The 115,343-nt window shown below is 68.8% G+C and carries 91 protein-coding genes, 2 tRNA genes and 4 pseudogenes (1 of these 97 running past the window's edge); 43 read left to right on the top strand and 54 right to left on the bottom strand.

Annotated features, from left to right (window positions below; genetic code table 11):
• The 4 genes from Ssi02_RS32635 to Ssi02_RS32620 form a co-directional block, all read right to left on the bottom strand.
• On the bottom strand, window positions 1-617 hold the 5' portion of the coding sequence (locus Ssi02_RS32635; RefSeq protein ID WP_204031429.1) for an LLM class flavin-dependent oxidoreductase. The gene continues 265 nt to the left of window position 1, outside the view; only the first 617 of its 882 coding nucleotides appear in the window; the start codon lies at window positions 615-617; its stop codon lies off the left edge, out of view.
• A 548-nt stretch (window positions 618-1,165) separates the two neighbouring features.
• Entirely contained in the window at window positions 1,166-1,729 is a 564-nt protein-coding gene (locus Ssi02_RS32630; protein WP_204031428.1) for a DUF6461 domain-containing protein, read from the bottom strand.
• A gap of 93 nt (window positions 1,730-1,822) precedes the next feature.
• Complete coding sequence (locus Ssi02_RS32625) at window positions 1,823-2,983, bottom strand: hypothetical protein (protein ID WP_204031427.1); 1,161 nt, start codon at window positions 2,981-2,983, stop codon at window positions 1,823-1,825.
• A complete protein-coding gene (locus Ssi02_RS32620; RefSeq protein WP_204031426.1) occupies window positions 2,980-3,480 on the bottom strand; it encodes a SigE family RNA polymerase sigma factor in 501 nt (166 codons plus the stop codon). Before Ssi02_RS32620 ends, Ssi02_RS32625 begins: the two co-directional genes overlap by 4 nt.
• A gap of 283 nt (window positions 3,481-3,763) precedes the next feature.
• On the opposite strand from Ssi02_RS32620, the gene Ssi02_RS32615 reads away from it, so the two are divergent.
• From Ssi02_RS32615 to Ssi02_RS32595, 5 genes are all read left to right on the top strand, one after another.
• Window positions 3,764-4,393, top strand: a complete 630-nt coding sequence (locus tag Ssi02_RS32615; protein WP_275410774.1) for an alpha-ketoglutarate-dependent dioxygenase AlkB family protein — start codon at window positions 3,764-3,766, stop codon at window positions 4,391-4,393.
• A gap of 192 nt (window positions 4,394-4,585) precedes the next feature.
• Complete coding sequence (locus Ssi02_RS32610; RefSeq protein ID WP_204031425.1) at window positions 4,586-7,069, top strand: S8 family serine peptidase; 2,484 nt, start codon at window positions 4,586-4,588, stop codon at window positions 7,067-7,069.
• 319 nt (window positions 7,070-7,388) lie between these two features.
• Window positions 7,389-8,822: a cytochrome P450 gene (locus Ssi02_RS32605; RefSeq protein ID WP_204031424.1), complete on the top strand. Its 1,434-nt coding sequence runs from the start codon at window positions 7,389-7,391 to the stop codon at window positions 8,820-8,822.
• A gap of 36 nt (window positions 8,823-8,858) precedes the next feature.
• Window positions 8,859-9,611: an SDR family NAD(P)-dependent oxidoreductase gene (locus tag Ssi02_RS32600; protein ID WP_204031423.1), complete on the top strand. Its 753-nt coding sequence runs from the start codon at window positions 8,859-8,861 to the stop codon at window positions 9,609-9,611.
• 23 nt (window positions 9,612-9,634) lie between these two features.
• Window positions 9,635-10,000, top strand: a complete 366-nt coding sequence (locus Ssi02_RS32595) for a MerR family transcriptional regulator (RefSeq protein WP_204031422.1) — start codon at window positions 9,635-9,637, stop codon at window positions 9,998-10,000.
• A gap of 102 nt (window positions 10,001-10,102) precedes the next feature.
• On the opposite strand, the gene Ssi02_RS32590 is transcribed toward Ssi02_RS32595, so the two are convergent.
• The 6 genes from Ssi02_RS32590 to Ssi02_RS32565 all read right to left on the bottom strand — a co-directional run bounded on the left by Ssi02_RS32590 (window position 10,103) and on the right by Ssi02_RS32565 (window position 14,516).
• Window positions 10,103-11,590 (bottom strand): DUF6297 family protein, encoded by a 1,488-nt coding sequence (locus Ssi02_RS32590; protein ID WP_204031421.1) that lies wholly within the window; start codon window positions 11,588-11,590, stop codon window positions 10,103-10,105.
• A gap of 67 nt (window positions 11,591-11,657) precedes the next feature.
• On the bottom strand, window positions 11,658-12,284 hold the full coding sequence (gene ccmA, locus Ssi02_RS32585; protein WP_204031420.1) for a heme ABC exporter ATP-binding protein CcmA: 627 nt from the start codon (window positions 12,282-12,284) through the stop codon (window positions 11,658-11,660).
• A 208-nt stretch (window positions 12,285-12,492) separates the two neighbouring features.
• A complete protein-coding gene (locus tag Ssi02_RS32580; protein ID WP_204031419.1) occupies window positions 12,493-13,707 on the bottom strand; it encodes a hypothetical protein in 1,215 nt (404 codons plus the stop codon).
• Window positions 13,704-14,216, bottom strand: coding sequence for a SigE family RNA polymerase sigma factor (locus Ssi02_RS32575; RefSeq protein WP_204031418.1), 513 nt, complete (start codon window positions 14,214-14,216; stop codon window positions 13,704-13,706). The genes Ssi02_RS32580 and Ssi02_RS32575 overlap by 4 nt, the downstream gene beginning before the upstream one ends.
• A gap of 122 nt (window positions 14,217-14,338) precedes the next feature.
• Window positions 14,339-14,413 (bottom strand) — tRNA-Cys (locus Ssi02_RS32570).
• 28 nt (window positions 14,414-14,441) lie between these two features.
• Window positions 14,442-14,516, bottom strand: a tRNA-Cys gene (locus tag Ssi02_RS32565).
• Between the two features lie 575 nt (window positions 14,517-15,091).
• Between Ssi02_RS32565 and Ssi02_RS32560 the strand changes: the two genes are divergently transcribed.
• Together Ssi02_RS32560 and Ssi02_RS32555 are read left to right on the top strand one after the other, a co-directional pair.
• A complete protein-coding gene (locus tag Ssi02_RS32560; protein WP_204031417.1) occupies window positions 15,092-15,634 on the top strand; it encodes a DinB family protein in 543 nt (180 codons plus the stop codon).
• 309 nt (window positions 15,635-15,943) lie between these two features.
• Window positions 15,944-19,054 (top strand): hypothetical protein, encoded by a 3,111-nt coding sequence (locus Ssi02_RS32555; RefSeq protein ID WP_204031416.1) that lies wholly within the window; start codon window positions 15,944-15,946, stop codon window positions 19,052-19,054.
• Here Ssi02_RS32555 and Ssi02_RS32550 read toward each other — a convergent pair.
• From Ssi02_RS32550 to Ssi02_RS32510, 9 genes are read right to left on the bottom strand one after another with little or no spacing between them, the layout of a single operon-like run.
• Entirely contained in the window at window positions 19,051-19,866 is an 816-nt protein-coding gene (locus Ssi02_RS32550; protein ID WP_204031415.1) for an ABC transporter permease, read from the bottom strand. The two genes, Ssi02_RS32555 and Ssi02_RS32550, sit on opposite strands and share 4 nt — an antisense overlap.
• Window positions 19,863-20,858 carry an ATP-binding cassette domain-containing protein gene (locus Ssi02_RS32545; protein WP_239130195.1) on the bottom strand — a complete coding sequence of 332 codons (996 nt, stop codon included), beginning with the start codon at window positions 20,856-20,858 and terminating at the stop codon, window positions 19,863-19,865. The genes Ssi02_RS32550 and Ssi02_RS32545 overlap by 4 nt, the downstream gene beginning before the upstream one ends.
• A gap of 46 nt (window positions 20,859-20,904) precedes the next feature.
• Complete coding sequence (locus tag Ssi02_RS32540; protein WP_204031414.1) at window positions 20,905-25,899, bottom strand: type I polyketide synthase; 4,995 nt, start codon at window positions 25,897-25,899, stop codon at window positions 20,905-20,907.
• Between the two features lie 2 nt (window positions 25,900-25,901).
• Window positions 25,902-28,124, bottom strand: coding sequence for an aminodeoxychorismate synthase component I (pabB, locus tag Ssi02_RS32535; protein ID WP_204031413.1), 2,223 nt, complete (start codon window positions 28,122-28,124; stop codon window positions 25,902-25,904).
• A complete protein-coding gene (locus Ssi02_RS32530; protein ID WP_239130193.1) occupies window positions 28,124-28,879 on the bottom strand; it encodes a thioesterase II family protein in 756 nt (251 codons plus the stop codon). Before Ssi02_RS32530 ends, pabB begins: the two co-directional genes overlap by 1 nt.
• 45 nt (window positions 28,880-28,924) lie before the next feature.
• Window positions 28,925-29,113: a ferredoxin gene (locus Ssi02_RS32525; RefSeq protein ID WP_204031412.1), complete on the bottom strand. Its 189-nt coding sequence runs from the start codon at window positions 29,111-29,113 to the stop codon at window positions 28,925-28,927.
• Window positions 29,114-29,170: 57 nt separating this feature from the next.
• Entirely contained in the window at window positions 29,171-30,349 is a 1,179-nt protein-coding gene (locus Ssi02_RS32520; RefSeq protein ID WP_204031411.1) for a cytochrome P450, read from the bottom strand.
• A gap of 29 nt (window positions 30,350-30,378) precedes the next feature.
• Window positions 30,379-31,437: a DegT/DnrJ/EryC1/StrS family aminotransferase gene (locus tag Ssi02_RS32515; RefSeq protein WP_204031410.1), complete on the bottom strand. Its 1,059-nt coding sequence runs from the start codon at window positions 31,435-31,437 to the stop codon at window positions 30,379-30,381.
• Window positions 31,438-31,450: 13 nt separating this feature from the next.
• Entirely contained in the window at window positions 31,451-32,845 is a 1,395-nt protein-coding gene (locus tag Ssi02_RS32510; protein WP_204031409.1) for a glycosyltransferase, read from the bottom strand.
• Window positions 32,846-33,853: 1,008 nt separating this feature from the next.
• Here Ssi02_RS32510 and Ssi02_RS32505 point away from each other — a divergent pair.
• Entirely contained in the window at window positions 33,854-34,651 is a 798-nt protein-coding gene (locus Ssi02_RS32505) for a LuxR C-terminal-related transcriptional regulator (protein WP_307825843.1), read from the top strand.
• 176 nt (window positions 34,652-34,827) lie between these two features.
• Here Ssi02_RS32505 and Ssi02_RS32500 read toward each other — a convergent pair whose 3' ends face one another.
• Window positions 34,828-35,439, bottom strand: a complete 612-nt coding sequence (locus Ssi02_RS32500) for a mycothiol-dependent nitroreductase Rv2466c family protein (protein ID WP_204031407.1) — start codon at window positions 35,437-35,439, stop codon at window positions 34,828-34,830.
• 358 nt (window positions 35,440-35,797) lie between these two features.
• Between Ssi02_RS32500 and Ssi02_RS32495 the strand changes: the two genes are divergently transcribed.
• Entirely contained in the window at window positions 35,798-36,577 is a 780-nt protein-coding gene (locus tag Ssi02_RS32495; RefSeq protein WP_204031406.1) for a putative protein N(5)-glutamine methyltransferase, read from the top strand.
• A 32-nt stretch (window positions 36,578-36,609) separates the two neighbouring features.
• Here the strand turns inward: Ssi02_RS32495 and Ssi02_RS32490 are convergent.
• A pseudogene (locus Ssi02_RS32490) lies at window positions 36,610-37,287 on the bottom strand (beta-galactosidase); the annotation flags it as partial.
• Between the two features lie 30 nt (window positions 37,288-37,317).
• On the bottom strand, window positions 37,318-38,370 hold the full coding sequence (locus Ssi02_RS32485; protein ID WP_204031405.1) for an NAD(P)/FAD-dependent oxidoreductase: 1,053 nt from the start codon (window positions 38,368-38,370) through the stop codon (window positions 37,318-37,320).
• 177 nt (window positions 38,371-38,547) lie between these two features.
• Between Ssi02_RS32485 and Ssi02_RS32480 the strand changes: the two genes are divergently transcribed.
• The gene (locus Ssi02_RS32480; protein ID WP_204031404.1) at window positions 38,548-39,087 is read left to right on the top strand and encodes an aromatic-ring hydroxylase C-terminal domain-containing protein; all 540 of its coding nucleotides are present in this window, start codon (window positions 38,548-38,550) and stop codon (window positions 39,085-39,087) included.
• 152 nt (window positions 39,088-39,239) lie between these two features.
• On the opposite strand, the gene Ssi02_RS32475 is transcribed toward Ssi02_RS32480, so the two are convergent.
• Both Ssi02_RS32475 and Ssi02_RS32470 read right to left on the bottom strand, forming a co-directional pair.
• The gene (locus Ssi02_RS32475) at window positions 39,240-40,487 is read right to left on the bottom strand and encodes an MFS transporter (RefSeq protein WP_204031403.1); all 1,248 of its coding nucleotides are present in this window, start codon (window positions 40,485-40,487) and stop codon (window positions 39,240-39,242) included.
• A gap of 1 nt (window position 40,488) precedes the next feature.
• On the bottom strand, window positions 40,489-41,109 hold the full coding sequence (locus tag Ssi02_RS32470) for a TetR/AcrR family transcriptional regulator (RefSeq protein WP_204031402.1): 621 nt from the start codon (window positions 41,107-41,109) through the stop codon (window positions 40,489-40,491).
• A gap of 105 nt (window positions 41,110-41,214) precedes the next feature.
• Between Ssi02_RS32470 and Ssi02_RS32465 the strand changes: the two genes are divergently transcribed.
• Window positions 41,215-43,269: an alpha-N-acetylglucosaminidase gene (locus tag Ssi02_RS32465; protein ID WP_204031401.1), complete on the top strand. Its 2,055-nt coding sequence runs from the start codon at window positions 41,215-41,217 to the stop codon at window positions 43,267-43,269.
• A gap of 106 nt (window positions 43,270-43,375) precedes the next feature.
• On the top strand, window positions 43,376-43,993 hold the full coding sequence (locus Ssi02_RS32460) for a DUF998 domain-containing protein (protein WP_204031400.1): 618 nt from the start codon (window positions 43,376-43,378) through the stop codon (window positions 43,991-43,993).
• 463 nt (window positions 43,994-44,456) lie between these two features.
• On the opposite strand, the gene Ssi02_RS32455 is transcribed toward Ssi02_RS32460, so the two are convergent.
• The gene (locus tag Ssi02_RS32455; protein WP_204031399.1) at window positions 44,457-44,681 is read right to left on the bottom strand and encodes a hypothetical protein; all 225 of its coding nucleotides are present in this window, start codon (window positions 44,679-44,681) and stop codon (window positions 44,457-44,459) included.
• Between the two features lie 644 nt (window positions 44,682-45,325).
• Here Ssi02_RS32455 and Ssi02_RS32450 point away from each other — a divergent pair.
• The 3 genes from Ssi02_RS32450 to Ssi02_RS32440 all read left to right on the top strand — a co-directional run bounded on the left by Ssi02_RS32450 (window position 45,326) and on the right by Ssi02_RS32440 (window position 47,959).
• Window positions 45,326-46,072, top strand: a complete 747-nt coding sequence (locus tag Ssi02_RS32450; protein WP_204031398.1) for a hypothetical protein — start codon at window positions 45,326-45,328, stop codon at window positions 46,070-46,072.
• Complete coding sequence (locus Ssi02_RS32445; RefSeq protein ID WP_204031397.1) at window positions 46,069-46,929, top strand: phosphotransferase family protein; 861 nt, start codon at window positions 46,069-46,071, stop codon at window positions 46,927-46,929. Before Ssi02_RS32450 ends, Ssi02_RS32445 begins: the two co-directional genes overlap by 4 nt.
• 262 nt (window positions 46,930-47,191) lie before the next feature.
• A complete protein-coding gene (locus Ssi02_RS32440; RefSeq protein WP_204031396.1) occupies window positions 47,192-47,959 on the top strand; it encodes an NUDIX domain-containing protein in 768 nt (255 codons plus the stop codon).
• Here Ssi02_RS32440 and Ssi02_RS32435 read toward each other — a convergent pair.
• Window positions 47,956-48,891 (bottom strand): annotated as a pseudogene (locus Ssi02_RS32435) (NsdA family TPR-like regulatory protein); the annotation flags it as partial. The gene Ssi02_RS32440 and the pseudogene Ssi02_RS32435 sit on opposite strands and share 4 nt — an antisense overlap.
• Before the next feature lie 94 nt (window positions 48,892-48,985).
• Here Ssi02_RS32435 and Ssi02_RS39060 point away from each other — a divergent pair.
• Entirely contained in the window at window positions 48,986-49,312 is a 327-nt protein-coding gene (locus tag Ssi02_RS39060) for a transposase (RefSeq protein ID WP_204031394.1), read from the top strand.
• Between the two features lie 260 nt (window positions 49,313-49,572).
• On the opposite strand, the gene Ssi02_RS32425 is transcribed toward Ssi02_RS39060, so the two are convergent.
• Window positions 49,573-49,977, bottom strand: a complete 405-nt coding sequence (locus Ssi02_RS32425) for a hypothetical protein (protein WP_204031393.1) — start codon at window positions 49,975-49,977, stop codon at window positions 49,573-49,575.
• 184 nt (window positions 49,978-50,161) lie between these two features.
• On the opposite strand from Ssi02_RS32425, the gene Ssi02_RS32420 reads away from it, so the two are divergent.
• The 4 genes from Ssi02_RS32420 (at window position 50,162) to Ssi02_RS32405 (ending at window position 54,878) form a co-directional block, all read left to right on the top strand.
• Complete coding sequence (locus Ssi02_RS32420; protein WP_204031392.1) at window positions 50,162-50,590, top strand: ester cyclase; 429 nt, start codon at window positions 50,162-50,164, stop codon at window positions 50,588-50,590.
• 111 nt (window positions 50,591-50,701) lie between these two features.
• Entirely contained in the window at window positions 50,702-51,412 is a 711-nt protein-coding gene (locus Ssi02_RS32415) for a PIG-L deacetylase family protein (RefSeq protein WP_204031447.1), read from the top strand.
• Window positions 51,413-51,771: 359 nt separating this feature from the next.
• The gene (locus Ssi02_RS32410; protein WP_204031391.1) at window positions 51,772-52,509 is read left to right on the top strand and encodes an HAD family hydrolase; all 738 of its coding nucleotides are present in this window, start codon (window positions 51,772-51,774) and stop codon (window positions 52,507-52,509) included.
• Complete coding sequence (locus Ssi02_RS32405; protein WP_204031390.1) at window positions 52,506-54,878, top strand: glycoside hydrolase family 65 protein; 2,373 nt, start codon at window positions 52,506-52,508, stop codon at window positions 54,876-54,878. The genes Ssi02_RS32410 and Ssi02_RS32405 overlap by 4 nt, the downstream gene beginning before the upstream one ends.
• 60 nt (window positions 54,879-54,938) lie before the next feature.
• Here Ssi02_RS32405 and Ssi02_RS32400 read toward each other — a convergent pair whose 3' ends face one another.
• Entirely contained in the window at window positions 54,939-55,790 is an 852-nt protein-coding gene (locus tag Ssi02_RS32400; RefSeq protein WP_239130190.1) for an ABC transporter permease, read from the bottom strand.
• Entirely contained in the window at window positions 55,787-56,719 is a 933-nt protein-coding gene (locus tag Ssi02_RS32395) for an ABC transporter ATP-binding protein (RefSeq protein WP_204031389.1), read from the bottom strand. The genes Ssi02_RS32400 and Ssi02_RS32395 overlap by 4 nt, the downstream gene beginning before the upstream one ends.
• A gap of 115 nt (window positions 56,720-56,834) precedes the next feature.
• Here Ssi02_RS32395 and Ssi02_RS32390 point away from each other — a divergent pair, with 115 nt between their 5' ends.
• A complete protein-coding gene (locus Ssi02_RS32390; RefSeq protein ID WP_204031388.1) occupies window positions 56,835-57,563 on the top strand; it encodes a MerR family transcriptional regulator in 729 nt (242 codons plus the stop codon).
• 20 nt (window positions 57,564-57,583) lie between these two features.
• Here the strand turns inward: Ssi02_RS32390 and Ssi02_RS32385 are convergent, their stop codons facing one another.
• From Ssi02_RS32385 to Ssi02_RS32370, 5 genes and pseudogenes are all read right to left on the bottom strand, one after another.
• The gene (locus tag Ssi02_RS32385; protein ID WP_204031387.1) at window positions 57,584-58,027 is read right to left on the bottom strand and encodes a nitroreductase/quinone reductase family protein; all 444 of its coding nucleotides are present in this window, start codon (window positions 58,025-58,027) and stop codon (window positions 57,584-57,586) included.
• Window positions 58,028-60,322: 2,295 nt separating this feature from the next.
• The gene (locus Ssi02_RS39055; RefSeq protein ID WP_239130189.1) at window positions 60,323-60,871 is read right to left on the bottom strand and encodes a hypothetical protein; all 549 of its coding nucleotides are present in this window, start codon (window positions 60,869-60,871) and stop codon (window positions 60,323-60,325) included.
• Between the two features lie 190 nt (window positions 60,872-61,061).
• Window positions 61,062-61,679, bottom strand: a pseudogene (locus Ssi02_RS40000) (ISL3 family transposase); the annotation flags it as partial.
• 220 nt (window positions 61,680-61,899) lie between these two features.
• A complete protein-coding gene (locus Ssi02_RS32375) occupies window positions 61,900-62,322 on the bottom strand; it encodes a hypothetical protein (protein WP_204031385.1) in 423 nt (140 codons plus the stop codon).
• Window positions 62,319-63,179, bottom strand: a complete 861-nt coding sequence (locus Ssi02_RS32370) for an IS5 family transposase (protein ID WP_239130208.1) — start codon at window positions 63,177-63,179, stop codon at window positions 62,319-62,321. The genes Ssi02_RS32375 and Ssi02_RS32370 overlap by 4 nt, the downstream gene beginning before the upstream one ends.
• A gap of 104 nt (window positions 63,180-63,283) precedes the next feature.
• Here Ssi02_RS32370 and Ssi02_RS32365 point away from each other — a divergent pair, with 104 nt between their 5' ends.
• On the top strand, window positions 63,284-64,852 hold the full coding sequence (locus Ssi02_RS32365; protein ID WP_204031383.1) for a hypothetical protein: 1,569 nt from the start codon (window positions 63,284-63,286) through the stop codon (window positions 64,850-64,852).
• Window positions 64,853-65,344: 492 nt separating this feature from the next.
• Here Ssi02_RS32365 and istB read toward each other — a convergent pair whose 3' ends face one another.
• The 4 genes from istB to Ssi02_RS39995 form a co-directional block, all read right to left on the bottom strand.
• The gene (istB, locus tag Ssi02_RS32360) at window positions 65,345-66,157 is read right to left on the bottom strand and encodes an IS21-like element helper ATPase IstB (protein ID WP_275410773.1); all 813 of its coding nucleotides are present in this window, start codon (window positions 66,155-66,157) and stop codon (window positions 65,345-65,347) included.
• Window positions 66,154-67,416 carry an IS21 family transposase gene (gene istA / locus Ssi02_RS32355; protein ID WP_204031382.1) on the bottom strand — a complete coding sequence of 421 codons (1,263 nt, stop codon included), beginning with the start codon at window positions 67,414-67,416 and terminating at the stop codon, window positions 66,154-66,156. The genes istB and istA overlap by 4 nt, the downstream gene beginning before the upstream one ends.
• Window positions 67,417-67,460: 44 nt before the next feature.
• Complete coding sequence (locus Ssi02_RS32350) at window positions 67,461-68,732, bottom strand: helix-turn-helix domain-containing protein (RefSeq protein WP_204031381.1); 1,272 nt, start codon at window positions 68,730-68,732, stop codon at window positions 67,461-67,463.
• A 107-nt stretch (window positions 68,733-68,839) separates the two neighbouring features.
• Window positions 68,840-69,184, bottom strand: coding sequence for an ATP-binding protein (locus tag Ssi02_RS39995; RefSeq protein ID WP_204031380.1), 345 nt, complete (start codon window positions 69,182-69,184; stop codon window positions 68,840-68,842).
• A gap of 565 nt (window positions 69,185-69,749) precedes the next feature.
• Here Ssi02_RS39995 and Ssi02_RS32340 point away from each other — a divergent pair.
• The 7 genes from Ssi02_RS32340 to Ssi02_RS32310 all read left to right on the top strand — a co-directional run bounded on the left by Ssi02_RS32340 (window position 69,750) and on the right by Ssi02_RS32310 (window position 78,896).
• Complete coding sequence (locus Ssi02_RS32340) at window positions 69,750-71,156, top strand: NsdA family TPR-like regulatory protein (RefSeq protein ID WP_204031379.1); 1,407 nt, start codon at window positions 69,750-69,752, stop codon at window positions 71,154-71,156.
• 128 nt (window positions 71,157-71,284) lie between these two features.
• Window positions 71,285-72,571, top strand: a complete 1,287-nt coding sequence (fxlM, locus tag Ssi02_RS32335) for a methyltransferase, FxLD system (protein WP_204031378.1) — start codon at window positions 71,285-71,287, stop codon at window positions 72,569-72,571.
• A 16-nt stretch (window positions 72,572-72,587) separates the two neighbouring features.
• Window positions 72,588-72,740, top strand: coding sequence for a hypothetical protein (locus tag Ssi02_RS32330; protein ID WP_204031377.1), 153 nt, complete (start codon window positions 72,588-72,590; stop codon window positions 72,738-72,740).
• Window positions 72,741-72,772: 32 nt separating this feature from the next.
• Entirely contained in the window at window positions 72,773-75,931 is a 3,159-nt protein-coding gene (locus Ssi02_RS32325) for a lantibiotic dehydratase (protein WP_204031376.1), read from the top strand.
• A complete protein-coding gene (locus Ssi02_RS32320; RefSeq protein ID WP_373870229.1) occupies window positions 75,907-77,103 on the top strand; it encodes a lanthionine synthetase C family protein in 1,197 nt (398 codons plus the stop codon). The genes Ssi02_RS32325 and Ssi02_RS32320 overlap by 25 nt, the downstream gene beginning before the upstream one ends.
• Before the next feature lie 19 nt (window positions 77,104-77,122).
• Window positions 77,123-77,959 carry a thiopeptide-type bacteriocin biosynthesis protein gene (locus tag Ssi02_RS32315; protein ID WP_204031374.1) on the top strand — a complete coding sequence of 279 codons (837 nt, stop codon included), beginning with the start codon at window positions 77,123-77,125 and terminating at the stop codon, window positions 77,957-77,959.
• Window positions 77,960-78,242: 283 nt separating this feature from the next.
• The gene (locus Ssi02_RS32310) at window positions 78,243-78,896 is read left to right on the top strand and encodes a hypothetical protein (protein WP_204031373.1); all 654 of its coding nucleotides are present in this window, start codon (window positions 78,243-78,245) and stop codon (window positions 78,894-78,896) included.
• A gap of 43 nt (window positions 78,897-78,939) precedes the next feature.
• On the opposite strand, the gene Ssi02_RS32305 is transcribed toward Ssi02_RS32310, so the two are convergent.
• The gene (locus tag Ssi02_RS32305) at window positions 78,940-79,365 is read right to left on the bottom strand and encodes a hypothetical protein (protein WP_204031372.1); all 426 of its coding nucleotides are present in this window, start codon (window positions 79,363-79,365) and stop codon (window positions 78,940-78,942) included.
• A 149-nt stretch (window positions 79,366-79,514) separates the two neighbouring features.
• On the opposite strand from Ssi02_RS32305, the gene Ssi02_RS32300 reads away from it, so the two are divergent.
• The 4 genes from Ssi02_RS32300 to Ssi02_RS32285 are packed head-to-tail and all read left to right on the top strand — an operon-like array spanning window position 79,515 to window position 82,245.
• The gene (locus Ssi02_RS32300; RefSeq protein WP_204031371.1) at window positions 79,515-79,796 is read left to right on the top strand and encodes a hypothetical protein; all 282 of its coding nucleotides are present in this window, start codon (window positions 79,515-79,517) and stop codon (window positions 79,794-79,796) included.
• Window positions 79,793-80,629, top strand: coding sequence for a DUF2637 domain-containing protein (locus tag Ssi02_RS32295; RefSeq protein WP_204031370.1), 837 nt, complete (start codon window positions 79,793-79,795; stop codon window positions 80,627-80,629). The genes Ssi02_RS32300 and Ssi02_RS32295 overlap by 4 nt, the downstream gene beginning before the upstream one ends.
• Before the next feature lie 4 nt (window positions 80,630-80,633).
• The gene (locus Ssi02_RS32290) at window positions 80,634-81,641 is read left to right on the top strand and encodes a toprim domain-containing protein (protein ID WP_204031369.1); all 1,008 of its coding nucleotides are present in this window, start codon (window positions 80,634-80,636) and stop codon (window positions 81,639-81,641) included.
• On the top strand, window positions 81,604-82,245 hold the full coding sequence (locus Ssi02_RS32285; RefSeq protein ID WP_204031368.1) for a hypothetical protein: 642 nt from the start codon (window positions 81,604-81,606) through the stop codon (window positions 82,243-82,245). Before Ssi02_RS32290 ends, Ssi02_RS32285 begins: the two co-directional genes overlap by 38 nt.
• On the opposite strand, the gene Ssi02_RS32280 is transcribed toward Ssi02_RS32285, so the two are convergent.
• From Ssi02_RS32280 to Ssi02_RS32255, 6 genes are all read right to left on the bottom strand, one after another.
• Window positions 82,246-82,944, bottom strand: coding sequence for a hypothetical protein (locus Ssi02_RS32280; protein WP_204031367.1), 699 nt, complete (start codon window positions 82,942-82,944; stop codon window positions 82,246-82,248). It abuts the gene before it with no gap.
• 1,019 nt (window positions 82,945-83,963) lie between these two features.
• Window positions 83,964-85,712, bottom strand: a complete 1,749-nt coding sequence (locus Ssi02_RS32275) for a relaxase/mobilization nuclease domain-containing protein (RefSeq protein ID WP_204031366.1) — start codon at window positions 85,710-85,712, stop codon at window positions 83,964-83,966.
• Window positions 85,709-86,131 (bottom strand): plasmid mobilization protein, encoded by a 423-nt coding sequence (locus Ssi02_RS32270; RefSeq protein ID WP_204031365.1) that lies wholly within the window; start codon window positions 86,129-86,131, stop codon window positions 85,709-85,711. The genes Ssi02_RS32275 and Ssi02_RS32270 overlap by 4 nt, the downstream gene beginning before the upstream one ends.
• Window positions 86,132-86,578: 447 nt before the next feature.
• Complete coding sequence (locus Ssi02_RS32265; RefSeq protein WP_204031364.1) at window positions 86,579-87,010, bottom strand: hypothetical protein; 432 nt, start codon at window positions 87,008-87,010, stop codon at window positions 86,579-86,581.
• A 51-nt stretch (window positions 87,011-87,061) separates the two neighbouring features.
• Complete coding sequence (locus Ssi02_RS32260) at window positions 87,062-87,433, bottom strand: hypothetical protein (protein WP_204031363.1); 372 nt, start codon at window positions 87,431-87,433, stop codon at window positions 87,062-87,064.
• Window positions 87,430-87,840, bottom strand: coding sequence for a hypothetical protein (locus tag Ssi02_RS32255; protein WP_204031362.1), 411 nt, complete (start codon window positions 87,838-87,840; stop codon window positions 87,430-87,432). Before Ssi02_RS32255 ends, Ssi02_RS32260 begins: the two co-directional genes overlap by 4 nt.
• Window positions 87,841-87,956: 116 nt before the next feature.
• Here Ssi02_RS32255 and Ssi02_RS32250 point away from each other — a divergent pair.
• Window positions 87,957-88,082 (top strand): annotated as a pseudogene (locus tag Ssi02_RS32250) (integrase core domain-containing protein); the annotation flags it as partial.
• 41 nt (window positions 88,083-88,123) lie between these two features.
• Here the strand turns inward: Ssi02_RS32250 and Ssi02_RS32245 are convergent.
• Together Ssi02_RS32245 and Ssi02_RS32240 are read right to left on the bottom strand one after the other, a co-directional pair.
• The gene (locus Ssi02_RS32245; protein WP_204031361.1) at window positions 88,124-88,663 is read right to left on the bottom strand and encodes a hypothetical protein; all 540 of its coding nucleotides are present in this window, start codon (window positions 88,661-88,663) and stop codon (window positions 88,124-88,126) included.
• An 89-nt stretch (window positions 88,664-88,752) separates the two neighbouring features.
• Entirely contained in the window at window positions 88,753-91,113 is a 2,361-nt protein-coding gene (locus Ssi02_RS32240) for an NACHT domain-containing protein (protein WP_204031360.1), read from the bottom strand.
• 482 nt (window positions 91,114-91,595) lie between these two features.
• On the opposite strand from Ssi02_RS32240, the gene Ssi02_RS32235 reads away from it, so the two are divergent.
• The 5 genes from Ssi02_RS32235 to Ssi02_RS32215 all read left to right on the top strand — a co-directional run bounded on the left by Ssi02_RS32235 (window position 91,596) and on the right by Ssi02_RS32215 (window position 95,821).
• Complete coding sequence (locus tag Ssi02_RS32235; protein WP_204031359.1) at window positions 91,596-92,474, top strand: DUF3800 domain-containing protein; 879 nt, start codon at window positions 91,596-91,598, stop codon at window positions 92,472-92,474.
• Window positions 92,471-93,493: a tyrosine-type recombinase/integrase gene (locus Ssi02_RS32230; RefSeq protein ID WP_204031358.1), complete on the top strand. Its 1,023-nt coding sequence runs from the start codon at window positions 92,471-92,473 to the stop codon at window positions 93,491-93,493. The genes Ssi02_RS32235 and Ssi02_RS32230 overlap by 4 nt, the downstream gene beginning before the upstream one ends.
• Complete coding sequence (locus Ssi02_RS32225; protein WP_204031357.1) at window positions 93,493-94,374, top strand: abortive infection family protein; 882 nt, start codon at window positions 93,493-93,495, stop codon at window positions 94,372-94,374. Before Ssi02_RS32230 ends, Ssi02_RS32225 begins: the two co-directional genes overlap by 1 nt.
• A gap of 242 nt (window positions 94,375-94,616) precedes the next feature.
• The gene (locus tag Ssi02_RS32220) at window positions 94,617-94,847 is read left to right on the top strand and encodes a hypothetical protein (RefSeq protein WP_204031356.1); all 231 of its coding nucleotides are present in this window, start codon (window positions 94,617-94,619) and stop codon (window positions 94,845-94,847) included.
• 131 nt (window positions 94,848-94,978) lie between these two features.
• Entirely contained in the window at window positions 94,979-95,821 is an 843-nt protein-coding gene (locus Ssi02_RS32215; RefSeq protein ID WP_204031355.1) for a hypothetical protein, read from the top strand.
• Between the two features lie 202 nt (window positions 95,822-96,023).
• Here Ssi02_RS32215 and Ssi02_RS32210 read toward each other — a convergent pair whose 3' ends face one another.
• The 7 genes from Ssi02_RS32210 to cas7g (Ssi02_RS32180) all read right to left on the bottom strand — a co-directional run bounded on the left by Ssi02_RS32210 (window position 96,024) and on the right by cas7g (Ssi02_RS32180) (window position 105,134).
• The gene (locus Ssi02_RS32210; RefSeq protein WP_204031354.1) at window positions 96,024-97,448 is read right to left on the bottom strand and encodes an AlbA family DNA-binding domain-containing protein; all 1,425 of its coding nucleotides are present in this window, start codon (window positions 97,446-97,448) and stop codon (window positions 96,024-96,026) included.
• Window positions 97,449-98,749: 1,301 nt separating this feature from the next.
• The gene (locus Ssi02_RS32205) at window positions 98,750-99,691 is read right to left on the bottom strand and encodes a type I-G CRISPR-associated protein, Cas3-extension family (protein ID WP_204031353.1); all 942 of its coding nucleotides are present in this window, start codon (window positions 99,689-99,691) and stop codon (window positions 98,750-98,752) included.
• Window positions 99,688-101,250 carry a CRISPR-associated endonuclease Cas3'' gene (locus tag Ssi02_RS32200; protein ID WP_204031352.1) on the bottom strand — a complete coding sequence of 521 codons (1,563 nt, stop codon included), beginning with the start codon at window positions 101,248-101,250 and terminating at the stop codon, window positions 99,688-99,690. Before Ssi02_RS32200 ends, Ssi02_RS32205 begins: the two co-directional genes overlap by 4 nt.
• A 37-nt stretch (window positions 101,251-101,287) precedes the next feature.
• Complete coding sequence (gene cas3g / locus Ssi02_RS32195; RefSeq protein ID WP_204031351.1) at window positions 101,288-102,586, bottom strand: type I-G CRISPR-associated helicase/endonuclease Cas3g; 1,299 nt, start codon at window positions 102,584-102,586, stop codon at window positions 101,288-101,290.
• Window positions 102,586-103,332 carry a type I-G CRISPR-associated protein Csb2 gene (gene csb2 / locus Ssi02_RS39480; protein WP_275410776.1) on the bottom strand — a complete coding sequence of 249 codons (747 nt, stop codon included), beginning with the start codon at window positions 103,330-103,332 and terminating at the stop codon, window positions 102,586-102,588. The genes cas3g (Ssi02_RS32195) and csb2 (Ssi02_RS39480) overlap by 1 nt, the downstream gene beginning before the upstream one ends.
• Window positions 103,333-103,400: 68 nt before the next feature.
• Window positions 103,401-103,970, bottom strand: a complete 570-nt coding sequence (gene csb2, locus Ssi02_RS39475) for a type I-G CRISPR-associated protein Csb2 (protein ID WP_204031349.1) — start codon at window positions 103,968-103,970, stop codon at window positions 103,401-103,403.
• Window positions 103,971-103,973: 3 nt separating this feature from the next.
• Window positions 103,974-105,134, bottom strand: a complete 1,161-nt coding sequence (cas7g, locus tag Ssi02_RS32180) for a type I-G CRISPR-associated RAMP protein Csb1/Cas7g (protein ID WP_373870228.1) — start codon at window positions 105,132-105,134, stop codon at window positions 103,974-103,976.
• Window positions 105,135-106,318: 1,184 nt separating this feature from the next.
• Here cas7g (Ssi02_RS32180) and cas3g (Ssi02_RS32175) point away from each other — a divergent pair.
• Genes cas3g (Ssi02_RS32175) through csb2 (Ssi02_RS32160) form a run of 4 tightly spaced genes read left to right on the top strand, consistent with a single transcriptional unit; the run spans window position 106,319 to window position 113,316 of the window.
• Window positions 106,319-108,763, top strand: a complete 2,445-nt coding sequence (cas3g, locus tag Ssi02_RS32175; RefSeq protein WP_204031347.1) for a type I-G CRISPR-associated helicase/endonuclease Cas3g — start codon at window positions 106,319-106,321, stop codon at window positions 108,761-108,763.
• Window positions 108,760-110,964: a type I-G CRISPR-associated protein Cas8g1/Csx17 gene (gene cas8g1, locus Ssi02_RS32170; RefSeq protein WP_204031346.1), complete on the top strand. Its 2,205-nt coding sequence runs from the start codon at window positions 108,760-108,762 to the stop codon at window positions 110,962-110,964. Before cas3g (Ssi02_RS32175) ends, cas8g1 begins: the two co-directional genes overlap by 4 nt.
• A complete protein-coding gene (gene cas7g, locus Ssi02_RS32165) occupies window positions 110,961-111,890 on the top strand; it encodes a type I-G CRISPR-associated RAMP protein Csb1/Cas7g (RefSeq protein WP_204031345.1) in 930 nt (309 codons plus the stop codon). The genes cas8g1 and cas7g (Ssi02_RS32165) overlap by 4 nt, the downstream gene beginning before the upstream one ends.
• Window position 111,891: 1 nt before the next feature.
• A complete protein-coding gene (gene csb2, locus Ssi02_RS32160; protein WP_204031344.1) occupies window positions 111,892-113,316 on the top strand; it encodes a type I-G CRISPR-associated protein Csb2 in 1,425 nt (474 codons plus the stop codon).
• Window positions 113,317-115,343 lie beyond the last annotated feature (2,027 nt).

Here is a 115,343-nt window from a genome sequence, read left to right as displayed (position 1 = left end):
GCAGGGACCGGGCGGTCCGCCTCGTGGGCGATCTCGCGGAGGCGGGCCGCCGCGTTGGCGAGGGACGCGGGGCTGATCAGGGAGGGCATCCAGCCGTCGCCGTAGAGGACGGCGCGGCGCATCGCCGCCTCGGAGTTTCCGCCGATGAAGATCGGCGGGACGGGGGCGGCGGGGGCGAGGGTGAGTTCCTCCTCCCCCACTCTGGTCGGCTCGCCGCGGATGAGGCCGGGCAGCAGCTGCAGTGCCGTGTCGGTGTGGCGGCCCCGTCCGTGGAGGGGCGCACCGACCGCACGCCAGAACGGTGATCCCGGGAAACCTCCGATGCCGACGCCGAGGACAACGCGATTGCCAGACAAATGCTGAAGTGTCTGAGTCTGTGTGGCCACCCAGGCCGTGGGGCGCAACGGGAGGGTGAGCACGCCGAATTCGAGTGCGATCCTCTCGGTCACGGTCGCCACCCCGGCAAGCACGAGTGGCGCGTCGAAGCCCGGTGTCCCGTTCCCGAGGATGAGATCGGCCACGCCGACCGAGTCGTAGCCGAGATCCTCGAGGTGCCGCGCCATCGCGACGTCGGGCGTGCCGCCCTTTGTCATGGGCAGGCTGGTGCTGATACGCATGGCGATCCTCTTCGGGTGGCCGGACCGGACGCGGGCCACGTTAAAACCTCAAGCATTGTTAAGGTCAACCGTCCCAGGCTCCCGCCGTACGGATCGACCCGGACAGCGAGTCGGAACACCGTCTTCACCAGCGAAACGCGCCAAGGGTCACTTGCTTGACGACGCAGAGCGCCCTAAGGCTGCCTTCAGCAGTGTTCCAGAATGCGGAATGATGTCACGATATTCGGAACGGGCGGACCAGTCACAGGAGTGCGCAGCATGCAGAACCAGCTCCAGGCCCCTCGCGGATACTTCGGCACGTCACCCCGGGTGAGCTCACGCCTGACCGCCGTCTCATAGAGCATGCGCCACAGGGCCCGCTCCCTCAGAGGGATGTTGCGGCACGACAGCAGTCGTTGGACGGCGGCCTTGTCCACGGCTCCGGTCTCGTCGGGGTCTTCCCGCGGCGTTCGCGGTCGTGCGACACCGAGGAGGCGGGCCAGCGCTTGACGGTGCGGCACCAGGCCGGCCAGGAGCCGGCCGAGGGGGTGGCGTGGCGGGTCGTGGAACTAGCGTGAGGGGACGGTGCCCCACATGAACGTCAGACCCTTCACCAGTTGCTCCGTCACCCTGATCCCGGTCAGGTGCTCGACGAGCAGGAAGGCCGGCCCGTCGTAGAGCCGGGGAAGCGGCGGGTAGAGTCTGTCGAACTCCGCCATCGTGTCCATGAGCTCGTCCGGGATCTCCGTCAGATATCCCTCATCGCCGCCGAAGGCGAGTCTGATCTCGCCGTCCTCACACCAGTGGAAATATTCCAGGCACTTGACGCCGAGCGCGGCCTGGGAGACCAGGCGGGTGCCCCTGGAGAGGTCGATGATCACATCTTCGCGGGTGCCGAGCCAGTCGGGATCGAAAACGAACGTCCAATCGCCGACGGCGGCGACGCCGAGAGGCCCCTCAGGGCCCGGGTAGCGATCCGGGTCGTCGGGGAAGGGGCCCGGTGCGAAGTGCTCCCAGCGACCGCCGAGACGTGCGACCACCTGCTCGGGCGTGGCACGGACGTAGACGAAGCTGTAGCGCTCCTCGGAGTATTCGCCGCGGAGCCAGGAGACATCGAGAGGCTGCAAAGTCACGTCGCCATGATGCCGGTCGCCACCGACAGTCAGGGTCGAGGTCTTCGCCGTGGAGGCGAAGATCTCGGCGGACACGTATGGCGTTGAGATGGCCTAGCGTGTGGGTCGGTGATCCTCCTGCCAGAGCTTCACGTCGTTCTTGTCGTAGCCGACGATCTTGAAGCCTTCGGCGTACAGGTCGTCGGTACGCTGCTGTGTTGCGGCGAACATCCGGAAGCCGCCGATCTTCCACGGGTCGGGCCTGGTGCCGGCGCTCACCGATGTGCCGTCCTTGAAGGTCAGCGTGACGCGCTTGGTCGTGGTGCCGGTGATACCGAACCAGTGCTCCTTGTAGTCTCGAAGCTCCACCTTCATGCGCTTGCCGTCCATGTCGATCAGCGCCTGGTCGGGACCGCCTCTCTCGGTCACCGCCATGCCGGGTGAGAGAACGTTCATGGCCACGGCCTGCCCGTTCAGTTTCCAGATGAGGGTCATGTCAGGTGTCTTGTAGGGCCCGGCGTCGAGCTTGCCGGGCATCTCCACGGTGGGGCCGACCGGCTTGGCGCCTGCCTCGGGTGTCACCAGGGGCTGCGGCTGAATCCGCTTGATCATCTTGCCCTCGTCGTTCGCGAACTCCAACGCCGTCACCGTCTTGTCCGCGGGAACGGTCACGGTCCAGACAGCCTGAGGAGCGCCCTGCGGTGTCTGGAGCGTGCCGGTGATCCGGCCGCCTCCTGTGAGTACCGCCGCGACGTGGGCGACCTTGGCTTGTGCGGTGCCGTAGTGCAGCACTTTCCCCGTGGCGGGGAGCGGGAACGACTGGGTGGAGCCCTGATCTGTGGCCTCCTCGCCGTCGATCGGCTTGTCGCCGCAGGACTTCGTTCCCCCTCCGGACCTGGACTTGTACTCGTGGCAGAAGACGATGGCGCCGCTCTTCGCCCTGGCGTACCAGAACGAGATGGGTCGCCCCTCTGAGGGGTTGTCGATCGTCAGGCGCTTCCCGATGGGGGTCGTGTTCCAGACCGTGTTCCCAGAGGGAGGTTCGGTCGTGACCGCGGCGACATCGCCACTCTCTCCGGTGCCGCGCACGGCCATCACCGTGATCGGCGCGGCGATCGCAACGACGCAGACGCCCACCACCAGCGTGTTCCTGCGCATCCTGCGCCGCCTCGACCGGGACACCACCTCCGTGGAGAACCGCGGCGGGGGCTGTGGCGCACGTGTGGCGGCGCGGCCGAGCGACGCGCGCAGGCGGGACTCCAACTGGTCGCTCATGCGGGGCTCCCGTTGATCTCTGAGGGGCTGGGCAGAACGGAACGGAGCTTGGCCATGCCGAGAGACGCGTGGCTGCGTACGGTGCCCCGCGAGATGCCGAGCACATCGGCGATCTCCGTGTCGGACAGGTCCTCGTAGTAGCGCAGCACCAGCACGGCCCGCTGCTTGCGCGGCAGCGCGGCGAGCGCTTCCCACAGGCCGTCGTCGCTGTCGGAGGGCGGCGTGTCGAACCGTGCCGTCTCGGGTGCCGCCCACTCCGGCCGCTCGCGCCTGCGTAATCGCCAGGCGCTGATGTGCAACCTGGACATGATCATCATGGTGTAGCTCTCGGGAGCCTGTTTCCTTCGCACCCGCGGCCAGGCCTGGTGCAGCCGGATCAGTGCTTCCTGCGTGAGGTCGGCCGCGTCGTGCGGGTTGCCGCTGAGCAGGTAGCCGTAGCGCAGCAGGGCTCCGGCCCGTTCCGCCACGAACTCCTCGAAGCGGGGCTCGTCCTCCAATGACCTCTGCCTTTCCTCGTCCGTCCTGAGATAGACGGCTCGGGAGGTCGAACTGTTGAACGGGCGATCCGGCCGGGCACCGGCAGTATCACCTTTCACTGTCCGTCCACGGCCGGAGAGGCGTTGAGGACCGGCGGAGTTCCAGAAATTGGTGGACAGGCTTGTCAAGCAGGTGTTCTGCGACGGGCACGCCGCAGGCTGACGGGTCAAGCCGGCCGGCGGTCGCTACTCCCGGGAAAGACGGCAGACGTTGAGGTGGAACTACCGTGAGGGTGTGGGGAACGTGCGGGAGATAGCGCCGGGGGCCGTGCATGTGCCGGGGTGGCTGTCGATGGAGGAGCAGCAAGAGCTCGTGCGGTCATGCCGGGCCTGGGCGACGGGGCCGGTGCCGATGCGGCACACCGTGTTGCCGCGCGGGGGTGTCATGTCCGTGCAGACCGTGTGTGTCGGGTGGCACTGGCAGTCGTATCGCTACACGCGCACCGCGGACGACGTGAACGGGCGGGTGGTGGCGGAGTTCCCCGAGTGGATGGCCGAGCTGGGGCGGCGGGCGCTGAAGGCGGCCTACATGCGGGACCACGACGACTACCGGCCCGACACGGCACTGATCAACTTCTACGACGGCCAGGCCCGGATGGGCATGCACCAGGACAAGGACGAAAGGTCGGGCGCTCCGGTGGTGTCGCTGAGCATCGGGGACGCGTGTGTGTTCCGCTTCGGCAACACCGAGACCCGCGGGCGGCCCTACACCGATATAGGGCTCGACTCGGGTGATCTTTTTGTCTTCGGCGGCCCCTCCCGCTTCGCCTACCACGGTGTGCCGAAGGTCTTTCCCGGCACCGGCGATCCTGACACCGGCCTGGCCTCGGGCCGGCTCAACATCACCATGCGGGTGACCGGTCTGTCGGGTTAACCGGTATTTGTCACGCAGTGTCGCTTAGCGACATCTCCCGGTCATTATTGGATTTCCACTCCAATATCTCTATTTAATCGGTCCGAATACTCGACCAGTTAACGCGATCACTCCACTATCCTCTGCCTGGATTGTAAAGATCATTCATCTTTGCCCCCAGGTGGAGATCCCACCTGGCGTGAAGGAGATCGTGTGTTCACCTCCCCCCGACGGCGGCATGCGGTCCTGGCCGGGACCGTCGCCGCCTTATCGCTCCTCCTGCCCCAGAGCCCGGCGCAGGCCGCGCCCGAGCCGGTGAAAATCCATAAAGAGGTGCAAGCCGACCTGGCCAAGGACGACAAGGCCACGTTTCTCGTACGCCTCAAAGGCAAGGCCGACCTCGCCCTCGCCCGCACCGCCAAGAACAAGGACGACAAGGCCAAGCAGGTCTACCGCGCCAAGACCGAGCGTGCGGCCTCCTCCCAGGCGAGCCTGCGGCGCCTGCTCAAGGCGAAGAAGGTCCCCTTCACTCCCTTCTGGGTGGTGAACGCGATCAAGGTGACCGGCGACGCCGCCCTCGCCGCCGAGATCGCCAAAATGCCGGAGGTGGCCGGCGTCGAACCCGACCGGACCCTGACACCCCCCAAGCCGCGACCCGGCACGAAGAAGGCGGCCAAACTCAGGGCCCCGGTCGAGTGGAACATCAGCCGCATCGGAGCCCCCCGCGCCTGGAACGAACTTGGCGCCCGGGGCGACGGCATCGTCGTCGCCAACATCGACAGCGGTGTCGACTACAACCACCCGGCGCTCAAGGCGCAATACCGCGGGACAAAGGCCGACGGCACCGTCGACCACGGCTACAACTGGTTCGACCCCAGCGGCACGTGCACCGGTGGTGCTCCCTGCGACAACGACGGCCACGGCACCCACACCATGGGCACGATGGTCGGCGACGGCATCGGCGTGGCCCCCGGCGCGAAGTGGATCGCGGCCAAGGGCTGCGGCGCGGCGGGCTGCTCCACGGCCGACCTGCTCGCGTCGGGGCAGTGGATGCTGGCCCCCACCGACGCGAGCGGCCTCAACCCCCGGCCCGACCTCGCGCCCGACGTCGTGAACAACTCCTGGGGATCGGACGCCTACGACCCCTTCTTCGCCGAGGTGGTGCAGGCGTGGATCACGGCGGGCATCTTCCCGGCGTTCGCCAACGGCAACGCCGGACCGGCCTGCGGCACCGCCGGATCGCCCGGCAACTACACCTCGGCCTACGCCGCGGGAGCCTTCGACTCGGGCAACGCCATCGCGGCGTTCTCCAGCCGCGGCGCCGGTGAGGGCGGCGAGCTGAAGCCCAACATCTCCGCCCCGGGCTCCGACATCTGGTCGGCGGTCCCCGGCGGCACCTACGTCACCATGTCGGGCACCTCGATGGCCTCGCCGCACGTGGCGGGCGCGGTCGCGCTCATCTGGTCGGCCTCCGCCACGGTCAACGGCGACGTCGCCGCCACCCGCGCACTGCTCGACCAGACCGCCGTGGACGTCGCCGACACCACCTGCGGCGGCACCGCGGCCGACAACAACGTCTGGGGCGAAGGACGCCTCGACGCCTACGCCGCCGTGCGCAGCGTCTCCGGCGGCCAGGCCGGCGGCCTGCGCGGCGCCATCACCTCGGCCGGCTCGCCGGTGGCAGGCGCGAGCCTCTCGGCCGCCGGGCCCGTCACGCGTACGGTGACCAGCGGCCAGGACGGCGCCTACACGATGGCCAACCTCCCGGTGGGGGAGTACCGGCTCACCGCCACCAAGTTCGGCTACACCGACGCCACCGCGACCGCCACGGTGACCGCGGGCCAGACCGCGGTCATGGACCTGACGCTGACCGCCAAGCCGACCGGCGCGGTGACCGGCACGATCAGCGCCGACGGCGCACCGCACGCGGGCGCCACGGTGACGGTGACCGGCACCCGGCTTGAGGCCGTCGCCGACGCGTCCGGCCGCTACAGCCTCAGCCTGCCCCACGGCGACTACGACCTGAAGGTCACCGGCTCCGGCCCGTCCGGCCCCTGCCTCACCGAGGCCGCCGCCAGGGTCACGGTGGCGGGAGACGTGGCCAAGGACTTCACCCTGGCCGGACGCACCGACACCTTCGGTCACACCTGCAAGAGCGCCGCGGAGGCCTATGTGGCGGGCACGCGCAAACGCGCGCTCACCGGCGACGACACGACCGAGCGCATCACGCTGCCCTTCGCGTTCCCCTTCTACGGGCGCACCTACACGAGCGGCTGGGTCGCCAGCAACGGCTACCTCAACCTCGGCGCCAACGCCAGCGACTATGCCAACGCGTCGCTGCCGACGGGGATCGCCAACGCCGCGGCCGTCTACCCCTTCTGGGACGACCTGGTGCTCGACGCCCAGTCCGGGCTCTACACCGCCACGACCGGGACCGCGCCCCGCCGTACCTTCGTCATCGAGTGGCGGAACGTCAAGTTCTACGACGTGGCCGACCGCCTGTCGTTCTCCCTGCTGCTCGGCGAGGACGGCTCCATCGGCTTCCGCTACAAGGGGATCGCCGGCGACGTCACGGCCGGCGGCAGCGCCACCGTCGGCATCGAGGGATCGGGTGGCACGGACGCGCTGCAATATGCGTTCAACCGCCCGGCGCTCACGGCCGGGCAGGGCCTGACCTTCGCTCCCGGCCGCCGGTGACGCCGGCCTGCCGTCAATAACCGAGGGCCCGCCCCGCCGCTTCCGGCGGGGCGGGCCTTTTCCGGTGCGGGGGGTACGGAGCACCGCCTCACACGCGCACCGATTAACGTGGCCTGTTCCGTCGAAGACGGCTCGACCGTTACCTCGCGTTAAATCGCGACAATCGCCCCGTGAGCGCCATTTTTCGGGATAAAGCCATTTATGTTCCAGACATATTCGGTAACGGTCCAGACATACTCTGCCTGGGCGGTTGTGTCGTTCACCTAAGCCGGGCAAACATGAAATGGTGCCAAGCCCCTCCACCCCCTGGGAGAAGCACATGGACCCGGCCCCCCAGCATGCTCCCACCGCCAGACGCGCCACCGCCGGCACCGCCCCCGGAGCCCTGCCCCTGCTCGGCCACCTCGGGCGTCTGGCGGCCGACCCCCTGGCCTTCCTGCGCTCGCTCCCCGGCAGCGGCGACCTGGTCTGGGTGCGGCTCGGCCCGGTCCGCGCCCTGGTGGTCTGCGACGCCGGCCTGCTGCGCGAAATGCTGCTGAACGACCGGGTCTTCGACAAAGGCGGACCCCTCAACGAGCGTGTGCGCGAGTTCATGGGCCAAGGCATCGGCACCGTGATGCGCCCCGGCCACCGCCGGCAGCGGCGCATGCTCCAGCCCGCCTTCCACCGCGACCGCTTCCCCGGCTACGCCGAGGTCATGTCCGAACGGATCGGCGCCGAGCTCGCGAACTGGCGTGACGGCCAGGTGATCGACACCTTCGACCGCATGCTGGAGCTGGCCGCCACGAACGTCGCCCGCACGCTGTTCGCCGCCTCCACCGAGTCCGTCCTGGCCGAACTCAACCAGGCGATCGACCACATCGTCCGGGGCCTGGTGCCCCGCGTGCTCCTCCCGGCCCCGCTGAACCGCCTCCCGCTGCCCGCGGTGCGGCGCTACGAGCGGGCCCGCGTCAGGATCCGCCAGATCACCGGCGACTTCACCACCGCCTACCGGCGCGAGGGGACCGACCGCGGCGACCTGCTGTCGATGCTGCTGGCCGCCCGCGACGACGACGGCCGCCCGCTCACAGACGACGAGATCTGCGACGAGGTCACCACGCTGTTCATGGCCGGCATCGAGACCACCGCCACCACGCTGAGCTGGGCCATGCTCCTGCTCGCCCGCACCCCAGAGGCGCAGCACAGGATCGCCGAGGAGGCGGCTGCCGTGCTGGGGGACCGCACCGCCGTCTTCGACGACCTGCCGCACCTGCCCTACACCCGGGCGGTGCTCGTCGAGGCGCTGCGGATGTATCCCGCCGGGTGGATGCAGATGCGGCAGGCGACCGAGGACACCGAACTCGGCGGCCACCGCCTGGCCGAGGGCACCGTACTGATCTTCAGCTCCTACGTGCTCCACCACCGCCCCGACTACCACCCCGACCCCGGACGCTTCCGGCCCGAACGCTGGCTCAACGACACCGGCCGCGCCTCCGGCGCCGACCGGCTCTTCCACTTCGGCCACGGCGCACGCAAATGCATCGGCGACAACTTCGCCCTGACGGAGGCCGTGCTGACCCTCGCCACCATCGCCGCGCGCTGGCGCCTCGCCCCTCTCTCCACCGGCCCGCTGCGCCCCCGGATGAAGGCCAGCCTCGCCCCCGCCGACGCCCGGGTGCGCCTGATCCGCCGCACCACCCCGCCGGCCGACCGGCCCGCGCCCGCCACCACCGCGTGCCCGCATCATTCCGCCGCGACGACAGACACCGCTTGACCTTGACGCCTGCGTCAGGCTTGCACCCTGTACGGCATGAGCCACAACACCACCACCCGAGTCGTCGCCGTCACCGGGGCCGGCACCGGCATCGGCCGCGCGACCGCCCGCGCCTTCGCCGCTGAAGGCGCCCACGTGCTCGCCATCGGGCGGCGGGCCGAGCCGCTCGCCGCCACCGCCGCCGGCCACGACCGGATCACACCTCTGACGGCCGACATCACCGGCGGCGGCGAACCCGAGCGGATCGTGCGTGCCGCCCTCGACCTGCACGGCAGGCTCGACGTGCTGGTCAACAACGCCGGCGTCGTCGGCGCCGGCGGCCTCGGCACCTACACCCCCGACACGCTCAACCCCCAGATCACCACCAACCTCATCGCCCCGATCATGCTGACCCAGGCGGCTCTGCCGTACCTCGCCGAGGCGCGAGGTGTCGTCGTCAACGTCACCACCTCTGTGGGGCAGCGCGCCTGGCCCGGCAACCCCGTCTACGCCGCCACCAAGACCGCGCTGGAGCTGCTTACCCGCAGCTGGGCCGTCGAACTCGCACCCCGCGGCGTGCGCGTCGTCGCCGTCGCGCCCGGCGCGATCGACACCCCCATCGGCGACCACCAGGGCCTGACCCCCGAGCAGAAGGCCCAGGTGCGGTCGTGGCAGATCGCCAAGACCCCGGCGGGCCGGATCGGCCGCCCCGAGGAGGTAGCCTGGGCCATCACACAGCTCGCCGCACCCGCCGCCTCGTTCGTCACAGGCGTCGTGCTGCCGGTCGACGGCGGGGCGGTGATCGCCTGACGGAGGCTACGGAGGTGGGGCGGGTGCGGATCGGCGACGTGGCCAAGGCCACCGGCACCACGCCCCGTGCCCTGCGCCACTACGAGCAGGCCGGTCTGATCACCTCCGAGCGCGCCTCCAACGGCTACCGCGTCTACGGCGAGCACACCGTGGTCCGCGTGCGCAACATCCGCCACCTGCTCGCCGTCGGACTCACCCTCGACGACGTCCGCGCCTTCCTCCCCTGCCTCGACGGCGACGTCGCTGGCGCCCCGCCCTCCGCGCAGGGCCTGCGCATCGCCGCCGACCGCCTCGCCGCCCTCAACGACCGCCTGGCGGCCCTGACCGAGACCCGCGACCGCCTGGAGTCCGCCCTCCGCAGCGCCGGCGGCCCCGGTGGCCTGAGGTGAGGCCGGTGGGGGAGGGGCCGAGGCCCGTGTCCACCGGCACTTCGCGGCACCCGAGGCGTGCGCGGGCGGCGGTGGCGGAGGGGCCCAGCCGCCCGCACACCGTCATGTGAGCCGGACGCGCGCTCCGCGACCACCCGACCGCAGCACGAAGACGGCGAGCACCCCCAGCCCGGCCACGGCCTGGGTGAGGAGGAACGGCGCCGGACTCGCCGAGGGAAAGAGCGGCAGCACCAGCAGCGGCGCACAGCCCACCAACGCGAGATCGACACCCTTGCCCGCCCAGATCATCACTCCCATCGGGAGCGGGCCCCCAGGCGTCTGAATGACGGGCAACGAGTGGTCGATCGGCCCCCGCCCCGCCATGCGCAGCGCCGCCGCGGCCAGCGCGGGGGCGGCGAGCGGCCCGATCAGCCACCACGGCACACCCGGCAGCGCCCCGGCCAGGGCCAGCCCGCCCAGCGCGAACAGCAGCCACGTCGCCGCCATCACCCCGGGAAGTACGGCACGAGCCCCCATCACCCTGCGCGGATCACCCGCGAGAAGCCGCGCCAGCGAGGGATTGTCCCCGTCGCGGCGGGCACCCGTCGTGCAGATCGCGGCAGCCGTCATCGCGCCGCACAGCAGCACACCGACCGCGAACACCGACAACCCGCCACCGGCCTGCGCGGCCACGGCCGGCAGCACGGCCGCGCCGTAGAGCAGGGCGAGCCGCCCCGGACGCCGCCCCAGCCGCCGCCACTCCTGCCACGCCGTCGCCACCGCACCGCCGCGCACCGGCCACCGCCGCGAGCGTACGGCGCGGCCACGCCAGTGGTTGTCCTCGGCGGCCCAGGTCAGCATGCCCGGGTCCATCATCGCGGCGGCCGACGCCGCCCGCCCCATCCGGGCCGACGAGCGCATCAGGCCGCGCGCCGGCACCCGGTCGAGCGCCGCCCACGCCTTCCGCGCGAGCAGCGCCGCACATGCCGCGACCAGCCCCGCCAGAGCCGCCGCCCACTCGGCGGGCGCACCGGCGAGCCGCGCGGCGATGTCCCCGCCGTACACCGCCATGAGCACAGCTAACGCCGTGCCGGCCGCGATCAGCCCCAGCAGCCACGAATCCCACGAGTGCGAGCCCTGGCCGAGGACGGCCATGGCCATCCCGCCGACCGCGGCCCCCACCCCGAGCACCAGCGCCCCGGTGAGGCGCAGCACCAGTTTGTCCGGAGCCCCGGCCGCCGAGAGCAGCGCCAGCCCGAACACCAGCCCGCCCGCCGTCGCCACGGCCAGCAGCACCATCGCACTCCTGCCCAGCACCGACCGGCGCGGCAACGGCGACAACGCCAGCCAGGCGGCATCGGCCGCCGGCAGCACCACGGGGCCGATCGCACGCGCGAGAGCGAGGAACCCCACATAGCCCGCGGCGGCCAACGCCAGTCCCGCGGCGGCCCGCCCCGGATCGGCCTGCCGCACCAGCCCTTCGAGAGCGTCGGTGATCTGCTGCCCGCCGAGCATGACGGCCAGGCCCACACCGAAGAGCAGACTGTAACGCTCGGTCCAGCCCATCGGCTCCCCGCGCTTGGAACGCAGATAGGCACGCGCCGGGTTCATGACGTCTCCTCCCCGATGACAGGGCGCACACTGGGACGGCCGCGCCGTTTCCTGGATCGCACAGAATTCACGGTGTGGCCTCCAGGGTGACGACCCGTGCCCCGGTGTGCCGCGCGAGCCTCATGTCGTGTGTCGCCATGACCACCGCACCGCCCTCGCGGGCATAGGCGCTCAGGGTCTCCGCGAGCCGCTCGCGGAACCCCTCGTCGAGCCCGCGTTCCGGCTCGTCCAGCAGCAGAAGCCGGCTGGGCCTGAGCAGCGCCATGGCGAGCGAAAGCCGCTGCCGCTGGCCCGTGGAGAGCGTCAGCGGCGCCAGGTCCGCGCGGTTTGCAAGCTCGAACTCCGCGAGCGCCTCGTCGACCGTCAGGCGGGCACGCGAGTGCACAGCCTCCATCAGCTCCAGGTGCTCTCTGGTGCTGAGCCCCGGATACCAGGCCGGTTCGTCGCCGACCAGGGCGACGTCCCGCCAGAACGCGGGTGTGTCGGCCGGCGGGGCGTCGAGCACGTCGATGCGACCGGCGAGCGGGGGATGCAGCCCCGCCAGGCAGCGCAGCAGCGTCGACTTGCCCGCGCCGTTCTCACCCACGACGGCGACGATCTCGCCGGGTGCCGCGGTGAGATCGACTCCACGCAGGACGGGGGTGCCCCCTAACTCCACCTCGACGTCACGAGCGTTGATCAGTGCATGTGGCATGGCACGACACTAACGCCTGCTCCCGGCGGGCGTGCGCGTCCTCCTCGGCGCGGAGGCTTCGGACCAAACAGAGTTTGACCTGTTCAGAGAGCAGACGAAGGCCCCGTGGCCGACGTGTGCCCGGTGCCCGATGACCTCCCCTCCTCGGCCACCGGGCACCCTGCCCCGGCCGCCCTCACGCGTGCCCCAGGGGCACATGGGGGCGGCGTCACTTGATGGCGGTGAGATCCACCACCACCTGCCGCCCCCCGGCCTCGTAGCTGATCAACGACATCATGCGCTCGGCGACCTCGTCCCCCCGGAAGAAGTGGACCTTGGCTTTCATCGCCTGCCCGACGGTGATCCCGAGATCACCGCCACGCCGCGTGGCCATGTCGTAGAGGACAAGGCGATAGGTGTCCACACAGAGAAAGGCGAACCTGTCGAGTGCCGGCAGGAGCGGCCCCAGAGTTTGCTTCCCCGGCATCTCGTGCGCCCCCGACCCGTCACGGCGGCGGGTCCCGGCCTGATGTCCCAGGCACCAGGTGATCGAACACCGCAGCGACGCGTCCACGGGGCCGGTTCGCACCTCACCGGTCTTCAGGTTGTGCACCGAAGTGATGTCGGAACTGGAAGAACCCGACGGGTACGCCCACGGCCACCGCAGCAGTGTGAGGGTCTCGGTCCCGGGCATGCGCTGAGGAACCTCACCGCCGAAGGGCATCGTGAAGACACCGCCGCCCCCGGCGTCCGACCACACGACCTTTCCCTCGGCGATGGCGAGTGTGTCGACGCCCCTCATCGCAAGCACCGAAGAAGGCACGACCACGGACTCCGCCGGCCTGGGGAAACCACGGCCCGATGTGGCGATCTTGCTGGCGACCCCTCCGGTCGCGGGCACCACCCAGATGCCCTTCACCGATGACGTCCTGGCCCCGGAGATGGTCCACCAGGCCAGATATCCGTCGCCCATGACAACCGGCGAGGTGTAGGTCGTGTCCGGTGGCGGGAGGAAGTCCACCAACTGCTTCGCCGTACCCGAGGCGAGGTCATAGGACCACAGGACGGTCGCGTCCCTGCTGGTTCCCTTGCCCGTTCTTACCAGCAGGCTTCGTTTGTCGAGATAAAGCACCGGGGTGAAGGCCTGTCCGTTGGGGAGCTGCTTCGGAACCACACGCACCGCCTCCGGCCACATCTCCGCCACCGGGCGCACGACGGGGGCGGCCTCCGAGGTGCCGGTCGCGTGCCGCCCGTTCGGAAACGCCTGCTGCACCACCACGAAGGAACCGACGGACAGTACGGCTACCGCCGCGGCCGCCGCCAGAACCAGCCCGCCCGCGTGCCACCTCGCGGGTCGAGGTCGCAGAAACCGGTCGGGAGGAGGGGGGGCCTGCTCGTAGGCCATCTCCGAAAACGTCTCGCGCAGCAGGTCCTCGATGTTCATTGCAGTTCCCTCACAGCGTCCAACTCCGGAGCGGTCTTCTTCAGACGCTCCAGCGAGCGGTAGATCTGACTGCGCACCGATCCCACGCCGATCCCGAGCACGTGGGAGATCTCGGTCTCCGACAAATCCTCGAAGTAGCGCAGCACGAGCACGGTCCGCTGCCGGGACGTCAGCCTGGACAGCGCCGCACGCATCGTCAGCCGCAGGTCGGCGCTGTCGGCGTGCCCCTCGTCGGCGTGATCGGGGACGTTCCCCATGGCCGTCTCCGTCAGCCGCCCGCGGCGCCGCCACCGGCTCACCTGCTCGTGATACATGGCACGACGGACATATGCCTCGATCGCCGTCGGGTCGCGAAGGGTGGACCACTTCGCAGCGGTCTTCGCCAGCGCCGACTGCACCAGGTCCTCGGCCGCGTGCCGGTCTCCGGTCAGGAGATATGCGGTACGGAACAACGCCGCCGACCTGCTGATGATGAAGTGACGGAAGTCCGCTTCACATCGGGGATCCACTCGCCCTCCCTGCCATGTCACCTTGGAAAGACGACCGGGGCGGGGAAAACTATGCTCTCCGGACTCGACGACCTGTTCGGAGAGGGGTGCCGGCCCCGCCCGCGTGGGACGAGGCCGGTGTGTGGAGGCCGTGACCGGATTCGAACCGGTGTAGACCGCTTTGCAGGCGGTTCCCTGAGCCACTCGGGCACACGGCCGTGGGGGTGGGTTTGGTCGGGTGGTGTGTGGAGGCCGTGACCGGATTCGAACCGGTGTAGACCGCTTTGCAGGCGGTTCCCTGAGCCACTCGGGCACACGGCCGTGAGGGTGAATCCGGTCAGGCGTCGCCGATCACATCGAGGGCGGCTTGCTCGCCGTCGATTATCGGCCCTTGAGGGGCGTGGACAAGAGTGGTGAATCCATGAATTGACGAAATTGTTTGCGGCATGGCGGAATAAACCTTTTAGGGATATGGAAAGCATATCCGCGGAACGCGGTGAAATGGGTGCTGCGCGGAACGCGGGGAAATGGGTGCTGTGCGGAATGCGGAGAAGCGGGTGCCGTGTGGCGGCGGGGCTCGCCGGAAGACGGCGGGAACAGGCGTCGTGCGACGTGAAGGAGACCTAGCCGCTGCTCAGGCGCGACAACAGGCCGAGGTTTCCAGGGCACAGGTCGAGCGGGTCATCGTGACCGCCGTCTCCCTGTTCATCATCGCTCCTGGTGCCTCGGAGGGCCGTGAAACCCGGCCCTTGTGAAATCGATGGTAGCCATAAAAATGACATGCCGTCAATCGCGAAGGGAAATCCGGGATATTCCCCCGGTGCATTCCCGGTGCGGCGCACGGGCGACGGAAAACCGGTGGCACGGCCGCTCCGGCCGCTGGCAGGCTTGCGCGCGTGACTGCACCACGTGTTGACCTTCTCACCCGCCAGCTCGACATCGCCTGGGCCCTGTTCGACTATCACCTCGGTAAGGACCTCGACGAGCGGGTCTGCCTCTGGGAACCTGCCCCGCACTGCTGGACGGTGCGCCCCGACGCCGAGGGCCGCTGGATCGCCGACTACAGCGACCAGGAGCCCGACCCCGTGCCGGCGCTCACCATCGGCTGGGTCACCTGGCATATCGGCTATTGGTGGACGACCACCATCGGCCACTGCTTCGGCTCGGGGGCCCCCGCGCGCGAGGAGATCACCTGGCCCGGCTCGGTGCCCGCCACCGTCGACTGGTTGCGCGGCCTCCACGACGACTGGCGCGCCCACCTCGCCGACCTCACCGACGCCGACCTCGACTCCACCGACCGCACCGCCACCCTCCCATGGGGCCAGGGCATGCGGCTGGCCGACGTCGCGGGCTGGGTCACCGTCGAGCTGACCAAGAACGTCTCCGAGGTCGGCCTGATCCGCAACCTTTACTACGCCCGGGGCGGCGAGGCCCGGTGACCGATGGCGCCAGGCAGGAGGAAATTCGGCTGCGTTGGGGGAGCCCGGTGACCGATGGCGCCGGCTAAGAGGGACACATCACCCCCATATCGACGCGTTCGAGATCTGTAGCGGCGACAATCGACGTCGAAGCCTGCTCACGAGCGTGTCCGAGTGTCGGACCGGACGCCGCTCCGACGTCGACAAAGGGGGATCGCCGCAGTGTCTCCCGCCGGTTCCGAGGACCGATCCCCGGAGGAGGGCCGAACGCCCGGGGAAGGGCCGTCCGCCGAGGGGTCTGCCGCACCTGGTAAGCCACCGGGCAGGCCCTTGCCGGCGATCGAGGATCCCGCGCAGGCGTTGAACCTGGAGGTACACCGTGCCATCACCGCCCTGCGCGGTGACCCCGGGCCCGGCGGGCAGAGTGTGTTGCCGCTCTACGTCCGCCGTGCGCACGACCTTGAGCTTGAGCAGGTGGTGAACGAGGCCGAGGCGGGCGCCAGCCGGATCGCGGTGCTGGTGGGCGGCTCGTCAACGGGCAAGACGCGGGCCTGCTGGGAGGCGCTCGCGCCGCTGCGCCGGTCGGCCCGGCCGTGGAGGTTGTGGCATCCCATCAACCCGACCCGGCCGGAGGCCGCACTGGCCGGCCTGTCTCGGGTCGGTCCGCACACTGTGGTCTGGCTGAACGAGGCGCAGGACTATCTCACCCATCCGGTGCTGGGCGAACGGGTGGCCGCAGGACTTCGAGAGCTGCTGAACGACCCTGCACGCGCCCCCGTGCTGGTGCTGGCCACCCTGTGGCCCGACCACTGGCGTGCCCTGACCGACCGGGACGGCATCCACAAGGGCGGTCTCGCCGAGGGCGGCCCCTACAGGCAGGCCAGGGAACTGCTGGTCGACCACAAGATCAAGATTCCCGACGCATTCACCGACATCGACCTGTCCGTCCTCTCCGAACTGGCGGATGCCGACCCCAGACTCCACGAGGCCGCCGGCTATGCCGCGGAGGGTCGGATCACCCAGTATCTCGCCGGAGCCCCCGTCCTGACGGATCGCTACCAGGACGCCACCCCGGCGACCCAGGCCGTGATCCACGTCGCCATGGACGCCCGGCGCCTCGGGTGCGGGCCGTACATCCCGTTGATGCTCTTGGCGGAGGCCGCCCCCGACTATCTGACGGACGCGCAGTGGCAGCAGGCCGGGGACAACTGGCTGGAGGAGGCGTTGAGCTATCTCGCCGTCCCCTGCAACGGCATCCCCGGCATGCTGACCCGCATGCGTTCGACGCCCGTCCGATCGCCGCGCTCACCCCGGCACGGCTCGCCGATCACGACGGGGGATGGGCCGGGTTATCGGCTGGCCGACTATCTGGAGCAGTTCGGTCGCAGGCTTCGGGAGGCGGAGGTGCCGCCCGTCGGCTTCTGGATCGCGTCCGCCGCACACGCCGACCGGGCCGATCTGCCTCGTCTGGCGCAATCGGCCTACGATTGCGGTCTGTATCGCGACGCGGCGCAGATGTGGCGAACCGCCGCCGCCCATGGAGACGCCGTGGCCGCCGCACGACTCGTCCGAGTCATGCACGATCTCGGCCCCGCCGACGACCGCCCCGCCCGGTGGGCCGCCACCCGAATCTCACTCGGTGACGCCCGTGGGGTGAGTGCCCTCCTGCTCGCGTTGCGGGATGCAAAGGCGGACGGGCAGATCGAGGTGCTTCTGTCGCGGGATCCGGGTGCGAAGGCCGGGCTGGACGGACCATACGCCGTGATCGATCTTTTCGCCACCCTGAGGGCGTTGGGCGCGCAGGCGCAAGCCGTACTTCTGGCGAGGCGCGCCGCAGCGGGTGTCCGTCTGGACGACCGGTCCCCGGCGGTGTCGAACATCCTGCAGGCGCTGCTGTCGGCGGGCGAGCACGATGAGATCGCCGCGCTGGTGGAGCGTGCCGCCTCGGACGCGGCTCGCCGTGATCGGCTGGACATGGTCGCTCTCCTCGACGACCTGCGGAGATCGGGGGATGATCGAGCGATCGAGCTGGTGGCGAAGTGTGCCGGCCACCTCTACTTCCATGACGGGCACGACCGGGACGACATGGCGGAGTTGCTGGGTGTCGTCATGCGCTCAGGCACACGGGAACAGCTCGTCACGCTGGCCGAGCGAGTCGCCGTGGGCACGTCGCTGGGCAGTGCCTCGCATGTGTGCGCCCTTCTGGCCCTGCTGCAAGAGGCGGAACTGGCTGAATTCGCCAACGTGCTGCTGGCCCGCAGCCCGGCATCGCATGTGTTCCTCGACGACCTGCAGAGCGCGGGCGAGTTGCTGGCCTTTGTGCACTCGCTGGGAGCGCATGACCAGGCGGCGACCCTGATCGAACGCGCGGCCCGGCATGTGACGGCCCATGGATCGCACCGTGGCGCGGCCGAGTTGCTCTGCGGTCTGGCGCAAATGGGCAGTTTTCTTTATGGGCTAACCGAATGTGTCAGTGCTTACGTCATGACGAATCGGGCGGCTGATTTCCCCGCACTGCTTAGGAGGTTGTACGAGGCGGAGCCGGCGCAACGGTGCGACATGCTGGCCGAGTACGCCGTGACGTACATGCCCCTCGACAACGCGCGACAGGTGTCCGGCGTGCTCTACGAACTGGAGCTCTTAGGGCTGACGTCGTTGACGGCTGCGTTGCTGGCCCGCGATCCGGCGGCTCATGTGTCCGTCGACCACGTGGGCGACGTCGCCCGGCTGCTCCTTGACCTGCGAAGAGCGGAGGCGCACCAGCAGGTCGTCACGCTGCTCGCACGCCTTTCCGGCGCCGAGCCCTCCCTGGACGACCCCGATGAGGTGAACTCGTTGTTGACGGCCCTGCACGCGGTGGAGGGAGACGACCAGATCGCCGCCGTGCTGGCTCGTGATCCTGCGGCGCGAGTCGCCGTTGACGACTGCGCCAAAGTGGGCAGATTGTTGCGCGGACTGCAACAGCTCGGAGCCGAAGAGCAGGTCGTGGCACTGGCCGGACGCGCGGCCGCGTATGCCTCCCTCGACGACCTCCACAGCGTGACCGCATTGCTGGGGGATATGTGGTGGGTAGACACCCGTGATGAGGGCACCGCACTGGCACGGCGCACGGTCGAGAAGGCGGCGCCTGACACCTGGCACGGCGTGTTCGCGCTCGTGGCATGGTTGACGGGACAAGGTCTGAAGCGGGAGAGCGTCACACTGCTTCTCCGTGCCGCCGCGAGCCTTCCCCTCGAGCACATGCACCACGCTGACGGACTGGTCGCTGCCCTTCGCCACATCGAGGAGCACGAACTCGCCGCGGACCTGATCGCACGCCTCCCCGCGGGCAAAATGTTCCCTTTGTTCCTCAAACACATCGAAGCCCCCGGACGTTTCCACTTCGGCCGGGAACCCGACGGCACCCCCGCACCTCCCTGGAGCTGGGACGACCTGACTTAACCCCCGCTGGCCGGCAGCGGCCGACGGAACCCCATCACCGCCAGCACCGCCCCCACCACCGCGATCCCCCCGCCCACCAGCAGCGCGGGCGCCACCGCCTCCACCCCCGGCACCCCCAACGCCAGGGCCCGCGTCGCGTCGATCGCGTGCGTCAGCGGGTTGACCTGGGCCACGGCGGCGAGCCACGGCGGCAGGTCCGCCACCGGCACATACGCGCTCGACGCGAACAACATCGGCAGCACCGCGATCAACGCGAGGTTCTGCATCGGCTCGGCCCGCCGCAGCCACGCCCCCGCCGCGATGAACGCCCACCCGAGCGCCCAGCTGATGAACAGCGTCAACGCCACCGACCCCACGACCTGCGCCGCCCCCCCACGCGGCGAGTAGCCGAGCAAGGTGAGCGCCAGCACCATGATGACGAGCGCCTGTACGGCACTGCGCACAAGGTTGACCATGCTCCGCGCGACCAGCAGTGAACTCTGCGCGATGGGCAGGTTGCGGAGCCGGGGCACGATGCCGTTCTTCATGTCGTCGACCAGCCCGATGCCCGACTGCACCGCCGACTGGATGGCGTTGTCCACCAGCACGGCGGGCAGCACGAAGTCGAGGTAGGAGATGCCCTTGGGGAAGTGCGGCGGCGGCCCCATCTTGCTGAACACCTGGGTGAGCACGAACAGGATGATCACCGGCTGAAGCAGACCGAACAGGATGACCCCCGGGTCGACGGCCAGGGAACGCAGGGAGCGGCCGGTCAGGATCCGCACCTGAAGGAAGACCGAGCTGCCCCGCCGCCCGGCGACCATCTGGTTCATGCGTCCCGTCCCAGGGTGTGAAGGGCCGGGGAGGTGTGCCCGGCGAGGGTGAGGTAGACGTCGTCGAGCGTGGGTTCGCCGAAGGACAGTTCTGCGGCCTCCACTCCGATCTGATCGAGCACCCGGACGACGGCGGCGATGTCCTTGGACGCGCCGATGGGCACGACCACGACGGCGTTGGCGGCGTCCGTCACGGGCTCCATGGAGGCCCGGCGGAGTGCCTCGGCGGTGGCCGGCACGTCGTCGGGGCTGCCCAGGGTGAGGGTCACGGTGCGCTGCCCGACGGCGGCCTTTAACTCGGCGGACGTGCCGGAGGCGATGACCGATCCGGCCGACAACACGGTGACGGTGTCGGCGAGCCGGTCCGCCTCGTCCAGATATTGCGTGGTGAGCAGCACCGTGGTGCCGTCCTTGACGAGGTTCGCCACGATCTCCCACAGATTGAGGCGGCTCGACGGATCGAGCCCGGTGGTGGGTTCGTCGAGGAAGAGCACCTCGGGATGCCCCACAAGCGAGGCGGCCAGATCGAGGCGCCGCCGCAGACCGCCCGAATAGGTGCGGCTGCGCCGTGCCGCGACGTGCCCGAGGGAGAAGAGCTCAAGCAGCTCGTCGGCCCGTTCCCCGGCGGCCCGCCGCCCCGCCCCGAGCAGCCTGCCGATCAGCACCAGGTTGTCCCGCCCGCTCAAACCGCCGTCGACCGACGCGTACTGCCCGGTGACCCCGATCCGGCGCCGGATCTCCCAGGGTTGCCGCGTCACGTCGAACCCGGCCACCCGGGCACGCCCCGACGTGGGCCGCAGCGCGGCGGTGAGCACGCCGACCAAGGTGGTCTTGCCGGCGCCGTTGTGCCCGAGGAGAGCGAGTACGGTGCCCCGGGTGACACACAGGCTCACGGAGTCGAGAGCACGCACCGGGCCGTACGCCTTTCCGACGTCGATCGCCTCGATCACGGTGTCCCGGTCATGGTCCAGTGCGAACACGGACGAACTCACACGATCAACTCCGAGGCCGGGAATGGAGGGGGACAAGGGGCACCGGCTACGCACCGGGGCTGTCGACGAGGCGGAACAGGTCGTCGTCCGACGCGGCGGCGAGGTCGAAGCCGCCGGACGACCCGCCGGAGGTGGGACGTCCACGCCGGGCGAGCTCCCGGAGGCGCGCCGCCGTGTCCGGATCGAGTTCGGCGCCGGAGGTGAGCAGCGCGTCGAGTTCGGCCACCACGTCCGCGGCGGTCCGCGGCGCCTGCCCCGCACCGGACAGATGGCGGCGGAGCAACCGGACCAGAGCGGCGGGGGTGGGGTGGTCGTAGATCAGCGTGGCGGGCAGCGGCACCCCGGTCGCGGCGATGAGGCGGTCACGCAGTTCGATGGCGTTGACCGAGGTGACCCCCATCTCGGCGAACGGCTGAGCCGCGTCGGCGAGGCCGGAGTGACCGCCGAGCACGCCGCGCGTCTCCCGGAGCACGAGGTCAAGCAGCGCCTCGTCGCCGAGGTCGCCGCCCACCAGGGCGGGCGCCGGGCCGGCTGTGATGTACTCGGTCCGCGGTTCGGCGGTGAGCCAGTAGCGCGTCCGCTGGAAAGCGTAGGTCGGCAGCGACACCGCCCGCGCCCGCGGCAGCACCGCCCGCCACTCGACCGGCACCCCGTGCAGATGCAGCCGTGCGACCGCGCCCAGAAGGTGCCGTTCCTCCTCGGCCTCGGCGCCGCCGCCCGCCGCGATGAGCTCCGGCCCGGAAGCGGGCAGGCACTCTCCGATCATCGGCGTCAGCGCGGCCTCGGGCCCGAGCTCCACGAAGGCGGAGACGTCGTCACCCGCCAGATGCTCCACGGCCTCCCGGAACCTCACCGGCTCGCGGGCGTGCCGCACCCAGTGGGCCGGATCCCGCGCCTCCGCCTCCGTCAGCGGCAGGCCGGTGAGGCAGGACACCACGGGCGTGTACGGCGAAGCCAGGTCAAGCCCTTCCACGATCTCGCGGAACTCGGCCAGCATGGGGTCCATCAGCGGCGAGTGGAAGGCGTGGCTGACAGCAAGCCGGGTGACACGGTGACCGGCGCCGCGCAGGCGGCCGGCGAGTTCGGTGAGGGGGGCCTCGGCCCCGGAGAGCACGGTGGAGCGCGGGCTGTTCACCGCCGCGATCGCCACCTGGCCGGTGAGCCACGGCGCCAGGTCGTCCTCGCCCATCCGCACCGCCAGCATCGCGCCACCCGGCGCAAGCGCCCCCATCAGCCTGCCGCGCGCGGCGACCAGGGTGCACGCGTCGGGAAGGGAGAGCACACCGGAAACGTGCGCGGCGGTGATCTCGCCGACCGAGTGCCCCACGAGCCGGCCGGGCACGACGCCGAAGGACTCGACCAGGCGGTAGAGCGCCACCCCGAAGGCGAACAACGCGGGCTGGGCATACTCCGTGCGGTCGAGCCCGTGACCGGAGCCGCCCCACATGACCTCTTTGAGGGGCCGCTCCAGCAGCCCGTCCATCACGCCGCACACCTCGTCCAGCGCGGCCCGGAACACCGGGAACCGCCGGGCGAGCCCCTGGCCCATCCCGGCCCGCTGGCTGCCCTGCCCGGTGAAGACCAGGGCGAGCGCCCCCCGCCGCACCGCGCTCCGCACGATCGCGCCGCCCTCGCCGAGCGCGGTGACCGCCGGCAGCAGCTCGGCGGTATCGGCCCCCACGACGTAGGCCCGCTGTTCGTGCACGGCCCGGGTGGTGGCGAGCGAGTAGGCGATGTCGCGAGGGCACACCTCGGGGTGCGCGGCGACGTAGGCGGCCAGCCGCCGGGCCTGCGCCCGCAACGCGGGCTCGCCGCGCCCCGACAACACCCAGGGGACGGGCCCGGCCGGCGGCGTGCCGGCGGGGTCGGGCTCCGGCGGCGCCTCCTCCAGGATCACGTGTGCGTTGGTGCCGCTGATCCCGAACGACGACACCCCCGCCCGCCTCACCCGGTCCGCCCGTCTGGGCCATGGATGCGCCTCGGTGAGGAGCCGTACGGCGCCGCCCGCCCAGTCGACGTGCGGGGAGGGCACGTCGGCGTGCAGCGTCCGGGGGAGCACGCCGTGCCTGAGCGCCAGCACCGTCTTGACGACCCCGACCACGCCGGCGGCGGCCTGGGTGTGGCCGATGTTCGACTTCACCGACCCCAGCAGAAGCGGCTCCTCCCGGCCCCGCCCATAGGCGGCGATCAGGGCGTGGGCCTCGATGGGGTCGCCGAGCGCGGTGCCGGTGCCGTGGGCCTCCACCGCGTCGACGTCGGCGGGCGCGAGCCCGGCGTCGGCGAGGGCGAGTTCGACGACGCGCCGCTGGGCGGAGCCGTTGGGCGCGGTGAGGCCGTTCGACACGCCGTCCTGGTTGACGGCGGTTCCCTTCACGACGGCGAGCACCCGGCGGCCGTCGCGCAGCGCGTCGGACAGGCGCATGAGCACGACCAGCCCGACGCCCTCCGACCAGGCCGCGCCGTCGGCCCCGTCGGCGAACGACCGGCATCTGCCGCCCGGGGACAACCCCCGCAGCCGGGAGAAACCGGTGAACGCCGCCGGGGTCGCCATGACGGTGACGCCGCCGGCCAGGGCCAGGGACGACTCGCCCGACCGCAGCGACCGGCAGGCCAGGTGCAGGGCGACCAGGGACGACGAGCAGGCGGTGTCCAGCGTGACGGCCGGGCCCTCGAAGCCGAAGGTGTAGGAGACGCGCCCGGCCAGGGCGGCTCCCGCCGTACCGATGCCGAGGAGGCCCTCCAGGTCGCCGGGGACGGCGCCGGCGGCGTAGTCGTGGTACATCGCCCCGGCGAAGACCCCGGTACGGCTGCCGCGCAGCGAGCCGGGTGCGATGCGGGCGTCCTCCAGGGCCTCCCAGGCGGTCTCCAGCAGCAGCCGCTGCTGGGGGTCGGTGGCGAGCGCCTCGCGGTCGGAGAAGCCGAAGAAACCGGCGTCGAAGTGCCCGGCGTCGTCGAGGAAGCCGCCTTCGCCGGTGGCCGAGGTGCCGGGCAGGTCGAGGTCGCCGCCGAGGAGCCGCGCCAGGTCCCAGCCCCGGTCGCCGGGGAAGGGTCCGATCGCGTCGCCGCCGTCGGCGAGGAGGCGCCACAGGTCGCCCGGGCCGTGCACTCCGCCGGGCAGCCGGCAGGCCATGCCGACGACGGCGATCGGCTCGTCGGGAACGGGCGCGGCGGCGGGGGCGGCGGCCGGGTCGACCTGGCCGACCAGCACCCGGGCGACGGCGAGCGGGCTCGGATGGTCGTAGGCGAGGCTCACGGGCAGCGGCAGTCCGGTGGCCTCGGCGAGGAGGTTCCGCAGCCGGATCGCGCGCACCGAGTCAAGGCCGTGCCCGCGGAACTCCTCCTCGGGCCCGACGGGCGCCTCTCCGGTGCCGAGCACCCTGGCCAGGCAGGTGCGCACCAGGTCGAGGGCCTCGGCCAGGTGCCGCGGGCGCGCCCTTCCCGGCGCGGCGGCGGGTGAGCCGGCGGCGAGCATCTCCTCAAGGGCGCGCCGGTGCAGCTTGCCCACCGAGGTGCGGGGCAGCTCGGGAAGCACGACCAGCTCCAGCGGGATCTTGAAGTCGGCTACCCCCTGCTCCCGCAGGAATCCGGTCACGGCGTCGAGGGTCACCGCCGGGCCCGCCCGGTCGGTGACGACCAGGCAGGGGTATTCCCCGAGGCGGTCGTCCGGCTTGCCGACCACCGCGAGCGGGCCGATGCCGGGCAGGCCGGCCAGCAGGTCCTGGATCTCGGTCGCGTTGAACTTGCGCCCGCCGACGTTGATGAGCTCGGCCGACCGCCCGTGGAAGGAGACGCGCCCGTCGGGGCCGAGGCTCGCCATGTCGCCGGTGCGCAGCCAGCCGTCCTCGGTGACGGCTTCCGCCGTCTGCTCCGGCTCGCGGTGGTAACCGAGGAACATGCCGGGGCTGCGATACCAGAACCGCCCAGGCACCCCGGGCGGGCAGTCGGCGCCGTCCTCGTCGACGACGCGCACGCTCGCGCCCCGCGTGGGCCGCCCGATGGAACGCGCCGCCACACCGGCGGGGTCGGCCGCGTGCGTGCACGTGCCGGTGCCGACCTCCGACATGCCCCACACCACGACGAGCCGCGTGCCGAGCGCGGCCCGCACGTCGGCGGCCAGCGCCTCGCTGATCGCCGCTCCAGCCGTCCGCACCTCGCGCGGTGAGAAACCGGCGGGCCCCTCCCGGCCGGCGAGTTCGGCCACGACGTCGTGGAGCTGGGTCGGCACGGCGTAGACGAGGCTGGGCCGTACCTCGCGGGCCAGGTCGCAGAAGGCCGCCGGATCCCAGCTTCGCAGCAGCACCTGCGGGCACGCCCGGAACAGCGCGGCGTGCATCGCCTGGAGCCCGAACAGGTGCGTCATCGGACAGGCGGTGACGACGGGGCCGGAGAAGGCGTCTGCGCCCTCCTCGGCCACGTGGTAGGTGTTCGACAGCAGGCCGTCATGGTTGTGCAGGCAGATCTTGGGCCGGGCCGACGTCGTGCCCGACGAAGGGATGAGCACGAACGGCGACTCGGGCCGCAGATCGGCGGGGCGGGGAGCGCTCCCGGCCCACGCCGCGGCGAGCCAGCCGACCGACAGCGCGCCCGGTTCTTCGCCCCGCCCGCCGCCGACCAGCACGGCGCGCAGCGACGGCACCGCCGACAGGAGGTAGTCCACGGCGGTGGACTCGCCGGCGGCGGCCTTCTGCCGTACGAACACCACGGGCTGCGCCCGGTCGAGCAGGGCGTGCACGTCGGCGGGGCCGTTGCCCTGGTGGATCGGCATCATCACCGCTCCCGCGGTGGCGACGGCGAGGTGGAGGGTGAGGAGCTCCCAGCAGTTCGGCAGCTGTATCGCGACCACGTCGCCGGCGCAGGCGCCGAGCTCCTGGAGCCCGCGGGCCAGCGCGTCGACGTCCGAGCGCCACTCGCGCCACGTCCACGACCGGTCGCCGTCGATCAGCGCGACCGCGTCCGGCGCGGTGTCCGCAGCAGTCTGGAAGACGGCGGGCAGGGTGAGACCGCGGAGGAACTCCGTGCGGTCGTCGGGGGAGTCGGGCACGGTTACCTCCCGGGAAATCCGGCCATGGACGGGTCTGCCGGGGTGTGCAGCCTGACGGGACGGCCTTCACCGGGCAGTGCTGTGTCTGGAAGCGTGGCACCTGGGAGCGAGGTGCCGAGGAGTTCCAGCAGGGGCCGCGCCTTAACCACCGTCTCCTCGAACTCCGCCTGCCGCTCCGACAGCGCGGTGATGGCGCCGCCCACGCCGTAGCGCAGCCTGCCGCCGCGGACGACCGCGGTCCGGATCACGATGCTGAGGTCGGCCGCGCCGGTCACCGCGAAGTAGCCGATCGCGCCGGAGTAGACGCCGCGCGGCCCGCCTTCGAGCCGGTCGATGATCTGCATCGTGCGGATCTTCGGCGCGCCGGTCATCGAGCCGCCGGGGAACGCCGCCCGCACGGCGGCCACAGCCCCGGCGCCGGGGCGCAGGCGCGCCCGCACGGTGCTGACGAGCTGGTGGACCGTCGCGTAGGTCTCCACCTGGAAGACCGGGTCGGCCTTCACCGACCCCACCTCGGCGCAGCGGCCGAGGTCGTGCCGCACCAGGTCGACGATCATCAGGTTCTCGGCGCGGTCCTTCTCGCTAGTGCGCAGGTCGGCGATCAGGAGCGCGTCCTCGGCGGGGGTGGCGCCGCGCGGCCGGGTGCCCTTGATGGGCTTGGACTCCATCGTCCCGTGCCGGTCGACGCGCAGGAACCGCTCGGGGGACGTGCTCAGCACCGCGAGGCCGGCGAAGTCGAGATAGGCGGCGAAGGGGGCGGGGCTGACGCGGCGCAGGAACCGGTAGGCGGGCCAGGGCGCGAGGTCGGAATCGGTCTCGATCATGTTGGTGAGGCACACCTCGTAGGTCTCACCGGCCCCGATCTCCTCGTGGCAGGTGTCGATGAGCTTGAGGTAGCTCTCCCGGTCGTGCCGCAGCAGCGGGTCCGCGGCGGTGTGCGCGGGGGGCGCCGCGCACGGCTCGGGCGCCTGCCCGGCGAGCGCGGCGAGATCGGCCTCGACGGTGGCGAGCCACGCGCGGGCCGCGTCCTCCACCGCGCCGTCGGCGAGGGCCAGCAGATAGGTGGTGTCGGTGTGGTGGTCCAGCACGACCGCCCGATCGGCGAAGACCATCACCGCGTCGGGGTCGGGGGAGCGGTGCGCGAGGTCGCCGTCGCATTGGGCCTTCAGCTCATAGCCCAGATAGCCGACCCAGCCGGGGGCGAAGTCGAACGGCAACTCGGGCGCCTCGACGTGCAAGGACCGCAGGTCGCGGTCGAGCCACTCCAGAAAGGGGCTTTCGACCACCTCCTCCGGCTCGGCCGGGCCGTGGAGGCTCCGCACGGGCGTCGAACCGGGGGCGGTCACCGTCACCGTGCCGGTGTTCACGTCGGCGGTCGCGACGCGGGCGAGCGGGCCGGAGGCGTCGCCCATGGCGGAGATCCGCCCCAGCGTGCCGCCCGGCCTGCTGCTGTCCAGCCAGAACGGGTGGCTGCCGGAGCGGAACAGCCGGTCGAACACGACCTCGGGGTCCCACCGCGTGGTGAGGGGCCGGGCCAGCAGCCGCATCCGCCGTACCTCGTCCCGCGCCGGGTGGACCGCCGCGCCGGCTGGGAGGGAGGCGGGAGCGGCGGGCCGGGAGACCACGGGTGTCCGGCGCCGCGGCCCGTGCCGCTCGGTGAGATCGCGGAAGTTGGCCAGCAGGCGGTGGCCCGCCTCGGTGCCGATGGACTCGGGGTGGAACTGCACCCCCCACAGCGGCAGGTCGCGGTGGCGCAGCGCCATGACGACGCCGTCGTCCCGCGCCCACGCGACGGCGGCGAGGGCGGGCGGCAACGAGGTGACCGCGAGGGAGTGGTAGCGCACGACCTCCAGCGGTTGCGGCAGCCCGTCGAACAGGCCGGCGCCGTTGTGCCGCACCGTCGAGTAACGCCCGTGCCTGGGCTCGGGTGCCCGCTCCACCGTCGCGCCGTGGATCAGCGCGAGACCCTGGTGCCCGAGGCACACCCCGAGCACCGGCAGGCGGCCGTCCCCGGCGATGCTCGCGCACAGCCCGAAGTCGGCCGGCCGGTGCGGCGTGCCGGGCCCCGGCGACAGCACGACGTTGTCGAACTCGTCGAGCCATGCCGTACGGAACCCCGGGTCGTCGTTGCGGATGACCTCGGGCTCGCGCCCGTTGACCCGCGCCAGGTAGTGGAACAGGTTGTAGGTGAAGGAGTCGTAGTTGTCGACGAGCAGGGTGCGCATCAGCCGGCCCCCAGTTCACGCGTGATCTCGGCGCACACGGCCGCCTGGTGCCGGGCCAGGAAGAAGTGGCCGCCGGGGAAGACCTGAAGCCGGAACCGGCCCTCGGTGTGGCCGGCCCACGCCCGCGCCTCCTCAAGCGAAGTGCGGGGGTCGGCGTCGCCGGTGAGGGCGGTGATCGGGCAGCGGAGCCTGCGGCCCGGCTCGCACCGGTAACGCTCGATGGCGCCGTAGTCCGCGCGGATGGAGGGCATCGCCATGCGCAGGATCTCCTCGTCGCCGAGGATCTGTGCGTTCGTGCCGTCGAGCAGCATGAGCTCGGCCAGGATGCCCTCGTCGTCGCGCTGGTGCACCGTCTCGGCGCGGGTGGTGGAGGGGGCGCGGCGTCCGGAGGCGACGACCGCCTTCGGGGCGTGTGTCCCCTCCTGCTCAAGACGCCACGCCGTTTCGAAGGCGAGCACCGCTCCCATGCTGTGGCCGAAGAACACCGTCTCCCTGCCGTCGAGGAGGAGCAACTCGTCCGCGATGCGGTCGGCCAGCAGCCCGATGTCCTCGACGCACGGCTCCAGCCGGCGGTCCTGCCTGCCGGGGTACTGCACAGCCAGCACGTCGGCGCCCGGCGCGAGCCTGAGCGAGACGGGGCGGTAGAAGCTCGCGGCACCTCCGGCGTGGGGGAAGCAGACGAGCCGCACCGGGCTGTCCGCGGTCGGCTGGAAACGCCGCAGCCACAGGGCTGTCGAGTTGTCCGTGGCGTTCACCAAGGGGATCCTTTCTCGGAGGGCACCGCCGGAGCCGGTGTCCCTTCAGTCCTCGTGGAGGGTGATGCTGCCCGACGGGCAGAGTTCGCCGGCGTGCCGCACCGCCTCATCGTCGGCGGGCCGGGCGTTGACGACGGTGACGATCCCGTCGGCGTCCTGGTCGAAGACCTCGGGGGCCGACAACACACACTGGCCCGCCCCGACGCAGCGGTCGGGGTCGACGCTGATCCGCATGTTCTCTCCTGTGTGGTGTGCGACAGTGCGACAGTGCTGTGCGACGTCCGGCGGGGGCTACCAGCGGACCGGCAGCTCGTGCAGGCCGCACAGCACCCCGTCGTGCTTGAACGGCAGGTCCTCCACGGGCACCGCGAGCCGCAGGCCCGGAATACGCTCGAAGAGCTTGCGGTAGGCGATCTCCATCTCGACCCTGACGAGGTTCTGGCCGAGGCACTGGTGCACCCCGTAGCCGAACGCCACGTGGTGCCGCTCGGTGCGCGCCGGATCGAACGCGTGCGGGCAGGCGAACGCCTCGGCGTCATGGTTGGCCGCGGCCACCAGGGGAATGATGCCCTCGCCCGCCTTGATGAGCTGCCCCGACACCTCGACGTCCTCGACCGCCACCCGCAGCGACACGAGGTCGGCCACCGAGTGGAAGCGCAGCGTCTCCTCCACGGCCCGGTCGTCGCCGACCCACTCGGGGTTGAGCAGCAGCGTCACCACGCCGAGGGCGATGTTGTTGGCCGTCGTCTCATGCCCGGCGATGAGCAGCAGCATCAGCACGCCCGACATCTCGTTCGCGGCGAGCGTGCCCGAGGCCAGCAGCCTGCTGATCAGGTCGTCGCCCGGCCACTTCTCCTTGATGGCCACGAGCCGGTTGATGTAGCGCAGGAGCTCCTTGGTGGCGGTGTCCCGCTGGCGGTCGGTCGAGGCGCGGATGGCGACCAGGGTGCGGGTGCGGGACTCGAAGAAGTCGCGGTCCACCGGGGGCACGCCCAGCAGCGTCGAGATCACCAGGGACGGCACGGGCAGCGCGAAGTCGGCCACCAGGTCGGCGTGGTCGCCCGCGGCGAGCATCGCGTCGATGCGCTCCTCGACCGTGCGCTCGATCGCCGGGCGCATCTGCCGCACCCGCCGTACGGTGAACTCCGGGATGAGCGCCTTGCGGAACCGGTCGTGCTCGGGGGAGTCCAGCCCCACGAACCAGCCCGGAATCTGCTCCTGCCGCGGCACGCCCATGGTGTCGCTGATGTTCGGGAACCCCTTGTGATCGGGATTGGAGCTGATCTTCTTGTTGGTGAGCACGGCGCGCACGTCCTCGTGCCGCGTCACCAGCCACACCTTGTTCCCGTTGGGGAGGTGCGACACGACCAGGCCCTCGTGGTGCCGGTAGTCCTCGTAGCGCGGCGGGGGGAACGGCTCACCCGGCCTGCGCAGCGGGAAGTCGACGACCCTCGGTTCGGTGGTGCCCATCGCGGTTGTCCGCCTCTCTCGACTCTAGCTCAGGCCGTGCCGTAGAAGGAGCGGATCTTCCCCGTGACGTAGTCCTGGTCCGCGGGCGTCAGGGCCGTGTAGGTCGGCAGGTAGAGGCCGTCCGCGCTGAACCGGCTCGCGTTGAGGGACGGCCACTCCGGCGTGTAATAGCCCGGCTGGCGGCTCATCGGCTTGAAGAACAGCCGGGTCTCGACGCCCTCGCCCTCCAGGAAGACACGCAGTTCGTCGCGGTGCTCGGCGCGGATGTCGTACATCCACAGCACATCCCGCGGCGGCATCACCGTGACCTCCGGGATGTCCTTGAGACCGAGGTCGTAGCGGCGCTCGATCTCGCGGCGCGCGGCGAGGATGTCGTCGAGCCGCTCCACCTGCGCGAGCGCGACCGCCGCCTGCATCGCCGTCATGCGGAAGTTGTAGGCGAGCTTCTTGTGCAGGAAGCTGTGGTCGGCGGTGAAGGCCATGCCCCGCAGGTGGGCGAGCTGCGCGGCGAGCCGCGGGTCGTCGGTGAGGCAGATGCCGCCCTCACCCGCGGTAATGATCTTGTTGGCGTACAACGAGAAGCAGGCGATGTCGCCCACCGGCCGCACGCCGATCGCCTCGGCGGAGTCCTCGACCACACGCAGGTTGTACTCGAAGGCGATGTCCATGATCGCGGCCATGGAGCAGCGCCGCCCGTAGATGTGCACGGGCATGATGGCCTTCGTCCGCGGGGTGATCTTCTCCTCGATCCGCGTGACGTCGATGTTCATGTCGTCGGCGCAGTCCACGAACACCGGTGTGGCGCCGGTGTAGGTGACCGCCCAGGCGCACGCGATCATCGTGAACTCCGGCACGATCACCTCGTCCCCCGGCCCGACGCCGAGGGCGCGCAGCGCCAGCGTGAGGGCCGCGGTGCCCGAGCCGCAGGCCACGCCGTGGGCGCTGCCGTGGTAGTCGGCGAACGCGCGCTCGAAGCGCTGCACGAAGGGGCCCTGGGAGGAGATCCACCCGTCGTTGATCGTCCCGGTCACATATTCGAGTTCTCGTCCCGTGAGATATGGCTGGGACACGGGATACAGGTACGGCATAGCAGTCTCGCTCTCAGGCGGAGGCTCGTTGGGCCAGAACCGGCAGGTCGCAGATGAGATCGGCGGCGGCACACCTGCCGCCCGCCCGCCGCTGAAGCTCGCCGAGCGACTGGGAGCGCTCCCGGAAACCGGGATCCTCAAGCACCCGGGTGAGCTTGTCGAGCACGTCCTCCGGATCGACCTCCTGCGGCCGGTCGAGGGTGAGGCTGATGCCGATGTCCCGGCCGCGCACGGCCTGGTCGAAGCAGTCCACCCACAGGGGCCGCATGACCATCGGCTTACCGAAGTAGACCCCCTCGTTGAAGCCGTTGCCGCCGCCGTGGGTGAAGAACACCTTGACGTTCGGGTGGGCCAGCACGTCGAGCTGGGAGGGGAGCCAGCTCTCGACGCGGAGGTTGCCGGGGAGCGTCGCGGCCGGCGGCAGGAGCGGCTGCTGCTCCTTGGGTAATTTCCAGAGCACCTGGTGCCTGCCGTCGAGCCGCCGCGCGACCTCCACCAGTGCCGCGACCTGCTCCCGGGTGAGCCGGGTGATCGTGCCGAACCCCATGTAGACCACCGACGACTGCGCGTCGAGCCAGTCGGCGGGCCCGGGCTCGGTGCGCGGCGCCTCCGGGAGCGGCGGCATCATCGCGCCCACCAGCTTCACCTTCTCCGGGATCTCGAAGGGATAGTCCAGCTCGGCGATGGAATTGCACAGCACCAGGTCCGCTTTTTCGATCCTGGTCATCGGATCCGGCCGTGGAAGACGCAGCTCCCTGCGGTATCTCGCGTCCTCCGACAGCAGCTTTCCGAGCGCCGGATTGAAGAACATCGCGAGCGTGCGAAGCCGGAACACGGTGTTGCTCAGACGTTGGGTGAATCGCATCGGGTACGGCAGGCCGGAATGCGGCACCGGGAAGTCACGCGGCGTATACGACCGGCCGAATGGGTTGTACGAGGTCAGCACGTTGCTCGGTAGAAATGGCACGCTCAACACGAACGGGATCTCCCGCGACAAGGCCACATCGATCGCGAAACCACTCATGCAGTCGATGACCATGAGCGCGGGGGAGACCTTGTCCACCACCGTTTCCAGCCGGCGGAATTTCTCCGCGTGGAGATCCGGGCGATAGGAGTGCCTGACGACGGCGCGATGGGCCTTGAACCGCGACGTCTGGGTCACCGCCCGGTAGACGTCGTCGTCCCAGGTCACCGCCGACAACTCGCCGAACACCTCGCCGAGCGAGGCGAACGCCACCCGTGTGCGCCGCGCCAGCCGCTCGACCTCGGTGCGCCTCGGCTCGTCGGTGGCGAACCACAGGTCGGGCACCCCGCGCCGGGTCAGCTCTCCGGCCAGCACGAGCAGCGGGTTGAGCAGGCCGCTCTCCGGCAGGCTGACGAACAGGATCGGCCTCGCGGGGGTGCTCATCGGACTCCTAACAGAGGTGTTGAGTGCACCCAATGTGATCTCACGCCGGGCGCCGGGAAATCCTTAGACTCGGCCTCTTTCCCCCTGCTTCCGTGCCACGCGGCACCCCGGCGGCGCCGGGGCCGTGCCGTACGGAGATCCGCAGTGAGCCGCGTCATATCGGGCGGTGTCCTGCCGGGCGGTGGAAAAGCGGCGGCGGGCGGAGGGGGGCGTTTGCCGCCATGGATCGCGCGCGCGGGTGTGCACGAGGGCGGACCGGCGGCAGGAAAAGGCGGTCGCCTGTCTTGATGGATTACATATAGCCGGGGCCGTTCCCTTGATGGTTTCCCTACGCGGTGGCGGCCGGTCGCTCGGGTACGCTTGCTCAAGTCGATCGCATCGCGATGAGGCATGCGTTCTCAGCGCATATTCTCAAATGCGCTTCCGGGTGCGAGGAGTGTTCTTTGCCGGGTCTGGCACTTTCCTGTCGCAGGACCGCACAATTGTTTTTCCGGCGGGATTTCCCCGCCGGGTGCCCAGAGCGTTTTCCGGCCGGCGCGCGGCGCCGCGGGGGCCGGCCGCTCCGGGAGGAGGGCGGCGGGTGCCCGGCCGCCCTCCTCCCGCGCGGGCCGGGGCCGGGATTCGAGGCTTCGCCGTACGGCGTGGGGCGGTCTTCGCCTGGTCGGTGGGGCGGAGGAGCGTGCGGCGCCCTTCTGGGGGTTCGTGGTGAAAAGGGAGGAAAATGGCGCAGTGCTCCGTTGTCGCCATTCTGTCGGGAGAACACCGCCGGGGGGTGTGAGGCGTAGGCGTGTTTGTTTAAGTGCCCGGGTGATATGTCGGCCCCCGGTCGGCCATAGGGGTCCGCCGGCAAAAGCGCGGAGAATGAGAAATGTTAAGGCAGTGTTAATCCAGCACGTGCGCGAACGCCGCTCAACGGGCATTGCCCCGCCGCGCCCGCCGGTCGCCCCGCTGTGAAGTGCGGAAAGGTGAGGCGGAGGCCCGCCGTTCGGCGCGGGCCGCAAGTCGGTCATGTTTAATGCGTGCGTATCCATGATTGATTCCATCGGTAAAGGGCATGCTGCTGTGCAGCATTCGCTGTGCGAATATTCTCCGCCGCAACGGGAAAGGGGTTCATTTGTGATTTACGTTCCCGCACTGGTTGGCCTACCGCAAAACATGGCGCATGGTCTCAAACCCGACAATGTTGCCTCAAATGAGGATGCTTCGAACTTCCAGCAGTCTGGGCTGAACATGGCCTGCTTAGACCGGACTCTCACCATCCAGCAGGCCAATCAGGAGTTCTTCCGGAGATTCGGCAGCTCCTCGGGTGAGCTTTGCGGACGCACCTTCGTCGACCTCGTCCATCCGAGCGTGCGGCAGCCGCTGCTGCGCCAGTTCGCCGGGCTCCTCGACGGCAGGCGTGACCGGTTCGCCACGGACGTGATCGCCGTCGGGGCCGACGGCGCGGCGTTCACCGTGCCGCTCGCGGCCATCGCCGTGCGCGGCGGCACGCCCGACGTGTTCGCGATCCTTGTGATGATGACCTCGGACTACGGCTCCGAGGATGTGGGGGTGGTCACCAACCGCAAGAAGATCCTCAGTGAGATCGACGCCCGCATCCTGGAGGGCATCGCGGCGGGGGTCTCGACCGTGCCCCTCGCCTCACGCCTCTATCTGAGCCGGCAGGGCGTCGAATATCACGTCACCTGCCTGTTCCGTAAGCTCCGGGTGCCCAACCGGGCCGCGCTCGTGTCGCGCGCCTACTCCATGGGGGTGCTGAAGGTGGGCACCTGGCCGCCGAAGGTCGTGCAGGACTTCGTCAAGTGAGCACCTGACGTGCCGGACGCGTGAAGCCGACCCCTCGCCTCGGCTTCGCTCACGGCGGTGTGCCGTCGGTCTAGGGGTGAGAGTGCGGAAGACTCCCACCCCTGGCCTGAGCCGGGAGAGGCCCGCCCATACCTATGCCGAGTGGCTCACCCACCGCGTGTCGTGCCCCGGCGGGCCTAATCGTGCAGCCGGGGTTCCTCGTGCGGGGTCCCCTTCAGCTCGTGGAACCCAGGCGTGCCGGCCACCAGCACCGCGCCGTCCCAGAGCCGCCCCGCCCGCTCACCCGTGGGCACCTGGGAGATGACCGGCCCGAAGAACGCGACCCGCCCGCCCTCGGCACCCGTCGTCGCCACGATCGGCGTCCCCACGTGATCCCCGATCAGCCCGATCCCCTCGGCGTGCGACGCCCGCAGGAACCCGTCGTAGTCCGCCGACGACCCGGCCCCGGCCAGCGCGACCGGCAACCCCGCCGCCTCCAGCGCCCGCTCGAACGGCGCGAGCCAGTCCTGCCCCTCGTCCCCCGTGGTCCACAAGGCCTCATAGAACCGCCCGAGCGCCTCATGCCCGTGCTCACGCTGCACGGCAGCGCAGACCCGGGCGGGAAACCACAGATAGCCTTCGGTGTCACCTTCCGGATCGACCTCCCGGCCCTCGTTGAGCACCGACAGGCTCATCACTCGCCAGCACACTTCGATAGGCCGGACCTTCGTCACCTCACGCAGCCACCGCGCCGTCACATAGCTGTACGGACATGAGGGGTCGAACCAGAAATCCACCGTCGTCGCCATGCCCCGACGCTAGCGCGCCCACTCGGCCCCGGGGCGGGCCGCTCCCGTCACCGGAACTCTCATTCGCTCGGCGGTGGCGCGGCGGCGATGCAGGAATTCGGAACGCAATTCCCGTCGTCGGCCAGAGTGCGCCGGCACTGTTCCCCTGACCTTCAGCCGGCCCCGAGCGCGCGGGGTGGGGGCGGAAATGCCGGTGATTGGGGGAGGGGATTCACGGTAGGGTTGCCATCCCTGCGGAGTGCGACATGAGGAGGTGAGATTCGCTCATGCCAGGCCAGGTTGGGTGCTCTCGCCTTTCGGTCGGAAGGTCAGCCCGTGTGAGCTGACCGGCGAGCGCCCTTCATCGTGAAAGGCTCTCATGTCGTCTGTTTCTCTCCCCCTGTCCGCCATCGTCTCCCGGCTCAGGGCCGCGGGTTGTGTCTTCGCCGAAGAGGAAGCCGAGCTGCTGGTCTCGGCCGCCCGCACCCCGGCCGAGCTCGACGCCATGGCTGATCGCCGCGCCGCCGGTCTGCCGCTTGAACACGTCGTGGGCTGGGCGGAGTTCTGCGGTCTGCGTGTCTCCGTCGAGGCGGGGGTGTTCGTGCCGCGCCGCCGCACCGAGTTCCTTGTCCGGCGGGCCGTGGATCTCGGCCGGGCCGCCTCGGTCGCCGTCGACCTGTGCTGCGGCTCGGGCGCCGTCGGCACCGCTCTCGCCACGGCCCTTCCCGGACTGGAGCTCCACGCCGTCGACATCGATCCGGCTGCCGTCCGCTGCGCGCGCCGCAACATCGAGCCGGTCGGCGGCACGGTATACGAAGGTGACCTCTACACCCCCTTGCCCGCCGCCTTGCGGGGCCGCATCGACATCCTGGTGGCCAACGCCCCTTATGTCCCCACCGACGAGCTCGGCCTCCTCCCGGCCGAGGCCCGCGATCACGAACCGAGGGTGGCCCTGGACGGCGGCGCCGACGGCCTGGATGTGCAGCGCCGCGTGATAGCCGCCGCCCCTCAGTGGCTCGCCCCCGGCGGATGCCTGCTGGTCGAGACGGGCGAACACCAGGCCGCACGCACACTCGAGTCCTTCACCCGCGCCGGCCTGAAGGCGAGCGTGGCCACCTCGGAAGAGGAGTATGCGACCGTGGTGGTGGGCCGGAGGTGAACCCCCGCGCCCGGTGGAAGGTTGAGTGCGTGTCACCTGGATCTTCCCCCGGGCCGCCTGGCCGAGGGCAACCTTGGCCGTCGTCGCCGACGATGCCGAACCCCGACGACTCGCGGCCGAACACCTCGTCCCGCCAGCACCAGAAGGCGACGCCCTTGGCTCCGCGGGCCACGCCGTTCCAGATCCAGCGGGCCTGGGTGCGGTAGGGCACCGGGTTCATCGCCTGCAGGCCGTGGTCTGCGGCGGCGCCCCTGCAACTCGGAGATCCACACCTCCTTGTCGCCCGCGGCGCTGTGGTTGGCCTCCAGCCGGCTCGCGTAGTCGACCGGCGCGGTGTGCATCCACGCAGGGAAGTGGGAGGAGCCGAAGCCGTCGACCCGGTCGGCCAGGTCGAAGTCGTTGCCCCGGGCTGGCGCCGGCTCGTATTCGAAGAACTCGCCCGTGCAGAAGACCGAGGGGAACGCCGTGTGGACCGTGATCGGCCGCGCAGCGCCGCCCGCCCGCACGGCGTCGCGCCGCCAGGAGAGGTCCTCGGCGGCCCGGTCGGTGAGGAACGCGCCGAAGGCCATCGTTTCGCTGTAGGTGCGGGTCGGGAGTTCGGACGGCAGCACGTCCTCCCACGAGCTGTATCGCCGGCGCCATGCCGCGTTGAGCCCGTCGATGCCGCCGTGCCTCTTGTCCAGCCACTCCCGGAACCGCGCGACGGTGTGCCCGCAGTGGCATACGTAGCCCGGGAAGGGTCACAGGCCGTGGCGGCGGGTGCCGAGGACGCGTTCGCAGACCTGGCTTTCCACCTCCGCTGAGAACAGGGCCCGGCGGGCCGCGACGGCGCGGCGGGTCTCCTCGGCGGTCAGGTCGGCGTTGATGGCCGCGCCGGCGCGCACGCCGGCGGCTGCGGAGCCGATGACCTGGTCGGAGAGGTTGGTGATGTTGCCTGCCGCCCACACCCCCGGGACGGTGGTCTGCCCGCCCGGGTCGACCGGGATGCGGCTGCCGATGACGGTGCCGTGCATCTCCTGCTCGACCGGTTCCAGGCCCAGTGTGGTGAGGAACGCGGCGCGGGCGGTCATGTGCGGGGCGACCACCAGCGCCTGGCACGCCCGGACCTCGCCGTCGGCGAGCCGCACCCCGCTCAGCCGCCCGGCCTGCGCCTCCAGGGACACCACTTCGCCGGTCACCACGGTGATGTCGCGGGCGGCGAGTTCCTCGCGCTTGTCGTCGCCGAGTTCGTCGAGGCCGGAAAGGGTGTGGAGGAAGAGGGTGATGTCCTTGCTCCACTGCCTCCACATCAACGCGGCGTGCACGGCCAGGGGAGTCGTCGCCAGGACACCGATGGCCTGATCGCGCACCTCCCAGCCATGGCAATAGGGGCAGTGCAGTACATCCCTGCCCCACAGCTCCGCCACCCCGGGCACGTCGGGCAGCTCGTCGACCAGCCCGGTCGTCACCAGCAGCCGCGCGGCGTGCACCGAGCCGCCGTCGGCGAGGGCGACCCGGAAGCCCTGGTCGTCCCGGTCGACGCCCACCACGGTGCCCTCCTCGATCCGGACGCCGTAGCCGCTCGCCTCCCGCCGGACGTCGGAGAGGTATTCGGCGGGTGGCGTGCCGTTCCGCCCGGGATAGGCGTGCATCCGCTGTGCCGGGGCATTGCGGGGCTGTCCGCTGTCGAGGACCAGGACCGAACGGCGGGCCCGGCCCAGGGCCAGGGCGCCGCCCAGGCCCGCCGCCCCGCCGCCGATCACCACGACGTCGTATCGCCTGTCACCGCCGGACCGACTGTGAGGGAAAGTCATGTGCCTGCTCCTGCGTGTCGTCTCCGTTCTGTGACAACCGTGCACCGAGAGATGCGGATATGACAAAGGCATTTGCGGCATTGGCAAACAACCGGCGCTCACCCGCGCCCGGCGAGCCCCCCCGAGGATCAATGCGAGCCCGTAGTCCAGCCGCTCGCCGAACGAGCTGGTCGGAAGGTGAGGCGAGACCGCGCTGAGGAACGGATAGGCACCGGTGGCGAGCACGCGGTCGAGCCGGTCGTCGCCGGACGGCGGAATGCTCTGCTCCTCCCGGGCCGGCCCCGAGGCCACCGCACCACCGGCCCCCAGGCTCTGCGCACGGTGCTCAGCGATCTCATCGCCGATGTCCCCGCCCTCTCCAGGAGGCTCGCCGAACGTGTCACCGCCCTCGACGTCGCTTACGCCCCTTCGGACCCCGCCGCCCACCCGCTGACCGGCCGCCGGGCGCCCGACCTGCGCTTCGCCGGCCACAACCTGTTCACCCTGCTCCACCCGGGCCGTCACGTGCTGCTCGACCTCACGGGCAAGACCCCGGCCGGCCCAGGCCTGCCCGTGGTCCACTCCGGCGCGCCCCTCGCCGAACCCCACCCCGATTGGACGGGTGTGCTCGCGGCACTCATCCGCCCGGACGGCCACGTCGGGTGGGCGAGCGACGAACCCGACGACCAGTCTCGTATCGCCGCGGCCGAGGCCGCCGTCGCCGCCACCCACCGGTAAGGCATTCCGGTCCCGCCGGTAGGGCTCCCGCCGGCCGGTCCGGAAACGTCGACCCGGGTTCCGCGCGGACAAGGGGAGCGGACAAGGGGAAACGCCTACCCGCGAGAGATCCGCGGGTAGGCATCCCAGAGAGTGGACTGCAAAGTCCCGAGTCAGCGCACCGACCTGATCGGCACGATGAACACAGACCCCACGAGGGCCAGCAGCCCGCCGACCACGTAAAGCCCGGGGAAGCCACCGAGCCCGCCGACGACGACAGCGGCGATGAACGGCGCGACAACCTGGGGCGCGTTGAGCGCGATGTGGAAGACCCCGAGATCGCGCCCGGAGTCCTCGCGGGCGGGCAGTACCAGCGTGACCAGTGCCTGGTCCACAGAAAGGTACGTTCCAAACCCGATGCCGCTGAGGACGGCGGCGACGAGCTGCGTGCTCCAGGTGGGCGACAGCACGGGCATGGCGGTGGAGACCGCGATGAGCAACGACGACAGCAGGACGAAAAGCTTGCGCCTGTCGAGGCGGTCGGCGAGGGGGCCCATGACGATCATGCCGAGGGCGAGGAAGCCGGTGGTCACCAGGCCCAGCGTGGCGGCCGCGGTGGCGGGGGCGAGCCCCCCGGGCAACTGGATGTAGTCGGTGAGCGCGTAGAGGGAGAAGGAGCTCGCCATGAAATATCCGAGGAACATGACCGCCCTGGCGGCGAAAGCCCAGGCGTAGTCGCGGGTGCGCAGGCTCTCCACCGCCGCGGCCAGCTCCTCCTTGAACGAGCGTGCGGTGCGCCCTGCCGTACCGGCCGTCTCCCGCGCGACCACGGCCATCACCAGCGAGCCGGCGAGGAAGACGACGGCCAGCAGGCAGTAGGCGAGCAGGATGGAGTCCACGAGCAGCGCCCCGGCCCAGGTGCCGATGGCGCCGCCGACGGGGATGCCGAGCCCGTTGAGGGTGGAGGCGAGGCCGAGGCGGCGGGAGGGCACCCGGTCGGCGACGACGGCGAGCACGATGTTGAGGCCGACGTTGACCGCGCCCTGGACCAGGAACCACCCGATCAGCAGCCCGGTGACGGTCGAGAGGGAGCCGAGCAGGACGAGGGCGGCGGCGGTGGCGAGTCCGCCGTAGAGGAACCAGGGGGTGCGGCGGCCCCATCGGCCGCGTGTGCGGTCGGAGAGCGCCCCGACGATCGGCGGGACTCCGACGGAGGCGATGGCGCTGATCCCCGTCACCAGCCCGAACGAGGTGAGCTTGCCCACCGGGTCGGCCGCCGCCACCTGGGTGGGGAGCAGGATCTGCACGGCCGCGGTGATCGCGATGTAGCCGGTGGTGTTGAAGGCGAACATCGTGGCCAAGAGCAGGGGAAGGCGGCCGGTCCGCGGGGTGGTGGCGGGCCGGCTGAGGGGGACGGTCATGCTACTCCTCTGGGGAGGGTGGTTCAGGGTGGGGCGGGAGATCGGCCAGCCGAGAGAGAGCGCGGTCGATCAGTTGGAGACTGCTCTCCACGTCGGGGTCGGGTCCGGCCGCCCACTCCTGGACGGCGACCCGGCCGGCGGCGAAGGCGGTCGAGGCCAGCACCCGCGCGTCGAAACCCAGGCCGACCGGTGAACGTGCGGCCAGGTGGCGGGCGAGGCGCTCCTCGCGTACGGCGAAGCGGCGCATGTTCTCGCCCATGAGGGCGGGGTTGTCCTGGAGCAGCGTCTGGACGCGCAGGCGCCGGTTCATCTCGTCGGGGTGGCGTCCGGGACCCGTGAGGATCTCACGGAACGAGCGGTGCAGCGCGGTGAGGGCCGACTCGTGGCGGGGGCGCGCGTCGATGACGTCGAGCCAGTCGTCCATCAGTTGTTCCTCGTGGGCGAGGACGACGTCCTCCTTCGATGCGAAGTAGCGGTTGAAGGTCTTGCGCGACACCATGACCGCGTCGGCGATCTGCTGCACGGTCGTGGCCTCGAAGCCCTGCTCCTCGAACAGGTTCAGGGCCGCCTCGATGAGGGCGCGCCGGGTCGAGGTCTTCTTGCGCTCGCGGAGTCCCGTCATGGCCACACTGTAGAGAAAGTGTCCCAGTGCGACAACAGTCTTGGTGGAGAAAAATTTATCTGCTAACAATTGTCGCACTGAGACACTTTTGTGAGAGGACGGGGCATGCAGTGGATCGACGCCGCACGTGACGCGGTGCGCAGGCTCGCAGGGCCGCTGGCCGACACCATCGAGGTCCGCGCTCTGGACGGTGACCAGGAGCGCTTCGAGATCCGCCCGGAGGGCGGCACGACCGTGCTCGCCGGGACCGGGCCGGTCGCCGTGGCCGCCGCGCTCAACCGCTATCTGCGCGAGGTGGCCCACGGCCACGTCTCCCGGTGGGGCGTTCAGCTTCCCGCGACGGCGCCGCCGCCCGGGGAGACGATTCGCGCGGCTTCGCCGTACCGGCATCGGGTGGCCTACAACCTGACCGTCGCCGGCTACAGCACCGCCTTCCACCAGTGGGCCGACTGGGAGCGGGAGCTGGACCTGCTGGCCGCCTCCGGCGTCAACGCCGCGCACCTGACCCTCGGACAGGAGGCCGTCTGGCTGGAGGCGTTCCAGGAGTTCGGCTACACCGAACGCGAACTGCTGGAGTGGATCGTGCCGCCCTCCCACCAGGCGTGGCAGTGGCTCAACAACATCCACAGCTTCGGCGGCGGCACCTCACGCGGCCTGGTCGAACGGCGCGCCGAGCTGGCCCGCCGGGTGCTCGGGCGCATGCGGGAGCTCGGCATCAGGCCGATCCTGCCCGGCTTCTCCGGTACGGTCCCGGACGGCTTCGTCAAGCGCAATCCGGGAGCGGTCACCGTCGACCAGGGCCTGTGGTTCATGAACGTCGCCGGGCCGCGCAGGCCCGACTGGCTCGACACCTCCACCCCCGAGTACGCCGCCGTCGCCGAGGCTTTCTACCGCCGTCAGCGCGAGCGCTTCGGCCGTCACGACGCGTGGGCGATCGACCTGCTCCACGAGGGCGGCCTGATCGGCGACGCCTCCCTGACGGAGGCCGCCGCCGGGGTCGAACGCGCGCTGCGCGCCGCCGACCCCGGCTACCTGTGGGTGATCCAGGCGTGGGCCGGCAACCCGCGCGAGGAGCTCCTGGCCGCGCTCGACCGCTCACGGCTGCTGGTGGTCGACCTGACCGGTACGGCGTGGCGCGAGAAGGCCGGCTTCCAGGGCGCACCCTGGGCTTACGGCATCCTGCCCAACTACGGGGGGCGGCACGGCCTCTACGGGTCGTTGCCCGACATCGCCGCCGTCCCCGCGACCGTGCGAGGCGCCGACGGCCTGGCCAACATGGCCGAGGGCGTGGACACCAACCCGGTCGTCTGGGACCTGTTCGCCGACCTGACCTGGACCGAGCGGCCGATCGACCTGGGGGAGTGGCTGCCCGGCTGGGTGCGCGCCCGCTACGGGCAGGACGACCCCGACGCCCTGGCCGCCTGGCGGGTGCTGCGCGAGTCCGTCTACGCGGACTGGGGGCCTGACTTCGGCCCGTCGTCCTCCCTCGGCGCGCCGGTTCCCGACGAGGAGGTCTTCAAGGACTTCCAGATCTACGCCTCGACCGACAGCGTGCTGGCCGCCGCGCCCTCGCCCGCGCCCGACCAGGCGTCGGTCGTCGGACCACGCCGCCTCCACTACGACCCCGCCGACCTGGAGAAGGCCTGGCGCCTCCTGCTCGCCGCCGCACCCAGGCTGCGCGACGCCGACACCTACCGCTACGACGTGGTCGACGTCACCCGCCAGGTGCTCGCCGACCGCGCCCGCGCGCTCGCCGCGGACCTCGCCGGCCCCGCGGCGCAGCAGGCGTTCCTCGACCTGATGGACCGGCAGGAGCGCCTCCTGGCCACCCGGCCCGAGTTCCTGCTCGGCCGCTGGCTGCGTGCGGCACGTGGCTGGGGCGCCGACGAGGCCGAGGCCGACCTCATCGAACGTGCCGCCAAGCGTTTGATCACCGTGTGGGGGGACGCCGACGCCGCCGTCCTGGCGGACTACGCCAACCGGGACTGGGCGGGGCTGACGGGCGACTACTACAAGGCGCGGTGGAGCGCCTTCTTCGCCTCGGGCCCCGCCGACTGGAACGCCTTCGGCCAGGAGTGGGCCGACCGCCGCACCGAGTATCAGTCCGAGCCGGTCGGCGACCCGGTCGAGGTGGCCTTGGAAATCATGTCCTCGCAATAAGCAACTTTGGTTGACTATCCACGAATTAGTCAACTAGCGTTGCTTATATGTCAACCGAACTCGTCCATGCCCGGGCTCCCGCCGTACACGCGCCGGGGAGTGCCCCGTGAGCACCCAACTCCTCCTGCTCGCGGGCGCCGTCAGCGGCCCGCTGTTCGTCGCCGTCTTCCTGATCGCGGGCACCTTACGCCCGCACTACCGGCAGCTGCGGCACGCCGTGAGCTGCCTCGCCCTCGGCCCCCACGGCTGGGTGCAGACCGCCAACTTCGTCGTCACCGGCCTGCTGACCCTGGCCTTCGCCGCCGGCCTCTGGCAGGCCGGCGGCTCACACGTGGTGGCGGTGCTGATCGGCGCACACGGCGCGGGCCTGATCGGCGCCGGCGCGTTCGTCACCGACCCCGCCGGCGGCTACCCGCCGGGCACCCCCGACGTGCCGGTACGGCAAAGCCTCACCGGCCGCCTCCACGACCTGTTGTCCGTGTCCACCTTCGTGGCGTGGCCCATCGCCATTCTCGTGACCGGCGCCGGCTTCCTGGGGGAGGGGGCGGTCGGCTGGGGGGTCTACTCTTTGGTCAGCGGGGTGGCGTTCTTCGTGCTGTTCGTTCTCAGCAGCATGGGGTTCGCCCAGGTCAAGAGATACGCCGACGTGGCGGGGCTGCTTCAGCGGCTCACCATCGGGACCGGCTTCCTGTGGACCACGCTCTTCGCCCTCCATCTCATGTAGCGGACGGGCGGAATCGGCGCGGCTGCCGCACTGCTGTCCAATGTCGGTGCTCGCCTCACGGGTGGCAATTGCTCACCGAAGCGTGATGCGCACGTTTCCCAATTCTCGTAGAACAGGACGTCATCGACTCCTACCGTCAATGTCATGACATCGACGCAGGCACCCTTCCCTTTTGGGGATCACGCCGGCCGGGCTCCGGAGACCGGCCGGAGATTCCCGAGTTCCGGGTAAGCCAGATAGAAGGCGGCCTCTGGGCGGCATGGTGGTGGGACGCCCTCCTTACCGCCCCGCCTGACGTAGTCGACCTCACCTGGCGCGGCCTGGAACTCCAGTGCATCGCCAAACGCATCGCCCGATCGTGGCGCGAAACCCCCTGACCGACCCCAACGACGGTCGGCGGGCGCCACTCTCGTGGCCCCGATGTGCGGAGGTCAGGTTGGCGACCGCCTAAAACGTGTGGTCCTCAGAGATGTAAGGCGTAGGGCAGGTTGTCCAGCAAAGCCGCGTCGACCCTCACACCCGTCTCGAACTCAGGCACGGCCATGAAGACCGCCTTCAGATAAGTGGGGTCACCGTACACACCTTCGTCGAAGCTCTCGTCCATGTCATCCTCGGAGACCTCGGCGTCGGCGTAACGTTGAGACAGGTCCGCGTAGCCGGAGAAACTACCGCGGCGTATGGAGTCCATGGTCTCGGTGCCGTGTCGCCGCTCAGGTGCACCAAAGCACGATGGCCGCCGCTCGGGCCAGGCCGTTGTTCCGCGCCGCCAGGCCTCCAGCCGCTGGATCCTGGGCACGTGCGGCGCACTGAACGACGAGCAGACGTTCACCGCCTTCTACGAAGACGCCTCCTTCATGCCGCAGCAGTAGCTGCGGCGGATTGGAGCTCTTCCCCACCAGGCTGAGGACCTGGCCTAGGAAACATCGGTGGCGATGCACGGGTATCGGAGGTGGATCGACTGTCCCAACGCTTACGCCACCAAGACCGCCCGTATCCTGTTCTTTCGCACCTTCCAAAGGGAGGAAGCCAGCCGTCGGCGGACGCTGATGGCCACCTTGCATCGTCAGCGCGGCGCGCCTGGAGAAAGGGCGCGACTGAGACCGGCGAAGGTGGGACCACCCGCCCCCCTCTGAAGGGTGGCCCCACGTACTCGAATCAGGACTCGTCGAGGGAGAGCCCCAACAGGGTGAAGGCGTGTGACATCTCACGGACGACGCGGACCCGGAGGCCAAGCGGGGCGAGAAGGTGGAGGTAGCCGGACAGGCTCCACTCCATGCCAGGTGCAGGAGGGCGCGGCCATCGGAACTTGATGCAATCGTCCATGCATGCGTCGTGCCCAGCCTTGGAGATCAGCGCTCGGCGATGGCGCAGACCAGAACCGCCTGGACGTGCGCGGAACAGGCGGGCCACACAGGGCTACACGTGTGGGCCCAAGGCACCTCTGCTCTCATCGCCGAGTGGTCGCCGCAGAGCAGGCTGGCCGTACGGTTGGCCTGCAGGGCCGCCAAGAGCGCTCCGGCTGGGGCATCCCGCATCCGGATCGCCGCCATCGAAGCCCGCGCCGCCGCGCGCATCGGCGATCGGGAGCGGGCGGCGGCCGCTCTCGCACGCTTGTACACGGCTCGGGAGGAGAGCCCGCAGCTTGACGATGTGGCGCAGTTCGGCGGGATCTTCAGTTTCCCTCTCGCCAAGCAGGAGTACTACATGGGCGGAACCTACGCCCTGCTCGGCGAGCATGCCGCTGCGGATCGTCATGCAGCGGCGGCCATCGCGGCATATGAGCGAGGGCCAGAAGACGAACGTTCATATGGTGACGAGGCTTTGGCCCGCGTCGACTCGGCTCTTGCTCCTCTTGCCCAGGGTGACGTCCGCGAGGCCGTGCGTAGGCTGCGGCCGGTCGTCGAGATCCCCGTGGAGCGGCGGATCCAGCAGTTCGGCAGCGCTCTCGCCCGTATCGAGGACATGCTGAAACGGCCGTCCTTCGCGAGGAACGGCAGCGCACGGGAGCTCGCCGAGCAGATCCAGGGATACGAGTTGATCGACAGCGTTACGTCTGTGGAAGGGGAAATGGCCTCATGATCAACGTGATCCGGGAAGGCAGCGCCGCCGTCGGTCTGTCGGTTCAAGGCATGGTGCCGCTGCGGCAGCATGCGACTTCCGTCTATCTGCTGCCCGATGACCACGCCGTTGTGCGGGTGGCACCGAGCACTGCCATGGCAGCCGCAGCGAGGGCGGTCGCGTTGACCCGCTGGCTGGTGCTGCAGGGGCTCCCGGTCACCCAGCCGCTGGAGATTGATCAACCTGTCGTGCGGGAGCAGTACGTGATGACGTGGTGGCGCTACTATCCGCAACAGCTGGGACGGCCGATTCCCGGCACAAAGCACCTCGGTACGCTCCTACGCCGGCTGCACGCGTTGCCTCGGCCACCTATGGAACTACCGTGTTACAAGCCGTTGGCGTCGTTGCGGAGCACGGTGGAAGGCAGCTCCCATCTCGCGGACGCCGACCGGTGTTGGTTATTGGGTGCAGTTGACGAGTTGCTTGAGGCCTACTCCGAGCTTCGGTTTCCCCTGGGTGAGGGGCTTGTCCACGGCGATGCTTACACGGGGAACACATTGTGGGACGGCGACGCTGTACGGTTCGGTGACTGGGATGAAGCCGGGATGGCACCGCGCGAGCTCGACCTTGCCAATACATTTCAGTCGGTGCGTTATGGAGCCACAGAGGATGACCTCAGAGATTTCGTCGATGCGTACGGCTACGACCCACGCACATGGCCGGGGCACACCATTCTGACCAGAATGCGTGACTTTCACACGCTGGGAGCTTTTATCCGGCGTAGTGATCGAGGTGAGCAAGCGGTCACAGCTCAGCTCTACCACCGCCTCGGCACCCTCAAGCAAAGGCGCGACAGCGACCTTTGGACCGGCTTCTAGTTTCAGCGATCCGCCTATAGAGGCTACGCCTCCGGCCTGCACTGCCTAATGTCCGGCCACCTGGACAACGAGCTACCGCCACGATGTTAGGGGGCGGTGCTTCGACCGCCGCCCTGTCATGACGGAGCGATCACGTCAGTGGTCGCGTCCGTGCGTGCCCACAGTCGCTACAAGGGCTCTACACATCGGCTGGCCGGACCAAGGCGTGAATCTTCGGCCTGGTTGTACCTCACCGCCGCATGTTCGCTCCTACGATGAGCCGGTGACCGAGCCAGAGCCCGACGGCGTTGAAATGCTGGAAGTTCAGCGATTGCGCCTGATTGAGACCGCCGCGCCGCAGGTGCCGTCCGAACACCGATTCGCGATGGACCGTGTGTGGGATGAGGCGGTGAGGGCCAACCCCGGCAGCCTGTTCGACGGGCCGGTGGTGGCGTGCGCGGGGCTGGAGTGGGACGGGCCGTGCAGCCTGGTGCTGTCCTGGACGCGGGTGACCTACCGGCACTACGCGCTGCGCCGGGTGCCGGGTGCCGACGCGTTGCCGTCGCTGTTCGTCGTCGCGGTGCAGCCGACCGATGACGGCGCCCTGCTGGTGGGGCGGATGTCGCCGTCCACCGCCGCCCCCGGCCGCTGGCAGCTTCCCGGTGGCTCGCTCGAGCCGCCCGACGCCGGCGAACACCTCGATGAGGCGGCGCTGCGCGATCAGGCCGCCCGGGAGCTGGCCGAGGAGACCGGCAGCGACTTGGAGCCCGCAGAGCTTACCCTGTGGGCGGTCACGTGCGGTGAGAACGGCAGTATCGGTGTGTTCTTCCGTGTCGCGGCCAGGCCGGAGCCGCTACTGCGCGAGCGGTTCACGGCCCTGCTGGCTGCTGAGGCGGCGCGGGGGCGTGACCCCGAGCTGGAGGAGATCGCGCTTGTCCGCTCCGCCGCCGAGGTGGCCCGCCTTGCCGGCCCTCAGGTGGACTACCTGGAGCCGATCGTGCGGCGGCATAGTCGGGTATGGCTTGGAGGCGGCACCTGCGATGCGCTCTAGGCGCGGGTGAGGAAGTCCCGGGCCCGTTCGTCGAGCTCGGCCGCACACCGCAGGCCGCGAGCCCGGAACCGGCCCAGCTCGACGCGTATTCTGGTGACTGCCTTGCGGGTGCGGACGGACCGCACGCCGTCCAGGTGGTCGATGGCCTGGTTCCATGTGGAGCACGCCTGCTCGATGCCGCCTCTTTTGAGCTGCATCTCGGCAGCGGCCACCAGGTCCAGGGCGACGATCCGGGCGTAGGTGCCAGAAGGTCGGCTGGTGGCGGCGCCGGCGTACTGCTCGGCGGCGGCCGCGTGGTCGCCGAGGGCTTCGTAGACTTTGGCGGCGCGCGAGTGCACAGATGCCACCGGAGGTCCCCACGCCAATGCCCAGAACGGCACTTCGTCACCGGGGTTGGTGCTCAGCAGGAGATGCGCTCGCTCGGCCTCGGCCAGTGAAGAACGTCGATGGCCGGTTTTAGCCAGAGTGTGGGCGTATACGATCCGAAACAGGGCTTCGGTCTGGCTGTCCACTCGTCCTTTTGCGCGAGCAAGGCCTGTTTCGGCCAGTGATCGGCAGTGCTCGGGGCGGTGGAGCTTGAGGCCCTGCATGGCCATGGTACGCATCACGAACCCGTCGTGGCCTGCGATGCCCGATTCGGCGGCTAGAGCGTAGGACTGCAGGTAGTACCGCTGGGCGAGGCCTTGGTGCCCGGCGTCATAGCTTTTCCATCCCAGCAGGTGAACGCCACGGCTGGCGGCCGACAGCATCTGACTACGGATCTCGTCGGTGCGGAAACGGCCCCGGCACAGCGGGGCGACGTCGTCGCGCAGGTAGGTGACCAAGGCACTGCGGCCGTGAAGCCCGCCGTGGCGTTCATCGATGTCGCTGAAGGCACTGATTATATCCCGCACGGCGATGACCTCGGCCATGCCGACGATGTGGCCGGTGTAGACGGCGGCTGTGGTGCGGGCGGCGACCTGCTCGAACTCGAGAAGGGCAAGACGTTAAAGCCTTCCTCCGCCAGTCACGGTCTCATCGTCGGCGGTGGAGAGCGCCTCGACGCCGCACAAGGCCGACCTGGTCCAGCACGTGACCGCGTTCGCCGAGATGATGATGAACCGCACCGGAGCGTCCATCCTGAAGGCGTGGCCGGCCACCGTACACGCCGCTGACATCCCGCAGCTGCGTTCCTTCGCCCGCGGCATCGAACGAGACCTGGACGCCGTCACCAACAGCTTGACCCTGCCCTACTCCTCGGGCGCCGTTGAGGGCAACGTAACGAGGATCAAGGCGCTCAAACGGAGCCGATATGGGCGAGCCAACCTCGACCTTCTCCGGAAGATCATCCTCTGTGACCTCCGGCGGAAATGACCCTGTGTGAGGACGTCACACATTTTGCGCCAGAGCCACACGCACTTGGCCGTTGACAACATCTCGTCCTTTTGGCTGCCCTATCCCCACCGGAGTCCCTCGTCTACCACCCGGCGGCTGACCTTGATCGCTCCGCGCAGCGGTTGGAGCCCCTCATCGTCGAGGTCGTGTACGGCCTGCAACGCTTGTCAGGCACTGCAGCTTTGCCGTTCCCGGCGAAACCGGAGCCGGAGTTCCACGGTCGGCGACCGCTGGAAACGTCAGGTGTCGTTTTCTCCCGCGAGGGCTCGGGCGGCGGCTATGTCGGAAGGGTCCCAGCCGTAGTGGCCGTGGCGGGCGTCGTGGTGGGCCTGGTCGTCGATCCAGCGGTTGTGGGCCTCCCAGGCGGCCTGTTTGCTGGTGCCGAGGGCGGTGCCGATCTGGGTCCAGGAGGCGCCCGCGGCGCGGGCGGAGCGAACGGTGAGCTGCCTGCCGTAGCCCGCCTTGCGGGCGAGGACCTCGCCGAGGGCGAGTAGTTCGAGGGCCTCTTCGCGGGTCAGCGAGGGTGTGCCGGGTTCGTCCTCCTCGCCGGCGGAGGCGAGGGCTTCGCGGATGCGGAGGTCGTTGAGGCGGGCGGCTGCGGTGAGGAGCGTGTGGTGCTGCTCCACGGTGTCGGGATCAATCATGATTCCGAGTGTTTCGTCAAGACAGCCTGACGTCAAGGAGGCTTGACTAGCTCCGCCGCGCCGTACGAAGTCGGAGCGCGGGGGCTCGCGGGTGGCTGGGCGTAGCATCGTGCCTGATGAGAGCGGTTGCACGGCATGCTCTAGGCGGCGGTCCGGCCGCGCGCGGATCCAATTTGGGGGATCGATGACCGGGGCGGCCCGCGAGGTCATGGATAGATACATCTCCGCCTTCAGCGACCACGACATGGAGACCCTGAAGAGCACCTTCAGCCCGGCCGCCGTCGGCACCAGCCCCGAGGGGGAGGCCGAGGGCCCCGAACAGTTCGCCACCTACGTCCAGATGTTCTGGGACGCCTTCCCCGACTCCCGCGTGGAGTCGTGGCAGTCGACCGGAGTCGGCGACATCACCGTTGACGAGTTCTCCGTCGTCGGCACCCACACCGGCCCCCTGGTGGTGGCGGGCAGACGGATCGAGCCCACAGGCCGCTCCCTGCAGCTCCGCGCCTGCTTCGTGTGCGCCGTCGAAAACGGACTGATCATCAGCATGCGCCTCTACTTCGACCAACTGGACGTCCTAGCCCAGATCGGCCGCCTGCCCGACATCGGCCTATGAGCCCGGCGCGCCGCCGGCCCAGGACGACGACGGCCGGAGCGATCACGTTTCCGCCGGCTCTGCCGTACCCCTGGTAGACATGGGGGCGTGACACAAGAACAGCTGGCCTCCATGCCCTCCGACTGGCGACGCGCGCTCGCCATCGTCGCCCACCCCGACGATCTCGAGTACGGCACCGCCGCCGCCATCGCCACCTGGGTCGACGAGGGCCGTGAGGTGGTCTACACGCTGGCGACGCGCGGGGAGGCCGGCATCGACGGGCTGCACCCCGACAAGGCCGCGCCCCTGCGGGAGCGGGAGCAGCGGGCCAGTGCCGCGGCGGTCGGGGTGACGGCGGTGGAGTTCCTCGATCACCGCGACGGCGTGATCGAATACGGGGTGGCCCTGCGCCGCGACCTCGCCGCGGCGATCCGCCGCCACCGGCCGGAGCTTGTGATCACCTTGAACCACCGTGACACCTGGGACGGCACGATGTGGAACACCCCCGACCACCGGGCGGTGGGGCGGGCGGCGATCGACGCGGCGGCCGACGCCGGCAACCGGTGGATCTTCCCCGAGCTCACCGAGCAGGGTCTGGAACCGTGGGACGGGGTGCGGTGGACCGCGGTGGCGGCGTCGCCGCACCCCACGCACGCCGTGGCCGTCGAGGAAGGCGTGGAGCGCGCGGTGGCCTCCCTCCTGGAGCACCGCACCTACATCGAGGCGCTGACGGACGAGGACCCCGAGGCGTACTGCAGAGCCTTCATGGACGAGGCGACCACGCTGGCGTCGGCGCGGTTCGGCGGGCGACGCGCGGTGAGTTTCGAGGTGTTCACCCGCTAGGGCGTGTTCAGCCAGGAGAGCAGGGCGAGGTCTTCGCCCGTCCTTCGACGCCACCTGGCGGTCCTCCGCCGACCTGCGCGTCTGGTCGATGCGCACCGAGCTACCCGCGGATGGCCCGGAGGCCCGGGCCATCCTCGGCACCCTCCGCGCGGGCCTAACCGACGAGACGCGGCGCGGCGGCTCGGCATCTCGGTGCGCACCTACCGGCGCCGGGTGGCCGAGCTGATGAAGCGCCTTGAATCGGAGTACCGCTTCCAAGCCGGCGCGCACGTGGGCGAGCTCGGCCTCACCTCCTGAGCCCGCCCGCTTCCGCGCGCGGAGGGGGTGTTCAAGCAGGTCATCGTGGGGATGAGCCGGTTATGAAGCTGCTGATCCCGCGTGAGGTGCGGGCCTTCCTCTTCGACCTGGACGGCGTGCTGACCAAGACGGCCGTGGTCCACGAGGCGGCCTGGAAGGAGACGTTCGACGACTTCCTCCGGCGCCGGGACGGCGACGGCTTCCGCCCCTTCGGCCAGGCCGACTACGACGCCTACGTCGACGGCCGCCCCCGCTACGACGGCGTGCGCGCCTTCCTCGCCTCCCGGCACATCACGCTGCCCGAGGGGGAGGAGGACGATCCGCCCGGCCTCGACACCGTGCGCGGCCTGGGGGACCGGAAGAACGACCTGGTGCTCACCAAGATCCGTGAGGAGGGCGTGGAGGCCTATCCCGGGTCGGTGGAGTTCCTGGAGATCGTACGGCGGGCGGGCCTGGCGACCGCCGTCGTGTCGTCCAGCGTCAACTGCCGCGACGTGCTCGACGCGGCGGGCATCGGAGATCTTTTCGACGTGCGTGTGGACGGCAGGGTAGCCGCCGAGCGGGGCCTCGCGGGCAAACCGGCCCCGGACACCTTCCTGGCCGCCGCCGCGGACCTCGGTGTCACCCCCGAGCACGCCGCGGTGTTCGAGGACGCCGTCGCCGGCATGGACGCCGGCCGGGCGGGCGCCTTCGGCTATGTCGTCGGCGTCGACCGGATCGGGCACGCGGCGGCCCTGCGGGCGCACGGCGCCGACATCGTCGTCAAGGACCTCGCCGAACTGCTCGGGGACACACATTGATCAGCCATCCGGCGTACGCGATCGAACCCTGGTGCCTGCGCGAGACCGAACTCCACCTGGAGGTGCTGGCACAGAGCGAGTCGGTGTTCGCGCTGTCCAACGGGCACTTCGGGTGGCGCGGCAACCTGGACGAGGGCGAACCGCACGGCCTGCCCGGCACCTACCTCAACGGGGTGTACGAAAGCCATCCGCTGCCCTACGCCGAGATCGGCTACGGCAACCCGGTCCACGGCCAGACCATCCTCAACGTCACCAACGGCAAGATCATCCGCCTGCTCGTCGACGACACCCCCTTCGACCTGCGCTACGGCAGGCTGGAGTCCCACGAACGCGTGCTCGACCTGCGCAGCGGACTGCTGCACCGCGACTGCGTCTGGACCTCGCCCACCGGCCGCCGCATCCGGGTGCGCTCGACCAGGCTCGTCTCCCTCACCCAGCGCGCCGTGGCCGCCGTCGCCTTCGAGGTCGAGCCGCTCGACGAGGACGTCCGTGTGGTCGTGCAGTCGGAGCTGATCGCCAACGAGCAGCTCCCGGAGGCCGCGGACGGGGACCCACGCGTCTCGACGGTCCTGGCCGGCTCGCTCCAGCCGGAGGAGGACGTCGCCAACGGCACTCGCCTGCGCCTCATCCACCGCACCGCCGTCAGCGGGATCCGCGTCGCCGCCGCCGCCGACCACACGGTCAGCGGGTGCGAACAGGCCGAGGCGTACGGCGAGAGCGGTCCTGACATCGGCCGTTTCACGGTGACCGCGCTCCTGCCCAAGGGCCGCCCGCTGCGCCTGGAGAAACTCGTGTCGTACGGCTGGTCGCGGGTCAGATCTTTGCCCGCGATGCGCGACCAGGTGGAGGCCGCGCTCACCGGCGCCCGCAGCACCGGCTGGCAGGGACTGCTCGACGAGCAGCGCGCCTACCTCGACGCGTTCTGGGCGGGCGCCGACGTCGAGGTCGACGGCGACACCGAGATCCAGCAGGCCGTGCGGTTCGCCCTCTTCCACGTGCTCCAGGCCGGCGCCCGCGCCGAGGGCCGGGCCATCGCGGCCAAGGGCCTGACCGGCTCCGGCTACGACGGCCACTGCTTCTGGGACACCGAGACCTTCGTACTGCCGGTGCTGACCTGCACCGCCCCTCGGGCCGCCGCCGAGGAGCTGCGCTGGCGGCAGCGCACCCTGCCGAAGGCGCGCGAACGCGCGGCCCAGCTCGGGCTGCGCGGCGCGGCCTTCCCGTGGCGCACGATCCAGGGGGTGGAGTGCTCGGGCTACTGGCCGGCGGGCACCGCCGCCTTCCACATCAACGCCGACATCGCCGACGCCGTCACCCGCTATCTGTGCTTCACCGACGACAAGGACTTCGAGGTCGACTGCGCCCTGGAACTGCTCGTGGAGACCGCCCGGCTGTGGCGCTCCCTCGGCTATCACGACGCCGAGGGCCGCTTCCACATCGACGGCGTCACCGGCCCCGACGAATACACGGCGGTCCGCGACGACAACCTCTACACCAACCTCATGGCGCGGTCGAACCTCCGCGCCGCCGCCGACCTCGCACAACGCCACCCCGAACCGGCCGCGGCCCTCGGCGTCGACGACGAGGAGGCCGCGTCCTGGCGGGACGCCGCCCGTGCGATCGTCGTGCCGTACAACCCCGACCTCAAAGTGCACGAGCAGTGCGAGGGCTTCACGCGGTTCCAGTCGTGGGATTTCGCGGACACCCCGCCGGAGCGCTACCCGCTGCTGCTGCACTACCCCTACTTCGACCTCTACCGCAAGCAGGTCGTCAAGCAGGCCGACCTGGTGCTGGCGATCCTCCTGCACGGCGAGGAGTTCACCGCCGAGGAGAAGGCGCGGGCCTTCGCCTACTACGAGCCGCTGACCGTGCGCGACTCCTCCCTGTCGGCGTGCTGCCAGGCCGTCGTCGCCGCGGAGGTGGGGCACATGCGCCTGGCCTACGACTACCTCGGCGAGGCGGCCCTGATGGACCTGGAGGACCTCCAGCACAACACCCGCGACGGCCTGCACATCGCCTCCCTGGCGGGCACGTGGTTCGCAGTGGTGGGCGGCTTCGGCGGCATGCGGCACCGGGACGACCAGGTGCACTTCTGCCCGCGGATCCCGGAGAACCTCACCCGGCTCCGCTTCACCGTGCAGTTGCGCGGGCAGCGCCTCCAGGTGGAGATCGACCATCGCGACGCCGTCTACACCCTGGCCGGCGGCCCGCCGCTGACCGTCCGCCACCACGGCGAGGAGGTCACGCTCACCTCGGGCAGGCCCGAGGTACGGCGAGTGCCGCCCCTCGCCGGCGTCGGGCCCGAGCCGGCCCAGCCCCACGGCCGCCGCCCGGCTCCGCGCGGCCCCCGGGAGCCCGAGCCGCCGTGAGCCCGGGCCTTCCGGGGGTGGAGCCCCCGGGGCGGCTCCACCCCCGCGCGCATTTTGGCGTCAGCCCATGCTGCTCATGGCCCGCTGCCTGCGCGCCTCCAGGTTCGAGCCCGACTCGCGGCGGGCCATACGGCGGAGCACCATCGGCGCCAGCGTGAACCCGATGACCACCCACACGCCGAGTACGCCGATCATCTCGACGGTCCGCCACGACTCGCCGATCTCGGCGACGACCACCGCCTCGGGCAGCAGCGCCGAGCGCATCCCGAGCCCGAGCCAGTAGAGCGGGAACACCTGCGCGATCCACTGGAGCCACTCGGGCAGCGCGGCGATCGGGTAGAACACGCCCGAGATCGCAGAGAGGCCCATGACGAGGAAACTGACCAGGCTGAGGCCCTGCGGGCCGCTGAACACCGCGCCGAGGACCGCCCCGACGGGCAGCGTAGCCACCAGGCCGAGCGCCAGCACCCAGGCCAGCCGCAGCCAGGCGACCGCACTGCCGAGTTGCAGGCCCTCGAAGATGAACGCCGAAGGGATCAGCACGATCAGCAGCATCAGCACACTGAGCGCCGCCCGGCTCAGCACCCGGCCGGTGAGGTAGCCGAGCATGCCGTTCGGGGTGGCCTTGGCCCGCAGCAGGGTGCCGTCGCCGCGGTCCATGGTGAGGACCGCGGCCAGGCCGAGCAGGGCGCTGAAGACGACGTTCATCGCGAGGATGCCGGGGACCGCCTGCGAGCCCAGGGAGAAGTCGGTGCCCGGGACCGCGGTGTCGCTCAGCACGTACATCACGACGAGGGCGATCAGCGGCATCCACAACCAGCCGAGGATCTCTCCGGGACTGGTCGCGGTCTGCCGGAACTCGATCCGGCCGCGCTGCACACCGGCCCGGATCGCGACGATGCGGGGGTTCACGCCGGCACCTCCGACAACTCCGCGGGCACCTCGGTGCGCCGGCCGGACTCGAACTCGCGCACCAGCGTCATGTAGACCTCCGACAGGCTCGCCCGGCGCACCTCCAGGTCACCGATGGCTGTGCCGTACTTCTCGAACAGCTCGCGCACGAAGGTGGTCGCGTCGGCGACCTCATGCTCGTGGAACTCGCCGTCGCGGCTGAAGCGCACGGTCGCCGTGCCCGCGACCTGCGCGGCGAGCTCGGCGGCGGTGCCGCGGGCCATGATGCGGCCGGCCACCAGGATCAGGATGCGGTCGGCGAGCCGCTCCGCCTCGTCCAGGTCGTGCGTGGTGAGCAGGATCGAGGTGTCCTCAAGCTCCGACAGCCTGCGCACCAGGTCGTGGAACTCCTGCCGCGCCTCCGGGTCGAACCCCACCGTCGGCTCGTCGAGGAACAGCAGGGCCGGACGCCCGACGATGCCGACCGCCACGTCGAGCCGGCGCCGCTGCCCGCCGGAGAGGCGGCCGACGGGGGTGGCGGCTTGCTTGGCCAGGCCGACGAGGTCGATGAGCTCGTCGGCGGCGTAGGGGGTGGTGTAGGGGGTGTAGAAGCGGCCGAGGTGGTCGAGAAGCTCGCGGACCCGCCACCTGCCGTGGTCGCGCCACGACTGGAGCACGATGCCGAGCCGGGCCCGCCACGCCTCGTCGCCCCGGTCGGGATCGACGCCGAGCACGCTCACCTGGCCGGCGGATCGCCGGCGAAAACCCTCAAGTATCTCGATGGTCGTTGATTTGCCCGCCCCGTTGGGGCCGAGCAGGGCCAGGACCTCGCCTCGGCGCAGCTCCATGTCCACGCCGCGCAGCACGTCGGTCGTGCCGTAACGCATGCGAAGGTCTCTCGTGTGGATTGTCAGGGATGGATCGTGGTTCTGGCTGTCGCCTGTCTCCATGCCTTCAAGTGTTCCATTGAAGTGTAACGTTGAGACTTCACGCTTCAGGCGGTGCCATATGATGGCCTGGCCGGTCGCGAACCCTTAAATCGCGGACCGGGGAGGGGGCTTTCCGATGGTGCGGCGGGAGAGAAGCGGGCTGCGGCCCATCGACCTGGCGCGCGCGGCGGGCATCTCCACTCAGCAGATCCGCAACTATCTCGACGCGGGCATCCTCCCGCCCGCGCCTCGCACCCCCTCCGGCTATCGCAAGCTGGACGTCAGGCATCGCCGGGCGCTGCTGACCTACCGCTCCCTCAGCAGGGGATTCGGATGGGACACCGCCCGTTCCATCATGCAGGCCGTCCACGACGGCGACGTGCCCGCGGCGCTCACCCTGATCGACGCCGGCCACGCCGCACTCCACGACGAGCGGCGCTCCCTGTGGGACGCCGGCGAGGCCCTGGAGGCGGTCGCCGGTGAGACCCCCGACGACTCGGCGCTGCCCAAGTCGGGCATGCGCATCGGCGACGTGGCCCGCTACCTCGGCGTGCGCACCTCCGCCCTCCGGGTGTGGGAGTCGTCCGGCCTGCTCTTGCCCTCCCGCGACCCCCACACCGCCTACCGCCGCTTCACCTCGGCCGACGTGCGCGACGCCCGCATGATCAACATCCTCCGCAAGGGCCGCTACCCCCTGCCCCAGATCCGCCCCATCCTCGACGGCCTGCGCCGCACCGGCAGCAGCGACGCCCTCCGCGAGGCCATCGCCCGCCGCCAGACCGAGCTGACCCAGCGCGCCCGCGCCATGCTGGAGGGGGCCGGCCGCCTGCACAACTACCTCGACGGCGGGCACGACGAGGACTAGCACACCTTGGCGGGCGGCGGTCAGAGGCGTTCGAGAACAACGATGGGGATCTCGCGGCGAGCGCGTGCCTCATAGGTGAGATAGATCGGAGCCAGCCGCTTCATCATCCGCCACAGCCGCTCCCACTCACAGCCCTCGGCGGTGCGGGCCCGCGCCAGGAAACGCTCCCCGACAATCTGCACCCGCACCTCCGGGTTGGCCACCACGTTCCGGTACCACCCGGGATGGGTGTGCGTGATGGCCGAGCCCGAGGCGACAAGGACGTAGCGCCCGTCGTCCTCGCCGAAGAACAGCCCTGTGCGCAGCCACCGGCCGGACTTCCTGCACTTGGCGGTCAGGACGAGGTTGGTCATACCGCCTTCCATGTAGCCGTCGCGGCCGTCGGTGGCGATGTATCTGCGCACGTGCTCGGCGACCGAGGGGGCGGGGCTGTCGGCCACGTCCCGATAGTCCGGAGATGTCATGACGCCACCCCGCCGGTTCTGGGGATGAAGGCATCGCGGCCCGCATATCTGCTCATCGTCTACGGCTTTCTGATCGATACGTGGTGGTCCGGGTGCGGTGGATCCCCGGCTCGGTACGGCCCCGCCCGGGGATCCACCGCGAGCCCATGCCCTTGAGCCTCGACGGGCACCGGCTCGCGGTGGTCACCCGGCCGGGCCGGCCTATTTCGCCCTAGTACGCAACCCGACGATCACACCTTGGCCTCAGCCGGTTTCGAAGATCTTTCGGTCCACTTGCGGTCCCCTGTGCCCTGCCGACTGCGGGGCACACGACCCGCGGTGCCTGCTTCCCCGGCTGTCCGGGCGCATGGCAGACCATTAAGCATGTCCCCGGGCTCATAACCCAGAGTTCGCAGGTTCAAATCCTGCCCCCGGCTACCAAGTAAGCGCAGGTCAAGGGCCTGGTTTCCGGAGACGGAGACCAGGCCCTTGATCATTTGTCCGTGGTTTGTCCGCGGGACACGCCGTCACCCGAGAAGAGATCCCGACACGGCGGGGGAGCAGCCAGGCCGGCTTCCAAGATCGCCTTCCAGCACGATGAACACCCCGGGCACGTCGAGGCGCTCCCTAGGGGCCCTCGCTCACCCCATGTGACGCGCCGTTTGGCGATCTTCACGTTCCAGTGGCCTACCCTGTAGGCGAGGCCTTGGGTGTGAGCTGCCCGGATTGGGCTACTTGAGAACTGAAGACTGCCATCCCGGTGACCGGGTCACAGGTTCGGAACCTCAAGCTCTCACGATTTCCCCGGGAGGTTCCGAAGCTCAGACAAACCGTTTCGGTGACAAATCGCCCATCGCCGATGTGGCACGACGACTACTGTCAGCTGTTTGCCCACGTGGTGAACCGTTGCACTCGTCCCGAGAGGACGAGCTCCATTGCGGCCGCTGCGGCGCCCCCCGCCAAGGCCACGACCGCAAGGTTGCACTCGTCCCGAGAGGACGAGCTCCATTGCGGCACGACGGCGGTCGAAGACCTGATGGGCGGCCAGTCGTTGCACTCGTCTCGAGAGGACGAGCTCCATTGCGGCTCGGCACCAGCGCGGTCAGCATCTGCGACCCGTGGTTGCACTCGTCCCGAGAGGACGAGCTCCATTGCGGCGCGCTGATGCGCCGCGACCCTCTGACTGAACCGGTGTTGCACTCGTCCCGAGAGGACGAGCTCCATTGCGGCGTCCCGGTGTCGGCGTCGCCGTCCGCGATCTCGTAGACGTTGCACTCGTCCCGAGAGGACGAGCTCCATTGCGGCACGGCGGAGGCGGGGCGGTTGCGGGCCATCCTGGAGGTTGCACTCGTCTCGGGAGGACGAGCTTCATTGCGGCATCGCCTACCTGGATGAGGAGATTAAGGCGCAGCTGTTGCACTCGTCCCAAGAGGACGAGCTCCAATGCGGCGCCATTCGCGGGCGTTGCGTCCGCAACATGGCGAGTTGCATTCGTCCCGAGAGGACGAGCTCCATTGCGGCCTCAAGGCCGCCCAGAAACTGCCGACCCCCGACACCGGTTGCACTCGTCCCGAGAGGACGAGCTCCATTGCGGCAACTGGGACGCGGTCGTCAGAATGGTCGCTCACCCGAGTTGCACTCGTCCCGAGGGGACGAGCTCCATTGCGGCATCTTCGAGTCGTACGAGGACGGCTGGCTCATCGCCGGTTGCACTCGTCCCAAGACGACGAGCTCCATTGCGGCTGCACCAGCATGCCGACACCCCACGAGCATTGGGTGGTTGCACTCGTCCCAAGAGGACGAGCTCCATTGCGGCACCGCGGACAAGCTCACCTACAAGATCCGCCACAGTTGCATTCGTCCCGAGAGGGCGAGCTCCATTGCGGCCCAGCAGCGGGTGGCCCCGTCACCACGGTGAGCCCCATGTTGCATTCGTCCCGAGAGGACAAGCTCCATTGCGGCCAGGCGGCGGCGCGCGGTGGTGAGCGCGGGCCACTGGTTGCACTCGTCCCGAGAGGATGAGCTCCATTGCGGCTCGCTCATGGTGCGTACGGCACCCCCCACTGTGCCGAGCTGCACTCGTCCCGAGGGGACGAGCTCCATTGCGGCTTCGCGTGGGAGCGCGCCGGCAGATTCCTGGCCATGTTGCTCTCGTCCCGAGAGGGCGAGCTCCATGGCGGCGACTCGGAGGGGTGGGGAAGCGATGAGACCACCCAGCGTTGCACTCGTCTCGGGAGGACGAGCTCCATTGCAGCTTCTCATGTGGACGACGCGCCAACCGTGGCTCAGGCAGATGTTCCGTGAGCGCCGATTCAGTCAGCGAGGAGGACGCGCTTGCGGAGGAGGTCGAGGTTCGCTCGCCCGTACGGTCATCCAGGCCTCGAGGTGCCGACCGCGGCGGTGCGTCATCATCTCTGCGAAGTGCTGTACATGGTCTTGCAGGGCGGCCAGCTGCGGGCTGGCGGCGCACAGCGTGTCGAGACCGCGCTGCTCGTCGGGTTTGAGGTTGACGGAGTTGCACAGGAACCAGCCGGCGGCCTGACGGGCCGTCGGGGGCCGCCGCGGTGACGGCTCGGCGGAAAGGCCAGCCCGCCACGGCCGGACGTACTGGCGGACGACCGTGCTCGCACCGGTGCAACCGCGGCCGCGCAGTTCGCGATGGAGCTGTGCGGCGTTGGCACAGCCTTCGCGATGGCGCAGGTAGGAGTCGAAGACCTCCAAGCTTTTGGCCTGCCGGCCGGTACCGGTATGGACGAGGAGCTCTTCGGGCGTGGCGGCTCGGGCGAACCTGCGGACGGTGTTGCGGCCGAGATTCAGTCGGCGGGCTGTCTGCTTGAGGCGTGGCCGCGGGGGCGAGCCGGTCATGGATGGCGACATGCCTTTTCCGGGTGCGGACCGCGGTCCGATCCTGCCTGGTCTGCGGCGCGTGAGCCGGCTGGGGAGCAGGCGGGCGCGCTGCAGGCGGTGCGGCCCGGGCCGCAGATGCGGAGCTGATGGCCCGCAGGTGCAGGCGGTGTGCGGTGACGGTGCGCTCGACGGCTTGACCGAGGTTCCCCCAGATATGCCGGCGGTCGGCTACCTGGACTGCGTCGGGGGCTCCGCGGCCGGTGCCGTCGGCGTAGGCGTCGGCACGGTCGCGGCAGACGATCTCGACATTGGGGTGTGTCCGCAGCCAGGTGGCCAGGGTGTCGGCGGTTCGGTCGGCCAGGACGTCGATCGGTCGTCCCGTGGGTATGTCGATCAGGACGGTTCCGTAGACCCTGCCCTTGCGCAGAGCGAAGTCGTCGACGCCCAGCACCGCCGGGCCGGCTGCGGGGGCGGGCTCGGGCTCGGGCAGGGCGCGGATCAGCCTGATCAGCGCCATCCGGCTGACCGCCAGGGCCAGGCGCGCGACCAGGCGGGCACCGGCGCGGCCCCCGAGGGCCAGGGCGACCGCGCGCAGTGCCTGACCTGCCGCGACGCTGCGGCGGCCGTAGCGGACCGCTAGATTCGGCACCCGCTCGGCGAAGGTGCGCCTTGCGCAGGCGTCGTTGTGGCAGATGAACCGGTGAACCCGCAGGTGGATCAGCGTCTCCTGGCCTCCGGCCGCGGTGTCGAGCAGGCGCCGCTCATAGTGGCTGTGCCTGCGCTGTGACGGTGTCGCGCAGTTCGGGCAGTGCGCTCGGCCCGTCATGGTCCTGGCTCTGATCCGCACCGAGGCGCCGGTTTGGGAGACCTGGTCGACGTGCACCTGGGCCAGATGGGGCGGCAAGAGGGGGAGCAGCTCCTTGATCGACACACAGGCGATGCTGGCGATCAATAAGTCGGCTACCGGCCAGAACTTTAGAACCGTGACGTATCCGACCGACGGCTCACGGAACATATGCCTGAGCCAGTTCTCAGTGGGTGTTCTGCTAGTTTCTGCGCCGGTTGAGCACGAAGAGCCCAGGTTCGGGTTCAATCAGAAGGTCTCGGCCGACCAGCCGCTTGAGTTTTGAGCGGATACTTTCAACCGTCTTGTGCTGCAGGTCCAGGCCAAGGGCCAGGCAGACCTCTTTCGCTCGCAGGCCCTCGCCGGCACGGGTGATGGCGGCGAGGACGTCCTGGTAGGCGGGCGGCAGGGCGGCGGCGGCCGGTTCGGGCGCGGTGTGCTGCCCGGCGATCTCGACCAGGGTCTGCCGGGTGAGCTCCAGCCTGGTCAGCAGCTGCCCGGCGCCGGCCAGGCGATCGGTGAGCCCGGCGATCTCCGAGGTCAGGCGGTCGACCTCCTCCTGTGCCTCCCGGCACCGCTCGTCCAGATGCTTCAGCAGTGCGTCGGAGGGAAGCGGGGAGCTCATGCCGCGGCGGCCGGCACACCGGGCTGCGGGTCGCGCCAGGCAGGAGTGGCGGTGCCGGTCAGGCGGCGGGTCATCAGGTCGGTCATCGACCAGTGCACCCGCGCCTCACTGCTCGCGGGCAGCCGCTCGTAGTCGCGCACGAGCCGCCTGTGCAGCATGAGGGTGCCGAAGGTCTGCTCGGCCACCCACCGCTTGGGGACGGGGACAAACCCGCGTGCGCCGTGCGGGGGCTGCACGGTGTGCACCGTGATGCCCAGGGTCCTGCCATGGTGGGCGACCGCGTTCTTGAATCCCGCGTCCACCGACGCGGTGGTGACGGAGGGATTGTCGACGGCGACTTTGTCGAGCAGGTCGACGCCGATCGCGTTGTCGTGCACGCTGGCGGCCGCCACCGTCACGGCGATCAGCAGGCCGAGCACGTCGGTGGCGATGCCGCGCTTGCGGCCCCGGCTTCTTTTAGCCGGATCGAGTCCGGTGGTTTCGGCGGGTACCCCGGCCGCGGCGCGCACGGTCTGGGTGTCCATGGCGACCGCGGTGGGGTCCTCGGCGCGGCCGACGTGTTCGCGTACCCGGCAGCGCAGCAGGTCGTGGACGGTCTGGGTGGTGCCGTCGTCTCTCCAGAGGGCGAAGTAGTAGTAGACGGCGCTGGGTGGCGGGAGGTAGCGCCACTGGCAGCCTGTGCGGGACTGGTAGAGGATGGCATTGACGATCTCGCGCATCGGGTACTGGCCGCGGTGGCCGCTGACCGAGGGGTGGCGTGCTTTCCATGCGCTGATCAGCGGTTCGATCAGTGCCCAACGTTCCTCGGTCAGGTCGCTCGGGTAGGGCCTGCGCCCGGTTTCCCCTTCACCCTGCATGTCACTCACAGCATCTGAATTGAGACTAAGAGTCAACAGGGTGGTATGAGACTCTCACCAGAGCTACAGCCCATATGGGGCATCTACTGTCAGAACACCCACTCATGCCTTCCACAGTGTTCGGCGATTTCGCTTGCACCGCTGCCGATGAACTAAGGCTCGCTCAGCAGTTCGCCATGAAGGGGCAGACGTCGACCGAAGGCACCGCCGCCATCGTCGGTGCCTCAACACGACTGGTGAAGACGCTCACGCGATACGCCGACTTGAAGGTTGACACCTCATCCAACGAAACATGGCATGGAATGCGTGTGGCCTACGAGCACCTGTCCACCCTGGAGAAGGAGCTCGATGCCTCGGGATGGCAATGTCGGCACCCGGTCGCCCGCCATATCGACGGATGCGCGGTCTCTCTCGGCATCGGGCTGGATCTCCTCAAGACACATCACACCCCCGACGGCACCGCCAACCTCACTGACTGGGCAAACGCCATCTGCCACCCAGATGTCCAACTTGCCATCGGGAAGCTGGTGCGGGACGGCGCCCAGCAGCTCGGCACCGTACTGCACCAGGTTCAACCAGCGTTGCGATCAACCTCGCTGGAGCACGTGCATCACGCGCTGCGCTCGTTGGGCGTCTCTGCTGAAGGGGTAGCGGTGCAGCACGGGCAAGCAACCCTCAAGGCAGTGCCGCTGTACGAAGCACCCACTCTCGAACCGCTCCCAGGCGTTCACCTCTCAATCTCCGATCTCTTCCGCGATATCACGGCGAAGACCGAAGCCATCCGCACGCTGGCCGCAAGTTCCACCGGCGATGCGACAGATCAACGGTGGCAACTCCATGCCATCGGCGCGGCGGGAACTTTGCATTCGGCCATGGTCGCCTGCAACCTGCTGCTGCGCCGAAGCACTGAGATCAGCCCCGACTGCACTCAACTTGCCCAACGCCTACTGGCCGGAGGCCACCGAGCTGTGCAGCGTGTCTACACCCGATGGAACGATGTCCGCGGCATCTGGGACAAATGGGCTACCACTACCCTTCGCAAGGCTCCCTCCGACCTTGAGGTGCACCTCAAGCACCTGGTGATCTGCACGCGACGGATGGTCTCGGCGGATCCAGGCTGGACCTTTGGCCAGTCCCGCGCCACGATGAGCAGAATCCCTGCTCAGTTGGCCCTCCACATGGCCGACATGCCCACCGTGCTTATGACCGTGCTGCGTACGGTCGACGCTCTCCGAGTGGTGGCCGAGTATGACCTATCCCGTGTGGAGCAGGCCGTTCGCCACGGACGCCTGCTCCGTTCCGGGGTCACGCCGCCTGTGCACGCCGCCGACCTTGACAACACCCACGTGCTGGCCGCCTATCGTGACCTGGTCGCACACAGTCACGCCGCCATTCCGCGCATCGAGAATGCGATCATCACGATTGTGACGCCCGGCAGTCGCCCTGCCTTCGGTGACGGGCTTGCCACGCTTGGTCACCGTCGTGATCCGAAGCTTGTCAAAGCCATGTATGACTTCAACGACCGCGAGACTTCGGGGTTGAGCAACAAACGGGCAAGCATTCTCGCAGTACTCAAGGAGAGTCGGCTTGCTCTCCAAGCAGGTAAGACGCCTCCTAGCGCGGAGAACCGCTCCTCGGCGAATCGCCGATGGGGTCCCGGCAGGTCACGCTGAGCGAAACTCCTTCCCGGTTCGTCAGCCAACGATCGGACAGCCGTGAAGCGGCCTCTGTTCAGAGCACACGCGATTGCTGTGTGAGCGCATCGTGAAAGTCCCGGCTCTCGGCACGATCAGGCCAACGCGTGGCCAGCTCGGCATCAAGAAGGCTGAGCTCGCTGCGGATTCGGGCTGAGTCGGTCCTTGGCAGCGGCCTCGAGAGCCTCGTGACCAAGATGGGCGGCGCGGGCCGGGTCGGGCTGCGGTGATTGAGCTACCGCCACGGCGAGTTTGGCGGTGAGGTGCCCGCGGTCGCGTGTCATGCCCTCCTGCACCCGGTGAAGCTGTTCCTCCAGTAGGCCGACGGCTCTGTCGCCGCGGCCTGCGGCGCGGTGACAGACGGCACCCTGTGTGTTCAGGGAGTCGAGGTCGTAGTCATGCAAGTAGTGTCGACGCTTCGCGAATGTGAACCCCCTATGGGTTTCTGAATGCTGACCCCCTGGTGTCCGGTCAGCCGTGGCTGGCGCGGTTCTCCTTGGCCAGCAGTTCGCGGCGTTGCCGGGTCCGGTAGGAATCACCGGTGAGGGTGAGGACCTCGGCATGGTGGACGAGGCGGTCGATCATCGCGGCGGCGACGACGTCGTCGGAGAAGGTCTCTCCCCAGCGCCCGAAGGGCAGATTCGAGGTCACCATGATCGAGCCCAGCTCATATCGGGAGGCCACGAGTTGGAAGAACAGGTTCGCGGCGTCCTGGTCGAAGGGGATGTAACCGACCTCATCGATGATGATCAGTTTGTAGCGGCGGATCTTCTTCAGCTCGGATTCCAGCCGTCCCGCCTGATGAGCGCTCGACAGGCGGGCGATCCAGTTGCTGGCGGTGTCGAACAGCACTGAGTAGCCGGCGTGCGCGGCCTTGACGCCGAGCCCGATGGCCAGGTGCGTCTTGCCGATCCCCGGCGGACCCAGCAGGATCACGTTCTCGGCTTTGGCTACGAAGGCGCCGGTCGCCAAGTGCGCAAGCACGTCACGACGCAGCGAGGGCAGATGATCGAGGTTGAAGTCCTCCAGCGTCTTGACGGCCGGGAAGTGCGCGGTGCGGATGCGCATCGTGGTGCCCTTGGACTCCCGGTCGGCGACCTGGCGCTGCAGCAAGGCGGCCAGATACTCCTCATGCGACCAGTTCTGATCGCGGGCCTGCTCGGCCAGTTCCTCCCAGAACGCGCCGATGGTGGGCATCTTCAGCACGCGGGTGAGGTAGGCGAGCATCGACGGCATGCCGTCTTTCGGGGCGGGGTCCACCTTCGTCCTGGTGGCGGTACTCACTGCTGGTTGCTCACTTTCTCGTCCGGGTTGGTGAAGTCGACGCCGAACAAGGCGTCGTAGTCCGGCAGCGCCCGCAGCTCGACGGTGTGGCCGTCGGTGTGCCGGCGCAGCGCTGCCTGACGTCGTTGCCGGTCCTCGGCCAGGGCCTGGCGCATCTGCCTGGCCGTGGCGGCGTGGGCCGGGTCGGTGACCACGTCCTGCCTGGCCCAGGACCGGTGATGCCGGGCGACCGGGTTGCCCTCGCAGGTGACGGTGACGGTGTCCGGGGAGGCGACGATGTCGACGAACCTGCCGATGACACGCGGATTGACGGAGTAGTCGACCGTGTTTAGGCGCACGTGGTAGTCGCGGCCCAGCCGGATCCGGTTGCGCAGGCCGACCGGCGGGCGAACCGGCGGCAGCGAGGTCATCGCCCGATAGTCGGTCTCCAGCAGGTCCACTGGGCGGCCGGCGGTCGACCGGACGGTGCGGGCATTGGCCTTGACCAGCCAGTCCTCCAGCTGCCGGTTGAAGTCAGCCGGCGAGGCGAACAGGCGCCCGGGAAGGAAGGACGTCTCCAGGAACCGGTTCGCCCGCTCGACCATGCCCTTGTATTCCGGGTCGCGCGGCGGAGCGAGTCTGATCTGCGTGGCCAAAGTGCCGGCGAAGGCCGCCGCGAGCGTGCTGACCTTCCCGTTCCCGCCGATGGCCGCTTCCCGATCCCAGACGAGGGTCTTGGTCACCCGGCCGATCCCGCGGATCGACCACCACATGCCCGACAGGATGTCGCCGCCTTGGCGGCTGGGAATCATCGTGGCGGTCATGAACCTGGAGAACCCCAGCGTCATCACCAGCACAGGCAGGATTCGCCGCTGGCCCGCGGCCACCGGGATCGGCGTCTCCGGGAACCACAGGTCGCACTGGGCGATCTGCCCGGGCTCGTAGGTTACCCGGTCCACCGGGTCGATTCCCGCATACTCCGGCCGGATTAGCGTCAGCCGCTTCTTCAGCGGCGACAGCGAGTACGGCCAGCCGATCCGCTCGGCGATCACCGGAGCGGGCATCGTCGGCCACTCCGTGAGCAAAGCGCGGATCTGCGGCTCGAACGGATCCACCACCGACCCCGTCGGCGCCCGACGGTACTTCGGCGGTTCATCCGATGCCAGCGCCCGCCGCACCGTGTTCCGGGAGATTCCCAGCCGCCGGACGATCGCCTTGATCGGCATCCCCTCGGCCCGGTGCAGACGGCGTACTTCTGCCCAGTCCTCCACTTTCAGCACCTTCCTAGCGTCGAGGGGGTCAACTTTCAGCGACCGCTAGGGGGTCAGTTTTCAGGAAGCTGCGACAAGTAGATCGGCGCGTCCGGCTGGGAGACCCTAGGGTGGTCCCGCAGGGTTTCAGCGGCCTGTTCCAGCAGCGTGAAGCACTCGTCGTGCTCACCCAGCATGACCAGGCCGCTAGCCTCCTGCTGCGCCGCGAGGGCCTCAAGCTTCGGCTCAAGCCCGTGGGATCTCCTGCGCGCGGCGCGTGCCAGTTGAATGACCGTGGCGTGGTCCTTGGCTGTGTATGCGATGTTGGCCTGCCTGACCAGGAGGTAGGCGAGCATCAGGGAATCGTCGGCTACGTATGCCCACTGAATTGCTCGGTTCGTCCACTCCATGGCGGCGCCCATCTGACCGAGGTCTTGGTGGAGCCAGCCGGCCATTTCGGCGTACTGACTGAGGATCTTGAGCAGGGGCCCTGTACTCCGGGTGCCCGCGCCACGTCGGAGTTCGTCAAGAACTTCGATCTGGGCGTGCACCGTTCGCAGAATCGAGTGAGGGCCGAAGGTCTTATCGGCCGTGTGGTGCTCGTTCAGCAGGCGGCGAAAGTAGTCGACGACCTGCTCGTCGACGTGGCGTGGCTGGTTCAGCGCCTTGGCCACCAAGCCCGGTTCCTCGGAGCTGCCGTGGGCCGACACCATGGATGCCAAGGCACCACCGGCGACCATGTGGACAAGGCGACGTCGTGGCAGGGTCACTTGTACATCCTTCCCCTCCGAGGTCTGCATGGTGAGCATGACCATCTCTCCAATGCGCGAATCGTCAATCGCCACGCACAGCGTGCTTGAAGAGCCGAGATCGATGAGTTCGCCGATGCCTGCCTGCAGGCTTCCAGAGGGGAGCGGGCAGCCCAAACTGCCCAGGTGATTGACGTCCGTGTCCGCGTTGTATTCGCTGCGGTGATTGGGGAGTCGGTCGTGGGGGGCGCGTCTGGCAGCTACGAGGTCATGGAACATACTCTGCACGATGTCTTCAGGAGCGCCCAAGGCGTTCAGAAAGTCCATGATCTTGTCGATCGTGCTGAGGCGGCGCCGTCCCGACTCCAGCAGGGAGATGTAGCTCTGGCTCAGGCCGGTGATCTCCGCCAGGTTGTTCTGCCTGAGGGAGCAGAGCGTGCGCAGCAGTTTGCTCACCGCACCGAAGTCACGGGCACGGAGAGCGGTGAGCACCCCCTCGTTCTGCCATACATGAGGCGCGATGAAGTCAGGTTTGCCGGCGAAGGCCGGGAATCGGGCGCATGGGCCGCAAATATTCGAGGAATTGTAGCGGCTCAAGCGGCATCGGCATCGCTGACAGTCCCGTACGTCACCCATATATCTCGCCTTTCCGTATGATTATCTACGGGTCTTACATTCATTCGTGGCTGGGCACATCCATCACTTTATGAGGCGCACTGTATGTGAGTCGGTGCTGTGGGCCGCTGTCGGAACACTGCCCATACAACACGGCTGTGTGAATCACCATAGGTGCCGTAATCGTCGGCCAGAACCCCCACCAATAGCAGCCCGCGGCCGCTTTCCGCATCGTTGTCAGGGAAGTGCGCCGCTAGGGACTGGAACACCGGAGATGATTCCCCGCCTTGGTCGATCACCGCTATGCGTACCGTGTCGCTCTCCCATGAGAGATCGACCGTAAAGGCGCCTCCCTCTTTTCCGCTGGAGGTGTGCCTGACGGCATTGGCGGCAGCTCGTGCAGGACGAGGGCGACGTCTTCGCGTATAGGGCAAGGGGTAAGAAGGTGATTGACAAACCGACGAGCGGCCCTAACCTGGCCGATACTTCCAGGGAAGACTTTGTGCCATCTCATCGAAGCGCCTTTCAGGTGTGCGCAGCGTTATCTCCGGTTAAGGTAGCTGCCCCGACCGGGCTCCAGAAAGAACACTTCGTGAGGCGTTTAGGTGTTGACAACGATCCCTGATGTTCGGCCGGTCGTTCTCTGAACGTTTTGAGGCCGACTTGATTCCATCAAGGCGTTCAAGGGCTCTGTCGGGAAAACCCGATATCATCCATTATGTCGACGGAAGGACATGGTTCCTGATGTGGGTTATCGTCAGGGCGTTGACAGCGCCGGGTCGGTTCCGGCCCCAGGTGAGCATAGTGCACTCCTGCACAGGCAGTGTGTAAGGCCCCCTTATCGACGATGAAAAGGCGAGGGCTCAAAGCAGAACCTCACCCCGGGCACTGATGACGAGGGGAGGTCCTGGTCGTTTGCTGGTCGTTTCGGCGTGGGACAGAGCTGTGACCCGCGCCGACCCTCAATGTGTGTTCCCCTAGACGCGAAGGGGGCGAGGCATGGTGAACAAGCTGACCCATCCGCACAAGCGCGACGGCCGAGCTGGCCTTGTCCGAGCGCGCATGCGACGCGGCCTCAGCCAGGAGGCCGCCGCGGAACAGATCGGTGTGTCCCCCACCACTTGGGCCCGGTGGGAACGCGGTGAACAGGGCGTTCGCCCCGTCTATCGCACCCGGATAGCGGCTGCCTGGCAGGTCGGCGCTGAAGAGGTCGAACGCTGGCTCGACACCCAGGCGTCCTGCGATGACCTGGCCCCCTGGGAAGAGGAGAACGGGTTCGACTCCGTCGCCTCCAGCGTGGAGGCGGCCGAGAGGTTGTGGAGGTGGGAAATGGACGCGCAGAGGCGTCGAATGCTCGCAGCACTGCCATTCGTCCCTGCGGCACTCGGCGAATGGCTTCTGGCCTGGCAATTCGACACGGCACCACCTCCCGCAGTGCCGACGAGCCCCTCACCGGGCTCCGGCGCAAGGACATCCGTCGGCCTGGCCGACGTTCAGCGGGTCCTGGACGCCCACCAGGCGTTCACCCAAATGGACCACCGCTTCGGCGCCGGGCTGGTGCGCCCCGCTGTCACAGAGTTCATGAGCACGACGCTCACGCCGCTCCTGCGTGGCGCTTACACCGAAGAGGTCGGGAGCAGACTCCTCAGCGCCGCGGCCCAGATGACCGAACTGGCGGGCTGGATGGCCTTCGACCTCGGCCGTCAAGGTCAGGCCCAACAGCACTACGGCCAGGCGCTCAGACTCGCCAAGGCCGCAGAGGACGACCTCATCGGTGCACGTATCCTCGCCTCGCTCGCCCACCAGGCCGCCGACCTGCACCAGAGCCGTTGGGCCGTCCGGCTGGCCTCCGCCGCCGTTGAGGCGGGCCAACGGGCGCAGGCTTCACCGCGGGTGCTCGCGATGCTGCTGATCAAGCATGCCCGAGCACTCTCCGTACGGCTGGCCGACACAGACACACAGGATCCGCACACCGCCCGACAGATCACTCGGATTCTTCACAGTGCCGACGACGCATTCGGCAAGGGACTGGATGATCGCGACCCGAAATGGATCGCGTACTTCGACGAAGCCGAACTGGCGGGGAACGCCGGCTCGTGCTGGCGGAAGATCGGTGACTTCTCGCGGGCCACGAGCCAAGCGGAAAGAGCCATGAGGAGCTTCGGCAACCCCTACTCGCGTTCGGTGCAGCTCACCCGATTGAGCGCCGCCGACAGCTACCTCGGTATGGGGGACCTTGACCAGGCGGTGGACACCGCTCGGCAGGCCATATCCGGCCTGAAAGAGCTGACCTCCACACGGGCGGGCAACCGGGCGCTCGGCTTCGCCAAACGCCTCAAAGCCGACTTCCCAGGCTCCCAGGCGAACGAGTTTGGCGACTACGTCCGCTCCGAGCTGGCTGGCTGAAGCCCCGCAACCCCACCCCCGTGCTCGCCGTGGATCACACTCCGGGCACACCCCTGGGCAGGGCCACGGCCGACGGGTGAATCACTCGGCCAAGCAAGGAGCGAGTTGTCGGCGAAGGGAAGGTCGGCATGGTTACACTCCCCCCGGTGAACACCGACACAGCCGGAAAGAGCACACACTCGGATCCGGATGCAGCCGCGCTGCGCGCTGCTCTCGTAGACCGGATCGCCGACCGGCATAGGCAGCTTGACCTGGTGCTTCCGCCAGAGGTCGAGGCCGTCATGCGCAGGGTTCCACGCCACCTCTTCACCCCCGGAGCCTCCCTTCAGCAGGCCTACAGCCTGGACTCCGTCGTCACCAAGTCGGACGAGCACGGGGTCATGCTGAGCACCGTCTCGGCCCCTCCGACGGTCGCCATGATGCTCGGCCAGCTCGGAGAGCTGTCCGGCAAGCGCGTCCTGGAGATCGGCAGCGGCGGCTACAACGCCGCGCTGCTACGTGAGCTGGTCGGTCCCGACGGATCGGTGACCTCCATTGACATCGACCAGGACGTTGTGGATCGCGCACGTGCCTGCCTGGCCAAGGCGGGATACCGCGATGTCCGGGTACTGCGCATGGACGGGGAGTCCGCCGCGCCGGAGTTCGGCCCGTGGGACCGGATCGTCGTCACGGTCGGCGCCTGGGAAGTCCCGACGGCCTGGGTAGAGCAGCTCACCGACGACGGGCGCCTTGTCGTACCCCTGCGTACATTCGGCCTGACCCGCTCCTGGGCCTTCCGACGCCGCGGCGACGCCCTGGAAAGCCTGAGCCACCTGCTGTGCGGGTTCGTCCCCATCCAGGGCATGGGTGAGCATCGCGGCCGCGGCGTTCCCCTTCATGGGGAGCAGGTCGGCCTGTGGCTGGACGAGGGTCAGCAGGTCGACGAAGCGGCCTTGAGCGGTGTCCTGGCCTCGCCTCGGGCGCAGGTGTGGTCGGGTGTCACCGTCGGCAGGCGGCAGCCTTTCCACGACCAGGATCTCTGGCTGGCCGGGAACCTCCGCGGCTTTGCCCTGCTCACCGCCAAGCAGCAGGCCGTCGAAGCCGGAGTCGTCTCACCCTCCTGGCGGCTTGGTACACCTGCCGTGGCAGACGGGGGCAGCCTGGCTTACAGGGCCAAGTTGCGATCGGTCGACCCTGAGCAGACCACCTACGAGTTCGGGGCGTACGGCCATGGACCTGACGGTGCCGGAGTCGCCGAGCGCCTCGCAGAGCAGATCCGCCGCTGGGATCAGCTGAACCGGCCGAGCCCGCATATGACCGTCCATCCCGCGAGTACTCCTGATGCCGAGCTTCCGCACGGGTACGTCCTCGCCAAACGGCACAGCAAGATCGTGATTTCCTGGCCGGATCACGATGGCATGGTCAATTCGCCCTAGAGAAGGAGTTCTTGTTGTGGATGGCATTCCCCTGCCCGCGGACTTGACCGACTTCGATCTCGATGTGACCTTCGTGGACTCGGGACTGGAGGTCACCGGCGCCGACTCAGCGGATTGCACGGCTGACGGCTGCGGCGGGACCGATGAGAGTGCCGGAGTCACCTGCTAGGCGCCCGCCCACCGGATAGCGGGAGATCAGAAATGGTCGGCACCGAACAACTCCGGTTCGACTCCGTCGATGCGGCGATCATCCGGGTCGCCGCACTCGACAGTCCGCACACGATTCCTCCATGGCCGGACCTCATCGGTAGCCGCCCGGCTCAAGTAGACGAGTGGCGGAGCTGGCTGGGCCAGGTGTGGGAGAACCACGCCATCGCAGAGGCCATCGAAACGTCCAGCTCCACGCTGGCTCGCCGAGTTGCCGAGATCTGCGATGGCCGCCCCCGTTCTCCTCAGCAGATCCGGCGGGCGGTGGAGTCGGTGCTGCGCTACCTCCTACGAGCCGCCGGCAGAGCCACTCCGTTTGGATACTTCGCCGCTGTGGGGCCAGCGCGCATCGGCAGCAGAGCGGGTCTGCATTGGCATGGGCGACATCAGGTGGTGGCTCGTCCCGACGCCGCCTGGTTGGCGGGGGCAATCACCCTTCTTGAGGGACAGGCCGAGGTGCTTCGCCACCTTTCGGTCACTACCAACAGCACCGTGTTTGCCCGCGGTGATCGGCTGGTGATTCCCCACAGGCAGCGCCCTGGAAGTCGGGGCGAGGTGAGACTAGCTGATGTGACGGTTCGCAATACGCGAGCAGTACAGAGTGCGATCCGGATTGCTCGATCACCTGTCAACGTCGGTGAGCTCGTCGACAGATTGGCTGCCGACTATTCGGCGTCCGAGGTAGCCGTCATCGAGCGGATGGTGACCGAACTTGTGGCACGCAGCTTCTTGATCACCAACCTGAACGCGGCGATGGATGTCACCGACGTGCTGGAGCACCTCATTGATCGTCTTCGACCCACGACGGTTGACGCGAGCGCCCCTCACCCGATCCTGGACGAGCTGGAGATGCTCCGCAGTGAACTGGCTGGGCATAACCGCGCGACCACGCCACAAGAACGCCGTGCCATCCGCGCGTCCGTGGCGAAGCGGATGTCAGCAATATGCAGTGGCGCCGAGCCGTCTCTGGCGGTGGATTTGCGGTTCGATGGCGTCGTGACCCTGCCGTGGTCCGTGGCACGAGAGGCCGAGGCAGCAGCAGAGGCATTGGTACGGCTGACGCCGCACCCGCACGGCACCACCGCTTGGCGGGACTACCATGCACGCTTCCTGGAGAGGTACGGCATCGGCGCTGTCGTCCCAGTCCAGCAGATCACCAACTTCGAGGTCGGCCTCGGATACCCCGCCGGATATCGTGGCGCGGCCATAAAACCGCCCGCTTCTCTGCAGTCTAGAGAACGCATGCTCTTACGCATGGCGCAGCGAGCCGCCCTGCGCCGCCAACGCGAAATCCATCTCGACGAGCGCGACGTATCGGAGATGGCCGCCGTTGCCGGCCAACAGCCGTCCCTCCACGTCGTCCCACACACCGAACTACGGTTCAGCGTGCAGGCACCGACGGTGGATGCACTTGACCGCGGCGACTTTTCCCTGGTCATCCTCAGCGCCGGACGCCAAGCAGGAGTAAGCGCGGGCCGATTCCTCTACCTTCTGCCGGACGACGACCGTCGCCGCATGATGGCGGCCTTGGCAGGTATCCCCACGGCCGCCGTGGACGCCAAGCTCGCACAAGTGTCGTGTCCACCATTGGCGCTGAGGGCGCAGAACCTCACCCGTACACCTGCGATGCTTCCGCAGATCTCCATCGGTGAGCATCGGCCGCCTTCCAACGAGGTCATCCCCCTTGAAGACCTGGCGGTAAGCGGAGACGCCCACGGTCTTTTCCTTGTGTCCCTATCGGAGGGACACAAGGTGGAGGCCGTGATGGTGAACGCGATGGAGTTGCGTCAGGCGACGCACCCGCTTGCCCGCTTCCTGTGTGAGATCTCCACCAGCCAAGCGGCCGCGGTCGTACCGTTCTCATGGGGAGCAGCGGCAGATCTGCCCTATCTACCCCGCATCCGCTTTCGCCGCGCCGTGCTATGCCCCGCCACATGGAATCTGTCGTCTGCCGACCTGCCCCCTTCCCAAGCCGACTGGTCGGTGTGGGAGCGAGCGTGGAACGACTGGCGAGGGATCTACGACCTCCCCAATTCGGTCTTCTTTGGCGACCGTGATTTGCGGCTCCGCCTCGATCTAGGTGAACCGGCCCACTTGGCAACCTTGCGCGCTCATGTGGACAGGTACGGCGCCGCCACCCTCACCGAGGCACCGGAACTACACCAGTACGGGTGGGCCGAGGGGCGCGTCCACGAAGTCGTTCTCCCATTGGCCCGACGCCCTTCGCCATGGCCAACACAACCGAGACGCCAGGCGCCGAAGTCGGCAGGGGCGATTGCGCCGACCCTTCATTCCGGCCACATGCCAGGTAGCTCACCATGGCTCTACGCCCGATTACACGCGCCTTCGGAAGCCCATATCTCCATCCTCACCGATCACCTGCCCGACCTGGTGACCAGATGGCGAGATGGTCCGATAGATGGTTGGTGGTTTCTCCGGCACCACGGCACCGACCCCCACATCCGCCTACGGTTTCCGCTCCACGCTCCCGGACACTACGGGTCGGCCGCTCAGTTCCTGGGCGCCTGGGCAAAACAACTTCGATCCCTCGGGCTGCTCCGCACCGTCATGTTGGACACGTACTATCCCGAGGTCGGCCGTTACGGCATGGGCGCGACCATGGCCGCAGCCGAGGCCGTGTTTGCAGCCGACTCAGCCGTGGCCCTCGCGCAATTGGCCCTGTCCAAGAGCAGCGGCGCACATACCCATGCCATCACAGCGGCGAGCTTCACTGACCTGGCCTCCGGATTCACCGGCGACCTCCAAAGCGGTTGGGGCTGGCTCAAGGAGCATGTTCACCGTCGACCGGCCACCCCAATCAACCGTGACCTCTATGACCAGGCGGTACACCTGGCCAACCCAAGCGAAGAGTGGGCCGTCCTGCGCACTGTTCCAGGAGGCAACCATCTCGTTTCCGCATGGAAGCGGCGCTGCGCGGCCATCACTGACTATCGCGCCCGACTGTCAGGGCCCAGCCCCGAACCCGACGCCGTTCTGGCCTCCCTGCTGCACCTGCATCATGCCCGAATGCGAGGAATTGACTTCGACAGCGAGCGTCTATGCCTCCGACTCGCCCGTGCCGCTGCCCTCAGTTGGATGACACGCAGAGGAACGAAGGAGACAAGGGCATCGCGAGATACAGCGCAGAAGTAACTGAGATAGCAACCCGGCTCTCTTTCCCCGCATCCACTCAGGAAGGTCATCCCCAGTCGCTCAGCAGGGGTGCCGTCGGCGTCGCTCTGCTGCACGTTGAGCGCGCAGCCTCCGGAGTCGGCGACTGGGAGACAGCACATAGGTGGCTTACGGCTGCCGCCACAGCCATGCCCATCAGTACCGGCCCACAGGCCGGCCTCTTGTTCGGCGCGCCCGCCCTGGCCTTCACTCTCCACGCTGCCGCTGACCGGCCGGGACGCTATGAGCGAGCCCTTGCCTCCCTGGACACCCAACTCGATGCCATCACGCGACGCCACCTCGACCGAGCCCACGAGCGTATCGACTGCGGGCGGCAGCCGCATCCAAAGGAGTTCGACCTGTTCAGGGGGCTGACGGGATTGGGCGCACACCTGTTGCGCAGGAATCCCGGCGGCGACCTCATCCGACAGGTGCTCGCCTACCTCGTCAGACTCAGTGAGGACCTCGACGCACAAGAACTACCTGGCTGGTGGGTGGACTGTCCGCCCACCGGTGGCAGAACCACCGACCGTCTCGGCGGCCACGGCGACTTCGGCATGGCACACGGAATCAGTGCTCCTCTCACCCTGCTCTCGTTGGCGGCCAGACGCGGGATCGTCGTGGACGGACAGGTCGCGGCCATTGGGAAGATCTGCTCCTGGACCGACGCCTGGTTGCAGGAGGGCGAATCTGGGCCGTGGTGGCCTGAAACAGTAACTGTCGACGAAGTCGCGCGTGGTCGACCAGAGCAGAAGCGGCCTCGACGTCCGTCTTGGTGCTACGGCACCCCGGGCATCGCTCGAGCCCAGCAGCTCGCTGGCCTGGCCACAGCCGACCTGGCCAGGCAGCGTATGGCCGAGTCGGCACTTCTCGGTTGCCTCAACGACCCCGACCAGACCCGCCTGATCAACGACCACAGCCTGTGTCACGGCTCGGCAGGTCTGTTCCAAACTGTTTGGCGCTTTGCCCGCGATGCCGATCATGGTGATCTGACCCATTGGCCGCAGAAACTCGCCGACCGTTTTCTCGCTCGTCGAGTGCAGAACATGGAAATCGGCCTGCTCTTCGGCTCTGCCGGGCTCGGGCTCGCGCTGACCACGGCCGCAGGCCATCCCCCAGTCTCGAGCTGGGACAGCTGTCTCCTGCTCAACTAAACGGTCGCTGAGGAGGAAAATGAAGGCCTCTGATCACCAGCCGTGGCTCCAGATCGATGTCGACTTCGCGGATCCTTCGACTGCTGAGCACAACACGATCGTCTACCTCGTCCCTGCGTTGCGCTCGGCTGAGGAGTCTGGACTGATCAGTTCATGGTTCTTCATTCGCAAACGGCAGTGGCGCTTCCGCTACCTCCCGGCCACCAGCGATTCCATCAGCGGATCAATGAATCTTCTACACAGTGCTGCTGACGATCTGGTCGCCGCCGACTGCGCTACCCGGTGGTTGGATAAAGTCTATGAGCCGGAGAAGTACGCTTTCGGCGGGACTGCAGGGATGATTATTGCCCACAAATTGTTCCATGCCGACAGCCGTCATATCTTCACTTTCCTCGACCCGTATGTAGGCCACGCACAGGTCGCCGGAGCCAGGCGTCGAGAGTTGTCAATCCTGCTATGTGCCGCCCTGATGAGAGCCGCCGAGCAGGACTGGTTTGAACAGGGTGACATCTGGGCGAGCATCGCCGATGACCTGCGCCCGGTGGAGATACCTGCGCCGGCAGAAAAGTGGGAGGACTTCAAGAGCAGCGTTCGACGCCTCATCACCGTGGACACAGCTCCCTCCACGGTGCTACGCAAGAGCGGATTGTGCTTCGCCCACGACTGGCTGTCGGCCTTCGAGAGTGCGGGGCGAGCCTTGAAAGGCGTGTGCGACGACGGCTTGCTCGTCGAGCGTGGAATCCGTGCAGTCATCGCCCACAACATCATTTTTCACTGGAACCGTCTCGGGCTTCCCTATCAGGCGCAAGCGGCGATCGCCTCGGCGGCGAAGGATGTCATCTTCAATGACGCGTGATCGCTAATCCTGAAACGGCGAGGGAGTGTGTGTGGCCCGCCTTGTTGGATATTGCAGCAGTAATATCTGCGACACGCCCTGTAATATTCCGAGCTAAATATCCATCGGCCCGTCTTGGTGTCATCCTTGTTCATCGTCGCCCTCCGGCTCCGAGTTCTTCGGCGGGAGTTGCGAGGTCGGCAGTATCCAAGAAGCAAGTGGCTCACGTCAACACGATCAGGAGATGTAAGTAAACTGCTTATTATCGGCCACCGCATCGGAAACCACTACGAATGGAGCCGACGTGATCACAAGACCACCCGCCAAGCACCCCGATATCGACTACTTGTCCGGCGTTCACTGGGAGCAATCCCTCGTCATCGCCGACCTGTGCACTCCGCCCGACAACGCCCTCATGGTCGGCGTCGGCAATGCCCACGGCACCTCGCTCGCCGCCCTCCTGCACCTCAACTCCACCTGGCGCGGAATCCAACTCGAACACGAACCCGACATCACCGACACCTGGGCCGCCATTCAGGAATGCGGCGTAGGCAACCGATGTCAGGTACAGCTCGCCAACACCACAACCGACCCGCCCGTGGGCGCCTACCTCTACCTGCTCGCCGACCTGTCCCGCTCCGAGCACTGGACCCACGAGACCCTCAAGGTCTTCCTCGCCGGAATCCGAGGAGGAATTCCGCCGGGCGGCTGGCTCCTGGCGATAGACAACATGCCCCCTGAGACACCACCTGACGATCACGCCTGCGCGTGCCCGCCGAAACTCGAGGACTGCCTGGACACCTGCAACAAGTTCCGCTGGCCTCGACCGCCCGAGTGCGGCATGGAGTGGAGCCTGTCGGGTTACATGCACCTGCTCGGCACAACGGGCCTGCAGGTCCGCGTCGTAAGGGGGATGTCCCACTCCTTCACCCTGCTGGGACTCACCCGTCCCGAGTAGCTCGAACCAGGCAAGGCCGTCCGCTCGGGCGGCCTTGCCCTTTTTAACGGCCCTTCTCCAGTCGTGCCGCGCTCACGATGAAGTCCGCCACCAGGCGCCGCGCGTCGTCCGACATCTCCACCAGCGCCCGTAGCGCGTCCCGGTTGAGCGCATGCCCCGCGATGGCCGACTCCGCCGCGACCGCGTCGCCGACCTTCTCGGCCTCCTCATCGTCGCCGAAGTAGCCGACGGGCACGCGGAAGAACACCGCCAGCGCCTTGAGCGTCTTGAACTGGGGATTGTCGGAGCGGCCTGTGCGCAGTTTCCACACCGTCGTGGAGGAGATCTCCTCCCCGGTGGCGGCACTGATCTGCGCGGCGATCCCCACATTGTTGCCGGGCCGAGCGCGTTCGGCCGGCCAGCGGTGCTGGATCAGCCACTCCACCTTGTCGGCCAGCGAACGCACGGTGATGCCTCCGTCGTCAGCCATCGCCGTCAACTTCCCGCAACGAAGACCAAGATTCATCACTCATAGTCAACAGTCCATAACTCTTCGTGTTTATCCTGGCGCAACACTATCAACTTCAGTTGATGGCGGACACCACCCGCGCCGGAAACCGACGCCTACGGAGTACACCCATGCCAAGCACCGTCACACTCCACGCCGACCAGGAAGTGGAGACCCGCCGCCAGCGCCTGACCCTGCTCGGCTATGCCCTCCAGCAGCACGGACACCCCGCCAGACTGGTACGGCAACGCCACGACCGCTGGATCCTCAGAGTCCACGGCCACACCGTGTTCTGCGGCGGAGCCGACGGCGTCTACGCCTACATCACCCGCAGAGGCGTCATCCTGGCCCCCGCAGACGGCGACCACGTGGCTTCCGCCGTACACCGACTCCTCGACGGGCACCTGCGGTGAACTCCGCCCGGCCGGTCGTCGTCGCCGCCGCGGTGGTGGCGCCACTGGTGGCCGGCCTTGCCGTACTGGGCGGGATCGGCTCGTTCGGCACCGTCCGCGACATGGCCGAACCCTGGTTCGGCGCTCTGGCCTGGATCGTTCCCATCGGCATCGACCTCGGCATCCTGGCGCTGCTGGCCTGGGACCTGCTGCTGGAGTACACCGACATGGCCTGGCCGGTGCTGCGCTGGGTCGCCTGGGGCTTCGTCGGCGCGACCGTCGCGCTTAACGCCACCGCCGCGCACGGCGATGTGATGGTGATGGTGATGCACGCGGCGATGCCGGTGCTGTTCGTCACCGTGCTGGAGGGCGTGCGGCACCTGATCCGCCGCTGGGTCGGGCTGACCGTGCAGACGCGTCGCCAGCGGGTGCCGCTCGCCCGGTGGGTGCTGGCGCCGTGGTCGAGCCTGGCGCTGTGGCGGCGAATGATCCTGTGGGACGTGACCGCCTACTCGCGCGGCCTGCACCTGGAGCAACTGCACCTGCGGGAGGTGGCACGCCTGCAGGAGGCGCACGGCCGGTGGCTGTGGCGCTGGCGCGCCCCGCTGTCGGAGCGCATCGCGCTCCGCCTGCAGGCGGCGGAGGCGGCCTGCTCCGGCGAGATGCCCGCCCAGGACCGCGACGAGCAGCTGGTGCAGGCTGCGCACAGCATCCTTGCCGAGGCAGAGCAGTCGGGGGTACGGCTCAGCCAGATGGACCTGGCCGCCCAACTGCGGGCCCAGGGATACCGGATCGCCAACGAGCGGCTGCGCTGGCTGGCCACCGCCGTCGGGCTGCGACGGGAAGCGGCGTGACTTCATGCACGCCCAGATCAACCGTGAGGCCGAGCGCTTCTTCCACAGCCACCTGCCCGGCAGCTGGGTGCCCGGCTACCTCGCAGGCAGAGGCTTCCATGACGCGGTGCAACGGCAGTGGGGGATCGGCTACGCCCCCGCCTCCTGGCACGCGCTCACCGACCACCTGCGGGGCCTCGGCTACCCAGGCCATGCCGTAGAGGCAGCCGGTCTGGCCCGCCGCTCACGCCGCGGTACCCTGATCGACACCTTCCGCGATCGCGCCATGTTCCCACTGCGGTCACGCGAGGGCACCGTCCTGGCATTCCTCGGACGCGCCCTCGACCACGAACCGCGCTACCTCGCCGGCCCCACAACCGCCAGCCACCCGCGCAGAGACCTGCTCTTCGGCCTGCACGCAGTGAACAGGAGAACGCTTCCTGTCCTGGTGGAAGGCCCACTGGACGCGATGGCCGTCAGCCTCGCCGCCCCCCACCGCCTCGCGGGAATCGCCTGCCTCGGCGCTCGAGTCACCGCCGGACAAGCCGAATTCGCGGCGACGCTGGGCAGAGCACGACTCCTCATCGCTTTCGACGGCGACCGCGCAGGCGCAGAGGCCATGGCCCGCGCCTACCCCGCTCTTCGGCCCGCAGCGCTGACCCTCGACGCCGTCACGCTGCCGGACGGGCACGATCCCGCCTCCGCGCTACTGCAGTACGGCCCCGCGCACCTGGCCGAGATCCTCCTCAAGGGGCGGCGCCCGCTGGCCGACCTGGTGCTCGACGCAGTACTGAGCAGCTCCGATCCAAGCTTCCCCGAGACCCGCCTGGCCGCACTCCGCCGCGCGGCCGGCGCCGTCTGCAGCCTCGCACCGCACGACGTGGCACGCCAGGTCGACCGGATCGCCCACCACTTGGACTTGAACCACACGTTTGTCACCGAGGCCGTCCTGGAGGCGGTCTCCACCCGACCCGTCCCGACTGGAAGGCCGACCCATGGAACACACACCCCAGTACTTCGACCCACTGGTTGAAGCCGCCGGCCAAGGCGTCGAGCAGGCCGTGCACCTCGCCTCGGTCGGCGCGGTCGCCGCCCAGCTCCTGCTCCAGGCCACAACCCAGCGCCTGCTGGAGCGCGCCACGCACGAGCGGGCGACACAGGCCGAACTCACCCGGCAACAGCGTGCGGCCGACCAGGCGGGGCAGAGGCGATGGCGGTCGGCGTTCGACCGCCGGTGGCTGGCCGGAGCCGATGTGCCGCAGGTGCTGGGCGTGTGGTCGGCGGCCGCGCCGTACTCGGCATCGGTTCCCGAGGCCGAGCAGGCCAGACTGAGGTGCGAGGTGCGATTGCGCGAGCAGCACCCGCACGCCATGGGCCACTACGACCGGTTTCGCCAGGCAGACGTGGCACCGGTGGAGGCGATGCAGCGTGCGCTGCCGTTCTTCGCCCGTGATCCCAACGTGCGCACCGGCTACCCACCGCCGCCCCGCCGCGAGCTCCTGTCCCATCCTGCACGGCTGGCCCAGGGCGACTTCCCGTATTCCATCGCCCACGTGGTCGCCGCAGGCCCGCGTACGACGCTGCCCGCGGGACGGGCTCCTGCCGTACGGCCCGCCGTGCCCATGCGGTGCCGGTGACTACAGCATCAGCCAGGTCAGCTCGGTGGTGGTGAGGGTCGGCAGTCGGCGGCCGACCCAGGAGGGGGCGCCGGCACCGACCAGCCCGGTGATGTGTCCGTCATCGTCCACGGTGCAAGTGATGCCGTAGGGCCACTCACCCAAGACGATCCCCATGATGAGATCCTCGGCGCCGCCGTCAACGACCTCGTGCAGCGCCTCGGCGGCGTCCCCCGGCGAGGTGATGGCGAACAACCAGGGCAGGTCCTCAGCCGCAGCACCGCCGTCACGCTGACCCCGGCGCCGCACGATCTCCACCTGCAGATGCGTCAGCAGCTCCTGCCGGTTGGCGAACACCTCCCACCCCTCCACCCGCGGCTTCTCCCTGGTGCCCAGCAGGCGGGCGGCGTCGGTCTGGGTCATGGCGACCTGGACCGCGATCCCACCTTCGGCAAGCAGCTCACCCAGCAGGCCCCGGGCAACCGCGTCCGTCCCGGGGCCGGTCAGCCCCAGGCCGTGCAGGGCCGCGAGCGCGACGGTGTAGCCCATCGCGCCACCTGACGCCCCGCTCTCGCCGGAGGGAGCGGGCGGTGGTCCCTCGGCAGGCCGGGAGGCTTGCAACTTGGCAAGCTGAGCGAACTCACGCTCCTGCCCTCTGCGCGACGACCCGCCCAGCGAGGCGAACGACAACCGGTGCCGCAGAGGGTAACCGACCAGCACCGAGGCGGCGGCCGTCGCAAGTACGGCTAGCAGCCAGGGGAACGCCCAGGCGGGAGACGATGGGCCGGCGGCCAGCGGGGAGCTCTTCCCGCTGGAGGCGAGGCCGAAGCGCTGGGGACGGGGGAGTCCTCGGTTGTACCAATACCGGACTTGGGCAATGACGACGTGTGCCGCGAGCCGCCCGTAACAGGCGGCGTCGGAACAGCCGGAGCCTCGACGTCGAGCTGCCGTACGACCTGCCGGTCGTGGGGCAGCGTCCTGGACGGTAGGGAACTTTCCTGTCGTGTGCGCGCCGTCGGCTGCTCCCCGCTCCGTCGACTCGCCGACCCCTCAATGTGACCTTGCCGGGGGCCGGCGGGAGGGATCGGCTCTCGGCGGGGCGTCTGAGCTCTACCGGAGGAATGTGCAACCGCACCTGGTCTCACCTCGCGCTCCGGTGAGCCGGTGACGGGTCCGGGATCCGGTCGCGACGGCACGGTAGAGACAGTCGGACCCTGCGAGGCAGGGGAGAGCGGTGCCGAACGAGGACTCGCAGGTCGCACCGGTACAGGCTCCACCCGTACAGGTGCGGGCTGCAGCGGCCGCGGCTGAACTTGTTCAGGCAGAGGTGGCACAACGCGCACCGGAGCAGGGCGACCCTGACCCTGAGCATCCCCGGTCGGCGTACCGGGATGTGCAGCGGGTGGCCTTCGCCACGACTCCTTCAACACCTGTCCCAGATCAGGCCTCCGCCCGGAGGTCAACCAGTGGAACACCTGGTCACGCACCGTGGCGCACAGCCGCTCCCGGTCGATGTAGCGATTGACGGTCTCACTGAGCTGCGGACATCCCGGCTCGGTGGCCGCAGCCGCAGGTACGGCACAAGCCGCCACAGCCCAGGCCAGCACACCACCAACCATCCAGCGCCGCGCGAGAACCCGCATCCCACACACCCCGAATCGAACCGGCAAGCACCTTGATCAATCACTCAGCGTAGTTTGTGATCTGCTGAACACGACTAGGTCCTCAACCCGCATCGATTAAAAGGTTGATCTTGAAGGCGGCCGAGCGGCATGAGACGGCACAGACCGACGCCCTTCAGCAGAGCGGCGGAACCCGCTTCGCCCAACCACGGCGCCCAGCGTGGGGAAGTCCCCTTCAGCGAGCAGCACCTGACGATCCCGAGGCCGACCGGCACTCGCCCCCGCCAGCACACCGTCCAGTTCCCGAGCGGCCCGCCCCGCAGCCTCGGCCTGGAACAACCGCCCCTGAGCCCGACGCAGCTCGGCAACCGCCACCACCATCGCCTGCAGACTGGACACCAACGTCATCATCGCGACCGTCGACCCGTTGCGCCCCCTTCCCGCAGCGGCCAGCAGCCGAGCAGCCAACCGCACCCCGCCACTCCGAGCTGCCGGCGGAGCGACTCGTCCGTACGGCTCGCGCACAGCCCGGTCGAACTCCTCCCCGGCCCGCCGTACCCGCCGATCACCCAGCACATCACCCGCGACCCCGAGCAACCCGCCGACGGCATCCGGCTCAACCCCGCCGAAACGCCGGTCGTAGTCCGCCGACAACCGCACCGCATCCGCCCACAGTTCCCGCCGCTCCTCCGCACTGCGTTCCCGCGACTCGCCCCCGGACTCCCGCGGCGACCCATCCCACAGACGCCGAAGCCGGGGCAGCGTCAGATCATCGCCCAACCTCCCACCGCCGAACCACCGCCCATCGCCCTCGACCGATGCCACCGCATACCCGGTGACCTCAAGGGGGTTGCGCTCGCTGTGGCGCAGACGTACGCCGACCCCCGCCTCCCGCAGACGGCGAAAGAAGTCCTCCTCCCCGGTGGCGCTCCGCGCCGCAGAACGCACGGAACGCCCCAGCAGCACCCGCGCCGACACCTCCGACACCCGTTCCGCCCCGGAACCCCCGCCACCAGGTTTGGCCCATCCGCGTTGAGCCTGAAGCTTGGGGAGGCTGAGATCGGCCGCGAGCTTGCCCCCGCCGTACCAGACCGGCCGCCCCTCCCGGTTGGCATGACCCGGCAACGCCACCGCATACCCCACCACCCGCCCATGCCCCTTCTCATCGAGCCGACGGTGCACCAGCACCCCCGCCTCCCGCAGCGCCTGGAAGAACTCCTCGGTCGACCCAGCCCCCGCCGCGGCCGCCTGCACCCGCCGCCGCAGCGCGATCCGGGCCGGCTCCTCCCACCCCTGCCGCACGGCTGCCTCGCTCTCACCCTTGGTAGGCCGCCGGGCAGCGGTACGGTCACCCGGCGCCGTCACCACCAGCCCGAACCGCCCCTCCAACTCCCGACACGCCTCACGCACCTTGTAGAAGTCATTCCAGGTCGAAGGCCTGACACCGTCCTGCCGACCCAGAGTCGCCACGATGTGCACGTGGTCGTCGGCATGCCGCACCGCCACCCACCGCACCGCCTCCTCATCCCCCGAAGGCGCCAACCCGCTCCGATCCATGATCGTCCGCGCCGCCTCCGCCCATTCCGCATCACTCAGAATCCGATCCCCGGGCGCGGCCCGTGCCACGCAGTGCCACACCGGCCGCTCATGCCCCCTGCCCGCAAGCGCAGCCAAAGGCTGCTCCAACAGCCCCGTCAACGGCCGAAAATCCCGACTCCCATCCGCCCGCACCGGCGGCTCCACCTCGGCAGGCTCCCGCCACCCGGCCACCACACGCGGATCGATGTGCTCGTTGGCCCGCCCAGGTCCGTACAGGTACCGGAGCAGCCCCGACACTTTGGCCCCGCGCAGCACCTTGCCGATCACCGAAGCAGCCTCCTCCGCACCGCCTCCGCGATTCCGTCGACCCTCCGCACCGTCCGCACGCAGTAATCCGCATACGAAGCCAGATTCCCCTGCGCCTGCCCGGTGGCGTTCAACACCGCAACCGCCTGGTTGAGGTTCACCCCGATCCGCCGCACCTGCGCCGAAGCCCGCATCAGCTCCACCAGCGCCTCCCGCAGCGGATCCGCCATCGGCGGACACACCTGCCGCGCCGCCGCCAACGCAACCTCAGCCGCGTAAGCCCCGTGCGTAAGCCCAAGCCGCTGCGCCGCAGCCCGCAGCTCCCCGTACTCCTGCTCGGTCAGCACAAACTTCACCACACGCGAACGCGCAACAGCCTGCCGCTCACGCCGCCGCACCACACGCTTACAAGAACCGACCCCGTCGTTTTGATCGGACATGTCACTGACCACTCCCCGTAGGACCGCGCCCGGTCCCTGCTGATCAGAAACCCCGCCGACCATGTCGCACGGGGTGAGCCCTCTGATCAGCAGTTTCTCCTGCTGGACCCCGCCGGGTCCAGAGCTAATGGGACATTAGACATATCTTGCTCCGCGCAGCGGAAGTGCGTCGTGTTTCAGCGTGGCTGAAGCCCGCGGGGCGAGGCGGACGTGAGCACATCGACTATGCTCGTGTCCCCCTCCGCGACGGCGGCCGCGTTGAGGTACGCGCGGGACTCCGCCTGATACACATCCCGGTTGTTGAGCGACAAACTTCTGTCAGTGGATACGGCAGGTTGTTGGCAGAGTAGGTCGCGACAAGTTCATGTCAGTGAGCGTCACAGCGCGCCACCGCTGGCCCCAGGCACTCGAAGTGCTGCGTATTCCCGGGTGAGTGCCAGTCCGAGTTCAGCCTCGATGTGATCGCACCTGTCGCGCATGCGGTACCAGTTGCCGCGCAGGTTCGGCCGCCGCCCGTCCAGACGCGTCTGGGTCGCCACCAAGGTGGATGTGGTCGCGTGCGTGCCGCTGCGCGACCCACCGGCATGCCGCTGGATCCCCCAGCGGGGCGACGCCGGCGGCGTCCAGCACCTGGGCGGCGATCCACGCCCAGGTGGTGTCGGTGAGTGGCCGGTCGTGCCGCGCTGTCAGCACCGTGCAGTGCCACAGATGGCGGCGGGCCGTGTAGCGCAGGATCTCGGCCGGGCGGTTGAGGTGCGCCGCCAACTCCTCCATGGAGGTCTCGCCGTCGGCGGGATCGGACTCGAACCGGTCCCAGGCGGCGATCAGGTACGGGTCGCGCTGGTGCTCGTAGCGGCTTGTGCTGGGGCCGTACAGCACATGCAGCAGATCGCGGGGTGCGGGAGCTGGGCCCGGGGTGCACCATGGCGATCATTTCGGGTCCGCTGTACGGAAGGCGTGGCGGACTAGGGTGTTGGCGGCGTGTTCGAGACGGCGTGAGGCGCGGGTCAGCTCGGGCAGTACCTCGACGGCATGCGCGTTTGGCAGCAGAGCGGCGATCCGGGCGAGCTGGAGGCGCGCTTGCAGCAGTTCGACGATCTGATCACGGGCGGCGAATGGTGTGGCGGGCAGGTCGTGGCGAGCGGCGGCGCCGGGGGACAGGCCCGAGCGCTGGGCGGCGGCGCGGATGTCGGCCTGCTCGTCGTCGGAGAGCATCAGCGGGCCCAGGCGATGAGGTCGGGGGACGGCGGAACGCCAGCGGCGCCTAGGTGCGGCGGCTTGGCCGGGGCCGGTGGGGGTCATGGCCGCTCCCGGGCCGGGTAGGCGGGGCCGTCGGAGGGCTCCGGCAGGTCGTGGTAACGCAGGCTGTGGAGCACGTCCTCGCTCACCTCTGCACGGTCGGGGTCGAATTCGGCGTGCAGCAGCCCGTCGCCATTCAGTTCGGCCTCGGCCTGCTCCCACCCGGCCGCGGTCCGGTGGGCGGCGTAGTCGGGGGTGTGCCCGCACGCCAGCGCGGTGAGCAGGACTGCGGCCTGGCCGTCGGTGAGTCCGCCCGGGGCGCGGGCGGCGGTGCACACCGCACCTCGCTGGTCGGCGGTGAGCAGGTCCAGCCGCGGGGCGAGAGTGTAGCCGCCGGATGCATAGCGGCGGACGGCCAGGGGGCCGGCGAACTGCTCGGCGCCAAGTGGGTACTCTGCATCACCGCTCACGCAGTAGATCGCTGGAGAGCCGGGTACTCGGAAACGGGTCCGCCCGGTTCGGAGGGAGGCAGAACGGAAAAGGACCAGCCCTACGGGCTGGTACCTCGCCGTTCGGCCGACCTACCCGCACCCTCCTGGAGGAGTGGGCCTACGCCCGCCCCTATATCAGTGAGGTGGAACGCCGCCGGGCGCTTCCGCGGTGGATGCACGCATACAATCACCACCGCGGTCACACTGCACTCGGTGGTTAGCCACCTGCCAGCCGTGTTCCTATCCTCTCGGGACAGAACACCTAGCGAGCCTTGATGGAGCCGAGCACCAGATCGATGTCACCAAGGTTTTGATGGCTGTCGGGCATCGAGATGAAGAGAATGCCCGGCCGTTTCTTCGCACCCCGGTCCACCAGGACGATCATCACGGTCTCTTTGCGCCAGCTCCAGCCCTGAGCCTCAACCGCCGCCGCATCGAGCTCCAGGACCAGCTTGTAAAGCCACGCCTTCTTGCCGCTCACCTCGTGGGGCTTGGACGAGAGCTCGTGCTTGGTATATGCGGGCGCGTCATAGTTCATGGGCTCGAGCACGCGGAAGTAGCCTTTCGCCGCATACTCCAGGTCGGCCGGGCCCCTGTACCACACCGCCCACGGTAGGCTCCCCGAGGCGACGACGGCGGATAAGTCCCCCACTCGAATCGCTCCAGAGACATCTTCTATGCATGCTGTCTGCACCAACGCCTCCTGGCGCGTGGTGAGGCCGTCATCGAGAGCGTCGGCTTCGGTCCAGCCGTCCCGGCTCACCTGCCAGTTGGCGCCGAGTTGCGGGTAGGTCATACCCACAGCGGCATCGACGATGGTCTTTGTTACCGGCGATCGTTTGCCCGGATGGCCCGGCCTGTGGCTCTGACGTTCGCAACCCAAAAACTCGTCTACGTCGCGCGAGCGTAGAGGGCCGAACACCACCAGGGGGCCACGAGCACGACAGTGACGAACGCAGCACCTGCGACGACCAGTAGCTCTTGGCGGCCACGTCGGACCTTTGCCTCTGCATGGTCATCGTGCTTGCAGCCGGCGGCGAGGTGGTCTTGGAGGTCGGCGTGGCGGAACTGGTAGACAGGGCCGACGATGCGGAGCAGGCCAAGGCGGTGGGCGTCGTCAAGGAAGGCCATCAGCTTTCGGGGCAGGTGCTCCTTCTTGGCCAGTCGCCGTACGGCGATTGTGTAGGCCAGCCAAGCATGGTGACTTCCGAGCGTGAGCCCGAGCGTGAGCCCAGTCGCGATCCCGAGTGCGATCCCGGCTGCTATCCCGGCTGCGATCCCGAACGTGAGCCCGAACGTGAGCCCGAACGTGAGCCCGACCGTGAGCGCGAGTGTTGTTACTCGTAGCCGTGTCAGGGTTCTATCGGCTTTCCAGCTCGTCAGCGGTGTGGTCGCGGCTGTGGAGGACACGGGCTGTTCCGCCCACTTGATCACCCCGTCCGCAGGTCCGACCATGAGCCCGAAAGTGAGTCCGAGCGCGAATCCGACCACAGGTCCGACCATGAGCCCGGAACCTATGCCGACCGTGATCTTGTCCATGAGCCCGGAATTGAGTCTGGCCGTGATCTCGTCCGCGAGTCCGACCGCGAGTCCGACCGCGAGTCCGACCGCGAGCCCGCCAGCGAGCCCGCCGACGATCCCGAACGTGAGCCAGTTCGCGAGCGCGTTTCGCACGTGTTTGAGGAGGTCGGTTGTTCTTCCTGGCAGATGTAGATCGGCATATCCGGGGGTCTCGGTGAACCATGCACCGCGCCCGAATGCGAGCCCGGCCCCAAGCCCGCCGGGAAGTCCGAACGCGAGCCCGACCGCGAGCCCGGTCGCGATCCCGCCCGCGAGCAGGCCCGCGAGTCCGCCCGCGAGTAGGCCGACAAGCCCTCCGACAAGCTCGCCCACGAGGCCGGCCCGCCAGACGGCGCGGCGTCGTCCAGTGCGAGGGACGGTGTGCTGGGCGAGCTGCCACCAGGCCAGGTCGTAGGTGTTGTGGTGGCGCAGGACGCTGGCGAGATAGGCCAGGTGGTCGCGGACGCGGTCGGGGTTCCAGGCGGTGCGGGGCCGGAAGTGCTCGGCGGGGTCGTCGCTGGGGGGCCGGCTGTGGATGACGGCGGTGATGAGGTGGTCGAGCAGATGGGCCCGCAGCGTCGCCTCCCGCTGGGCCGGGGAGCCGGTCAGGGGGGCGGGATCGGCGGTAGGGGTGATGTAGACGGTGCGGATCAGCCACAGTCCCAGTGCGGTTTCAGCCAGCTGGCTCAGGCCCGGGTGGGAGGCGTTGTGCAACGCGGCCCAAACCTGGGTCCAATCGTGGCGGGGGACCGGCGACAGGCAGGTGCGCAGGTAGGTTTCGGCGTCGGCGGCGTTGATCGGGGCCGGGGCGATGACGGCCGCGGCGTTGAGCACGTCGCCGGCCTGCACGACCGCCTGGCCGTACTCGGTGGTGCGGCTGGTGAGGATGAAGGAGTCGCCCTCGGCCAGCCACCGGTTCAACGCGGAGATCACCCGGGCGCGGGCGCGCTCGGGGATCTCGTCCAGGCCGTCCAGGATGGGCAGGATGTGGCCGTGGTCGAGCAGTGCCCGGGCTGCGCCCGTCCCGAACTGCGGGGCGGCCAGCGCCGGGTAGTCGAGGAGTAGGCGGGCGGCGAGCCAGTCGTGCAGCCGCGGGTGGACTGTGGTGTCCCACCCGTTGACCGGTACCAGCACCGGCACCGGGTCGGCGGCATCACGGCCGGGAGCCACCAGGTGCAGCAGCAGCTGGATGGCCAGGGTGGTCTTGCCGGTGCCGGGGCCACCGGTGATGACCAGCCATCGGCGCCGCAGTCTGCGAAAGGCGTCGGCCAGTTCGGGGATCTGGTCGCTGGAGCCGTTGAACGCCGACAAGTACGCGCCAACCAGCCGCGGATGGTCCATCGTTGCTGTGTCGTCGACCAGGTGCCAGGAGATCGGGATCGGTTCGGGATCGTCCAGGGCGCGGATGGTGGCCTCAGTACGCCACTGCCGTGCCACCAGGGCGGTCAGCGTCTTCTTGGCCGCGGTGATGGTCTCCTCGGGGTTCGACGGCGTCGGGGTTGAGCGAGCGCGGCGGTCGGCCAATGTTCCGTAGAGCGTCAGGGCCAGGCTGCTCAGGCCGAGGAACGCGCCGATCACGCTGGCCAACTGGTCGGCCGCAGGCAGCCCGGTCCCGGTGAAGTAGACAGCCATTCCGCCCACTGTGGCGACGAACAGGGCGAGTCCGACCCATTTCAGGATGCGTCCTGACATGACCTCATCATTCCGTCACCGCAAGATCACATGAAGCGATGCGAGGTGTGTGGGCGCGATGCGATCGGAATCGTTAGGCGGCTGTCACCCACCATGGAGCAGGTTGATGCGGCGGGAGAACAGCGCTGGTCTGCCGGATGTCGAGGGTGCAGGGTCTGCGCTAGGTCGTGCCGGTGCTTTCTGAACTCCTGGTGAGCCTTGCGCCGGTGCTTGGTTGAGTCTCGAACTTCGCGACGAGCTCGCCATGCAGGTCCGGCATTGGCCCCCTTGGCGCGGAAAGGACAGCCGCTGCGGATCGACCCGTGGAGTGGGTTCCCTGCCGCAGTAAATCGCGGATTTACTGCGGCAATCGCGCTATCGTCGTGTCCCGGCACCCCGCCCAACCTCCGCCCCGCTGCCCCGGCGGGCCCGGCGGGCCCGGCGAAGCCGCAGCGAGGTGTACGCGTTTACCGCGACAGCCCACCGGCGCGAAGGACCCCCGCATGCGCGTGATCTACATCGACGACAGCGAGCAGACCAACCCCCGCCGCCTCCACATGGGCGGCCTGGTCGCGATCGGGGGAGTGATCGTCCCGGAAGGCGCCGTCGCCGCCTACGCCGCCGCCTTGGACCGGATCCGCGCCGACCTCGCCATCCCAGACGGGGAGGAGCTCAAGTGGAACCCGCCCAAGGGCAGCTTCCTGGCCGGCGCGGGCGGCGATCTGAACCGGCGGATGCGCCGCCGCATGCTGCGCGACGCCATCGACCTCGGGATCAAGTCCACCGTGGTCGTCTGGGACAACGGCGGCCCCGACTGGCCCAAGGAAAGGGTCGGCCCGGAGATCCTGAAGTACCTCTACGAGCGGATCACCATGTTCCTGGACGAGCACCAGGACGTGGGCGTGATCATCGCCGACGAGCCGGGCGGCGGCGGCAAGGCTGAGAAGCAGTGGCTGGCCGCCACCTTGGAACTGACAAACCGGGGAACCCGCTACGCCGCACCCGAGAGGATCGTCTCCCCGATCCTGACCGCGCCCTCCCACCACCTGCCGCACCTGCAGCTGGCCGACCTGGTCACCGCGGCCACCACCGCCGCCGTCGCCGGCTACCCCAAGGGGCTGGAGCTGGCCCCGCTGCTCAAGCAGCTGGCACGGACCAACGCCCACGGCCTGGTCGGCGGCGCCGGGGTCGTGCTGTGGCCGCCCGACCTGGTGGACCTGCACCACTGGGTGTTCGGCGAGTCCCACTACGTCAGGCAGGGGACCCCGCAGCCGCTGGGCCCCGCCGCGGTCGCCGGCGCCCCGTTCGTGCAGCCGGGCAGGACCTACATCCGCGACGACGGGCTCGGCGACACCGCTCGCCCGCAGACGGCCGCCTCGTGAGCGTCCACCGGCTGCACCGCGACGCCCCCGACGCCTACGCCGAGGCGGTCCAGGCCTACCTCACTGCGGCCGGAGTGTCGGCCTCCTCCTGCCGCGTCTACCGGATCTCCCTGACCACCTGGGGGTGGCTGCTGCACGGCCGCCAGCCCCCGACCGGCCTGGCACGCCGCGGCGCCGAGCCCCCCGCGCTGCAGCTGGAGGCGCTGGAGCAGGCCGCCACCGCGCGGCTGCTCGCCCAGGCCTTCGCCGAGCGCGCCGCCCGAACCGACGCCGACACCGTCAACCGCGAGCTGTCGGTGCTGCGCGCGGCCATCGCCTGGTGGCGAAGGCGCGGCTGGATCGCAGCCGACCCCACCGCCGGACTGGAGCGGCGCCCCGCCCCGCCCGACCGCACCCGGGCGCTGTCGCGCCCCCAGATCGCCGCCCTGTTCGAGCTGAAGGCCGACCTGCGGGACAGGGCGCTGTGGCGCATGCTGTACGAGACGTGCGCCCGCGCCGAGGAGATCCTCACCCTCGACGTCCAAGACCTGCTGCCGGCCGACAAACGCGGCCGCGTGGTGGCCAAGGGCGGCGCGGTGGAGTGGGTGCACTGGCAGTCGGGCACCGCCCAGCTGCTGCCGCGCCTGCTCAAAGGCCGCGCCCGCGGCCCGCTGTTCCTCACCGACCGGCGAGCGCCCGCACGCACCCCCACCCTGGACGTGTGCCCCGCCACCGGCCGGGCCCGCCTGTCCTACCGGCGCTCCGCCGAGCTGTTCGAGGCGTCCACCCGGCCGCTGGCCAACCCCGGCACCGCAGATCCCGCCGAGCTTGAGGCGCGCGGCGGGTGGACGCTGCACCAGCTGCGGCACTCGGCGCTGACCCACGAGGCCGAGGACGGCACCAACACCCCCACCCTGCTGGCCCGCTCCCGGCACGCCTCGGTGCGTTCCCTGGAGCGCTACGCCCGGCCCGGCGTCGACGCCGTCGCCGCGCACGTGGCCGGCCGCGACCCCCTGCGACGACGCAAGCGAGGCATCTGATGGGCTCCCGCCGCGAACTGGTCAGCACCGCCGTCCGCGTCGCGGTGCGTGAACTGTCCAACCAGATCAAGGTTTCAGACATCGACAACCTGTGGCAGGCCGAAGGCTTCACACCGGTTTTGGCCTTCGACGTCGATGCGACTATCAAGGGGGAGCGGCGGCAGCTGTTCCAGGCCTACCTCCAAGCGGTCGACTGGACCGATGAGCGGCACGTGACCCGCGCCCTGCGAGTCTTCGAACGCCTCCTGGAAGACCACTACCTGGGCTCCAACGACGTCACCTACCACCGCGTCCGCAGCGAGCTGAAACGCGACGGCTACCAGATCGACCAGGACGACGGCCGCATCACACCTGTCGGAGTCGACCTGCGCCCCGGGGCCTTGGCGAACCTCACCGACGCCAGTGCTATCCACGACGGCCTGCAGCGCATCCGGCGGGCCGAGCAGCACGACGACCCCGCACTGGTCATCGGCGCCGCCAAGGAACTCATCGAAAGCACCGCCAAACTGATCCTGCACGAGCTCGGCCGCACCATTGACGCACGGGCCGACATCCAGGAGCTCATCCGCGATGCGCAGAAAGCGCTGCTGCTGTGGCCGGCCAAGGCCTCCGGCCCCGACGGCACCGACGCGGTCAAGAAGGTCCTGGGCAGCGCCGCCTCCATCGCTGTAGGGGTCGCCGAGCTGCGCAACCGCGGCTACGGCACCGGCCACGGCCAGGTCAGCGCCAGGCGCGGGCTTCGCCCTCGGCATGCCCATCTGGCCACCAACGCCGCGGTCACCTGGTGCGAACTCGTCCTGGAGACGCTTGCCGATCCCGAAGCTCCCTGGCGTGGTATAGGTTCCACCACAGCTACGGCTGCACCTGGATCGACTCCGTAGATCAAGAACCACGCGGCGCGACTGACAGGAATTGTCGCCGACCGCGGGTACCTGACGGGCGATCAGAAGGCGGGTGGCGACCTGCGCCAGGTGGTGTCGGTGAGGACGCGGTCGTGGCGGGCGGTCAGGCAACGCCCCGGGTAAGCCGGTACTCCCTGCACCGGCAACACGAACACCTCATCCGGCCCTGTCCCCACTGAGATCAAGTACTCGATGTCAGCCCTCTGCGGAAGAATGCCGTCATGGGTGAATCCCTCGCGACACAGTTCCTGAGAGCAGATCTCGAGGTTTCCTGCACTCAGTGCGGTTACCCGATATGGATCAGGTACTCAGAAGTCGTGGCCCAGGCCACCGTCACGTGTCCCTGCTGCTTCATCCAGCTCCGGCTAGTCGACGGCACCGGCAGCGCTCAGAACGCGGGCAAGGTCGTCGACCAGGAGATCACACAAGCTCTGAAAGGCCTCAGCCGATGAAGTACCAACAGCAGCTGCAGGTGGCTGTACGCGAACGACTTCGCCGACTCATGATCGCGTCATACGCAAGCGCCGGCCACGAGGTACGTCTCACAGTCGCATGGATCAAAGGCCAGCCGGCTCTCAGAGGCTTGCTGGAGGAAGCCGGCAGAGCCGAGTCCGGCCTGGACCGAGAGCGTTTCCGCGCAGGTCTGGCCCGCGACGAGCCGTTCGTCTGGACAAGCAGGACCGAGGAAGGGCGCGCTACCCTCGTCTGGGAGCTGTTGCAGGACATCGCGGCGGAGGACGAACGCAATCCCCAGGCAGGGCTCCAGACGGCAACGGAGTACAGCAACAAGTCCAACCTTCAAGACAGCTGGCGGGAGTTCGCCGAGGACATCCTGCAGCCGCTGTTCGACTTCCTCAGCGAACGCGTCGGCGCGGCGAGCAGCATCCTGCACACGCTGCAGCGCTACCGGACCCGCATCGAGTGGTTCGATCGCGACGAACTGCACGCCCGGTACACGGCCGACACTCGCAACGGCGAGGAGATCTACAACCTCGACCTTCAGCGTTTCCTGTTCCTGGAAGGCGATCACCTCACGCACGCCAAGCCACGATCAGCCTCAGGCGAAGCGGATCTGATCGGCGACCTCGACGGCGGCGAGCCCTTGATCTGCGATGGAAAGATCTTCGAGGGCGACGGGCGAGGCAAGTCCTACCTCATCAAGGGCATGCACCAGATCGTCAAGTACGCGCACGACTACGGGCAGCACACCGCTTACCTCGTGATCTACAACCTCACCGACAAGCTCCTCGACTTCCACACCGATGGCACCCCCGACGCCTGGCCGCCGTACGCCGAACTCGCCGGCGTCCGGGTGTATTTCATTCACGTCCGGGCCCTGCCACCGACCACCACCGCCAGTAAGGCTGGCAAGGCCACCCGTGTGGTCATCGCCCGCGATGACCTCTCCAACCCCGATAGCGCCTGACACCCAGTAGACGGTGCCCTACTCGCTACCCGGGCTGCGAACGTCCTGGACCTGGCTACTGTCGTGACAAGGGCCTCGGTAACAGGCTGCGTCTTCCTGGGTAACGCCGAGATGCGCCACATCGCCGCGGGCAACCACCAGCGCTACTGACAGCTCGTGTCGCGAAGCACTATCAGAATCCTGTCGCTCAACAGCGGAGGGGTTACCAGGAGGCCCAGTTGGTGATGATGGCCCGTAGCGGCTCGTCCCAGTGATGGGGATTGATGGTGCCGTTGACGTCGAGCGGGGGCACTTCGGCCAGACCGAAGGCGTGACATGCCTCACTGGCGACCATCGCCGCCGCCGAGATCAAGCCCGGCCCATCGGTGGCGAGGTCGTCGAGCGGGGCGAAGACGTCACCGACGGCGCGGCAGGTCGGCGACAGACCCACATAGTCGCCATAGCTCGTGCTGGACGTCAGCTGGATCTCGCGAAGAGAGTCACGACGGGGGAGGTCAATACCGGAGCTGTCGATCTGATCGGTGTCTGCCAGCAAGCTCAGCCTGATCGCAGTGACGCCGCTGGCAGCTGTGCGATCGCGTGCGTGGCGGCCGAGGTATCGCAGTCCCGACAGCAGGTAGAAGACGAGGTCCTGGACGAGAACGCGGATCGTTTCACCGGTCTGATCCTCGCCGTTCAGTGCCATGAGGAACGACCCTGCACCGTCGGTGTGCAGTTCGGTGTACACGGCGATGACGGGATCTCCGAAGACCGCGATGAGTCTGCGCGGGGCGACCCCCACCTGCTGGAAGGTCCAATGGCGTCCAATCATCACCGGCTCGACATGCTGGGCACGCTGGAACTCCAGCAGAGCAGCCCGGTTGAGCACGAGCCTTCCAGCGGTCTCCGGAACGATCGTCACCACCAGGATGGGCCGCGTCGGCTCTTTCCGGTAGAAGGCGTACTCCGGACGCCGCAGCCCGAACCTGTCGGTTTCCTGCGGCGGGTCCGGAAGGGTTGAGCCGTCCCGTTCTGCGTAGGCTTCGACGCATCCGGCTTCCACCTCCTTCAGCCGGTCATGGATCGACTGTCCGGCGGCGAAGCGATCACGGTAACGGGTGGCCACCTCGGGCTCGAGCATCCAGCGAGTGGCGGCGCCGTTGCGGATGGGGAAACGCAGCCAGCCGTCGCGGTGGTGGGTCTTGTCCCGGGTGTCCAGGAGTGCGTGCGGGGCCAAGCCGCTGCGTTCCACCACAACCAGCAGGACGCCGTGACCCGGGTCGTCGGGGTCCTCGACGGCGAGGATGTCGACCTGTAGGGGGTGCGGGGACAGGTTCAACAGCACGTCGTGGAGTCGGCGCTGCTCACTGTCGCCCACATCGACCTTGGTCACTTCCTCGGGGACGGCGCGCTGACCGTCTTCCTTCACTCCGATGACCAGGATCCCGCCGCGGTCGTTGGCCATGGCGACGACGTCCTTGCAGAACTCGACCTTCTGCTCTTCGTTCTTGGCGTGAACCCGTTCCTTGTAGTCCAGGTCGGCCGCTTCGGCTGCCTCCTCACGCCCGATCAGCGCGATCACGTCCGCGAAGACCACCTGATCAAATCGCTTGCCGAACAGCGCTTCAAGACGCGCAGACCGAAACATGCCGCCACGCTAGCGAACCCGACCTTGGCCTGGGAGGTGCCCAGGAGAAGGGCCGTCTCCTTGGAGGATCGTGGTAACGGCGCAGCGGGGAAGATTGATTCCTGCACCTGCTAGAGACAGTGTGGGATCGCTATTACATTGCGTTACTGACACTTCTTGTCGCGAAGCACTGTCACAATCCTGTCGCTCAACAGCTGGGCATCGAGGGGGCGGTGGGACCGTGTGTTCCAGTCGGCCTTGAGGTTCTAGCCAATAGCGGGACGAGACGCCATGGGCGGGCTCGCTGGCTTTTGGGCCAGTCGCCGCGATGGGGCCGTCCCCTCAGGGACGGTGAGACCAGAAGCGGGAAGTCCGAGGTCGACATGGCCTCGGTGCCGCAATGGGGCCGTCCCCTTCAGGGACGGTGAGACGGCGGCGTCTACCTGGACGGGGTGCCGTAATGGGGCCGTCCCTTTCAGGGACGGTGAGACCATCCGCTGCGAGACCTCCTCGTCCATCGCTGCCTAGCCGCAATGGGGCCGCCCCTTTCAGGGACGGTGAGACTGTCATCCGGGGCGCACGCGAGAAACACCTCGCGCGGGCCGCAATGGGGCCGTCCCTTTGAGGGACGGTGAGACTCGCCAGCAATGAGACGCCGGCGACGGCTAGCCAGGCCGTAATGGGGCCGTCCCTTTCAAGGACGGTGAGACTCGGTCTAGGGCTGACGGTCGTCGCCGAGATGCTCGCGCCGCAATGGGGCCGTCCTGTCTAGGGACAGTGAGACCTCTCGGGCTTGATGTGAGGCGGCAGCACCTGGCCGCCGCAATGGGGCCGTCCCCTTCAGAGACGGTGAGACCACGGAGTACCGGCGGGCCAGCTCCAGAAGTCGTTGCCGCAATGGGGCCGTCCCCTTCAGAGACGGTGAGACTGTCGAGGCGGTCCCACCGGCCGAAGCGGCCGGGCTGCCGCAATGGGGCCGTCCCCTTCAGAGACGGTGAGACTTCATCCCGGCCTTGCCGGCTCCCTCGCCGAACAGGCCGCAATGGGGCCGTCCCCTTCAGAGACGGTGAGACTGCTTGTGAACTGCAACAACTTCGTTGTGTGACGATCTCTCAGGCCATTCATGCCTGTAGTTGTCCTTTTCTGTGCTGTTTGTGCTTAGGAACCTCCCCAGGAATCCATGTGAGCTTGAGGTTCCTAAGCACGCGTCCACGATCTACGGGCTGTGGTTTCCGTTCCATGCTGGTTGGCGGCGGTGGCTTTGAGAGGTTGCCTGCGGCAGGTGTTTTTCAAGTGTCAAGTAGCAGTGGTGGTCCGAACACTCATCGGATGGTGACAGTGTTCGGTGAAAGTACTCCTTCGAACGTACGCCCCGGTAGACGCCGCCGGTGAGCGCTGTAGACGCCGAACACCCCCAGCGGCTCCCAGGCCGTGGCTGTCATGGTCGGTCCTTCGTCTACTGGCCGCAGGGCCGGGTGTTCCAGCAGGCAGCGCACCGCCTCGACGTCGAGTCGGGGGGTCCATAGAGGCCAGATCATGACATGGTCGTCGGCTGTCCGTTGCCACAGTGTGCTGCGCACCCTTCGGCCGTCGCCCCCCAGCCGGAACATCGGAATCGCCATCGTGGCAAGCCATGTCGCGCCCGGAACCCCGGCCTCCATCCCCCTACGTCCACGCGGGTCGTCGGCGCTGCTTCGCAGTACCCGGTGATCCAGGTACTCGCCGGTGAAGCCCTCGACCCGGCGCCATCGAACTAAGGCATCACGCAGATGCGTCGGGTCGGCCCGTACCGCCTTCAGAGGCTTCTCAAAGAAGGTGCGGAGCTTCTGCTGGCCGGCCGGGGCGATGAACGGCGAGATGGCGCCTCGGCCCTGGCTGTCGACGGCCAGATCCGTCGTCAGGGCGGGAAGCCACACCTCGGCCGCTCGCGGATGCGATTCGCGCAGGCGGACGGCGTGGTCGCGGTAGGTCTCCCGAGGCCAGCGCAGCGGGTCCTGTCCGACCCCGGCAGCGGGAGGGAAACCTGCCCCCACTCCTGGGAGCACGGCTCCCTCGCCGATCGAGGCGACGACCTTGCGCAGCTCGCCGGCGATCTCGTCCACGTCCGCCAAGTCGCTGTGCACAACGGCGGTCGCGTCACGGTCGGAGAACGACAGCCGAGCCGGGACTCCGCCCTCGTCTGCGAGAACCCGGAGGACTCCGAGGGCGGCCAGGAACCCCAATGGTTCGCGCCCGTCCAACGCGGGAAGCACCACAGCGCTCACGAGTCCTCCCTGTCTGCTTCTTGGCGGGCCGAGCACCAGATGTCCGCCAGGCGCAGGACGGTCTCCAGTCTGGCCAGTCCCCACCGTCCGTGCTTCTTCGTCAGGACTGCGAAGCGCGCAGGGGATGACCAGTCAACTGATGCGCTGCTATCGATTTCGATCTTGTGCCCGCCCTGGTGGACGGCGGTGACCGGGGACGGGTCGGTCACCGGGGGTAGCAGCGGGCGCCCGAAACCGTGATGGCCTGCGATCAGGTGCACGACCAGGTCACCGTCAACGATAGGTTCCCTTTCGAGGAGCACAGGGGCGATCTGCGCAGACAGGGCCTCGTGCCGCATACCGGCAGGGTAGCCCGAGCGACGCTGCGCCTGGCGGAACAGCGAGCGGTCCAGCGGGTCCATCCCGGACTTGGCCAAGTCGTGCGGGCGGGCCGCGGCCAGCCAGCGATCCCCGCGGTGCAGCATCACCTGGAAGCGCTCATCCCGCTTGCCCTCGTCATGCCAGAGGGCGGCCAGCTCGAGCGCCCGCTGGAGATCGTGGGGCAGGTGGAGGTAGCCGGCGAACTCCACCGCCCTTCTTGCAACGGCGCGCTGATGGTCTTCCAAGCGAACAGGTTCGGCTCCGCTGGAGGACCCCCGAGCGGTGGCGTCCTCGCCGAAAGAGGTCGTATCGCTGGTCAAGACAACGCAGCCAAGACCGACATGCTCCACAGCTGTGGGCTTCCGGGCCAGGGCCAGACGGCGAAGCACTGCAAGGTGCGGTGGCAGATCATCACCGGACTCCTCGTATCCCGGACCCGGTGGCATGGCGGCACGCGGCTCGGCAAGGATCTGCTTGATCAAAGCCGAGCAGGCCTCGGCGTCCACCTGATCGGCTCGGCGCCATTCGTCCACCCGCTCCACTGCCTGAGCCACAGCTTCGGCAAGGTCGGGGCCATGCTGGTTGAAGGCGGCCACCAGGGTTGGACCCATCCGTACGGAGACCGCCCGGCGGCCGTTGCCGCCGCACAGGTCTCCAACGTCCAGTGCGGGTTGCGTTTCAGCCGGGTTCCAGCCGTACTCGTCGCATCCGCCGTAGCCGGTGGGGACGACGAGCCGATCTCCAGCTCTGATGCGTGCCCCGGGAACGATCTCGATCTCGTCGCGGGAGCCGTACCGGATGACGGGTCGTGCCAGCGGGCCGGGTTCCTCAGCGTCTTCGGGGTCGGGCTCGCCTTCCACGTCGGTGAAGTCGCTCGTACGGTCAAGCCCGGACAGCCATTGGCGTACGGCGGTGAGCGGCAGTTCGATGCTCTCCTCGACCGTCGGGGGAAGCAGCTCGACGCTCTGCTGCCACTGCTGCCGGTCGCCATCAAGGTCCCGCCAGGCGACGGAGACCTGCGCGGACTCGCGCTGCAGTCCGTGCAGGAACGGCGCAGGGGGAACGTCGTTCGGGCTGGGGGCGGGCGAGGTGCGGGCCCACGCGTCCAGATGCGCCGGCGACAGGTAGGGCGTATACGGCTGGGGCCCCTGCAACTTCTGCCACATTTGCTTGTTGTGAGCGTGGAGTGCGTTGGCCAACTGCCGCAGCTCCGACGGGGACAGTGACAGGAAGTCCTCACCCAGCAGGGGAGAGGTTTTGCCAGGGCGAAACTTCTGGACCGGGCAGCCACGCCCACGTGTTCGCACGGGCCTCGCCGTACACCCCGTCCGGATCGTGCGGGCTGTGCACGATGACCGCCGGTGCCGCGCTCTCCATTCTCCCGAGGCGGTTGAGGCGCCCGAGGCGCTGGACGAGGGCGGGCAGCGATGCCGACTCGGTGACCAAGGCGGAGAAATCGAGATTTGCCCCGACCTCCACCGTTTGGGTGGCCACCGCGAAGATCGGTTCCTCGGGGTCGGTGTCGCAGCCTGCCTTGATCCGGTCGTACCACTTCAGCAGCAGGTAGTCCCGATCCACTGGGCGGATACGCCCGGTGAGCAGCAGGCACTGGTCGGGATGCTGTCCGCGGAGGATCTCGAACACTGCTCGCGCGCGGGCGACCGTGTTGCAGACGACCCCGACCACGCGGTGCTCTCGGGCCAGGTGTCCCGCCCACTGGGCCAGCGCTGCAGCTGTCTGCTGGTGGTTGTTCTTCTTGGTGGTACCGCTGACCTCGACCAGATAGCCGTGCTTGCGGGCATGCAGTCTCTGGCGGGCGAAGCGGTTCGCCTCGTCGTCTGTGGTGATGGTGTGCACGCGGGTGCTGTCGGAGTTGGGGCTGGCGGTCATGCTGACCACCCGGGGCTGAGCGTCTGCAGGTGTGGTGTCCATGCTCAAGGCGTCGCCGAGCGTGGTGAGGAAGGGCTGCGACAGATGCGCCTCGTCGACGACGATCAGGCTGTCGGTGCCCACCAGGGCGGCGTCGATCGGGCGCAGGCTGTCGCTCAGACCGTACCCGCGAAACAGCAGCCGGCTGCCGATCTGGTCGACCGTCCCCACCACGATCGCGTACTGGTCGGGGCGCTCCACCCAGCGCCACGACCAGGTGACACCACCACGCATCCGCGTGACCTCAAGCCCCTCCCCGCCACTCCTCGCCCGCAGGACGGCCGCCACCCTGCCGGCAACGCTGCCGGCCTCCGCCCGCTCCAGCGCACTGCGGATGCGGCACGCGTGACGGAAGGCCTCGTCGACGATCAGCCGCCGGTCCACCACGAAGAAGACCCGCCGACGCGCATCCGAGCACCCGAGCGCCGCGGCGAACACCGCAACATCCAGCAACGACGTCTTTCCCAGACCCGTGGGAACGTCGAGAAGAGCGGGCCACCCCTCCCGGTGCACCCGGGCCAGCAGAGCCACCTGCCAGGGGAAGGGACCGTATCCGTGGACCTCCTCGTAGAAGGCGACGAAATCGGCTACCGACAGGCTGTCCATCACGCCGTCCTCTCCGGGACGAACAACCCCAGCCCCAGGTAGCGCAGCGAACCGGCGATCACCGGTCCCACCACCGGGCGGGGGAACCTCACCCGCACGTGAACCATCGGACGGCGCGGCCGCCCCTGCGGCATGCTGCCCGCGCGAGGTCGCCACACCGCGCCCTCTAGCAGCGGCGCCGCCGAGACCGCCACCTCGACCGGCTCCGGATAGCCGACCCGGGCCAGCGATTTGACAACCAGCGACTCGATCGCACGGCCCTTGCGCGGCATCCCGTCGGTGACCAGCGGCGTCGCCGTCACCCACCGGCACGCCCCGCCCTCCGGGCCACGCCAGGTCTCCGGCGACAGCCCGCGGCGACGTGGGTCGTGGCCGTAGAGGAGTCCCGTGGAGCGGCCGGACCAGGTGAGGCGGGTGAGGGCGCCTTCACCGCTGACCACGGCGCGCACCAGCCTCTTCCACTCCTCGGCCGGCATGTCCCGCGGTACGGCCAGAGCCAGGCCGAGCAGGTGCCCGTCGGCGTGCCGGTGCCCCACATCCGGCAGCGCCAGGTAGCCGACGTGCGTCCGGCCGTCGGCGCCGTGGCCGCTCACCTGCGCGGGCACCTCCGTCCCGATCCTGCTGATCACCGCCTTGCGCAGCATCGAGGTGAGCGTCAGGACACGGTCCCCGCCGATCCGGGACGCCTGACGATCAAACCCCCAGATCATCAAGCTGTCCCACGGGGATCGGAACGGTACCTGCACCGCCTGCGGTTCGACGGCGGGCAGGTACGGGACCGCCCTGGCCACCTCCCAGGAGCGCGCACCCGACTCTAGGCGTCGATGAGGGCATCGGTGTACCCCGGGTACGGCACGCGCAACGCGACAACATCGCCGTCACCGAGGCGGCTCGGCAACCACTGAGACCAGACCGCAGGCCCTTCAAGGGCCTCGGGGGCGACGCTGACCTCGGCCTGACCGGTCGACCTGCCGACATACGGCACGTTGCGCGCCATTCGACGCAGCCGTGCCACCACACCTGGATCAGGCTCCGCCTCGGGCCACACGAACGCGAACCGCTCATCGGCGGGCACAGCGGAGACACGGGCGCGCGCCCCGTTGGTACGGCCCGGCCAGCTCGCGCTGCCGCCCTTTGCCGAGGCCTCGTTGGTCACCACATAGCTGTCGACCCGCGCGGTGCTTGTCGAAGGGGCGGCCCAGACTTGGGGCGAACCGCACCGCTCCAACCAGCGCAGCGCCTCCCAGTCCTCAGCACACGCGGCCGAGGCCACCAGAGCGCAGAACACCCGAGCCGGATGCGGCGGCCACTCCACCCGCCGCGGATCCACCTGCGCGGCGTCATAGCGCCCTTGGCGCAGCCGCACAGCCACAGTGAGGGACACCGCTTACCCCTCCTCGGTCGGCGCCTGCGCCACCGTGACCTCGATCGCCTTGCGCAGCGAGGGGATCGGCTCCACCAGCACGACGTCGCTGGCCATCTCGATGCCAAGCTTGGCCGCCTCCTCCTTGAGCTCGTGGAAGGCGTCGATCGCTGCCGAAGCCGAGACCTCGATCAGATTGAGTGCGCCGCCCGGCCGCTCGAGTCCCACCTGCTCGGACATCTTGGCCAGGTCGCAGCCCGACCGCAGCCACACGGACGGCCGCGCGAACGCCAACCGGTCCGCGGCCAGCGCCAGCGCCGCCAGCGTTGCGCGGGCGGTCTGCGCGGCCTGCGGTGAGGCGTCTCCGAACCGCAGCCGCTCCAGGCCGGCCAGGGAGATGCTCGCCATGCGTCGCACCTCGGCGACGGTCACCCCGCCGGGGACGGGGTTGGGGGCGATGTTGCCGTGGCCGATTTCACTCAGGCGGCTGCCCGTGGTCTTCTTCGCCCCCTCGGCCGCGTACTCCCACGCCACGGGATCCTTGCTGGAGACCGAACCGGTCAGGTTGACCGGGTCCAGCCGTCCGCCGCGGCGGGCACCGAACACTGGGTTGGTGCCGTACATGACCGCGGTGTAGAGCCGGGCGAACTTCGGCCACCTGCCTTTTCGGTGGGAGTCCCACGCGCCGTAGATCAACGAGGTGGGCTCACGCTCGTACAGGGGGCGGGCATCCAGAGCGGTGACCGAGCGCAGGCGCCTGCCGATCTCGCTCTGGTCGAACCGGACGCCGTCGATTGTGGAGTCCCGCCAGTAGGCGTCGGCGTAGCGGTGGGGGGCGTCGAAGGAGGTGATGCGGACCTCACCGTGCGCGGTGGGGGTGCGCATCTCCAGCATCGGCAGCTCGATACGGCCCTCGTCCCGGGCCTGTTTGAGGGCTTTCTCGGTCCGGTTGGCCTGGGATTGCTCCTGGTCGAAGGTCACCGTCTTGACGACCGCGCCATCCAGGAGGCGGTCGGCCACCAGGTACTTCCTGGTCAGGTCGCGCTCGCGTTCCTCGATGGGGAAGGTCGGGGGCATTGCGATGTTGCCCAGACCACCTACTGGCTGGTAGGTAGCTTGCACCACCAATGCGGTGTGAGTCCTGTCCTCGTTTGTCGCATCTAATAGGATTTGGGTCAAGCTCACTTGAACGCCCCTTTCGCACTTCGCTCGGTCGTCGACTTTCTCGACATGCGGAGAATGCCAGAGGCGACTGACAATTCTGATGCGCCTGCAGGTGCGGGGGTAAAAGCGTGATTTGGTGGCTAGCGTCCATAACGATGGCATCTATGGCGAGTTGATCGATTTCTTTTCTGGCGAGCCGCAGTGGAGATCTAAAGCCCAAGCGAGCTCGATCGAGATTGCATCGCTCGGAGTGGAGAAGGGGCTGGCTGCGCCAACTGGAGAGCCCCTGTGGTACGGGGCCACGAACGGCGCTCGAGGAGAACTGTGAAAGCTAGGCCGGAGAGCGGATGGCGCTCTTACTCGGTCGCTGCATTGATGCCGCCTCTGGAAAGGGGAAACCTGATCGTTGACCGCAAACGCGACTGCACTCATGCTGCCGTAATGGTGATGCTCCCCTGAAGCACGCCGAAACTCGGCTACTCGGGCGTATGCGCAGTGTGTAGCCATCCACCGCAATGATGCCGCTCCAACAGAGGCGGTGAATCTTCCGCTCCCGTTCCGCCCCAGAGCGACAGCCGAGCAGCCGCAATGATGCCTGCCCCGATAAGGGCGGTGAAACCTTCGCGAGCTGCGAAGTTGGCTTTCTAGCAGATGTGTCGGTCGAATATGCAGTCTATTTTGTCGCTTATGTGGCTCCTTGGGCTTGGGGCCTCCCGGGGTATCTGTGAACTTACGGTTCCCAACCTGCGAGACCTGCGAGACCTGCGGGCGGCGGGTGGTGGGTGCTTGGTGCTGCTCGTCCTCTGTGGCACCGAGTGACGGCTAGTTCGAAGGGCGAATGGGGGTCGAAAGATCAAGAAGGTGCGCAACTCGATAACGCAGCCGAAGTGGTTTGTATCGCAAATCTCCTTGATGTCTGGTTTGCGTATTGAGGGGTATGTTTATGCCTCGAAATCCCCGAAGGCTGTGCTTCGCGGAGGATGTGAATCGGTAGTGGGTCGGGGCTCGTATCGTAATACTGCATCCTGGACGCCTTGGTGCCCGGCGCTGCATGTAAAGCTGACTAGATCAACTGGCTCCGCTATGCCGGTTCTGGGCTTCCCTGTGGAGAGCGGTCAAACTGTCGGTTGGAACCGCTAGATTGCACTTCCTCGCGAATGCGAGGTCCTGGGTAGTCTGCCGAATTCCTTGAGGTGCCGCTGGCCATGCAGTCTGACGAGCCGTTATCGGGTTTCAGCACCACCGTCCTGTGTGCGTTCGGCCACGAGCTTGCTCCGTACCCGTACCAAGCGAGGCTCGCTCGCGAGGGACTGCCGGACCTGCTGCGGGTGCCGACCGGGGGCGGGAAGACGGTCGCAGCGGTCCTGCCATGGCTATGGCGCACCACCGCGTTCCCCGAGGTCACACCGCGCCGCCTGGTCTACGTGCTGCCCTTGCGAACGCTGGTCGAGCAGACCGCGAACAAGGTAGCCGCGTGGCTCTCCAACCTCGGCCTGCGCGCCTCCCCGGATCCCGCGCAGTCCGCCCGGGAGGACAAGGTCGTCCTTCAAGTGCTGATGGGCGGCGCCGATCGAGACGACGACCTCTGGCAGCTTGAGCCGGGCAGACGGGCGATTCTCATCGGCACGCAGGACATGATCCTCAGCCGTGCGTTGATGCGGGGATACGCCGAAGCGCGGGCGAAGTGGCCGATCTCCTACGCGCTCTTGCACTCGGACACTCAGTGGGTGTTCGACGAGACGCAGCTACTCGGGCCGGCGTTGCCGACGAGTGCGCAACTCCAGGGGCTGCGCGACACACTGGGTACGGCGGCGCCGACGAAGACGATGTGGATGTCGGCGACATTGGCCGAGGACGGCCTGGCCACCGTCGACCACGATGTCACGGCCTTGCGCACGGTTGAGCTGTCGGCCGAGGACAGGGTTGGTGACCTGGCCAGACGCCTGAACGCGACTAGGGTCGTGGAGAGGCTGGACCTGCCTACGGCGAACAAGGGCTATCCGTCGGCACTCGCCAAGGAGTTGCTCGAACGGCATCGGCCGGGCACTCGGACGATCGCAGTGTTGAACACGGTGGAGCGTGCCACGGCGGTGTGCGCGGCGGTTCGGAAGGCCGATCCGCAGGCTGATGTGGTGTTGATCCACTCCAGGTTCCGCCCCGCTGAGCGGGGCAGCCTTATGACTCAGGTGGAGGAGGATCCTCCTCTCGCCGGGAGAATCGTGATCTCGACGCAGGTCCTCGAAGCGGGCGTGGATATCTCATCGAGAACACTGTTCTCCGAGGCCGCGCCGTGGAGTTCGATTGTGCAGCGGGCCGGGCGGTGCAATCGTGCTGGGGAGTTTGAGGTCGCCTCGCTGCTCTGGGGCCTGCCGCCGACGGGCCGCGCTCCGGCTGCGCCGTACACGCAAGAGGATGTGGACGCAGCGGCGGAGGCCCTGATCGAACTGCAGAGCGTTGCTGTCACGTCCACGGAGCTGCAGCAACGTGAGGTGAAGCAGGCTCTGGAGCTTCACCCGGTGGTCCGGCGCCGTGACCTGCTCCAGCTCTTCGACACGATGCCCGATCTGACCGGCGCCGACATCGACGTGAGCCCGTGGATCCGCGAAGGTGACGACGGCGGTGTGTTCGTGGCGTGGCGAGACTGGTCGGCCACGGGTGGTCGGCCTGGTGAGGACGAGCCGTGGCCTTCACGCGAGGAGCTGTGCCCGGCCCCGCTCGCCGACGTAAGGAAGTTGACCGCCTCGGACAGTGGCGCGCGCAGGGTATGGGTGCGGGATCGGATCGACGGGGTGTGGCGGCGCGCGAACCGGCGGGATGTTGTCCCCGGCGTGGTGCTGCTGGCCGATGCGTCGGGCGGTGGATACGACCCGGTGCTCGGATGGAGCATGGACAGCCGGGCCCCGGCCCCCACGCTGACTCCGGTGCAGCCTTCCCACTCGGTATCGGAGAACGACTCCATGGGGGAGGATCCGCTGACCTCCCGCGGCCAGCCGTGGGTGAGCTTGACCCAGCACTTGGAGGACGTCGACAACGAGGTGCGAAAGGTCGCCGAAACCACGGCGTCGCCAGGAATGTCCCCCGCTCATATCACCGCAGCCGCATTGGCTGGTCGCTACCACGACCTTGGGAAATGCCATGACGTGTTCCAGGAGACCCTGAGAACGGTCGGTCAGTCTCCGATCACGGGACTGCTGGCGAAAACGCCGGGTGGCCGCATCCGGCATTCCCGGCCTTACTTCCGGCACGAACTGGTCAGCGCGCTGATGCTCTCCCACCCTTCCTGTCGGCTGCTGGACGGTCAGCCGGAACGCGACCTGATCACCTATCTCACCGCGGCACACCATGGGAAGGTCCGTCTCAGCGTGCGTTCGGTCGGCGAGGAGTCCACGGCGGAACCACCCCTGGTGCTCGGCGTGGCCGAAGGCGACAAGACCCCGCCTTTCTCCATGGCGTCCAGTGAGCAAGTCGGACAGCTCACGCTGTCGACGGCATCACTTCGCCTGGGGGCCGAAGCGGGGGACTCCTGGACCACCAGAGCGGTGTCGTTGCGTGACCGTCCGGACCTGGGGCCGTTCCGCCTGGCCTTCCTGGAGGCGCTGGTACGAATCGCCGACATGCGTGTCAGCCGCAGCTATCGGGAGGGCACATGAACCGGATAGTTCTTCGCGGATGCCGAGCCGACGTGCTCGCCGGGTATCTGCAGGCCCTCGGTCTCCTACGGGTGGTCGCGGCGCAGGCCGACCCTAAGGCGCGACTGCACTGGCGCGGGGACGTGGCCATCCTGGACACGACGCTCTGCGAGGAGGATCTGTTCGTCTGGCTGGCTCGCTCCTACAGGCCTGCCGCGATCGTCTCACCCTGGAACTCCGGCTCCGGTTTCGCCGGCAACGGCAAGAGCCGCAGCGCCGAGCAGGCGTTGCAGGCCGTACACGACCTCGACGATGAGCGGCTTCAGCCGCTGCGCAGGGCGATCACGGTCGGCCGCCGGGTGGTGGACGAGGGGCGCCGCCGGGGATGGGGCGGCAAGAAGGACGAGATGTGGGACAAGAACCACAAGGTCGACCTGGTACGGCTGTGCCGCAACATGCTGCCCGACGACGCGCTGGCCTGGCTGGACGTGGCGGTCACGCTCACCTTGGACGATGTGGCGTTCAACGCCTTGGCCGGTACGGGAGGCAACTTCGGTCGGCAGGACCTGTCGGCCACCTACTACGACCGTCTGCTGCGGCTGATGGGCCCCAAGGCCAAAGTCGCTGAGAGCCGCAATTGGGCGGAGGCGGCACTGATCGGCAGGGAGGACGTGGCCTACCTGCGCGACACCGTCGGCCAGTACGACCCGGGAAGGGCAGGCGGCATCCACTCCGCCGCCGATGAAAAGGTCGACGGATTCGCCAACCCGTGGTCGTTCGTCCTGGTCATGGAAGGCACGCTGCTGTTCGCCAGCGCGGCCGTACGGCGCAACGGGTCCGGCCACGCGAGCGAGGCCAAGCCGTTCTTCACCCGCTCCACCCCCTTGGGGCATGGCAGCGCCGCTGAGGACGAGCCCGTCAAGGGCGAGCAGTGGGTGCCCCTGTGGGACCAGCCCGCCGGCGCCGTCGAGGTGGCCCACCTGATCGGTGAGGGACGCGCCCAATGGCGGCACCGGCAGGCGACCTCAGGCCTGGAGTTCGCCCTGGCTCTGGCCTCGCTGGGCGTCGATCGCGGTCTTAAGGCGTTCCACCGGTTCATCATCGCCGAACGGCTTGGTCAGAGTCCGCTTGCCGTCCACGCAGGAAAGATCGCCGTGGCGTCCCGACCGGAAGAAGCCCTGCTGCGCGGGCCGTACCGGTGGCTGGAGCAGGTGCGCCGCCTGAAGCCGCCGGGCGGCGTCGCCACCGCGCTGCGCCGAGTGGAGCGCGAGGTGTTCGCCGTCGCCGCCGGTGGCGGACGTACGGCGATGGCACGCTTCGTGGTCGAGTTCGGCCGACTGCACGAGACGGTGGGCCGGTCCGGGACGCTGCGTAAAGACGTCGCACCCTACAAGGCGGGGGAGCACACGGCGGACTGGCTTGCGGCCCTGGACGACGGCTCACGGGAGTGGTGGCTGGCCGCCGGCTTCGCCGCACTGCGCGACGAGACCAAAGCCACCGGACCGGGGGTCCGGGAACTGCTCACCCGAACCGGGACCAGCGGGTGGCAGGACACGCCGGGCTGCGGGGTTGAACTGTACGGCACGACCTTGGTGCGGGCACTCACTGAAGCACACCGCATCAGAGGGATCAAGACCCGTGACATGTCGTCCTCGGTCGCAGCCGAGGACGAGTCTGCCCGCGGTGTTCAGACCGCCTATCGGTACGGCCAGCGGCTGCCGATGGGCCTCCTGGCCGCGTTCCTCGCGGGCGATGTCCGGGACGACCTGGTCGCCGACTACCTGCGCGGACTACTCGTCCTGGGATGTCGCCCACGCTCGGAAGCATCCTGGCCCCGGTATGGACCCCACCTCCCGGATTGGACGCTGTCGTTGCTGTTGCCGTTCTTCGGCACCGGTGAGCTGACCATGAAGGTGCCCGACGCCCGCAGCGGTGAGCAATCGGTGAAGGCGGTACGGCTCGCGCCACGCCCCGGCTGGATCGCCTCCCTGGCCGCAGGGCAGGTGGACGCCGTCGTCAGGGAGGCGCAGCTGCGGCTGCGCATGGCCGGACTCCAACCCCGAATTCCCCGGCTGCCGGCCTCCCGGGTCGACGGCCCCAGACTCGCCGCCGCCCTGCTGCTGTCCTGCACCCGGCGCGACCGCGAACGCTCCCTCGCCAGGATCTGCGTCGCGCAAACCACTGACCATGCCATCCCCGACACTGAAGGAGTTCCCGCGTGATCCCCCTGGATGAGCCACGCCTGCGATACACGGTGCGCCTGCAGCCCGTGCTGGGCTCGACCTTCCAGCCCACCAACTTCCCCGACATCGGCGCGGCCAAGTTCTCCCGGGCCCAGGGCGGCGACTGCCTGCTGGTGGAGTCGGTCCAGTCGATGGCCAACCGGCTGGAGGCCACCGCGTGGGATCGGGCCGCGCGCCGCCCGGCCCCGCTGGTGGAGGCTCTGCCGTACGTGCGGGTGCACCGCAGGGACAACCCCGACGAACACCTCACCTCTTCGCGGGAGGAGGCTCACCGGCTCGCCTCGGCGTTCGTGCGCGACTCCACCCTGGACGGTCTGCAGATGCTGGAGGTCATCCGCGAAAGGCTGGGGCTGGTCAAAGACACTCCGCTCAACTATCCGAGGATGGCGCGGGCGGTGCTGGGGCTCGACCCGTTCTGCCTGCTGCACGGCGTGTTCTTCAGTCACAAGCAGTGGTTGGGGCAGCCCAAGTTCACCCGCGCGATCTCTGCCGTCGTCGAGGCCCACGACGTTCGGGAGGTGGTCAGCGGCGGACGCAAGGCCGATCACGTGCGCCACCAGCTTGTCGAAGGCGAGGGGGGGACCAGCGAGGGATACGGTTCCATTCCCTTCCACCGGGTGGAGTGGACCGCCGGCGACATCAAGGCGATGTTCGTCGTGGACGTCGACCTGCTTCGTTCGTACGGCCTGGGGCCGGATGCGACCGAGCTGCTTGTGCGGCTGGCGCAGTGGGAGATCCGTACGCTGCTGTCCCGCGGGCTGCGGCTGCGTACGGCGTGCGACCTGGAAGTGATCGAGGAGGCCAAGGGGCTGCCCGAGCGTGCCGAACTCGAGGGCCGCATCGGTGAACTCATCACCGCCGAAGGCATCGGCGCCGAGCCGGTCACCGTGCTCTGGAAGGGCTGACATGCCCGTCGTCCTGGCCATGCACTTCCCATGGGGGCGGTATCACGCCACCCCGTGGGGGCGCTATGTGAACGAGGGGCTCGTCGAGGTGCCGCCGTCGCCGTGGCGGTTGCTGCGGGCACTGTACTCGGCGTGGCAGATGCGGGCGCCTGAGCTGGAGGAGCGGGTGGTGCTCTCGCTGCTGGCCGCGCTTGCGGTGCCGCCGTCGTACCGGCTTCCGCCGTACCGGGTCTCGCATTCCCGGCACTACTACCCCGACAGCAAGCACCGCAGCGGTTCGGTGAGTACGGACAAGGCCGTCGACGCTTTTGCCGTACTGGATGGCGATCAGACCATCTACGCCGTCTGGCCGGTGGAACTCAACCCCGAGCAGTGGGAGGCGCTGGCCCGGCTGGCCAAGTCGATCCCCTACATCGGCCGGGCCGACTCCACCTGCGAGATCCAGGCGCTCGACCGCGTGCCGCAAGAGGCGGTCGGACACGCCCAGGCCGAACCGATCGGCTTGGACGACGATGCCCTCGGTTGGCAGCACCAGGCGGTCGAGGTGCTCTGCCCGACCCTTCCGCTCGACCTGGACGCATTGGTCCAGCGTCCGGTCGAGGTCCGCGCCGCCAAGCTGCTCTTCCCCAAGAACACCAGGAAACTCACCTATGCGGTGCCCGTGCCGTCCGACCCGGTCCGGTCAGTCGTCCACTCCGGCACGGATGTCTCGGTCGTACGGCTGGCCGTCAGCGGTGTCCGGCAACCGCGCTTGGCCCACGCCGTTCCCCTCATGGACGCGGTCCGGGGCGCATGCATCAAGATCCTCACCCGGCAGGCCGGGACATCCGACAGCCTCCTGGCCGGCAAGTCCGCCGACGGCAAGCCCCTCGCCGGAGGGCATCGGCACGCCCATTTCCTGCCGTATGACACCGATGGGAACGGGCGTATCGACGAGATCGTCGTCTGGAGCCCGGGTGGCCTGACCGCCCAGGAGGTCGGGGCACTCGATGTTCTTGCCCGACGAGGGGTGGGTGTTCCGGAAGGGGTTAGCGGTCCACGCGATCTTCGGGTGCTGGTCACCGATTCAGGAGGGGAGGAACTGCTGCCGGGGGAGTGGACCCGTCCTGCTCGCCGGTGGCGGTCGGTCACGCCGTTCGTGCCGTCGCGGCATCGCAAGCGGAGGCAGAACGGGGAGGCCTATCTGCATGAGGAGGTGACGCGCGAGCTGGCCTACCGGGGTGAGGCGGTTGGCAGGGTGAGTGTGCAGGAGGGGGAGGGCTCTGCGTTCGTGGGGTTTGTCCGGCGAAGGTGGCGTGATAGGACGTCGTCGGCGCTGCGCAGCGGGCATGCGCTTGCGTTGGAGTTCGCCGAGCCCGTCGGCGGGCCGATCGTGCTTGGGCACCTGTCACATTTTGGACTGGGCTTGTTTCAAGCCATGGGGTGACCGCTTTGGGCTGCTTGAAAACTGAAGCTGGCCTTCGGGAGGGCCCCGAGGGCTGGGCTAGGAACCTCAAGTTCTCATGGATTCCCTGGGAGGTTCCGAAGCGCAATCGACCTGTTTCGGACACGAAACACCCAGTGGAGCCCTGCGGATGTAGTCGCTGGCTGTTGTTTTCCCTGTTCGCGAAGGGTTGCACCCGTCCCTGGTGGACGGGCTCCATTGCGGCTGAAGGTCGCCTTGTCGAACCAGGCGGTCTCGCTGTTGCACCCGTCCCTGGTGGACGGGCTCCATTGCGGCTCGCTGCGTGACCTGTATGGGCGGACGTTTGATGGTTGCACCCGTCCCTGGTGGACGGGCTCCATTGCGGCTGGTCACCCTGCGTAGCTGAGGCGGGGGTCCTTGTCGTTGCACCCGTCCCTGGTGGACGGGCTCCATTGCGGCGTATCTACTCGGACCCTCGTAGGCTGGATCTGATGTGGTTGCACCCGTCCCTGGTGGACGGGCTCCATTGCGGCCACCAGCGCAGCTACGATCCCGCCCTGACCGCCCCGTTGCACCCGTCCCTGGTGGACGGGCTCCATTGCGGCCCTTACATGACAGCGAACCCCTCGCGTCAGGCAACGAGTTGCACCCGTCCCTGGTGGACGGGCTCCATTGCGGCTCTGAGTGGGTCTGGGAGAACCCCGACAGGGCGCAGGTTGCACCCGTCCCTGGTGGACGGGCTCCATTGCGGCGCCTACCAGACCATTCTGGAGTTCGCAGCCTCGCGTTGCACCCGTCCCTGGTGGACAGGCTCCATTGCGGCCCTGTGCTCATGAGGGCTCCGCGCCACGAGCCCTGGTTGCACCCGTCCCTGGCGGCCGGGCTCCCTTGCGGCTCCGGTACGACCTGGACACGCCATGTCCCGTCGGGGTGCACCTGTCCCTGGCGGACGGGCTCCATTGCGGGGGTGAGGTGGAACAGCAGCACGTCGACTTGACCGGCGGTGCACCCGTCCCCGGCGCACAGGCTCCATTGCGGGGCCGAACGGAGCGGCATCAGCATCGCCGTCATCAGGGTGCACCTGTCCTTGGCGGACGGGCTTCATTGCGGGTCCCAGACCAACCCGGCCTACGGCATCGCCCCGCTCGGTGCACCCGTCCCTGGTGGACGGGCTCTATTGCGGCGCCACCCAATGGCTCACCAGCGTCGGAGGCAACCCGGTGCACTCGCCCCTGGAAAATGGGCTCTATTGCGGTGAGGAGTTCGTCCCGGCCTTTGGCCGCTCGTATCCCGGGTACACCCGTCCCTGGCGGATGGGCTGCAGCAGCTCGGCCAGCACCGGCCCTCCGCGGCCGGTGAGCATCGCAACTTGGCCGCCCACGGCTGCGCGCTGTCGTCGATCTCCAATACCGGCACTCCGTGGCCGGTGAGCATCGCAACGGCACCGCCGCCTGGTGCGACATGAGCCTTGCCTGGAACGCTCACCGGCTCTTCGCGGCCGGTGAGCGTTGCAACTTCACCCTCGTTGGGGTCATTGTCGCCGTCATCGGCCCAGCACCGGCTCTCCACAGCCGCTGAGTATCTCAACCGCCCTTCGGCTCCCTGGTGTGGCGGCATTGCCCTAGAGCTGGCTTCCGTGGCCGGTGAGTATTACAACGAGATCAGCAGCCTCGCTCTGAAGTGCTGTGCGCCGAGCTAAGGAGAATTACATTCTGTGATATCAGGGCGTCTTTCTTGTTGGTGAAGGTGCCGGCTGAGCGGAGGACGCCTCGTAGGTCGAGGTAGCACGCGGTGTACCGCGGCTTGCCGTTGATGCCGATGCGCTTCTTCGAGTAGCCCACGGTGATCAGCCCCTTGATCGTCCGTCCGTGATTTGTCCGCGGACAAGTCGTCAGGTCCTGAGAGTGCCCGACAATGTCCAGCACCATTATCAGGGCTGTGAACTGGTGTTATATGCCCAGTCTGCATCGAGTTCAAGGTTGGTTTGAACGCGAAATCTCGCCTCATAACCCAGAGGTCGCAGGTTCAAATCCTGCCCCCGCTACCAC

Origin of the sequence: Sinosporangium siamense, from assembly GCF_016863435.1 — a bacterium.
Classification (GTDB): Bacteria; Actinomycetota; Actinomycetes; order Streptosporangiales; family Streptosporangiaceae; genus Sinosporangium; species Sinosporangium siamense.
The sequence above is the reverse complement of the archived record's forward strand: the minus strand, read 5'-3'. Positions and strand labels throughout refer to the sequence as shown.

Bases quoted from the DNA above. Each gene is read 5' to 3' on its own strand.
- Ssi02_RS32625 (WP_204031427.1), bottom strand. From the start codon at position 2,983: ATGAGCGACCAGTTGGAGTCCCGCCTGCGCGCGTCGCTCGGCCGCGCC.
- Ssi02_RS32605 (WP_204031424.1), top strand. From the start codon at position 7,389: ATGGACCCGGCCCCCCAGCATGCTCCCACCGCCAGACGCGCCACCGCC.
- Ssi02_RS32600 (WP_204031423.1), top strand. From the start codon at position 8,859: ATGAGCCACAACACCACCACCCGAGTCGTCGCCGTCACCGGGGCCGGC.
- Ssi02_RS32590 (WP_204031421.1), bottom strand. From the start codon at position 11,590: ATGAACCCGGCGCGTGCCTATCTGCGTTCCAAGCGCGGGGAGCCGATG.
- ccmA (WP_204031420.1), bottom strand. From the start codon at position 12,284: ATGCCACATGCACTGATCAACGCTCGTGACGTCGAGGTGGAGTTAGGG.
- Ssi02_RS32580 (WP_204031419.1), bottom strand. From the start codon at position 13,707: ATGAACATCGAGGACCTGCTGCGCGAGACGTTTTCGGAGATGGCCTAC.
- Ssi02_RS32550 (WP_204031415.1), bottom strand. From the start codon at position 19,866: ATGAACCAGATGGTCGCCGGGCGGCGGGGCAGCTCGGTCTTCCTTCAG.
- pabB (WP_204031413.1), bottom strand. From the start codon at position 28,124: ATGCGCACCCTGCTCGTCGACAACTACGACTCCTTCACCTACAACCTG.
- Ssi02_RS32525 (WP_204031412.1), bottom strand. From the start codon at position 29,113: ATGCGGATCAGCGTCGACCCCGACCGCTGCGTCGGGGCGGGCCAGTGT.
- Ssi02_RS32520 (WP_204031411.1), bottom strand. From the start codon at position 30,349: ATGGGCACCACCGAACCGAGGGTCGTCGACTTCCCGCTGCGCAGGCCG.
- Ssi02_RS32515 (WP_204031410.1), bottom strand. From the start codon at position 31,437: ATGCCGTACCTGTATCCCGTGTCCCAGCCATATCTCACGGGACGAGAA.
- Ssi02_RS32510 (WP_204031409.1), bottom strand. From the start codon at position 32,845: ATGAGCACCCCCGCGAGGCCGATCCTGTTCGTCAGCCTGCCGGAGAGC.
- Ssi02_RS32505 (WP_307825843.1), top strand. From the start codon at position 33,854: ATGTTTAATGCGTGCGTATCCATGATTGATTCCATCGGTAAAGGGCAT.
- Ssi02_RS32500 (WP_204031407.1), bottom strand. From the start codon at position 35,439: ATGGCGACGACGGTGGATTTCTGGTTCGACCCCTCATGTCCGTACAGC.
- Ssi02_RS32495 (WP_204031406.1), top strand. From the start codon at position 35,798: ATGTCGTCTGTTTCTCTCCCCCTGTCCGCCATCGTCTCCCGGCTCAGG.
- Ssi02_RS32485 (WP_204031405.1), bottom strand. From the start codon at position 38,370: ATGACTTTCCCTCACAGTCGGTCCGGCGGTGACAGGCGATACGACGTC.
- Ssi02_RS32475 (WP_204031403.1), bottom strand. From the start codon at position 40,487: ATGACCGTCCCCCTCAGCCGGCCCGCCACCACCCCGCGGACCGGCCGC.
- Ssi02_RS32470 (WP_204031402.1), bottom strand. From the start codon at position 41,109: ATGACGGGACTCCGCGAGCGCAAGAAGACCTCGACCCGGCGCGCCCTC.
- Ssi02_RS32465 (WP_204031401.1), top strand. From the start codon at position 41,215: ATGCAGTGGATCGACGCCGCACGTGACGCGGTGCGCAGGCTCGCAGGG.
- Ssi02_RS32455 (WP_204031399.1), bottom strand. From the start codon at position 44,681: ATGGACTCCATACGCCGCGGTAGTTTCTCCGGCTACGCGGACCTGTCT.
- Ssi02_RS32445 (WP_204031397.1), top strand. From the start codon at position 46,069: ATGATCAACGTGATCCGGGAAGGCAGCGCCGCCGTCGGTCTGTCGGTT.
- Ssi02_RS32425 (WP_204031393.1), bottom strand. From the start codon at position 49,977: ATGATTGATCCCGACACCGTGGAGCAGCACCACACGCTCCTCACCGCA.
- Ssi02_RS32420 (WP_204031392.1), top strand. From the start codon at position 50,162: ATGACCGGGGCGGCCCGCGAGGTCATGGATAGATACATCTCCGCCTTC.
- Ssi02_RS32415 (WP_204031447.1), top strand. From the start codon at position 50,702: ATGCCCTCCGACTGGCGACGCGCGCTCGCCATCGTCGCCCACCCCGAC.
- Ssi02_RS32410 (WP_204031391.1), top strand. From the start codon at position 51,772: ATGAAGCTGCTGATCCCGCGTGAGGTGCGGGCCTTCCTCTTCGACCTG.
- Ssi02_RS32395 (WP_204031389.1), bottom strand. From the start codon at position 56,719: ATGGAGACAGGCGACAGCCAGAACCACGATCCATCCCTGACAATCCAC.
- Ssi02_RS32390 (WP_204031388.1), top strand. From the start codon at position 56,835: ATGGTGCGGCGGGAGAGAAGCGGGCTGCGGCCCATCGACCTGGCGCGC.
- Ssi02_RS32385 (WP_204031387.1), bottom strand. From the start codon at position 58,027: ATGACATCTCCGGACTATCGGGACGTGGCCGACAGCCCCGCCCCCTCG.
- Ssi02_RS39055 (WP_239130189.1), bottom strand. From the start codon at position 60,871: ATGACCGGCTCGCCCCCGCGGCCACGCCTCAAGCAGACAGCCCGCCGA.
- Ssi02_RS32375 (WP_204031385.1), bottom strand. From the start codon at position 62,322: ATGAGCTCCCCGCTTCCCTCCGACGCACTGCTGAAGCATCTGGACGAG.
- Ssi02_RS32370 (WP_239130208.1), bottom strand. From the start codon at position 63,179: ATGCAGGGTGAAGGGGAAACCGGGCGCAGGCCCTACCCGAGCGACCTG.
- Ssi02_RS32365 (WP_204031383.1), top strand. From the start codon at position 63,284: ATGCCTTCCACAGTGTTCGGCGATTTCGCTTGCACCGCTGCCGATGAA.
- Ssi02_RS32340 (WP_204031379.1), top strand. From the start codon at position 69,750: ATGGTGAACAAGCTGACCCATCCGCACAAGCGCGACGGCCGAGCTGGC.
- fxlM (WP_204031378.1), top strand. From the start codon at position 71,285: ATGGTTACACTCCCCCCGGTGAACACCGACACAGCCGGAAAGAGCACA.
- Ssi02_RS32325 (WP_204031376.1), top strand. From the start codon at position 72,773: ATGGTCGGCACCGAACAACTCCGGTTCGACTCCGTCGATGCGGCGATC.
- Ssi02_RS32315 (WP_204031374.1), top strand. From the start codon at position 77,123: ATGAAGGCCTCTGATCACCAGCCGTGGCTCCAGATCGATGTCGACTTC.
- Ssi02_RS32305 (WP_204031372.1), bottom strand. From the start codon at position 79,365: ATGGCTGACGACGGAGGCATCACCGTGCGTTCGCTGGCCGACAAGGTG.
- Ssi02_RS32300 (WP_204031371.1), top strand. From the start codon at position 79,515: ATGCCAAGCACCGTCACACTCCACGCCGACCAGGAAGTGGAGACCCGC.
- Ssi02_RS32290 (WP_204031369.1), top strand. From the start codon at position 80,634: ATGCACGCCCAGATCAACCGTGAGGCCGAGCGCTTCTTCCACAGCCAC.
- Ssi02_RS32285 (WP_204031368.1), top strand. From the start codon at position 81,604: ATGGAACACACACCCCAGTACTTCGACCCACTGGTTGAAGCCGCCGGC.
- Ssi02_RS32270 (WP_204031365.1), bottom strand. From the start codon at position 86,131: ATGTCCGATCAAAACGACGGGGTCGGTTCTTGTAAGCGTGTGGTGCGG.
- Ssi02_RS32260 (WP_204031363.1), bottom strand. From the start codon at position 87,433: ATGACCCCCACCGGCCCCGGCCAAGCCGCCGCACCTAGGCGCCGCTGG.
- Ssi02_RS32240 (WP_204031360.1), bottom strand. From the start codon at position 91,113: ATGTCAGGACGCATCCTGAAATGGGTCGGACTCGCCCTGTTCGTCGCC.
- Ssi02_RS32235 (WP_204031359.1), top strand. From the start codon at position 91,596: ATGCGCGTGATCTACATCGACGACAGCGAGCAGACCAACCCCCGCCGC.
- Ssi02_RS32225 (WP_204031357.1), top strand. From the start codon at position 93,493: ATGGGCTCCCGCCGCGAACTGGTCAGCACCGCCGTCCGCGTCGCGGTG.
- Ssi02_RS32220 (WP_204031356.1), top strand. From the start codon at position 94,617: ATGGGTGAATCCCTCGCGACACAGTTCCTGAGAGCAGATCTCGAGGTT.
- Ssi02_RS32210 (WP_204031354.1), bottom strand. From the start codon at position 97,448: ATGTTTCGGTCTGCGCGTCTTGAAGCGCTGTTCGGCAAGCGATTTGAT.
- cas3g (WP_204031351.1), bottom strand. From the start codon at position 102,586: ATGGACAGCCTGTCGGTAGCCGATTTCGTCGCCTTCTACGAGGAGGTC.
- cas3g (WP_204031347.1), top strand. From the start codon at position 106,319: ATGCAGTCTGACGAGCCGTTATCGGGTTTCAGCACCACCGTCCTGTGT.
- cas8g1 (WP_204031346.1), top strand. From the start codon at position 108,760: ATGAACCGGATAGTTCTTCGCGGATGCCGAGCCGACGTGCTCGCCGGG.
- csb2 (WP_204031344.1), top strand. From the start codon at position 111,892: ATGCCCGTCGTCCTGGCCATGCACTTCCCATGGGGGCGGTATCACGCC.